102 protein-coding genes, 1 pseudogene and 1 riboswitch (1 of these 104 running past the window's edge) are annotated in these 113,657 nt (G+C 72.9%); of the genes and pseudogenes, 51 read left to right on the top strand and 52 right to left on the bottom strand.

Annotated elements, in window-relative coordinates; translation table 11 throughout:
• Positions 1-84 carry the final stretch of an LLM class flavin-dependent oxidoreductase gene (locus tag CCO04_RS04965; RefSeq protein WP_215813014.1) on the top strand. 1,029 nt of this gene lie to the left of the window's left edge, so 84 of the gene's 1,113 nt are visible here — the last part of the coding sequence; its start codon lies off the left edge, out of view; its stop codon occupies positions 82-84.
• Here CCO04_RS04965 and CCO04_RS04960 read toward each other — a convergent pair.
• Both CCO04_RS04960 and CCO04_RS04955 read right to left on the bottom strand, forming a co-directional pair.
• The gene (locus tag CCO04_RS04960; RefSeq protein WP_215813013.1) at positions 81-1,043 is read right to left on the bottom strand and encodes an AraC family transcriptional regulator; all 963 of its coding nucleotides are present in this window, start codon (positions 1,041-1,043) and stop codon (positions 81-83) included. The genes CCO04_RS04965 and CCO04_RS04960 overlap by 4 nt on opposite strands.
• A 94-nt stretch (positions 1,044-1,137) precedes the next feature.
• Complete coding sequence (locus CCO04_RS04955; RefSeq protein WP_215813012.1) at positions 1,138-1,569, bottom strand: RidA family protein; 432 nt, start codon at positions 1,567-1,569, stop codon at positions 1,138-1,140.
• Positions 1,570-1,673: 104 nt separating this feature from the next.
• Here CCO04_RS04955 and CCO04_RS04950 point away from each other — a divergent pair, with 104 nt between their 5' ends.
• The 13 genes from CCO04_RS04950 (at position 1,674) to CCO04_RS04890 (ending at position 16,700) form a co-directional block, all read left to right on the top strand.
• Entirely contained in the window at positions 1,674-2,546 is an 873-nt protein-coding gene (locus CCO04_RS04950; RefSeq protein ID WP_215813011.1) for a fumarylacetoacetate hydrolase family protein, read from the top strand.
• A complete protein-coding gene (locus CCO04_RS04945; protein ID WP_215813010.1) occupies positions 2,536-3,021 on the top strand; it encodes a cupin domain-containing protein in 486 nt (161 codons plus the stop codon). Before CCO04_RS04950 ends, CCO04_RS04945 begins: the two co-directional genes overlap by 11 nt.
• Positions 3,018-3,950, top strand: coding sequence for an acyl-CoA thioesterase II (locus tag CCO04_RS04940; protein WP_215813009.1), 933 nt, complete (start codon positions 3,018-3,020; stop codon positions 3,948-3,950). Before CCO04_RS04945 ends, CCO04_RS04940 begins: the two co-directional genes overlap by 4 nt.
• Positions 3,947-6,307 carry a bifunctional salicylyl-CoA 5-hydroxylase/oxidoreductase gene (locus tag CCO04_RS04935; RefSeq protein WP_215813008.1) on the top strand — a complete coding sequence of 787 codons (2,361 nt, stop codon included), beginning with the start codon at positions 3,947-3,949 and terminating at the stop codon, positions 6,305-6,307. Before CCO04_RS04940 ends, CCO04_RS04935 begins: the two co-directional genes overlap by 4 nt.
• The gene (locus CCO04_RS04930; protein ID WP_215813007.1) at positions 6,304-6,702 is read left to right on the top strand and encodes a thioesterase family protein; all 399 of its coding nucleotides are present in this window, start codon (positions 6,304-6,306) and stop codon (positions 6,700-6,702) included. Before CCO04_RS04935 ends, CCO04_RS04930 begins: the two co-directional genes overlap by 4 nt.
• Before the next feature lie 15 nt (positions 6,703-6,717).
• Positions 6,718-7,566, top strand: coding sequence for a PaaX family transcriptional regulator C-terminal domain-containing protein (locus CCO04_RS04925; RefSeq protein ID WP_215813006.1), 849 nt, complete (start codon positions 6,718-6,720; stop codon positions 7,564-7,566).
• 133 nt (positions 7,567-7,699) lie between these two features.
• The gene (locus CCO04_RS04920; protein WP_215813005.1) at positions 7,700-8,485 is read left to right on the top strand and encodes an SDR family oxidoreductase; all 786 of its coding nucleotides are present in this window, start codon (positions 7,700-7,702) and stop codon (positions 8,483-8,485) included.
• 11 nt (positions 8,486-8,496) lie between these two features.
• Positions 8,497-9,969, top strand: a complete 1,473-nt coding sequence (locus tag CCO04_RS04915) for an NAD(P)/FAD-dependent oxidoreductase (RefSeq protein ID WP_215813004.1) — start codon at positions 8,497-8,499, stop codon at positions 9,967-9,969.
• On the top strand, positions 9,966-11,570 hold the full coding sequence (locus tag CCO04_RS04910) for an NAD(P)/FAD-dependent oxidoreductase (RefSeq protein ID WP_215813003.1): 1,605 nt from the start codon (positions 9,966-9,968) through the stop codon (positions 11,568-11,570). The genes CCO04_RS04915 and CCO04_RS04910 overlap by 4 nt, the downstream gene beginning before the upstream one ends.
• Positions 11,567-12,358 (top strand): cyclase family protein, encoded by a 792-nt coding sequence (locus tag CCO04_RS04905; RefSeq protein ID WP_215813002.1) that lies wholly within the window; start codon positions 11,567-11,569, stop codon positions 12,356-12,358. The genes CCO04_RS04910 and CCO04_RS04905 overlap by 4 nt, the downstream gene beginning before the upstream one ends.
• A gap of 25 nt (positions 12,359-12,383) precedes the next feature.
• Complete coding sequence (locus CCO04_RS04900) at positions 12,384-12,785, top strand: cupin domain-containing protein (RefSeq protein WP_215813001.1); 402 nt, start codon at positions 12,384-12,386, stop codon at positions 12,783-12,785.
• Positions 12,786-12,837: 52 nt separating this feature from the next.
• On the top strand, positions 12,838-15,018 hold the full coding sequence (locus CCO04_RS04895; RefSeq protein ID WP_215813000.1) for an indolepyruvate ferredoxin oxidoreductase subunit alpha: 2,181 nt from the start codon (positions 12,838-12,840) through the stop codon (positions 15,016-15,018).
• The gene (locus tag CCO04_RS04890; RefSeq protein WP_215812999.1) at positions 15,018-16,700 is read left to right on the top strand and encodes an indolepyruvate oxidoreductase subunit beta family protein; all 1,683 of its coding nucleotides are present in this window, start codon (positions 15,018-15,020) and stop codon (positions 16,698-16,700) included. Before CCO04_RS04895 ends, CCO04_RS04890 begins: the two co-directional genes overlap by 1 nt.
• On the opposite strand, the gene CCO04_RS04885 is transcribed toward CCO04_RS04890, so the two are convergent.
• Entirely contained in the window at positions 16,666-17,601 is a 936-nt protein-coding gene (locus CCO04_RS04885; RefSeq protein ID WP_215812998.1) for a triacylglycerol lipase, read from the bottom strand. The genes CCO04_RS04890 and CCO04_RS04885 overlap by 35 nt on opposite strands.
• Positions 17,602-17,717: 116 nt before the next feature.
• Here CCO04_RS04885 and CCO04_RS29650 point away from each other — a divergent pair, with 116 nt between their 5' ends.
• Positions 17,718-18,920 (top strand): CdaR family transcriptional regulator, encoded by a 1,203-nt coding sequence (locus CCO04_RS29650; RefSeq protein ID WP_215812997.1) that lies wholly within the window; start codon positions 17,718-17,720, stop codon positions 18,918-18,920.
• A gap of 141 nt (positions 18,921-19,061) precedes the next feature.
• Complete coding sequence (locus CCO04_RS04875; RefSeq protein ID WP_215812996.1) at positions 19,062-20,456, top strand: cytosine permease; 1,395 nt, start codon at positions 19,062-19,064, stop codon at positions 20,454-20,456.
• 18 nt (positions 20,457-20,474) lie between these two features.
• Here the strand turns inward: CCO04_RS04875 and CCO04_RS04870 are convergent, their stop codons facing one another.
• Genes CCO04_RS04870 through CCO04_RS04850 form a run of 5 tightly spaced genes read right to left on the bottom strand, consistent with a single transcriptional unit; the run spans position 20,475 to position 25,067 of the window.
• Positions 20,475-21,395, bottom strand: coding sequence for a LysR family transcriptional regulator (locus tag CCO04_RS04870; protein ID WP_215812995.1), 921 nt, complete (start codon positions 21,393-21,395; stop codon positions 20,475-20,477).
• Positions 21,396-21,435: 40 nt separating this feature from the next.
• Complete coding sequence (locus CCO04_RS04865) at positions 21,436-22,836, bottom strand: aspartate ammonia-lyase (protein WP_215812994.1); 1,401 nt, start codon at positions 22,834-22,836, stop codon at positions 21,436-21,438.
• A complete protein-coding gene (locus CCO04_RS04860) occupies positions 22,833-23,963 on the bottom strand; it encodes a M20 family metallopeptidase (RefSeq protein ID WP_215812993.1) in 1,131 nt (376 codons plus the stop codon). The genes CCO04_RS04865 and CCO04_RS04860 overlap by 4 nt, the downstream gene beginning before the upstream one ends.
• A 4-nt stretch (positions 23,964-23,967) precedes the next feature.
• Positions 23,968-24,636, bottom strand: a complete 669-nt coding sequence (locus CCO04_RS04855) for a DUF1028 domain-containing protein (protein ID WP_215812992.1) — start codon at positions 24,634-24,636, stop codon at positions 23,968-23,970.
• Entirely contained in the window at positions 24,633-25,067 is a 435-nt protein-coding gene (locus tag CCO04_RS04850) for a RidA family protein (protein ID WP_038679670.1), read from the bottom strand. Before CCO04_RS04850 ends, CCO04_RS04855 begins: the two co-directional genes overlap by 4 nt.
• A 418-nt stretch (positions 25,068-25,485) precedes the next feature.
• Between CCO04_RS04850 and CCO04_RS04845 the strand changes: the two genes are divergently transcribed.
• On the top strand, positions 25,486-26,763 hold the full coding sequence (locus CCO04_RS04845) for an NAD(P)/FAD-dependent oxidoreductase (protein WP_215812991.1): 1,278 nt from the start codon (positions 25,486-25,488) through the stop codon (positions 26,761-26,763).
• 34 nt (positions 26,764-26,797) lie between these two features.
• On the top strand, positions 26,798-28,501 hold the full coding sequence (locus CCO04_RS04840; protein ID WP_215812990.1) for a carboxypeptidase-like regulatory domain-containing protein: 1,704 nt from the start codon (positions 26,798-26,800) through the stop codon (positions 28,499-28,501).
• Positions 28,502-28,616: 115 nt separating this feature from the next.
• Here CCO04_RS04840 and CCO04_RS04835 read toward each other — a convergent pair whose 3' ends face one another.
• Genes CCO04_RS04835 through CCO04_RS04825 form a run of 3 tightly spaced genes read right to left on the bottom strand, consistent with a single transcriptional unit; the run spans position 28,617 to position 33,738 of the window.
• Positions 28,617-30,689 (bottom strand): FAD-dependent oxidoreductase, encoded by a 2,073-nt coding sequence (locus tag CCO04_RS04835; protein WP_215812989.1) that lies wholly within the window; start codon positions 30,687-30,689, stop codon positions 28,617-28,619.
• A complete protein-coding gene (locus CCO04_RS04830) occupies positions 30,686-32,212 on the bottom strand; it encodes an APC family permease (RefSeq protein WP_215812988.1) in 1,527 nt (508 codons plus the stop codon). Before CCO04_RS04830 ends, CCO04_RS04835 begins: the two co-directional genes overlap by 4 nt.
• Before the next feature lie 41 nt (positions 32,213-32,253).
• Positions 32,254-33,738 (bottom strand): aldehyde dehydrogenase family protein, encoded by a 1,485-nt coding sequence (locus tag CCO04_RS04825; RefSeq protein WP_215812987.1) that lies wholly within the window; start codon positions 33,736-33,738, stop codon positions 32,254-32,256.
• Between the two features lie 99 nt (positions 33,739-33,837).
• Here CCO04_RS04825 and CCO04_RS04820 point away from each other — a divergent pair, with 99 nt between their 5' ends.
• Positions 33,838-34,473 carry a TetR/AcrR family transcriptional regulator gene (locus CCO04_RS04820; protein ID WP_215812986.1) on the top strand — a complete coding sequence of 212 codons (636 nt, stop codon included), beginning with the start codon at positions 33,838-33,840 and terminating at the stop codon, positions 34,471-34,473.
• Positions 34,474-34,480: 7 nt separating this feature from the next.
• Here CCO04_RS04820 and CCO04_RS04815 read toward each other — a convergent pair whose 3' ends face one another.
• Positions 34,481-34,969 (bottom strand): FBP domain-containing protein, encoded by a 489-nt coding sequence (locus tag CCO04_RS04815; protein WP_215812985.1) that lies wholly within the window; start codon positions 34,967-34,969, stop codon positions 34,481-34,483.
• 68 nt (positions 34,970-35,037) lie between these two features.
• On the opposite strand from CCO04_RS04815, the gene CCO04_RS04810 reads away from it, so the two are divergent.
• Entirely contained in the window at positions 35,038-35,604 is a 567-nt protein-coding gene (locus tag CCO04_RS04810; protein WP_215812984.1) for a TetR/AcrR family transcriptional regulator, read from the top strand.
• On the opposite strand, the gene CCO04_RS04805 is transcribed toward CCO04_RS04810, so the two are convergent.
• Entirely contained in the window at positions 35,601-36,065 is a 465-nt protein-coding gene (locus CCO04_RS04805) for an Lrp/AsnC family transcriptional regulator (protein ID WP_308281128.1), read from the bottom strand. The two genes, CCO04_RS04810 and CCO04_RS04805, sit on opposite strands and share 4 nt — an antisense overlap.
• Before the next feature lie 175 nt (positions 36,066-36,240).
• On the opposite strand from CCO04_RS04805, the gene CCO04_RS04800 reads away from it, so the two are divergent.
• From CCO04_RS04800 to CCO04_RS04785, 4 genes are read left to right on the top strand one after another with little or no spacing between them, the layout of a single operon-like run.
• Complete coding sequence (locus tag CCO04_RS04800) at positions 36,241-37,392, top strand: PotD/PotF family extracellular solute-binding protein (protein WP_215812982.1); 1,152 nt, start codon at positions 36,241-36,243, stop codon at positions 37,390-37,392.
• Positions 37,376-38,521, top strand: a complete 1,146-nt coding sequence (locus CCO04_RS04795; RefSeq protein ID WP_215812981.1) for an ABC transporter ATP-binding protein — start codon at positions 37,376-37,378, stop codon at positions 38,519-38,521. The genes CCO04_RS04800 and CCO04_RS04795 overlap by 17 nt, the downstream gene beginning before the upstream one ends.
• Positions 38,521-39,369 (top strand): ABC transporter permease, encoded by an 849-nt coding sequence (locus CCO04_RS04790; protein ID WP_215812980.1) that lies wholly within the window; start codon positions 38,521-38,523, stop codon positions 39,367-39,369. Before CCO04_RS04795 ends, CCO04_RS04790 begins: the two co-directional genes overlap by 1 nt.
• Positions 39,366-40,184 (top strand): ABC transporter permease, encoded by an 819-nt coding sequence (locus tag CCO04_RS04785; protein ID WP_257751487.1) that lies wholly within the window; start codon positions 39,366-39,368, stop codon positions 40,182-40,184. The genes CCO04_RS04790 and CCO04_RS04785 overlap by 4 nt, the downstream gene beginning before the upstream one ends.
• A gap of 97 nt (positions 40,185-40,281) precedes the next feature.
• Here the strand turns inward: CCO04_RS04785 and CCO04_RS04780 are convergent, their stop codons facing one another.
• Positions 40,282-41,676: an aspartate aminotransferase family protein gene (locus CCO04_RS04780; protein WP_215812979.1), complete on the bottom strand. Its 1,395-nt coding sequence runs from the start codon at positions 41,674-41,676 to the stop codon at positions 40,282-40,284.
• A gap of 122 nt (positions 41,677-41,798) precedes the next feature.
• Between CCO04_RS04780 and CCO04_RS04775 the strand changes: the two genes are divergently transcribed.
• Both CCO04_RS04775 and CCO04_RS04770 read left to right on the top strand, forming a co-directional pair.
• Positions 41,799-43,238, top strand: a complete 1,440-nt coding sequence (locus CCO04_RS04775; RefSeq protein ID WP_215812978.1) for an aminobutyraldehyde dehydrogenase — start codon at positions 41,799-41,801, stop codon at positions 43,236-43,238.
• Positions 43,239-43,242: 4 nt separating this feature from the next.
• Positions 43,243-44,454: a saccharopine dehydrogenase family protein gene (locus tag CCO04_RS04770; RefSeq protein WP_215812977.1), complete on the top strand. Its 1,212-nt coding sequence runs from the start codon at positions 43,243-43,245 to the stop codon at positions 44,452-44,454.
• Positions 44,455-44,506: 52 nt separating this feature from the next.
• Here the strand turns inward: CCO04_RS04770 and CCO04_RS04765 are convergent, their stop codons facing one another.
• Complete coding sequence (locus CCO04_RS04765; RefSeq protein WP_215812976.1) at positions 44,507-44,926, bottom strand: DUF6389 family protein; 420 nt, start codon at positions 44,924-44,926, stop codon at positions 44,507-44,509.
• Positions 44,927-44,982: 56 nt separating this feature from the next.
• Here CCO04_RS04765 and CCO04_RS04760 point away from each other — a divergent pair, with 56 nt between their 5' ends.
• From CCO04_RS04760 to CCO04_RS04750, 3 genes are read left to right on the top strand one after another with little or no spacing between them, the layout of a single operon-like run.
• Positions 44,983-45,321 carry a helix-turn-helix transcriptional regulator gene (locus CCO04_RS04760; protein ID WP_215812975.1) on the top strand — a complete coding sequence of 113 codons (339 nt, stop codon included), beginning with the start codon at positions 44,983-44,985 and terminating at the stop codon, positions 45,319-45,321.
• On the top strand, positions 45,314-45,919 hold the full coding sequence (locus tag CCO04_RS04755) for a nucleotidyl transferase AbiEii/AbiGii toxin family protein (protein WP_215812974.1): 606 nt from the start codon (positions 45,314-45,316) through the stop codon (positions 45,917-45,919). Before CCO04_RS04760 ends, CCO04_RS04755 begins: the two co-directional genes overlap by 8 nt.
• A 5-nt stretch (positions 45,920-45,924) precedes the next feature.
• Positions 45,925-46,134: a molybdopterin-binding protein gene (locus tag CCO04_RS04750; RefSeq protein ID WP_215812973.1), complete on the top strand. Its 210-nt coding sequence runs from the start codon at positions 45,925-45,927 to the stop codon at positions 46,132-46,134.
• 30 nt (positions 46,135-46,164) lie between these two features.
• On the opposite strand, the gene CCO04_RS04745 is transcribed toward CCO04_RS04750, so the two are convergent.
• From CCO04_RS04745 to CCO04_RS04700, 10 genes are all read right to left on the bottom strand, one after another.
• Positions 46,165-47,046: an alpha/beta fold hydrolase gene (locus CCO04_RS04745; protein ID WP_215812972.1), complete on the bottom strand. Its 882-nt coding sequence runs from the start codon at positions 47,044-47,046 to the stop codon at positions 46,165-46,167.
• On the bottom strand, positions 47,043-48,923 hold the full coding sequence (locus CCO04_RS04740) for an NAD(P)/FAD-dependent oxidoreductase (protein ID WP_215812971.1): 1,881 nt from the start codon (positions 48,921-48,923) through the stop codon (positions 47,043-47,045). The genes CCO04_RS04745 and CCO04_RS04740 overlap by 4 nt, the downstream gene beginning before the upstream one ends.
• A 38-nt stretch (positions 48,924-48,961) precedes the next feature.
• The gene (locus CCO04_RS04735; protein WP_215812970.1) at positions 48,962-50,251 is read right to left on the bottom strand and encodes an ABC transporter substrate-binding protein; all 1,290 of its coding nucleotides are present in this window, start codon (positions 50,249-50,251) and stop codon (positions 48,962-48,964) included.
• A 16-nt stretch (positions 50,252-50,267) separates the two neighbouring features.
• Positions 50,268-51,251: a branched-chain amino acid ABC transporter permease gene (locus tag CCO04_RS04730; RefSeq protein WP_215812969.1), complete on the bottom strand. Its 984-nt coding sequence runs from the start codon at positions 51,249-51,251 to the stop codon at positions 50,268-50,270.
• 5 nt (positions 51,252-51,256) lie between these two features.
• The gene (locus CCO04_RS04725; protein WP_215812968.1) at positions 51,257-52,138 is read right to left on the bottom strand and encodes a branched-chain amino acid ABC transporter permease; all 882 of its coding nucleotides are present in this window, start codon (positions 52,136-52,138) and stop codon (positions 51,257-51,259) included.
• 2 nt (positions 52,139-52,140) lie between these two features.
• Positions 52,141-52,869 carry an ABC transporter ATP-binding protein gene (locus CCO04_RS04720; RefSeq protein WP_215812967.1) on the bottom strand — a complete coding sequence of 243 codons (729 nt, stop codon included), beginning with the start codon at positions 52,867-52,869 and terminating at the stop codon, positions 52,141-52,143.
• The gene (locus CCO04_RS04715; protein ID WP_308281127.1) at positions 52,866-53,639 is read right to left on the bottom strand and encodes an ABC transporter ATP-binding protein; all 774 of its coding nucleotides are present in this window, start codon (positions 53,637-53,639) and stop codon (positions 52,866-52,868) included. The genes CCO04_RS04720 and CCO04_RS04715 overlap by 4 nt, the downstream gene beginning before the upstream one ends.
• Before the next feature lie 124 nt (positions 53,640-53,763).
• Positions 53,764-55,689 (bottom strand): GAF domain-containing protein, encoded by a 1,926-nt coding sequence (locus CCO04_RS04710; RefSeq protein ID WP_215812966.1) that lies wholly within the window; start codon positions 55,687-55,689, stop codon positions 53,764-53,766.
• Positions 55,690-55,807: 118 nt separating this feature from the next.
• Positions 55,808-57,160 (bottom strand): aspartate aminotransferase family protein, encoded by a 1,353-nt coding sequence (locus CCO04_RS04705; protein WP_215812965.1) that lies wholly within the window; start codon positions 57,158-57,160, stop codon positions 55,808-55,810.
• A 10-nt stretch (positions 57,161-57,170) separates the two neighbouring features.
• Positions 57,171-58,661, bottom strand: a complete 1,491-nt coding sequence (locus CCO04_RS04700) for a CoA-acylating methylmalonate-semialdehyde dehydrogenase (protein WP_215812964.1) — start codon at positions 58,659-58,661, stop codon at positions 57,171-57,173.
• Positions 58,662-58,808: 147 nt separating this feature from the next.
• Between CCO04_RS04700 and CCO04_RS04695 the strand changes: the two genes are divergently transcribed.
• Both CCO04_RS04695 and CCO04_RS04690 read left to right on the top strand, forming a co-directional pair.
• The gene (locus CCO04_RS04695) at positions 58,809-60,629 is read left to right on the top strand and encodes a fibronectin type III domain-containing protein (protein WP_215812963.1); all 1,821 of its coding nucleotides are present in this window, start codon (positions 58,809-58,811) and stop codon (positions 60,627-60,629) included.
• A gap of 71 nt (positions 60,630-60,700) precedes the next feature.
• Positions 60,701-60,967, top strand: coding sequence for a hypothetical protein (locus tag CCO04_RS04690; protein ID WP_215812962.1), 267 nt, complete (start codon positions 60,701-60,703; stop codon positions 60,965-60,967).
• Here the strand turns inward: CCO04_RS04690 and CCO04_RS04685 are convergent.
• The 5 genes from CCO04_RS04685 to CCO04_RS04665 form a co-directional block, all read right to left on the bottom strand.
• Positions 60,959-64,429 (bottom strand): ATP-binding protein, encoded by a 3,471-nt coding sequence (locus CCO04_RS04685; RefSeq protein WP_215812961.1) that lies wholly within the window; start codon positions 64,427-64,429, stop codon positions 60,959-60,961. The genes CCO04_RS04690 and CCO04_RS04685 overlap by 9 nt on opposite strands.
• Positions 64,426-65,157 carry a DUF4194 domain-containing protein gene (locus CCO04_RS04680; protein WP_215812960.1) on the bottom strand — a complete coding sequence of 244 codons (732 nt, stop codon included), beginning with the start codon at positions 65,155-65,157 and terminating at the stop codon, positions 64,426-64,428. Before CCO04_RS04680 ends, CCO04_RS04685 begins: the two co-directional genes overlap by 4 nt.
• On the bottom strand, positions 65,154-66,644 hold the full coding sequence (locus CCO04_RS04675) for a DUF3375 domain-containing protein (protein WP_215812959.1): 1,491 nt from the start codon (positions 66,642-66,644) through the stop codon (positions 65,154-65,156). Before CCO04_RS04675 ends, CCO04_RS04680 begins: the two co-directional genes overlap by 4 nt.
• Before the next feature lie 136 nt (positions 66,645-66,780).
• Positions 66,781-67,362 carry a hypothetical protein gene (locus CCO04_RS04670; RefSeq protein WP_215812958.1) on the bottom strand — a complete coding sequence of 194 codons (582 nt, stop codon included), beginning with the start codon at positions 67,360-67,362 and terminating at the stop codon, positions 66,781-66,783.
• Between the two features lie 104 nt (positions 67,363-67,466).
• A complete protein-coding gene (locus tag CCO04_RS04665; RefSeq protein ID WP_215812957.1) occupies positions 67,467-68,297 on the bottom strand; it encodes a MarR family transcriptional regulator in 831 nt (276 codons plus the stop codon).
• 46 nt (positions 68,298-68,343) lie between these two features.
• Between CCO04_RS04665 and CCO04_RS04660 the strand changes: the two genes are divergently transcribed.
• The 4 genes from CCO04_RS04660 to CCO04_RS04645 are packed head-to-tail and all read left to right on the top strand — an operon-like array spanning position 68,344 to position 70,816.
• A complete protein-coding gene (locus CCO04_RS04660) occupies positions 68,344-68,784 on the top strand; it encodes a VOC family protein (RefSeq protein WP_215812956.1) in 441 nt (146 codons plus the stop codon).
• A 40-nt stretch (positions 68,785-68,824) separates the two neighbouring features.
• Positions 68,825-69,307, top strand: coding sequence for a nuclear transport factor 2 family protein (locus tag CCO04_RS04655; protein ID WP_215812955.1), 483 nt, complete (start codon positions 68,825-68,827; stop codon positions 69,305-69,307).
• A gap of 36 nt (positions 69,308-69,343) precedes the next feature.
• Entirely contained in the window at positions 69,344-69,826 is a 483-nt protein-coding gene (locus CCO04_RS04650) for a hypothetical protein (protein WP_215812954.1), read from the top strand.
• Between the two features lie 18 nt (positions 69,827-69,844).
• Positions 69,845-70,816: a glutathione S-transferase C-terminal domain-containing protein gene (locus CCO04_RS04645; protein ID WP_215812953.1), complete on the top strand. Its 972-nt coding sequence runs from the start codon at positions 69,845-69,847 to the stop codon at positions 70,814-70,816.
• Between the two features lie 4 nt (positions 70,817-70,820).
• On the opposite strand, the gene CCO04_RS04640 is transcribed toward CCO04_RS04645, so the two are convergent.
• Positions 70,821-72,638 (bottom strand): acyl-CoA dehydrogenase, encoded by a 1,818-nt coding sequence (locus tag CCO04_RS04640; protein ID WP_308281126.1) that lies wholly within the window; start codon positions 72,636-72,638, stop codon positions 70,821-70,823.
• Positions 72,639-72,701: 63 nt separating this feature from the next.
• Between CCO04_RS04640 and CCO04_RS04635 the strand changes: the two genes are divergently transcribed.
• The gene (locus CCO04_RS04635) at positions 72,702-74,795 is read left to right on the top strand and encodes a PKD domain-containing protein (RefSeq protein WP_215812952.1); all 2,094 of its coding nucleotides are present in this window, start codon (positions 72,702-72,704) and stop codon (positions 74,793-74,795) included.
• On the opposite strand, the gene CCO04_RS04630 is transcribed toward CCO04_RS04635, so the two are convergent.
• Positions 74,792-75,217 carry a hypothetical protein gene (locus CCO04_RS04630; RefSeq protein ID WP_215812951.1) on the bottom strand — a complete coding sequence of 142 codons (426 nt, stop codon included), beginning with the start codon at positions 75,215-75,217 and terminating at the stop codon, positions 74,792-74,794. The genes CCO04_RS04635 and CCO04_RS04630 overlap by 4 nt on opposite strands.
• A 31-nt stretch (positions 75,218-75,248) precedes the next feature.
• Here CCO04_RS04630 and CCO04_RS04625 point away from each other — a divergent pair, with 31 nt between their 5' ends.
• Positions 75,249-76,160, top strand: a complete 912-nt coding sequence (locus tag CCO04_RS04625) for a metallophosphoesterase (RefSeq protein ID WP_215812950.1) — start codon at positions 75,249-75,251, stop codon at positions 76,158-76,160.
• A 9-nt stretch (positions 76,161-76,169) separates the two neighbouring features.
• On the opposite strand, the gene CCO04_RS04620 is transcribed toward CCO04_RS04625, so the two are convergent.
• Positions 76,170-76,967 carry a hypothetical protein gene (locus tag CCO04_RS04620; RefSeq protein ID WP_215812949.1) on the bottom strand — a complete coding sequence of 266 codons (798 nt, stop codon included), beginning with the start codon at positions 76,965-76,967 and terminating at the stop codon, positions 76,170-76,172.
• 287 nt (positions 76,968-77,254) lie between these two features.
• Here CCO04_RS04620 and CCO04_RS04615 point away from each other — a divergent pair, with 287 nt between their 5' ends.
• The gene (locus tag CCO04_RS04615) at positions 77,255-78,262 is read left to right on the top strand and encodes a 5'-3' exonuclease H3TH domain-containing protein (protein WP_215812948.1); all 1,008 of its coding nucleotides are present in this window, start codon (positions 77,255-77,257) and stop codon (positions 78,260-78,262) included.
• Here the strand turns inward: CCO04_RS04615 and CCO04_RS04610 are convergent.
• A complete protein-coding gene (locus CCO04_RS04610; RefSeq protein WP_215812947.1) occupies positions 78,228-78,662 on the bottom strand; it encodes an HPP family protein in 435 nt (144 codons plus the stop codon). The genes CCO04_RS04615 and CCO04_RS04610 overlap by 35 nt on opposite strands.
• Before the next feature lie 113 nt (positions 78,663-78,775).
• On the opposite strand from CCO04_RS04610, the gene CCO04_RS04605 reads away from it, so the two are divergent.
• The gene (locus tag CCO04_RS04605; RefSeq protein WP_215812946.1) at positions 78,776-80,296 is read left to right on the top strand and encodes an acyl-CoA carboxylase subunit beta; all 1,521 of its coding nucleotides are present in this window, start codon (positions 78,776-78,778) and stop codon (positions 80,294-80,296) included.
• Here CCO04_RS04605 and CCO04_RS04600 read toward each other — a convergent pair.
• Positions 80,259-81,782, bottom strand: a complete 1,524-nt coding sequence (locus CCO04_RS04600) for a GAF domain-containing protein (protein ID WP_308281125.1) — start codon at positions 81,780-81,782, stop codon at positions 80,259-80,261. The two genes, CCO04_RS04605 and CCO04_RS04600, sit on opposite strands and share 38 nt — an antisense overlap.
• 179 nt (positions 81,783-81,961) lie before the next feature.
• Here CCO04_RS04600 and CCO04_RS04595 point away from each other — a divergent pair, with 179 nt between their 5' ends.
• On the top strand, positions 81,962-82,369 hold the full coding sequence (locus tag CCO04_RS04595; protein WP_252372791.1) for a pyridoxamine 5'-phosphate oxidase family protein: 408 nt from the start codon (positions 81,962-81,964) through the stop codon (positions 82,367-82,369).
• Here CCO04_RS04595 and CCO04_RS04590 read toward each other — a convergent pair.
• Positions 82,341-82,994 carry a response regulator transcription factor gene (locus CCO04_RS04590; protein WP_215812944.1) on the bottom strand — a complete coding sequence of 218 codons (654 nt, stop codon included), beginning with the start codon at positions 82,992-82,994 and terminating at the stop codon, positions 82,341-82,343. The genes CCO04_RS04595 and CCO04_RS04590 overlap by 29 nt on opposite strands.
• A gap of 126 nt (positions 82,995-83,120) precedes the next feature.
• On the opposite strand from CCO04_RS04590, the gene CCO04_RS04585 reads away from it, so the two are divergent.
• The 6 genes from CCO04_RS04585 to CCO04_RS04560 all read left to right on the top strand — a co-directional run bounded on the left by CCO04_RS04585 (position 83,121) and on the right by CCO04_RS04560 (position 91,824).
• The gene (locus tag CCO04_RS04585; protein WP_215812943.1) at positions 83,121-84,107 is read left to right on the top strand and encodes a hypothetical protein; all 987 of its coding nucleotides are present in this window, start codon (positions 83,121-83,123) and stop codon (positions 84,105-84,107) included.
• Positions 84,108-84,233: 126 nt separating this feature from the next.
• Complete coding sequence (locus CCO04_RS04580; RefSeq protein WP_215812942.1) at positions 84,234-85,673, top strand: cytochrome ubiquinol oxidase subunit I; 1,440 nt, start codon at positions 84,234-84,236, stop codon at positions 85,671-85,673.
• Between the two features lie 19 nt (positions 85,674-85,692).
• A complete protein-coding gene (gene cydB / locus CCO04_RS04575; protein WP_215812941.1) occupies positions 85,693-86,721 on the top strand; it encodes a cytochrome d ubiquinol oxidase subunit II in 1,029 nt (342 codons plus the stop codon).
• On the top strand, positions 86,718-90,095 hold the full coding sequence (cydD, locus tag CCO04_RS04570) for a thiol reductant ABC exporter subunit CydD (RefSeq protein ID WP_215812940.1): 3,378 nt from the start codon (positions 86,718-86,720) through the stop codon (positions 90,093-90,095). The genes cydB and cydD overlap by 4 nt, the downstream gene beginning before the upstream one ends.
• Positions 90,092-90,967, top strand: a complete 876-nt coding sequence (locus CCO04_RS04565; RefSeq protein ID WP_215812939.1) for a universal stress protein — start codon at positions 90,092-90,094, stop codon at positions 90,965-90,967. Before cydD ends, CCO04_RS04565 begins: the two co-directional genes overlap by 4 nt.
• 11 nt (positions 90,968-90,978) lie before the next feature.
• A complete protein-coding gene (locus CCO04_RS04560) occupies positions 90,979-91,824 on the top strand; it encodes a universal stress protein (RefSeq protein WP_215812938.1) in 846 nt (281 codons plus the stop codon).
• Here CCO04_RS04560 and CCO04_RS04555 read toward each other — a convergent pair.
• The 8 genes from CCO04_RS04555 to CCO04_RS04520 form a co-directional block, all read right to left on the bottom strand.
• Positions 91,809-92,504 carry a hypothetical protein gene (locus CCO04_RS04555; RefSeq protein ID WP_215812937.1) on the bottom strand — a complete coding sequence of 232 codons (696 nt, stop codon included), beginning with the start codon at positions 92,502-92,504 and terminating at the stop codon, positions 91,809-91,811. The genes CCO04_RS04560 and CCO04_RS04555 overlap by 16 nt on opposite strands.
• A 17-nt stretch (positions 92,505-92,521) precedes the next feature.
• Positions 92,522-93,580, bottom strand: coding sequence for a permease (locus CCO04_RS04550; RefSeq protein WP_215812936.1), 1,059 nt, complete (start codon positions 93,578-93,580; stop codon positions 92,522-92,524).
• Positions 93,577-94,593, bottom strand: a complete 1,017-nt coding sequence (locus CCO04_RS04545) for a DPP IV N-terminal domain-containing protein (RefSeq protein ID WP_215812935.1) — start codon at positions 94,591-94,593, stop codon at positions 93,577-93,579. Before CCO04_RS04545 ends, CCO04_RS04550 begins: the two co-directional genes overlap by 4 nt.
• 101 nt (positions 94,594-94,694) lie before the next feature.
• Positions 94,695-96,962 carry an amidohydrolase gene (locus tag CCO04_RS04540; RefSeq protein WP_215812934.1) on the bottom strand — a complete coding sequence of 756 codons (2,268 nt, stop codon included), beginning with the start codon at positions 96,960-96,962 and terminating at the stop codon, positions 94,695-94,697.
• A 218-nt stretch (positions 96,963-97,180) separates the two neighbouring features.
• A complete protein-coding gene (locus CCO04_RS04535) occupies positions 97,181-98,539 on the bottom strand; it encodes a helix-turn-helix domain-containing protein (protein ID WP_215812933.1) in 1,359 nt (452 codons plus the stop codon).
• A gap of 2 nt (positions 98,540-98,541) precedes the next feature.
• Positions 98,542-99,144: a TetR/AcrR family transcriptional regulator gene (locus CCO04_RS04530; protein ID WP_215812932.1), complete on the bottom strand. Its 603-nt coding sequence runs from the start codon at positions 99,142-99,144 to the stop codon at positions 98,542-98,544.
• Positions 99,141-99,740, bottom strand: coding sequence for a TetR/AcrR family transcriptional regulator (locus CCO04_RS04525; RefSeq protein WP_215812931.1), 600 nt, complete (start codon positions 99,738-99,740; stop codon positions 99,141-99,143). Before CCO04_RS04525 ends, CCO04_RS04530 begins: the two co-directional genes overlap by 4 nt.
• A gap of 93 nt (positions 99,741-99,833) precedes the next feature.
• Positions 99,834-101,297 (bottom strand): cytosine permease, encoded by a 1,464-nt coding sequence (locus CCO04_RS04520; protein ID WP_215812930.1) that lies wholly within the window; start codon positions 101,295-101,297, stop codon positions 99,834-99,836.
• 255 nt (positions 101,298-101,552) lie between these two features.
• Between CCO04_RS04520 and CCO04_RS04515 the strand changes: the two genes are divergently transcribed.
• A complete protein-coding gene (locus CCO04_RS04515) occupies positions 101,553-102,071 on the top strand; it encodes an OsmC family protein (RefSeq protein WP_215812929.1) in 519 nt (172 codons plus the stop codon).
• Between the two features lie 3 nt (positions 102,072-102,074).
• On the opposite strand, the gene CCO04_RS04510 is transcribed toward CCO04_RS04515, so the two are convergent.
• The 8 genes from CCO04_RS04510 to CCO04_RS04475 form a co-directional block, all read right to left on the bottom strand.
• Positions 102,075-102,821, bottom strand: a complete 747-nt coding sequence (locus CCO04_RS04510) for an endo alpha-1,4 polygalactosaminidase (RefSeq protein ID WP_215812928.1) — start codon at positions 102,819-102,821, stop codon at positions 102,075-102,077.
• Positions 102,821-103,171: a UBP-type zinc finger domain-containing protein gene (locus tag CCO04_RS04505; RefSeq protein ID WP_215812927.1), complete on the bottom strand. Its 351-nt coding sequence runs from the start codon at positions 103,169-103,171 to the stop codon at positions 102,821-102,823. Before CCO04_RS04505 ends, CCO04_RS04510 begins: the two co-directional genes overlap by 1 nt.
• Before the next feature lie 10 nt (positions 103,172-103,181).
• Complete coding sequence (locus CCO04_RS04500) at positions 103,182-104,000, bottom strand: metallophosphoesterase (protein ID WP_215812926.1); 819 nt, start codon at positions 103,998-104,000, stop codon at positions 103,182-103,184.
• Entirely contained in the window at positions 103,997-105,835 is a 1,839-nt protein-coding gene (locus tag CCO04_RS04495) for a putative nucleotidyltransferase substrate binding domain-containing protein (RefSeq protein ID WP_215812925.1), read from the bottom strand. The genes CCO04_RS04500 and CCO04_RS04495 overlap by 4 nt, the downstream gene beginning before the upstream one ends.
• 3 nt (positions 105,836-105,838) lie before the next feature.
• Positions 105,839-106,693, bottom strand: coding sequence for a glutamate ABC transporter substrate-binding protein (locus CCO04_RS04490; protein ID WP_252372782.1), 855 nt, complete (start codon positions 106,691-106,693; stop codon positions 105,839-105,841).
• The gene (locus CCO04_RS04485) at positions 106,693-108,222 is read right to left on the bottom strand and encodes an amino acid permease (protein WP_215812924.1); all 1,530 of its coding nucleotides are present in this window, start codon (positions 108,220-108,222) and stop codon (positions 106,693-106,695) included. Before CCO04_RS04485 ends, CCO04_RS04490 begins: the two co-directional genes overlap by 1 nt.
• A 115-nt stretch (positions 108,223-108,337) precedes the next feature.
• Entirely contained in the window at positions 108,338-109,873 is a 1,536-nt protein-coding gene (locus CCO04_RS04480; RefSeq protein ID WP_257751528.1) for an SDR family NAD(P)-dependent oxidoreductase, read from the bottom strand.
• Positions 109,874-109,893: 20 nt separating this feature from the next.
• Positions 109,894-110,238: a hypothetical protein gene (locus tag CCO04_RS04475; protein WP_215812923.1), complete on the bottom strand. Its 345-nt coding sequence runs from the start codon at positions 110,236-110,238 to the stop codon at positions 109,894-109,896.
• A 237-nt stretch (positions 110,239-110,475) separates the two neighbouring features.
• Positions 110,476-110,572: riboswitch (glycine riboswitch) on the top strand.
• A gap of 156 nt (positions 110,573-110,728) precedes the next feature.
• Here CCO04_RS04475 and gcvT point away from each other — a divergent pair.
• From gcvT to CCO04_RS28310, 4 genes and pseudogenes are all read left to right on the top strand, one after another.
• Positions 110,729-111,874: a glycine cleavage system aminomethyltransferase GcvT gene (gcvT, locus tag CCO04_RS04470; RefSeq protein WP_215812922.1), complete on the top strand. Its 1,146-nt coding sequence runs from the start codon at positions 110,729-110,731 to the stop codon at positions 111,872-111,874.
• A 29-nt stretch (positions 111,875-111,903) separates the two neighbouring features.
• Positions 111,904-112,275: a glycine cleavage system protein GcvH gene (gcvH, locus tag CCO04_RS04465; protein ID WP_215812921.1), complete on the top strand. Its 372-nt coding sequence runs from the start codon at positions 111,904-111,906 to the stop codon at positions 112,273-112,275.
• An 11-nt stretch (positions 112,276-112,286) separates the two neighbouring features.
• Positions 112,287-113,552 (top strand): serine hydroxymethyltransferase, encoded by a 1,266-nt coding sequence (gene glyA, locus CCO04_RS04460; RefSeq protein ID WP_374196954.1) that lies wholly within the window; start codon positions 112,287-112,289, stop codon positions 113,550-113,552.
• Positions 113,549-113,657: pseudogene (locus CCO04_RS28310) on the top strand (lipoyl synthase); the annotation flags it as partial. The gene glyA and the pseudogene CCO04_RS28310, both read left to right, overlap by 4 nt.

The raw sequence follows: 113,657 nt of genomic DNA, 5'->3' as shown, positions 1-113,657 counted from the left end.
GAGCTGGACTACTTCGCCCAGGAGGTCATGCCGCGCCTGGTCGACAAGGGACTGCGTCCGGCGTCCGGGCACGGCGCGCCCTAGCTCGCGAGGGTCTGGGAGGGGAGCTCCTGGTACATCGCCCGGTAGGACTGCGAGAACCGCCCGAGGTGGAAGAAGCCCCACCGGGCGGCGATGTCGGTCACCGACGTGTGCGCCGGGTCGGCCTCGACCAGGTCGCGCCGGGCCCGCTCCATGCGGGTCCGGCGCAGCTGCTCGAGCGGGCTGGAGCCGAGCTCGCGCTGGAACGCCTCCTGGAGCGTGCGCGCCGATACGCCCGCCTCGCCGGCCAGCTCGGCCAGGCGCCAGGCCCGCTCGGGCTCGGCCTCGATGAGGCCCAGGACGGTGCGGACGACGCGCGAGCCGGCGACCGGCTCACGCGGGGCCTCGTTGCTGGAGTTGGGCTGGGCGGCGAGCAGGCCCGAGATGAGCGTCTGCTCGAAGTGGGTCGCGGCGAGGGGCGAGCGGAAGAGCGCTCCCCCGGCCTCGATGTCGTCGAGCGCGAGGTGGACCAGGCGCAGCCAGGCCCGCAATGACGGCGTCTCGAGGTCCATGAACGGGTCGAAGACGACCGGGCGCGGGTCGCCGGCACCGCCGGCCAGCTCTTCGACGGCCTGGCGGCGCAGGTAGACGAGGAGCTGCTCGCAGCCGTCGCTCCAGATCATGTCGACCGGCTCGGTGGGCGAGCCCAGCGAGGCGCGCGCCCGGTCGGAGGCCACGACCCGGTCGCCGACCTTGACCCGTGCCGAGCCCGAGATCGGCACCTGGACCAGGAAGAAGTCGTCGAAGCGGCCCGGCGTGATGCGCACCTCGTCGCCGTAGCGCAGGTAGTTGAGCGTCACGTCGGAGCCGATCGAGGCCGCGTTGTGGAGCATGTCGAGCCGCCCGGTACGACGGGTCAGCTCGAGGCGGTGGGCGCAGAACCGGCGCGCGACCTCCTCACGCGCCTGCTCCGGGTCGGCGGTCGCGATCTGGGGGTGGCGGGAGAGAAGGGTCGTGGGCATCGGAACACTCCTGTGAGTTGCTGCCCCCATTGGCGCACCTGGACCCGCGACATGTCAACGGATCCACGCTCGTCCCTGGGCGCGAATGCGCGGATCAGGACGTGGGGCGCACCAGCCGCTCGTCGGGGATGACCGCGACGCCCATGATCTCGATGAGCGCCTCGGGCTGCCACAGACCGGTCGTGCCGATGCCGGCCATCGCGGGGTAGACCGGGCCGGCCAGCTCGCGCCAGACCCGGCCGATCTCGCGGCCGTGGGCCTGGTAGTCGGGGATGTCGGTGAGGAAGATCGTGATGCTCACCAGGTCCTCCGGCACGCCACCGGCCTCGCGCACCGTGGCGATCACGTTGCCGAACGCCTGGCGGAACTGCTCGACGATGCCGCCCGGCACGATCCGCATCTCCTTGTCGAGCGCGGTCTGCCCGCCCAGGTAGAGCGTGTTGCCGCTCAGCGTGCCGTGCGAGAAGCCGCTCGGGACCGGCAGGGCGGCCGGGTTGACGGCCAGGGGCGTGAGATCGATGGACATGCCGGCCACGGTACCAATCTATTGACATCACGGCAACGAACGTGTGCAGAATGCAATATCGCATCTGCGACCACCCCCACGACGCCCCAGACGAAGGAGGACCGATGCGGCTCGCGACGGTCACCACCCCCGGCGGTACGACGGCCGCGCTGCTCGGTGAGCGCGGCTGGCGCGCCCTGCCGGCCCCGGACCTGTCCGCCCTGCTCGCCGCCACCGACGCGGCCGGCACCGGCTGGGACCCCGCGACCCTGGCCGAGCAGGCCGGCGCCGACCTGCCGGACGCCGTCCCGGTCCTGGCGCTGCCGCGCCCGGGCAAGGTCATCTGCTGCGGGCTCAACTACGGCGAGCACATCCAGGAGACCGGCCGCGAGCTGCCGACCCACCCCACGCTGTTCGCGAAGTTCGCCGACACCCTGACCGGCCCCGACGACGAGCTCGCGCTCGCCGAGGGCGTGCAGTGGGACTGGGAGGCCGAGCTCGCCGTCGTCGTCGGGCGCACCCTGCGCCGCGCCGGGCGCGACGAGGCCCGGGCGGCCATCGCCGGCTACACGGTCGCCAACGACCTGTCGGCGCGCGACTGGCAGTACCGCACCCTCCAGTGGCTCCAGGGCAAGGCCTGGGACGCGACCACCCCGGTCGGCCCCGTCGTCGTCACCCCCGACGAGCTCGACCCGTTCGCCGGCGTCGACGTGATCTGCCGGATCAACGGCGAGGAGGTCCAGCGCGACAGCACCCGGACGCTCGTCTTCGACTGCGCCGACCTGCTCGCCTACGTCTCCACCTTCGCCACCCTGCGCCCCGGCGACCTGGTCCTGACCGGCACGCCCGGCGGGGTCGGCGTCGCGCGCGACCCGAAGCGGTTCCTCGCCGACGGCGACGTCCTCGAGACCGAGGTCGCCGGCATCGGGACGCTGCGCAACACCGTCCGCCTCACCCCTCTCACCACCCTCTCCCAGGAGGACTCCCATGGAGCCTGACCTCAGCAAGTACGAGCTGATCGGGGACAACTCGGTCTACGCCAACGAGAGCGGCATCGTGGTGCCGGTCGTGACCCGGGCCGGCTTCGAGCCCGACCTGACCGGCCAGAGCGAGGGCGCCACGCGCGTGTCCGGCGTGAGCATCCAGCACACGCCCGCCACCCGGATCTGGTTCGGCAAGGTGCACAACCTGGCCGGCTACCGCTCGGTCCCCCACCACCACGGCGAGGCCGAGACCGGCGGCTACGTGCTCTCGGGCCGGGCCCGGATCTACTTCGGCGACAAGTTCGAGGACTACCTCGACATGTCCGAGGGCGACTGGGTGTTCGTGCCGCCGTTCATGCCCCACGTCGAGTGCAACCTCGACCGCAACAACCCGCTGACCTGGATGACGACCCGCACGCCCGAGAACATCGTGGTCAACCTCCCCCAGGTCACCGACCACGACCTGCGCGACTGGACGGACCGACCGTGAACCCGACCTCCCAGATCTTCACCGACGCCGTCACCCTGAAGGAGTGCCCGGCCGAGGTCTTCGACCGCGCGTTCACCGCGACCACCCAGCCCTGCCCGTGGCCCAAGGCCTACGGCGGCGACATGGTCGCCCAGGCGCTCGTCGCCGCGTCCCTGACCGTCGAGGGCGGCCCGGGCGGCAAGGCGATGCACTCGATGCACTCCTACTTCATGCGGCCCGTCGACATCGGGGCCGAGGTCCGCTACGAGGTCGAGGTGCTGCGCGACGGACGCGGCTACAGCACCCGCCAGGTGCGCGGCTTCCAGAACGGCAAGCCGGTCTACGTCTGCCTGGCGAGCTTCGCCGCGGGTGAGCCGAGCGGCTCGTTCCAGGCCGAGATGCCCGCCGGGATCCCCGGTCCCGACACGCTGCCCACCTCGGCGGCCTACCTCGCCGACCGCTCCGGCGGCACGATGACCGAGGTCTCCAAGGACTACTGGCAGCACGGCCGCAGCTTCGACATGCGCCACGTGCCGGGGCCGGTCTACCTGACCGTCGACGGCGACCGCACGCCGCACCAGGCCATCTGGGTGCGTCCGTACGACGCGCTGCGCGAGGTCGAGGGGCTCAGCGCCGAGCAGCGCGACGCCGCGGCGCTCGCCTACGTCTGCGACTACACGATCCTCGAGCCCGCGCTGCGGGTGCTCGGCCTGGCCTGGGCCGACGAGGGCCTGGTCACCGCCAGCCTCGACCACGCCATGTGGTTCCACCGCCCCGTGCGGATGGACGACTGGCTGCTCTACGCCCAGGAGGCCGTCTCGGTCGACGACGGGCGCGGCATGGCGGTGGGCCGCTTCTTCACCCCCGACGGCGTCCTCGTGGCGACCGTCGTCCAGGAAGGCATGATCCGCGCGGGCGCCCCGGCCGCGCAGGCAGGAGGACAGTCATGAGGATCGCGATCGTCGGCGGCGGCCCCGGAGGGCTCTACTTCGCCGCCCTGATGAAGCAGCTCGACCCGGCCCACGAGGTGACCGTGTGGGAGCGCAACGCCCCCGAGGACACCTTCGGGTTCGGCGTCGTCTTCTCCGACGAGACCCTCGGCAGCATCGAGGGCGCCGACCAGGTCGTGCACGACCGCATGGAGTCGCGCTTCGCGCGCTGGACCGACATCGACGTCGACGTCGACGGCCGCTCCTACACGATCGGCGGCCAGGGCTTCGCCGCGATGAGCCGCAAGGAGCTGCTCCAGATCCTCCAGGAGCGCGTCGCCGAGCTCGACGTGACCGTGCACTACCGGACCGAGGCGCCCGACGTCGACGAGCTCCGCGCGTCGTACGACCTGGTGCTGGCGGCCGACGGCCTCAACTCGGTGGTCCGCACCAAGCACGCCGACGTCTTCGGTCCCTCGCTCGACCGGCGCCACAACAAGTACATCTGGCTGGGCACCGACCTGGTCTTCGAGGCGTTCCAGTTCTTCGTCAAGCAGACGGAGTGGGGCACCATGCAGATCCACGGCTACCCCTACTCCGACGAGGGCTCGACGTTCATCGTCGAGATGCACGAGGACGTGTGGCGCCGGGCCGGCTTCGACGCGACCGAGCACGAGGTGCTCCCGCCGGGCGTCTCCGACGAGCACGCCGTGGCCAAGATCAAGGAGATCTTCGCCCGCGAGCTCCAGGGCCACGAGGTGCTGACCAACAACTCCAAGTGGCTGAGCTTCCACACGGTGCGCAACGAGCGCTGGCACCACGAGAACGTCGTGCTGCTGGGCGATGCCGCGCACACGGCGCACTTCTCCATCGGCTCGGGCACCAAGCTCGCGATGGAGGACGCGCTCGCGCTCGCCGCCTGCCTGCACGAGCACCCGACCGTCCCGGCGGCCCTGGAGGCCTACCAGACCGAGCGCAAGCCGGTCGTCGAGTCGACCCAGCGCGCGGCCCAGGCCTCGCTGGAGTGGTTCGAGAACATCGGCAGGTACGCCGACCAGGACCCCACGGCGTTCGTCTTCAACCTGCTCACCCGCTCGCGCCGGATCACCTTCGACAACCTCAAGGAGCGCGACCCCGGCTTCGCCGGCGTGGTCGAGGACGCCTTCGCCCGCACCTACGGCGACGGCTCCCCCGGCCCGGCGATGTTCCAGCCGACCCGGATCGGCCCGCTCGAGCTGGCCAACCGCGTCGTCCTGTCCCCCATGGACATGTACACCGCCGTCGACGGGATGCCCGGCGACTTCCACCTCGTGCACCTGGGCAGCAAGGCCATGGGCGGCGCCGGCCTGGTGATGACCGAGATGACCTGCGTCTCGCCCGAGGGCCGGATCACCCCCGGCTGCCCCGGGCTCTGGAACGACGAGCAGCGCGACGGGTGGGCCCGGATCACCTCGTTCGTGCACCAGCGCTCGGCCGGCAAGATCGGCGTCCAGATCGGCCACTCCGGCCGCAAGGGCTCGACCAAGCTGATGTGGGAGGGCATCGACGAGCCGCTCGACGACGGCAACTGGGAGGTCATCGCCCCCTCGCCGCTCCCCTACGGCCCGACCTGCCACGTCCCGCGCGAGGCGACCCGGGCCGACCTCGACCAGGTCGTCGCCGACTTCACCGCCACCGCGCGCCGCGCCGTCGAGGCGGGCTTCGACCTGATCGAGGTGCACGCCGCCCACGGCTACCTGCTCTCGTCGTTCCTCTCGCCGGTCTCGAACCAGCGCACCGACGAGTACGGCGGCTCGCTCGACAACCGGCTGCGCTTCCCGCTCGAGGTCTTCGACGCCGTGCGCGCCGTCGTACCGGAGTCGATCCCGGTCACCGTGCGCATCTCCGCGCACGACTGGCTGCCCGACGGCAACACCGACGACGACGCGGTCGACATCGCGCGCGCGTTCATCGAGCACGGCGCGGCCGCGATCGACGTCTCCTCGGGCCAGGTGAGCAAGGACGAGAAGCCGGCGTTCGGGCGGTCGTACCAGACCCCCTTCGCCGACCGGATCCGGCACGAGGTCGCCGCTCCCGCCGGGGTCGCGGTGATCGCGGTGGGCGCCATCTCGTCGTACGACGACGTGAACTCGATCCTCCTCGCCGGACGCGCCGACCTGTGCGCCCTGGGCCGGACCCACCTCTACGACCCGTCCTGGACCCTCCACGCCGCCGCCGAGCAGGACTACCGCGGCGACGGCGCGACCTGGCCCGTGCCCTGGCAGGCCGGGCGGCGCAAGCCCCCGACCTCGCGCACCGACAAGATCCCGCCCCGCCTCTCGCTCCTGCGCGACGGCGACGACGGCCTGGTCCACGTGCGCTGGACGCCGGGCCGGTGAACGGCACCCACCGGGGCCGGGTCGAGTGGATCGACACCGACTCCGCGGGGATCCACCACAACACGGCTATCGCCCGGTACGTCGAGTCGGCCGAGGCCGCGCTCATGCGCGGCCTCGGCCTCGACGGCTACTTCCCGGTCGCCCCGCGGGTCCGCTACGAGGTCGACTTCGAGGCCCCGCTGCGCTTCGGCGACGAGGTCACCGCGACCGTGCACGTCGAACGGCTCGGCACCTCGTCGCTCACCCTCGCGTTCGAGGTGTGGGGCGGCCCCGAGGGCACCCCGGCCGTGCGCGCCGCCCGGGGGCGCTACGTCACGGTGCACCTCGACCGCGCCAGCGGGACGGCGTCCCCCTGGCCCGAGGCCTGGCGCTCCCGGCTGGGCGGCTCCGCCTAGGGCACAATGCTCCCGATGAGCACCACGGAACCGGCGCAGCCCGAGGCCCGCGGGCGCGGCTCCCGGACCGTGGTCGTGAGCTTCCTCGGCGCCGTCGTACGACGCATGGGCAACTGGATGCCCATCGGCGGCACCATCGACCTGATGGCGCCGCTGGGCATCGACGGGCCCTCGGTGCGCACGGCCGTCTTCCGGCTCAAGAAGCGCGGCTGGCTGGAGTCCGAGACCCGCGGCGGGATCCGCGGGTACGCGCTGACCGGCGAGGCGCTGGCCGCGCTGGCGGCCGGTGACGAGGTCATCTGGCACGCCCGGCAGCCGGCGGCGCTCGAGGACGGCTGGTGCGTCGTGAACTTCTCGGTGCCCGAGTCCCAGCGCAGCCAGCGCCAGCAGCTGCGCGCCCACCTGGCCTCACTGGGCTTCGGCAACGTCGGCACGGCCATGTGGATCGCGCCCGCGCGGATGCAGGCCGCCGCCGAGCGGGCGATCGCCGAGCTCGACCTGACCCGGCACAGCGCCGTCTTCGTGGGCGACCACGTGGCCGGGCAGGACCTCGCCGCGCTGCTCTACGAGAGCTGGGACCTGACCGGCATCGACGAGCGCTACCGGGCCTTCATCGACGAGTTCGCGCCGGTGGCCGACGAGCTCGGGGGCAGCGGGGTCGTCGATCCCGAGCGGGCCTTCGCGTCGTACCTGACGGTGGTCGATCGGTGGCGCCGGCTGCCCTTCCGCGACCCCGGGCTGCCCCGTGAGCTGCTCGCGGAGGACTGGAGCGGGCCGGACGCCGCCGCGCTCTTCGAGCGCCTCGTGGCGACCCTCGAGGGCCGTGCGCTGGCCCATGCCGCGCGTCTGTGGCCGTCCTCCTGAGCCTGCGCTGACAAGACTCCGCGGTTCGCGGATACCCGCCGCGCTTTCCGGATAGTGGCCGCCTCCGCTGGTGCCTAGTGTCCCGGTCCACGCGATGTGACCTGCGTCGCAGCGAGGAGCGGAGGAATCAAGCATGACCGATCTGACTGGTCGCACCGCGATCGTCACCGGCGGCGCCACCCTGCTGGCGCACGGCGTCATCGGCGCCCTGGCCCGCGCCGGTGCCCGTGTCGTGGTGGCCGACATCGACGAGGCCGGCGGCACCGCGGCCGAGAAGCTCGGTGACGAGGTCGCGTTCGTGCGGACCGACATCACCGACGACGCCGCGGTCGCGGACCTCGTGGCCGCCACCGTCGAGCGCTTCGGCGGCATCGACATCGTCGTCAACCTCGCCGCGACCTACCTCGACGAGGGCTTCGCGACCAGCCGGGCCGACTGGCTCACCGCGCTGGACGTCAACCTGGTCAGCATCGTCGAGGTCGTCCGCGCGGCGTACCCGCACCTGCAGGCCAGCGAGCACGCGGCGGTCGTCAACTTCACCTCGATCTCCAGCAAGGTCGCCCAGACCGGGCGCTGGGTCTACCCCGCGTCCAAGGCCGCGATCGTCCAGCTCACCCGGTCGATGGCCACCGACTTCGCCGGCGACGGCATCCGGGTCAACTCGGTCAGCCCCGGCTGGACCTGGTCGAAGATCATGGACGACCTCTCCGGCGGCGACCGCGCCAAGACCGACCGCGTGGCCGCGCCGTTCCACCTGACCGGACGGGTCGGTAACGGCGCCGAGATCGGCGAGGTCGTCGCCTTCCTCGCCTCCGACGCCGCCTCGATCGTCACCGGCGCCGACTGGGCCGCCGACGGCGGCTACTCCGCGCTCGGGCCCGAGCAGGCCGTCCCCGCCATCCCGCAGCTCACCGAGTGAGGACCCCTCCCATGAAGATCGCCATCGTCGGCGCCGGTTTCGCCGGCCTCTCCACCGCCAAGGTGCTGCGTCAGCTCGGGCACGACGTCATCGTCTACGAGAAGACCCTGGACGTCGGCGGCGTGTGGAGCGCCAGCCGCCGCTACCCGGGCCTCAAGACCCAGAACAACAAGGGCACCTACGCCCTCTCCGACCAGCCGATGCCCAAGGGCTACCCCGAGTGGCCCTCGGGCGAGCAGGTGCAGTCCTACCTGACGACGTACGCCGAGCGGTTCGGCCTCACGCCGTACCTGCGGCTGGGCACCGAGGTCGAGCTCGCCCACCCCACCGACGGCGGCGGCTGGGACGTCACCACGGCGTCCGGCACCGAGCACTACGACCACCTGGTGCTCGCGAGCGGCATCTTCTCCCGCCCGTTCATCCCGCCGTTCGAGAACCTCGACCTGTTCGAGAAGCTCGGCGGCGAGGTGATGGCCGCCAGCGACTGGCACAGCCTCGACCAGGTGCGCGACAAGCACACCGTCGTCGTCGGCTACGGCAAGTCCGCCTGCGACATCACCGTCGAGATCTCCAAGGTGGCCGCCTCCACCACGGTCGTGGCGCGCGAGCTGCTCTGGAAGATGCCGCGCAAGGTCAAGGGCGTCCTCAACTACAAGTACCTGATGCTCACCCGGCTGGGCGAGGGTCTCTTCCGCTACCGCTCGGTCGCCGGGCCGGAGCGCCTGCTCCACGCCCGTGACTCGGCGATGGCCAACGGCATGCTCGGCAGCGTCGAGAAGGTCACCACCAAGCAGCTCAACCTCGACGACCTCGGCCTGGTGCCCGAGGGCACGTTCAAGGACATCGCGCGCTCGACCGTCTCGCTCGCCACCGAGGGCTTCTTCGAGGGCGTCGCCGAGGGCCGGATCGACGTCCAGCGCGACACGGTCATCGAGCGCTTCGTCGAGCAGGACGGCAAGCCGTTCGCCGAGCTCAGCAACGGCCGGATGATCCCGGTCGACGTCGTCGTCGCAGCGACCGGCTGGACCCAGGACCTGCCGTTCCTCCCCCAGGAGGTCATGGACAAGCTCACCGACGAGAACGGCGACTACCTGCTCTACCGGCAGATCCACCCGATCTACCTGCCCGACCTGAGCTTCGCGGGCTACAACTCGTCGTTCTTCTCGCCGCTCTCGGCCGAGGTCTCGGCGATCTGGATCGGCTCGATGCTCGGCGGCAACCACACGCTGCCCAGCACGACCCAGATGCACGTCGCCGTGCGCGACCGGCTCACCTGGATGCGCGAGCGCACGCAGGGCCAGCACGCCCGCGGCACCAACATCATCCCGTTCTCGGTGCACAACATCGACGAGGTCCTCTCGGACGTCGGCCTCAACGTCGGCCCGCTCACCCGCGCCCGGCAGTGGCTGCTCCCGATCAACCCGAGCAACTACCGCAAGATCACGCCGCGGCTGGCCCGCCGGCTCGGCGTGAAGGCCTCATGAGCCGCCACTACGACGCGATCGTCGTCGGCGCCGGGATCAACGGACTCGTCGCCGCGGCCGAGCTCGCCGGCGCCGGCTGGCGGGTGGCCGTCGTCGAGGAGCGGGACCGGCTCGGCGGCTTCATCGCCTCCGACGAGCTGACCGCGCCCGGCTTCGTGCACGACACCTTCAGCTCGTGGCACCCACTCTTCGTCGCGGGCGGCGGCTACGCCACCCTCGGCGAGGACCTGCACCGGCACGGGCTCGTCTACCGCAACGCCGAGGGACCGGTCACCGCGTCGGTCTCCGAGCGCGGCACGGTCGTCGCCGACCGCGACCCGGAGAAGACGGCCGTCGACTTCGAGCACGCCGCCGACGCCCGCGCGTACGCCGAGATGCTGGCCCAGCTCGACCAGTGGGCGCCGCACGTCTTCGGCGCCCTCGGCTCCGAGCTGCGCACCGGCGACCTCGCCCGCCTCGGGTACGGCGCCGTGCGCGGCCTGGGCCGCGAGGGCCTGACCGAGCTCGTGCGGGTCTCGGCGCAGTCCGGCCGCGGCCTGGCCCGCGAGCGCTTCGCCGGCTTCGAGGTCGACCAGCTCTGGTCGCCCTGGCTGCTGCACGCGGGCCTCGCGCCGGACCAGGCCACCGGCGGGCTGATGCTCCCGGTGATGGCGTTCACCATGCACGCGATCGGCCTGCCGGTCGTCGAGGGCGGCGCGGGCAACTTCGTCGCCGCCTTCGCCGGCCTGCTCGCCGAGCGCGGCGTCGACGTCCTGCTCGGCACCCCGGTCGACCGGATCGTGGTGCGCGACGGGCGGGCCGTCGCCGTCGAGGCCGGTGGCGAGCGGCTGGTCGCCGGTCGCGCGGTGCTCGCCTCCACCTCGACCGGGCGGCTCTACGAGCAGCTCCTCGCCCCCGACGCGGTCACCGACGCCGGCCGCCGGGCCGTCGCCCGGCACCGCCCCGGCCGGGCCGCCACCCAGGTCCACCTCGCGCTCGACCGTCCCGTGCGCTGGACCGACAGCCGCCTCGACGCCGTCCCGCTGATCCACGTCAGCAACGGCGCCGACAGCACCGCCGTCGCCTGCGCCCAGGCCGAGGCCGGGCTGCTGCCGTCCGCACCCACCGTCGTGGTCGGCCAGCAGTGCGTGCTCGACCCGACCCGCGCCCCCGAGGGCCGCGCGACGCTGTGGGTCCAGCTCCAGGAGGTGCCCTGGGCACCGACCGGTGACGCGGCCGGCGAGATCGACGTCCGCGACGGATGGACCGCCGCGGTGGCCGACGCCTACACCGACCGGGTGATCGCCCGGATCGCCGAGCACGCGCCGGACCTGGCCGACAGCATCCTGGCCCGCCACGTCATCTCCCCCACCGCCCTCAGCGCCGCCAACGCCAACGCGGTCCACGGCGACCCCTACGGCGGCGCCGCCGAGCTCGACCAGTCGCTGCTGTGGCGTCCCGGCACCGGGACCGGCCACCGCACCGGTGTCGCCGGGCTCTTCCACATCGGTGCGTTCACGCACCCCGGCCCCGGCCTCGGCGGCGGCTCCGGCCACCTCGTCGCCCAGCAGCTCCTCACCCCTCGCGGCCTGCGCCGCCTCCCCGAAAGGTTCCGCCGATGACCACCGCCCCCAGCACCACGACCGCCCTCGACGGCCTGCTCACCGCGCTCGCGACCGGCGCGGCGACCGTCGTCGACCTCACCGCGCCGCTCTCGTCCGAGACGCCGATCCTGCAGCTCCCCGAGCCGTTCGCCAACACGATCCCGCTCTCGCTCGAGACGGTCAGCGACTTCGACGCCGACGGCCCGTTCTGGGGCTGGCACAACATCCACACCGGCGAGCACACCGGCACCCACCTCGACGCGCCGACCCACTGGGCCACCGGACGCGACGGGCTCTCGGTGGACCAGATCCCGCCGGCCCGCCTGGTCGGCCCCGCGGTCATCATCGACTTCACCGCCGAGGCCGAGGCGAACCCCGACCTGCTGCTCGGCCCCGAGCACTTCGAGGCGTACGTCGCCGAGCACGGCCCGCTCCCCGAGGGCGCCTGGCTGCTCTTCCGCACCGGCTGGAGCAAGTTCAGCCGCGACGCCGAGGCGTTCGCCAACGCCGACGAGAACGGCCCGCACACGCCGGGCGTCTCGGCCGAGGGCGCGCAGTGGCTCGCCGCGTCGTCGATCAGCGGCTTCGGTGTCGAGACGGTCGGCATCGACGCCGGCCAGGCCGGCGGCCTGGAGCCGCCGTTCCCGGTGCACCACTTCCTGCTCGGCGCCGACAAGTACGGCCTGACCCAGCTGCAGAACCTCGACCGGCTGCCGCGCACCGGCGCCGTGATCGTCGTCGCGCCGCTCCCGATCGTCGGCGGCACGGGCTCCCCCGCCCGCGCCCTCGCCATCGTCCCCGCCTGATCCGCACCCGAGGAAGGACCGCCCCGTGCCTGCCATCACCCCCTATGCCGACGACCTCAACGCGCTGCCGCCGCTGGCCTCGCGCTACGTCCAGGTCGAGGAGCTGCCCTGGCAGCCCACCGGCTTCGACGGCATCTCGATGAAGACGCTGCTCCGCGAGCCCGAGACCGGCCTGCTCACCGCGCTGTTCAAGTGGGAGCCCGGCGCCGTGCTCCCCCTGCACGAGCACGTCGAGATCGAGCAGACGTACGTCCTCAGCGGCAGCATCGTCGACCTGGAGGGCGAGACGACCGCGGGCAACTTCTCGTGGCGGCCCAAGGGCAACCAGCACAGCGCGACCTCGCCCGACGGGGCGCTGCTCATCGCGGTCTTCCTCAAGCCCAACGTCTTCCTCGAAGGCCCCGAGGCGGGCACCACCTTGGAGTGACCGCGCGCCCGCGCGTCGCCCCCTCCCACCACCACGACAAGGAAGATCAACGATGGCCGAGCGGTCCTTCGCCCACGAGGTGCTCAAGCTGCGCGCCGGAGAGGGCACGTCCTTCTCCGGCGAGGGCATCCTCGCCGTCACCAAGGCCCTGCTGCAGTCCGGAGTGGCGTACGTCGGCGGCTACCAGGGCGCGCCGATCTCGCACCTGATGGACGTGCTCGGCGACGCGCACGAGATCCTCGAGGAGCTCGGGGTCTACTTCGAGAACAGCGCCTCCGAGGCCACCGCCGCCGCGATGCTCGCCGCGTCGGTGAGCTATCCGCTGCGCGGCGCGATCACGTTCAAGTCGACGGTGGGCACCAACGTCGCCTCGGACGCGCTCGCCAACCTCTCCAGCGGAGGCGTCACCGGCGGGGCGCTCGTCATCGTCGGCGAGGACTACGGCGAGGGCTCCAGCATCATGCAGGAGCGCTCGCACGCCTTCGCCATGAAGTCGCAGATGTGGCTGCTCGACCCGCGCCCCAACATCAGCGCCATCGTGGACGCCGTCGAGGCGGGCTTCGAGCTGTCCGAGGCCAGCAGCACCCCGGTGATGCTCCAGCTCCGGCTGCGCTCGTGCCACCTCTACGGCACGTTCACCGCCAAGGACAACAAGCGCCCGCCGATGACGGTGACCGAGGCGATCGAGAACCCCGCGCGCCAGCTCGACCGGATCGTGCTGCCGCCGGCGAGCTTCCTGCACGAGAAGGAGAAGATCGAGGACCGCTGGCCCGCCGCCGTCGAGTTCATCAAGAGCCGCGGCCTCAACGAGGTGCTCGGTGCGGGCACCTCCGACGTCGGCATCATCGTCCAGGGCGGCGTCTACAACACGCTCAACCGGGCGATGGAGCTGCTCGGCTGCTCCGACGCCTTCGGCAACACCCAGGTGCCGGTCTACGTCATGAACGTGACCTACCCGGTCGTCGACGACGAGATCCTCGACTTCTGCGCCGACAAGCGCGCGGTACTGCTCGTCGAGGAGGGCCAGCCCGACTACATCGAGCAGAACCTCAACGCCATCCTGCGCCGCGCGGGATCACCGGTCGCGCTGCACGGCAAGGACCTGCTCCCGGTCGCGGGCGAGTACACCGCGGCCGCCGTGACCCGCGGGCTCGACGCCTTCCTGCAGAGGTACGTCCCCGACGTCGTGCGGAGCAGCCCGGCGCTGCTCATGCCCGAGGAGGACCCGCGCAGCCCGTTCGCGCCGCGGGTCGACGCGGCCGTCGTACGCCCGCGGCCGCCGGGGCTGTGCACCGGCTGCCCGGAGCGCCCGATCTTCAGCGCGCTCAAGCTGGCCGAGAAGGAGACCGGCAAGCAGCACCACGTGAGCGCCGACATCGGCTGCCACCTGTTCGCCATCAACGAGCCGTTCAACCTCGGCGCCACCACGATGGGCTACGGCCTGGGCTCGGCCGGCGCCGCGGCGCTCAACTCCAAGGACGCCGACCGCCGCACCATCGCCGTCATGGGCGACGGAGGCTTCTGGCACAACGGCCTGACCAGCGGCGTCGGCAACGCGGTCTTCAACCAGAACGACCAGCTGCTGCTCGTCGTCGACAACGCCTACAGCGCCGCCACCGGCGGCCAGGACGTGCTCTCGTCCCAGGCCGACAGCGTGCTGCGCTCGACCAAGCACCCCATCGAGAAGGCCGTCCGCGGCGTCGGCGTCAACTGGGTCAGGACGGTCAGCAACACCTACAAGATCGGCGCCCTGCGCGACGTCTTCGTCAAGGCGCTGACCACCAAGGAGGCCGGCCCCAAGGTCGTCGTCGCGCAGAGCGAGTGCCAGCTCAACCGGCAGCGCCGGGTCAAGCCCCAGCGCGCCAAGGCGATCAAGGAGGGCAAGCGGGTCGTCAAGGAGCGCTTCGGCGTCGACGCCGACACCTGCACCGGCGACCACGCGTGCATCCGGGTCTCCGGCTGCCCGTCGCTGACGATCAAGGCCAACCCCGACCCGATGCGCACCGACCCGGTCGCCACCGTGCTCGACTCCTGCGTCGGGTGCGGGGTGTGCGGCGCCAACGCGCACGCGGCGTCGCTGTGCCCGTCGTTCTACCGGACCGACCTGGTCTACAACCCGACCTGGCGTGACCGCGTGCTGAGCAAGGCGCGCGGCGGCTGGATCGGCTTCCTCACCCGTGGCGTCGAGCGCCGCGCGGCACGCTACGAGATCACCCCGGAGGTGGCGGCCTGATGTCGACCACGACCAGCTGGACCGGCGGGCAGCGGCCCCTCACGATCGCGATCCTGGCCATGGGCGGCGAGGGCGGCGGCGTCCTCGCCGACTGGATCGTCGCGGTCGGTGAGAAGGCCGGCTACCACGCGCAGAACACCTCCGTCGCGGGCGTCGCGCAGCGCACCGGCGCGACGGTCTACTACGTCGAGCTCTACCCGCCGTCGGTCGGCGAGCGGCCTGCCGGCGTCCGCGCGGAGCCGGTGCTGAGCCTGTTCCCCACGCCCGGCGAGGTCGACGTCGTCATCGCCTCCGAGCTGATGGAGGCCGGACGCGCCGTCCAGCGCGGCTTCTCCACGCCCGACCGGACCACGCTCATCGCCTCGACCAACCGGGTCTACTCGATGGACGAGCGGCTCGCGCTCGGCGACGGCCGGGTCGACAGCAACGGCCTGCTGGAGGCGGCGCACGCCGGCTCGCGCAAGCTCATCGCGGCCGACTTCATGAAGCTCGCCGAGGACGCCCGCAGCGTGATCAGCGCGGCGCTCTTCGGCGCGCTGGCCGGCTCCGGCGAGCTGCCCTTCGAGCGCGAGCGCTTCGAGGACGCCATCCGCGCCTCGGGCAAGGGCGTCGACGCCTCGCTCGCCGCCTTCGCCTCCGGGTACGACGCCGCGGGCCGCCCCGCGCCCGTCCCCCTCCCCGCGCCCGCCGCCCCGGCCGGCCCGTCCGGCAGCGGCCCGGTCCCCGTCACCATCGGCCGGCGGCGCCCGGTCGACCCCGCCGAGGAGGCCGCCGCCGAGGAGGAGCGCCGCCGCGACGAGATCGCCCGCTCCCACCCCGGCCACCTCGTCGGGCCGCACCTGCAGCCGCAGGCCGCCCGGGTCGCGAGCGCCTTCCCGGTCGCCGCCCGCTCGATGCTGCTGCACGGCTGCGTGCGCACGGCCGTCTACCAGGACCCCTCGTACGCCGACCGCTACCTGGCCCGGGTCGCGCGGCTCGCCGCGGTCGACCCGGACGCCGAGGGCGAGGCCGCGCTGACCGCCGAGGCCGCCCGGCACGTCGGGCTCTGGATGACCTACCAGGACACGATCCACGTCGCCCAGCAGAAGATCCGGCGCCGCCGGATCGAGGGCGTGCGCGCCGAGGCCAAGGCCGCGCCGGGTCAGCTCGTCAACGTGCGCGAGTACCTGCACCCCCAGGTCGAGGAGATCACCGACACCCTGCCCACCCGTCTGGGTCGCTGGCTCGCCGGATCGTCGTTCTTCGCCAAGGTCGTCGGCAAGGTGACCCGCAACGGCATCGTGGTCAACACGACCGGGATCATCGGCTTCACCCTGCTCTGGATGATGGCCCGGTTCCGCCCGCTGCGGCCGCGCTCGCTGCGCTTCGGCCGCGAGCAGGTCGCCATCGACGCCTGGCTCGACCGGGCCGTCGCCGCGGCGGCCACCGACGCCGACCTGGCCCGCGAGATCGTCGAGTGCCAGCGCGTGCTCAAGGGCTACGGCGCCACGCACCACCACGGCCAGGAGAGCTTCGGGCTGCTCATGGACGCCGTCGACGGTCTCGCCGCGCGTTCCGGCGCCGCCGCCGAGCTGGCCCGGCTGCGCGCCGCCGCCCTCGCGGACGAGGACGGCGGCGCGCTGCGCGCGGCACTCGCCGCGCCGGCGCTCAGAACGGCGCCGGCAGTGCCGGCCGGCACCTGAACGGCGGCGGGGCCTGCGGGTCCAGCGCCCGCTGGATCAGCAGGTTCACGTTGGGGTCGACCGCCATCGCGAGGTGACCGGACAGGTCGAGCCCGCACCGGTCCTGCAGCACGATGTTGGTCACGCCCGGCTCGTCGATCCGGCCGCTCGTGTAGGGCGTCACGACGGTGTCGTAGCGGCTCATGATGTTGGTGTAGGCCACCCCGGGGACGGTGAAGCCGCCCCGGGCCAGGTCGTCGAGGAAGGCGTTCGGCCCCAGGAACTCCAGGCACGACGCGCACTGCGATCGCACGAACTCGGTGACGTCCGGCAGCAGCGGCAGCACCGCCTTGGCCAGGGTCCCGAGGCCGCTCAGCGAGGTGCCGCGGTAGTTGGAGCCGAAGCCCACGAAGTCCTTGACCTTGGCCGCACCGCCCTCGTACTTGAGGTAGTACGCCGCGACCGTCGTCCCCTCGGAGTGGCCGACCAGGTCGACCTCCGCGGCGCCGGTCGCCGTACGGACCCGGTCGACGAAGGCGTCGACCTGCCGGGCGCTCGTGCGCATCGAGCCGAGCCCGCCGACGAGGTCGCCGAACGCGCCCTGGCCGTAGGTCGTGGAGTAGACGCAGTAGCCGGCCGCCGCCAGCCGGGTGCCGTGGTAGAACCAGTTGCTCACTGCCTGGCCCCCCAGCCCGTGCAGGAGGACGACGGGCTCGGGGTGCGCGGCCGAGGGGCGACAGCCCCAGTCGTTCCAGCCGCTGCTCGGGGCCGCTGGTGCCGCCGCGGGAGCGGCCGGAGCCGCGGGCGCGGCGGGCGCGGTGGCCGCGACCACCGCCGTCGCCGTCGCCAGCACGGCGGCGCCGAGGCCGGCGACCCGGGCCCTCCACCCGGGCCGCGCGTGGGATGCTCGTGGGGTCTTCATCGTTCCCTCCCGTTGGGATGCGGTGACAAGGTCTTCCAGGAGTGTGGCGGCGCTCACAGCCCAGCACGACTGGCCCGGCTCTGGAATTCGGGAGCCGCCTTTGTGATCCTTCACAAGTGGACGACCTCACGCTCGACGGGCGACCCGTCGCGGACCTGCTGCGCACCCGGCGCCACCGCCTCGTCGACGAGGTGGTCGCCGAGATCGTCCGCCAGATCCCCGCGTACGCCGACCTGCCGCCGGACCTGCTGTCCGTCGACATCCGGGCCGTGGTCCGCGAGAACCTCGAGGCGTTCGAGGCCGGGCTGGTCGGCCGCGGCGCGGCCGAGAGCACGCTGGCGGCGGTCACCGCATCGGCGTACCGGCGGGCCGAGGAGGGCATCCCGCTGGGCCTGGTGCACCAGGCCTACCTGACCGGCGCGGCCACGGCCTGGGACACCGTCACCGCGGGCGCCGGCCCGGCCGACGGCGCGACGCTGCGCCGGATGGGGCGCGCGGTGCTCGACCACCTGGCCGACGTCCTGGTCCGGGTGGCCGGCGCCTACCTCGAGGAGCTGCGGATGAGCGGAGAGGAGAGCCAGTCGGTGCGGACCTCGCTGCTGACCGCGCTCCTGTCCGGCACCGACGTCCCCCAGGTCGCCGCCACCGTCGGCATCACCCTGCCCGAGAGCTATGTCGTCGTGGCGCTGCGCGTCGAGCCGCCCGGCCCCGGCGACCCGGCCGGGTCCGCGGCCGTCGCCGCGCGGCGCCGGCTGCGCGCCGTACGGGCCGCGCTCACCGACGACCGGGTCAACGTGCCGCTCTTCGAGCTCGACCCCCGCGGCGGGCTCCTCCTGCTGCCGCACACGCCCGGGGACGACCTGCCGCCGCCCGACATCGCGGCCCTGGTCGCACGGCTGAGCACGGCCACCGCGGCCGACGTCTGGGCCGGCCGCGCGGTGCGCCCGGTCGCCGAGGTGCCCGCGGCGCTGGACGAGGCGCGCGACGTCCTCGACCTCGTCGTCCGCACCGCGCGGCCGCCGGGCAGCTATGCCGTCGACGACGTCCTCCTCGACTACCAGCTCTCCCGTCCCGGACCGGTCACGGCGCTGCTGCGCGAGCGGCTCGCTCCCCTGGCCGAGCGGCCCGACCTCGTCGCCACGCTGCGCGCGCACCTGGCGACCGGCCAGAGCCGGCCGCGGACCGCGGCGGCCGTCAGCGTGCACCCCAACACCGTCGACTACCGGCTCCGGCGCATCCAGGACCTGGTCGGGCTCGACCCGTCCTCGGCCGACGACCTGGCCCTGCTCCGGGCCGGGCTGCTCCAGCTCGACGCGTGAGCGGGCACCTCGTGGTCCCCGTGCCTCCCACCCGTCGCACCCCATCGGCTCAACCGATGACTTGAGCCAAAAGGATTCGTTTGCCAGGTGACTCCAGGGGTCCGCACCATGGTGCTGCGCCTCACACTTGGAGTTGAAACCATGTCTGACCAGTCTGTCGTCGAGAAGCACACCATCGGCTACGTCCCACCCGAGGACCGCCATGGCAAGGTGCGTGACCTCTTCACGCTCTGGTTCGGGACGAACATCGCCCCGCTGCCCGTCGTGACCGGCGCCGCCGGTGTCACCGTGTTCGGGCTCGACCTGTTCTGGTGCCTCGTGGCCATCGTCGTCGGCCACCTCGTCGGCGGCATCTTCATGGCGCTGCACTCGGCCCAGGGGCCCCAGATGGGCATCCCCCAGATGATCCAGAGCCGCGGCCAGTTCGGCTCCTACGGCGCCCTGATCGTCGTCGTCATCGCCGCGGTGATGTACCTGGCGTTCTTCGCCTCCAACATCGTGCTCGCGGGCCAGTCGCTGCACGGAATCGCCGACCCGGTCCCGGTCTCGACCGGCATCATCCTCGGCGCGCTGGGCTCCGGGCTGATCTGCGTGATCGGCTACAAGTTCATCCACGCGCTCAACAAGATCGCCACCTGGGTCCTCGGCATCGGCATCGTGCTGGCCATCGGCGCGATCTTCGTGTCCGGCCTGCCCGGCGACTTCTGGAGCCGTGGCGGCTACACGACCGCCGGCTTCCTGGCGACGGTCTCGCTGGCCGCGCTGTGGCAGATCGCCTTCGCGCCCTACGTCTCGGACTACTCGCGCTACCTGCCGGCCGAGGTCGGCGTCCGGGCGACGTTCAACGCGACCTACCTGGGCTGCACGCTCGGCTCGATCCTGCCGTTCGCCTTCGGCGCGATCGTCGCCCTCGCGATGGTCCCTGGTACCGACGTGATGACCGGCGTGCGCGACACCACCGGCTCGCTCGGTACGCCGCTGCTCGTGCTGTTCCTGCTGTCGGTGATCAGCCACAACGCGCTCAACCTCTACGGCACGGTGCTCTCGATGATCACCTGCGTGCAGACCTTCGTCGCCCGCTGGATCCCGACCGCCCGCACCCGCGTGGTCCTGTCCGGCGTCGTGATGGCCGCGGCGGCGTACTTCGCGATCGGCGTCTCCGGCGACTTCATCTCGCACTTCGTCGACATCGTGCTCGCGCTGCTGGTCGTGCTCGTGCCGTGGACCGCGATCAACCTGATCGACTTCTACCTGATCCACCGCGGCAACTACGACCTCGACTCGATCTTCGCGGCCGACGGCGGCATCTACGGGCGGTTCAACCCGCAGGCGATCACGGCCTACGTGATCGGCATCCTCGTGCAGATCCCGTTCATGAACACCCCGCTCTACACCGGGCCGATCTCGGACAACCTCGGCGGCGCCGACCTGAGCTGGATCATCGGCCTGGTCGCCACCGGACCGGTCTACTACTTCCTGGCCCGCGGCCGGAAGCTCGCACCGAGCGAGCTGAGCGGTGCGGTGACCGCAGCCTGACGGGCCCCGCTCCGACGCCTACCGGCCTCCCGCGCGCCGGCGTACCTCACGCACCGAGGAACGCACGAACGCCTGCGCGCGGGAGGTCAGTCGTACGCCCTTCATCGAGGCCAGCACGATCTCGAGCGGCTCGACGGGGTCGGAGATCTCGAGGTTGACGACCTCCGCGCCGTCGTACGTCGTGCTGCTGGCCGGGCGCTGGTTGAGCACCGACCAGCCCTGGCCGTTGGCGACCATCGCGCGCACGGTCTCGAAGCCCCCCGAGCGGTGCCGGATCACCGGCCGTACGCCGGCCGTGGTCACCACCCGCTCCAGGTAGGGCCCGCTGTGGGGCAGGTCGAGCAGCACCATCGGCTCCTCGCCGAGCTCGGCCAGCGCGACCTTCTTGCGGCGCGCGAGCCGGTGCCCCTTGGCCACCAGCACGTAGGGCGCCGCGACGCCGATCCGGACGTGGTCGATGTCGTCGTCGAGGTCGTAGCCGTAGAGCAGCGCGAGCTCGCACCGCCCTGAGCGCAGGGCGTTCTTGAGGGCGGCGTGCTCGTCCTCGACGACCGAGATCCGGATGCCCGGGTGCTCGTCCTCGCACGCCGCGAGCAGCCGCGGCAGCTCGAACGGCCCGAGCGTGGTGAAGCAGCCGATGCTGAGGTCGCCGACGAGCGCCTGGCCCGCGGAGCGGGCGACCTCGGCGAGCTCGGTCGTGTGCACCAGGTAGCTGCGCAGCTCGCGGTAGAACTCCTCACCCGCGGCGGTGAGCGTCAGCCCGCGCGCGTGGTGGCGCAGGAGGAGCTGGACGCCGAGCTCCTTCTCCAGCTGCGCGACGGCGGTCGAGATCGCCGACTGCGAGACCATGAGCTGGCGCGACGCCGCCGTCATGCTGCCCTGCTCGGCCGCCGCGGCGAAGTAGCGCAGCTGCGTCAGGGTGAAGCCGACCTCCGCCATGGCGGACATCCTGCCGCACCGCGGCCGATCGTGCTCAGTCTCAGTGGTCGAGGTTGGCGAGCGTCTCGGGGCGCAGCAGCGCGTCGAGGACGTCGGCGTCCACGCCGCCCGTCGCCAGCGCGAGGTCGCGGACCACGCCCTCGCCGCCGAGCGCCGCCTTGGCGATCTCGGCCGACCGGGCGTAGCCCAGCAGCGGCGTGAGCGCCGTGGCCAGACCCGCGTTGCCGGCCGCGACCGCGGCGAGCTTGGTCGCGTCGACGGTGATGCCGTCGACGCAGAGCTCGCGCAGCGCGTCGAAGGCGGACGCCGTCCACGCGAAGCCCTGGAGCAGCCCGTGGCAGATCACCGGCTCGAACGCGTTGAGCTGGAGCTGACCGCCCTCGGCGGCCATCGTCACCGTGAGGTCGTTGCCGATCACCCAGAACGCGACCTGGTTGACCATCTCGGGGATCACCGGGTTGACCTTGCCGGGCATGATGCTCGACCCGGCCTGGCGGGCCGGGAGCTGGAGCTCGCCGAACCCCGCCTGCGGGCCGGACGACAGCAGCCGCAGGTCGTTGCAGATCTTCGAGGCCTTGACCACGACGCGCTTGAGCACGCCCGAGACCTGCACGAACGCGCCCGTGTCGCTGGTCGCCTCGACCAGGTCGCCGGCGCCGACGACGGGCCGGCCGGTGATCTCGGCGAGGTGCGCGACCGCGCGGCGGTGGTAGTCCGGGTGCGCGGTGATGCCGGTGCCGATCGCGGTGGCGCCGAGGTTGATCTCGCACAGCAGCCCGCGGGAGTCCTCGAGCCGGGCGAGCTCCTCGCGCAAGGTGGTCGCGAAGGCGCCCAGCTCCTGCCCCACCGTCATCGGTACGGCGTCCTGGAGCTGCGTGCGCCCGATCTTGGGGACCGTGCGGAACTCCTGCGCCTTCGCGGCGAACGCGTCGGCCAGGGCGCCGGTGGCGCCCGCGAGCCGGTCGATCGCCGGCAGCAGCGCCAGCCGGACCGCCGTCGGGTAGACGTCGTTGGTCGACTGGCAGCGGTTGACGTGGTCGAGCGGGTGGATCTCGTCGTACGCGCCGCGGGGCAGGCCGAGGATCTCCAGCGCCCGGTTGGCGATCACCTCGTTGGCGTTCATGTTGGTCGAGGTGCCGGCGCCGCCCTGGATGACGTCGACGACGAAGTGCTCGTCGAGGGCTCCGGCGCGGACCTCCTGGGCGGCGGCCGCGACGGCGTCGTACCGGCGGTCGTCGAGGAGGCCGAGCTCGTGGTTGGCGCGGGCCGCGGCGAGCTTGACCGCGCCGAGCGCGGCGACGAGCTCGCGGTGCGCGCCCACGGGCGTGCCGCTGATCGGGAAGTTGGCCAGCGCGCGGGCGGTGTGGACGCCCCAGTAGGCGCCGGCCGGGACGTCGTACGGGCCGAGGGAGTCGTGCTCGGTGCGGGTCGCGGCGCTCATCGGGCGGCGTTCCCCGCGACGTCCAGCGCGGTCCAGGCGAGCGCGGTCGCGGCGTCGAGGAGCGCCTTCTCGGCGTCCCCGCCCACGCAGTGCGCGGCGAACTCGGGCTGGTGGTTGAGCGCGGTGCCCGAGTTGATGCCGATGTAGGGGTGGATCGCGTCGACGACCTGCGAGACGTTGCCCATGTCGGTGGAGGCCCGGTTCATCCGGCGTGCGGGGGTGCCGGGGTCGAAGACCCGGCCGAGCTCGGTGGCGTTGCGCTTGTAGGCGTCGAGCGCCGGCTGGAAGGTGCGGAACTCCGCATAGGGCTTGCTCTCCGGCGTCACCTCGAGCGTCGCGCCGGTGGCCAGCGCGCCCGCCTCGAAGCAGCGCCAGACCTTGTCCTCGGACTCGGCGAGCTGGGCGAGCGACTCGGCCCGGACGTACCAACGCCCCTCGGTGCGGGCGGGGATCGCGTTGGGCGCCTCTCCCCCGTTGGTCATCACGCCGTGCACGCGCACCGTCGGCGGGAGCTGCTGGCGCATCAGGCCGATCGCCACCTGGGCGATGGTGAACGCGTCGGCAGCGTTGATCCCCTGCTCCGGGTACGCCGCCGCGTGGGCCGCCTTGCCGCGGTACTCCACGTGCGAGTGGGACACCGCGAACGGCTCCGCCTCGGCGACGTCGACCGGCGCCGGGTGGGCCATCATCGCCAGGTCCAGGCCCTGGAAGGCGCCGCGCTCCAGCAGCTCGATCTTGCCGCCGCCGCCCTCCTCGGCCGGGGTGCCGAAGACCTCGATCGTCAGGCCCGCGGCATCGGCCAGCGGGGCCAGCGCCCGGGCGGCACCGACGGTGATCGCGGAGATGAGGTTGTGGCCGCAGGCGTGGCCCAGGCCCGGCAGGGCGTCGTACTCGGCGCAGAGGCCGAGGCGGAACGGGCCGCTGCCGATGGTGGCGTGGAACGCCGTCTCCAGGCCGAGGTAGGCCGGCGTGACGTCGTACCCGGACTCGGCGAGGGCCTCCGCGACCCAACGTGAGGCGTTGTGCTCCTCCCACCCGGTCTCGGGGTGGGCGTGCAGCTGCTCGGAGAGCCGGATGAGGCGCTCGGCGTCGGAGCTGATCGTGGTGGCGGCGGCCTGCTTGGTCATGGGGTCACTCGTCTCCGGGGACGCCGTACGAGGGGGCGGTGGTGGGGTCGATCCCGCGCGTGACGTAGTCGTCGCGCTGCGGGAGCCAGACCTCCAGCAGCTCGCGGAGCTGCTCGATGGGCGTGTCGCTCCAGTCGACGCGCAGGTCGGTGACCCGCCAGTCGACGTCCCGGACGACGGACAGGCCCGCCGAGCGGACCGGTCCGGCCTCGCCGCCGGCGGCCAGCCCGGCCTCCAGCGCGGCGAGCAGCCGCTCCTCGAGCTCGCCGGTGGCGGCCGCGAAGCCCGCCGCGACGGCGTCGACGACGCCCGTACCGGCCAGCAGGTTGCCGGCCGCGACCACCTGGTCGGCGACGACGTGGTGGTGGACGCCGAGCGACCCGGTGCCCGAGTACGCGGCGCCCCGGCCGTCGAGGGAGAGCACGGTGAGCTGGCGGTGCTCGACGTGCTCGCGGCCCTCGGTGACGGCGGCGAGGGCCGCCCGCGCGTCGAGGCCGCTCTGCAGGGCGTCGAGGAGCGCCGTACCGAGGCGGGGGTCGGTGATGTTCTGCGACGACGCCCCACCCACACCGGGGCGCAGGTGGATGCACCGCGCGGCCACGGCCGGGCTCGACGAGGTCACCGCGATGCCGACGGCACCGGTGCCGTCGGTCGCCAGCACGGAGAAGGTCACTGCGCGTCCTCGGAGATCACGGCGATCGCGTCGACCTCGACGAGCCACTCGGGCCGGGCGAGCGCGGAGACGACGATGCCCGTCGAGATCGGGTGGACGCCCTTGGTCCAGCGCCCGATCGTCCGGTAGACGGTCTCGCGGTAGCGCGGGTCGATGATGTAGATCGTCAGCTTGACCAGGTGCTCCATCCGGGCCCCGGCCTCCTCGAGCAGCATCTTGATGTTCGCCATCGCCTGCTCGGTCTGCGCCTCGACATCCCCGATCCCCACCGACTCACTGGTGTCGAGGTCCTGCCCGATCTGCCCCCGCACGTAGACGGTGTTCCCCGCGACCACGGCCTGGCACAGGTCGTTGTCGAGGTTCTGCTCCGGATAGGTGACGCTGGTGTTGAACGGACGGATGCGGGTGTGCCCGCCGACGACGATGCTCATGCCCCCAGTCCACTCCACCCCACCCCATGTGTCCAACAGATCTTTCCCACAACCCCCATCTGTTTCCCCAATCCAACCCCCGCCGAAGTAGCAGGGTTCCGGCCCCGAGGGCGCAGGGCTTCCGGGCCGAAGTCGCAGGTCTTCGGCGTCGAGGTCGCGGACTACCCGGCGCGCCCGCACCCTGCACCCTCGGCGCCGACCTCTCACCACCTCGACGGGGGAAGCCTGCGCCCTCGGGCCCGGAACCCTGCGCCCTCGGCGGGGGGAAGGTGCGCTTTCGGTTGGATCAGGAGAATCGATGTAGTGGTCCCACAACATCTGTTGGACAGAGGGAGCGGGGAGGCCCAGGATCGAGGGAGAGCACATCACGAGGTGTGCCGAGCTTCCGGCAGCAGTGCCGTTCGAGAGGGAGGTTGGGATGTCGAGCGAAGAGATCGAGGTCCTCGTCGTCGGCGCCGGGCAGGCCGGGGTGGCGATGAGCGAGCACCTGAGCGACAACGGCGTGCCGCACCTCGTGCTGGAGCGTGACCGGATCGCGGAGCGCTGGCGGACCGGGCGGTGGGACTCGCTGGTCGCCAACGGCCCAGCCTGGCACGACCGGTTCCCGGGGATGGAGTTCCCGGACGTCGACCCCGACGGGTTCGCCGGCAAGGACCAGGTCGCCGCCTACTTCGAGGCGTACGCCGGCAAGATCGCCGCGCCCGTCCGCACCGGCGTCGAGGTCACCTCGGTGACCCGCCACGAGGGTCGCCCCGGGTTCCGGGTCGAGACGTCCGAGGGCACGATCGACGCCCGCTTCGTGGTCGCCGCGACGGGCCCGTTCCAGCGTCCCGTCTTCCCGCCGATCGTGCCCGAGGGTGCGGTCGCGACCCAGATCCACTCCAGCGACTACCGCAACCCGGACCAGCTGCCCGAGGGCGGCGTCCTCGTGGTCGGCGCCGGCTCGTCCGGCGTCCAGATCGCCGACGAGCTGCAGCGCTCGGGCCGCGAGGTCTACCTCTCGGTCGGGCCGCACGACCGGCCGCCGCGGAGCTACCGCGGCCGCGACTTCTGCTGGTGGCTCGGCGTCCTGGACCTGTGGGACCTGGAGACCCCGGCCGCCGGCGCCGAGCACGTCACGATCGCCGTCAGCGGCGCGCGCGGCGGGCACACGGTCGACTTCCGGGCGCTCGGCCGCCAGGGCGTGAACCTCGTGGGCATGACCGACACGTACGACGACGGCGTGCTCTCGTTCCGTACCGACCTCGCCGCCAACGTCGCCGCCGGCGACGCCAACCTGTTCGCGCTGCTCGACCAGGCCGACGCCTACATCGAGCGCAACGGCCTCGACCTGTCCGAGGAGCCCGAGGCCCGCGTCCTCGGCGCCGACCCCGCGTGCCTCACCGACCCGACCCTCACGCTCGACCTGGCCACCGCCGGCATCACCTCGATCGTGTGGGCCACCGGCTTCGCGGTCGACTACTCCTGGCTCCAGGTCGACGCCTTCGACGAGACCGGCAAGCCGGCCCACCGTCGGGGCATCTCGACCGAGCCGGGCGTCTACTTCGTCGGCCTGCCCTGGCTCTCCCGCCGCGGCTCGAGCTTCATCTGGGGCGTGTGGCACGACGCCAAGCACGTCGCGGGGCACATCGCGACCCGCCGCAGCTACCTGACGTACGACGCCGAGCAGCGCGCCAACATGCGGGTCGCACCCTGACGCGGAGCCGCGCCACCGCGGCGACGATGGGCGGATGCGAGCCAGAGCGCTGTCGTCCGCCCTCGTCGCCGCCCTGCTGCTCCTGGTCGCTCCCCTAGCAAGCGCCGCCGCGCCCACGGCGCCGGCAACCCAGGCGGCCGGAACCGGCACGATCAGCGGCACGGTCACCGTCCCCCACGGGTACGACGTCCGCGCGGTGCGGATCCTCGCCACCCCCGCGGGCACCCCCACCGGCGTCGTCGGCGCGCCGGGCACCTGGGTGCGCCCCGACGGGACGTTCGACCTGACCGGGCTCGCCCCCGGCCCGTACAACGTCGCTTTCGGGACCTACTGGTCCGACATGAACCCGTGCTCCTCCAGCCGGGACCGCTGGTGGACCGCGCCGGGCCAAGCGACCGGCATCTGCACGAACGACGTCCTCACCGGCGCGGGCGTGGTCACCGTGACCGACGCCGGCGTGACCGATCTCGGCACCACGCCCGTCCTGACCGCCTTCACTCCCTACCGCTTCGGCGGCCGCGTGGTCGCGGCACCCGGCCGCACCACCGCCGGCCTGCGGGCCGAGGTCTGGCACGAGGGCGACGGGATCTGGAACATCCCCGGCGGCTGGTACCGCCTCACCGGCGTCCCGGCCCAGGTCCTCGACGCGACCGGGACGTTCGGGTTCGACCTCGTCGACCCGCTGGGCAGCAACCGGCTCGCGATCCGGTTCGTCGACGCCGCCGGCCAGGGGTACGCCTTCTCGTTCGGCACCGGCGGGCTCACCGTCGCGACGCCCGGGGCGAGCGGCGCCGACTTCGGCACCGGATCGACCGGACTGCTGGCGGTCCCCTGGGCGCGCACGGCCGACATCGACACCGGAGCCCTGCAGCTCAAGCTGCCGGTCGGCTACACCAGCGGCGGCGTCACGCTGTCGGGCGCGCACGAGTGGGGCCGGACCCTGACCGCGCACTCCACCGTCGTCTGGTCCGATCCCGCGGTCGGCACCGACTTCCAGTGGTACCGCAACGGCGTCGCCATCGACGGCGCCGTCGGGCCGTCGTACGTGCTCGACGGCCTGGACGACGGCTGGGAGGCGGGGATCAGCGCCCGCGCCGTGCCCGCCGGCCCCTGGGCCTCGACCGGCCCTCCGGCCGACTCGGCCGTCGCGGTCATCGAGAACACGACCCCCTACAGCGCGGCTCCGCCGTCGGTCTCCGGCCGCGCCGAGTACGGCGCGCGGCTGACCGCGAGCCTCGGCACCTGGCGGCCGAGCGCGGGCGAGCTGACCTACCGCTACCAGTGGTTCCGCGGTACGACGGCGATCCCCGGCGCCACGACCGCGGCCTACACCCCCGGCCTGAGCGACCTCGGCCGGCGGCTCTCGGTCGCGGTGACCGCCGAGCACGACCCGTGGTTCGCCGGGCCGGCCACCGCCCGGTCGGCGCTCACCCCGGCGGTCGCCCCGGCCCCGATGCCCGCCTCGTGGGTCCGGCGCTGGCCGGCCCGCTCCGGATCCCCCCGGGTGGGGCGCACCGTCCGTGTGGGGCGGCCGGTGCTCTCCGCCGCGGGGCTGGCGCAGCGCCCCACCACCACCTTCCAGTGGTACGCCGGCCAGCGCGCCCTCCCCCGCGCCACCACCCCGCGGCTGCGGATCACCCGCGCCCTGCGCGGGAAGGTGGTCACGGTAGTGGTGACGGTTCGCAAGCCCGGCTACGAGCCGCGCAGCCGCACCGTCCGGCTCGGCCGCGCCCGCTGACCGGCCGGGCCGGGCGGGACCGGACCGGACCGACCGACCGCAACGCAGATGCGCCCGGTACGGCGGCAGTCCCCTGCCGCCGTACCGGGCGCGACCCAGCCGGCAGAGTTGCGCCTCACGCCAGCTGGGTGACCTCCCGCCGGAACGGCACCTCGTCGTTCGAGGGCAGCACGGCGTCGAACTCCTCGGCGGCACGGCGGCCGCTCCACACGGCGGCGGCGATGGTGCCGGGCGCCCAGGCGTCGCCGATCCCCCGCACCGACGCGATCTCCCCGGCCTCGCGTCGCGCGACCAGGTCGAGGTAGAGCTCCTCGCGCGGCAGCCGCGCGGTGACCATCACGACCGCGTCGCACTCCAGGTCGCGCTCGATGCTCGCGTAGGTGTCGCGGACCGTGACGCCACCGGCTCCGACGGACACGACCGCGTGGTCGGTGACCCGCGCGATGCCGTTCTCGATGAGCCGGCGCTGGATCCGGTTGACCTCGAAGGTGTTGTTGGTCCACGACGAGACCTGCGATGCCGGGGTGACGATCGAGACGTCGTAGCCCTTCTGCGCGAGCAGCTCGGCGACGACCCCGCCCAGGTAGTAGTGGTCGTCGTCGTAGACGACGACCTTCTTGCCGTCGGGCAGCCGCCCGGCGAACAGGTCGTCCGGTCCGAGCACCTGAATGCCCTCGGCGATCGGCAGCGCGGTGGTGTGGAAGCGCGCGACGCCGTCGGTGCGCCAGGTGGCGCCGGTCGCGGTGATCACGTGCTCGAAGCCGAACTCGACGATGTCGTCGGCGCTCATCGGGCTCTCGCGGTAGATCTCCACGTTGGGCAGCTCGGCGAGCACGGCCTCGCGGTACTCCTTGACCCGGCCCCACGCGGAGAGCCCCGGCAGTGCGGACTCCTGGGTCACCCGGCCGCCCAGGTCGCGACCGGCCTCGGCGAGCACGACGTCGTACCCGCGGACGCCGAGGGCGCGCGCGGCCTCCAGCCCGGAGGGACCGGCGCCGACGACGAGGACGCGGGCGTCGCTCTCCTTGGCCCGGATGCGCTCGGGGTGCCAGCCGCGGCGCCACTCCTCGCCCATGCTGGGGTTCTGGGTGCAGCGGATCGGCGACATGGTGAGGTCGCCGGAGACGCAGATGTTGCAGCCGATGCACTCGCGGATCAGGTTGAGCCGGCCGTCGCGGATCTTGTTGGGCAGGAACGGGTCGGCGATCGAGGGCCGGGCCGCACCGATCAGGTCGAGGATGCCCGCCTTGATCTGGCGCACCATCGCGTCGGGCGAGGTGAACCGGCCGACGCCGACGACCGGCTTGGTGGTGAGCTTCTTGAGTCCGGCGACGAACTCCTCCTGGCGGCCCTCGGGGGCGAAGCGGGAGGTGACCGAGTCGCCCTCCCAGCTGCCCATCGCGAAGTCCCAGAGGTCGGGCAGCTCGCCGAGCTCGCGCAGCACGCCCTCGATGTCCTCGCGGGTGATGCCGCCGTCGATCTCCTCCTCGACCGTGATCCGGCACGCGACCGCGGCCCGGCCGGCGCACTCCTCGAGGGTGTCCTCGAGCAGCTCCTTGAGCAGCCGCATGCGGTTCTCGAGCGAGCCGCCGTACTCGTCGGTGCGCTGGTTGTAGCGCTTCGAGAGGAAGTGGTGGACGCCGCTGTAGCCGTGCGCACCGTAGACGTAGACGATGTCGTAACCCGCCTCGATCGAGCGCCGTACGGCGTTGCGGTGCCAGCGCCGCAGGTCGTCGATGTCCTGCTTGGTCATCGCCCGCGCCTGGATCGGCGCGATGGTGTCGGGTGCGACCGGCAGGTGGCCGGGCCCGAGCGGGGTCTCGCGGCTGAGCTGGTTGGGCGCGTTCATGCCGTTGTGCGCGAGCTCGATCCCGGCCAGGCCGCCACCCTCGTGGATCGCGTCGGCGATCCGCTTGAGCGCGGGCAGGTCCTGGTCGTCCCAGATCCGCAGCTCGATGAACGGCGCGATGTCGGAGGTCGCGTGGATCTCGACCTGCTCGGTGCACACGACCGACCAGCCGCCCTCGGCCTTGATCTTGCGCATCGAGGCCTGCGCGCTCGGGTCGCGGTAGCCCATGCCGTTGCAGTGCGGCACCTGGTAGAAGCGGTTCTTCGTCGTGAACGGGCCGATCTGCACCGGCTCGAACAGGACGTCGTACGGCGCGGCCACGGTGGGCTGCTCGGTCATCGGGTCGCCTCCTGGGCGGGTTCGGTCGGGTCGTCGTGGGTGTCGAGCGAGCGGGCCTGGGCGCGCACGGGCCGGCCGAGCGCGTAGCCGACGGCGCAGAGCACTATCAGGCAGGCAAGGGTGCCGAGCGTGAACGTCTCGAAGGTGCCCTGGCTGACGCCCCAGATCTCGCGGAAGTCGTAGTCCTCGCCGAAGAGCCGCTCCAGCGTGCCCGGGAAGACCGCGACCCACGAGCCGAGCACGATCCAGGCGAACGCCACCCAGCCGAGCAGCGCGAAGCCGCGGTCGGAGACGGGCACCCGGAAGGGCCGCGGGCGGTCAGGGTAGCGGGTGCGCAGCCGGATGGCGGCCGGGATCACCAGCAGGTAGCTCAGCAGGAACGTCGAGATGGAGATGGTGAGCACCACGCCGAAGATCGAGGCGCCCGAGCCGGTCACCTGCATCGCGACGAGCATGAAGGTCGTCGAGACCACACCGGAGAGCAGGTTGACCCGGACCGGTGTACCGAGGCCGGGGTGGAAGCGGCCGAAGAAGCCGCCGAAGAAGGCGCCGTCGGCGGCCGTCATCGCCTGCATCCGGTCGGAAATGATCATCCACGCCGCACCCTGGCTCATCAGGATGTAGACGAAGGCGATCGCGGTGATCTTGAGCAGCACGTCGGCCGCGCCGCCGTAGACCGAGTAGACCGTGCCCACGGCGTCGAGCAGGCCGCCGATGCCGGTGATGTCGTCCTTGGGGACGACGAGCAGGATCGCGAAGATCGGCACCAGGTAGCAGACCGCGGCGGTCGCGCAGGAGCGGAAGATCGAGACTGGTACGTCGCGCGCCGGGTTCTCCATCTCGCCCGCGGCACTGTTGGACGACTCGAAGCCGAGGTAGGCGAACAGCAGGATCGGCACCGAGCCGAACAGGCCGAGCAGCGTGGGGCTGAAGTCGCCGGCGCTGAGCCCGACGACGCCGTTCTTGGCGGCGTAGATGATCGTGGTCAGCACGAAGAAGGCGAGCAGGCCCACCTTGAGCAGCGCACCGCTGGTCGGCAGCCACTTGCCCTTGGCCAGGCTGGCGATCGCGGCGAGCACGGTGATCCAGATGAAGACGATCTTGAACACGTAGTCGGCGAACGAGCCGTGCTCCAGCGGCGAGATGTAGACGCTCACCGTCTCGGCGGCGAGGAACGCCATCGAGCCACCGACCCAGACGGGCTGGGTGATCCAGGTGAGGATCGCCGCGACGGCCGCGGCCGGGCGGCCGAAGGCGTCGCGGACCCAGGTGTAGGCCCCGCCCTCCTCGCTGAAGGCGGCGCCGGTCTCGGCGAAGATCAGGCCGTAGGGCACGAGGAAGAACACCGCGAGCACGAGCGCCCAGGTGAACGCCTCGGCGCCGAACGTCGACACCTGGCCGAGGGTCTCGAGACCGACGACGGCGGCGATGAGCAGGAAGACGATGTCGAAGCGCCGCAGCGTCTTGTGCAGCAGCGCCTGCTGCTCCGCGGCGAGCGCGGTCGGTTGGTTGGTCTGCGTCATGGTGTGCGTGTCCCTTGGGGCGTGGTGGTGGCTCGGGGAGGTCAGTGGTTGATCCAGACGGTCTTGAGACCGACGTACTTGTCGAGGGCGTGGAGCGAGAGGTCGCGACCGAAGCCGGAGCCCTTGAACCCGCCGAACGGCGTCCAGGCGCTGAAGGCGTCGACGCCGTTGATGGTCACGGTCCCGGCGTGGATCCGATCGGCCAGGCGGTGCGCCCGGCTGAGGCTTCCGGTGGCCACCGAGGCGGCGAGTCCGTACGCCGTGTCGTTGGCGAGCGCGACGGCCTCGTCCTCGGTGCCGAAGGGGGTGATCGCGAGGACCGGCCCGAAGACCTCCTCGCGGGCGAGCGGGTCGGTCGGCGCGACGTCGTCGAAGACCGTGGGCTGGACGTAGGCGTCGCTGCCGCCACGGGTGATCCGCTCGCCGCCGGTGACCAGGCGGGCGCTGCTCGCGCGGGCGGCGTCGACGTACTCCATGATCCGGTCGGTCTGCTCGGGCGAGACGATCGCGCCCATGCCGGCGGCCGGGTCGAGCGGGTCGCCGGGCGCGTACGCCGCCGCCTCGGCCGCGACGAGCGCGACGAACTCCTCGTGCACCTCGCGCTGGACGAGGACCCGCGAGTGCGCCGAGCAGACGGCGCCCTGGTTGAACCAGATGCCGAAGGCGGTGGCCTTGGCGGTGGCGGCGAGGTCCTCGGCGTCGGCGAACACGACGTGGGGGCTCTTGCCGCCGCACTCGAGCCAGACCTGCTTGAGGTTGGAGCGGCCGGCGTACTGGAGGAAGTAGGCGCCGACCTCGGTCGAGCCGGTGAACGCGAGGACGTCGACGTCGGGGTGCAGGCCGAGTGCCTGGCCGGTGGTCTCCCCCAGGCCGGGCACGACGTTGAGCACGCCCTCGGGGATGCCGGCCTCGACGGCGAGCTCGGCGATCCGCAGCGCCGACGAGGGCGACTGCTCGGCCGGCTTGAGCACGACGCTGTTGCCGGCAGCCATCGCCGGCGCGACCTTCCAGGCGAGCATGTCGACCGGGTAGTTCCACGGCACGACGGCGCCGACGACGCCGAGCGGGACCCGGCGGATCAGCGCGGTGGTGCCGGGCGGGGTGGGCGCGACCTCGTCGTTGATCTTGTCGATCGCCTCGGCGTAGTAGCGGAAGAGGTCGACCGAGAACGGCAGGTCGAGCTCGTGGGCGTCGACCACGCGCTTGCCCATGTCGAGGGAGTCGAGGACGGCGAGCTCGGCCGCGTGGGTGGCGAGCAGGTCGGCGAAGCGCAGCATCCGCTCGCGGCGGAAGGCGGCACCGGCCCGGCTCCAGGTGCCGGCCGCGAACGTCGCCCGGGCACTGCGGACGGCAGCGTCGACGCCGGCGGCACCGGCGTCGGCGACCTCGCCCAGCAGGGCGCCGGTGGCGGGATTGCGGTTCTCGAAGCTGCCCTCGGCGGTGTCGACGAACGCGCCGCCGACGAAGGGGCGGGTCCGGAAGGAGACCTCGGCGGCCTGCCCGATCCAGTCCTGATGTGTGCGCACAAGTGATCCTTTCTTTGCGCTTCGGCGCAAATATGGCCCGGATCACATCGACCTGTCAATGCTCCCGCCGATTTCCGCCCCGGCCGCTACGGTGGGCCCATGGCACGACGCAAGGACCAGGCCGCGCGCCGCGAGCACCTCATCGCGGCGACCCTGACGATCATCGCCACCCACGGCCTCGGCGGCGTCACCATGAAGAACATCGCCGACGAGGCGGGCATCTCGCCACGCCTGGTCGCCTACTACTACCCCGACCTCGAGAGCCTCGTCGAGGCCGCGCACCAGGCCGCCACCGAGCGCTACTACTGGTCGCGCCAGCGCGTGGTCGAGGACGACCTCCCGCCCGTCGACAAGCTCGCCCGCCTCATGCACTCGGGGCTTCCGCGCGGCGAGGACCTCCTCCTCAGCCAGGTGCTCGACGAGATCTCGGTCAACGCCAGCCGCAGCCCGATGCACGCGACGCTGATGACGCTGCTCTTCGACCGCGAGGTCTCGCTCTACACCTCGGTGCTCGAGGCCGGCCGCGCCGTCGGCGTCTTCACGCTCACCGACCCGGCCGACCTGGTCGCGCGCAACTTCGTCGCGCTCGAGGACGCGCTCGGCCTGCACCTGCTCGCCCACAACTCCTCGCTCACCCTGGAGCGCGCCGAGCAGCAGCTCGCGAGCTATGCGTTCGCCACCACCGGGATCCGGGTCGCGCCGACCGCCCCAGTTGCCGCATCGAGCAAAGAATAGGGAAATCTCAGTCGCGCAGGACCCGGCCCACGAAGGCCCGCAGGTTGGTGTCGAGCCGGGCCACCCGCTGCTCGGTGCTCAGGGTCTCGAACATGCCCGGCGAGTCGGTGCTCAGCTTGCCGCGCACAGTCAGCGAGCAGGACAGGTTGGCGCAGACGTAGGTGCCCACCGAGTGGCCCTGCTTGCCGGCCTTGCCCGCCCGCGGCGCCACCCACAGGGCCACGCCGCCCGACTGGACGGTCATGCAGAGCGAGCACATGCTGCGCCGGGCCCCGACCCCCGCCTCGGGCGCGCGCAGGACGGCGCCGACCAGGCGGTCGTCGTACCGGGTGACGAGGTGGCCGCGGGTGCGCGACTGCGGGTCGCGCCAACCGAGGTAGTCCAGGTCGCCCCACGGCCGCTCGGCGAGGTCGCGCGGCACGTGGAGGCGCGCCGCCTCGCCCTTCGAGCAGTTCACGAAGGACGCGCGGATCTCGCGCTCGGTCAGCGGGTTCATGTCCACGACGGTACGTCTGCCTATATGCTTTAGGCAAAACCCGACTATCCTTAGGAAGAGGAGCCGCCGTGCCCCGCGCCGGACTCACCCCCGACCTCGTCACCGCCGCCGCGGCCGACCTCGCCGACCGGATCGGGTACGACGCGCTCACCCTCTCCGCGCTCGCCCGCGAGCTCGGCGTCAAGACCCCCAGCCTCTACGCCCACGTCGCCGGCCTCGACGCCCTGCGCGCCGACCTCACCCGCCTGGCCCTCGACGAGCTCGCCGACCGCGCCGCGACCGCCCTCGCCGGCCGCTCGGGCCGCGACGCCCTCCACGCCTTCGCCGACACCTACCGCACCTACGCCCACACCCACCCGGGCCGGTACGACGCCGCCCGCGCCCCGGTCACCGCGGACTCCCCCGCGCTCGCCGCCGGCCGGCGCAACGCCGAGCTCACCCGCAGCGTGCTGCGCGGCTACGCGCTCGCGCCGTCGTACGAGGTGCACGCGATCCGGCTGCTCGGCAGCGTCGTGCACGGCTTCGCCAGCCTCGAGCTGTCGGGATCCTTCGCGCACAGCGCGCCGCCGAGCGACGCGAGCTGGGTCGCGGTGCTGGACGCCCTGGACGCGACCCTGCAGGGCTGGCCGGCCTAGCGCACGCCCCACGAGTAGGTCTGCTTGCGCAGCTTGAGGTAGACCAGCGCCTCGGTCGACATCACGCCCGGGATGGTGCGGATCCGGCTCGAGATGATCTCGAGCAGGTGCGCGTCGCTCTCGCAGACGACCTCGGCGAGCACGTCGAAGGAGCCGGCGGTGATGACGACGTAGTCGACCTCCTTGACCTCCGCGAGCGCGTCCGCGATGGGCTCGAGCTCGCCGGTGGCGCGGATGCCGATCATCGCCTGGCGGGCGAAGCCGATCTCGGTGGGGTCGGTGACCGCGACGACCTGCATGACGCCGCTGTCGACCAGGCGCTGGACGCGCTGGCGTACGGCGGCCTCGGAGAGGCCCACGGCCTTGCCGATGGCGGCGTAGGAGCGGCGCCCGTCCTCCTGGAGCTCGGCGATGATCGCCTTGGAGACGTCGTCGAGCGGGGTGGACTTCGGCTTGGTCACGGGGCGATCCTCACAGCCCGGAGGGCGCCTGTGCAACATCCATGTACGGATTTCGTTGCAATCAGGTGCATTGCCTTCGGAATCCCTTGTCATGTGATCTGAGTCATGTCACGATGCGACGTCGGCTCCGGGGGGTTCGGAGCCTCTGGGAGGTGGCGAATCGTTGACTGGTCGAATGAGCCGGAGGACCGCGCTGAAGACGGGCGCGGGGGTGGCGTTCGGCGCCGCGAGCCTGGGCGTGCTCCCGCTGTTCGGTACGCCGGACCGCAAGCAGGATCCCGCCAAGTGCCGCACCCGTGACCTCTCCGCGTCCGAGAAGCGGCTGATCGTCTCGAACTGGCCCGGCTACATGGACGAGGACGAGGACGGCAGCCCGTCCACCCTGACCATGTTCCAGGAGCGGACCGGCATCAAGGTCGACTACACCGCCGACGTCAACGACAACCTGGAGTTCTTCGCCAAGGTGGTCAACCAGCTCGGCTCGTGCACCTCCTCCAAGCGTGACCTGTTCATGCTCACCGACTGGATGGCGGCGCGGATGATCCAGGTGGGCTGGATCCAGCCGCTCGACAAGGCCAAGGTCCCCAACCTGCACACCAACCTGATCGACTCGCTCGCGCACGTCGGGTGGGACGAGGACCGCAGCTACTCCGCGCCCTGGCAGAGCGGCCTGACCGGCATCGCCTACAACAAGTCCAAGGTCAAGGAGGTCCGCTCCTTCGACGAGCTGCTGACCCGCCCGGACCTCAAGGGCCGCATCTCGCTGCTCACCGAGATGCGCGACACGATGGGCCTGCTGCTGCTCGCCGAGGGCGCCGACCCGTCGAAGTTCACCGACAGCGAGTGGGACAACGCGATCGACCGGCTGCGCAAGGTACGCCGCGACGGCCAGATCCGCGCCTTCACCGGCAACGAGTACATCCAGGACCTCTCCGCCGGCAACATCCTCGCCTGCGAGGCGTGGTCGGGCGACGTGGCGGCGGCCGAGAACGAGGACCTGGTCTTCGTGGCCCCCGAGGAGGGCCAGATGATCTGGGCCGACAACATGCTGATCCCCAACCTGGCGACCCACCAGGGCAACGCCGAGGAGTGGATCAACTTCTACTACGAGCCGGAGATCGCGGCGAAGCTCGCGTCCTTCGTCTGGTACATCTGCCCCGTCAAGGGCGCCCAGGAGGCGATGGAGAAGATCGATCCGGACCTCGTCGACAACCCGCTGATCTTCCCGACCGAGGAGTCGCTGGCCACCACGCACGCGTTCATGGCCCTCGAGGAGTTCCAGATCCGCGCCTACGAAGGAGATTTCGCCGATGTCATTGGCGGCTGACAGCACGACCGGCAGCGCGCGGAGCCTCCGGCTCACCGCGCTCACCAAGGAGTTCGCGACCTTCACCGCGGTCCGGTCGCTCGACCTCGAGGTCCCGGCCGGCACCTTCTTCGCGCTGCTCGGCCCGTCGGGCTGCGGCAAGACGACGACGCTGCGGATGGTCGCCGGCCTGGACACCCCGACGTCCGGGACGATCCACCTCGGCGAGGACGAGATCACCTACCAGAAGCCCTACCGGCGCCCGGTCAACACGGTCTTCCAGAACTACGCGCTCTTCCCCCACCTCAACATCCACGACAACGTCGCCTTCGGCCTGCGCCGGCGCGGGGTCAAGGACGTCGACCGCCAGGTCGAGGAGATGCTGGCGCTGGTCGAGCTCGAGGCCCAGGCCCGCAAGAAGCCGCCGCAGATGTCGGGCGGCCAGCAGCAGCGGGTCGCGCTCGCCCGGGCGCTCATCAACCGGCCCGAGGTGCTGCTGCTCGACGAGCCGCTCGGCGCCCTCGACCTCAAGCTGCGCCGCGGCATGCAGATCGAGCTCAAGCGGATCCAGACCGAGGTCGGCCTCACCTTCGTGCACGTCACGCACGACCAGGAGGAGGCCATGACGATGGCCGACACCATCGCGGTCATGAACGGTGGTGTGATCGAGCAGATGGGCTCCCCCGCCGAGCTCTACGAGAACCCGCGCACGACCTTCGTCGCCAACTTCCTCGGCCAGACCAACCTGATGCCCGGCAGTGTCGCCAGCGCCGACGGCGACGTCGTCCGCGTCGACATGCACGGCACCCAGGTCTCCATCCCTGCGGAGCGGGCGCACACCCGCGAGGGCAACGGCTGGGTCGGCATCCGTCCCGAGAAGGTGCTCCTCGCCCCCGAGGGCGAGCCGATCGACGCACCCGGCAACCACATGACCGGCGGCGTGATCACCGACGTCAGCTTCGTCGGCGTCAGCACCCAGTACCTCGTCCGGATGCCGTGGGGCCAGGAGCTGATGGCCTTCGAGCAGAACACCGGCCGGCGCGCCGTCCTGGCCCACGGGACCAAGGTCGACGTCTCCTGGCGCCCGGAGTTCGCCTTCCTGCTCCCGTCGACCCAGGACGTCAACGCGGGCGCTGTGGAGGAGGCCTGATGACCGGCCGCAAGCTCACCGGCTACTGGCTGATCCTGCCGGCGGCGCTGTGGCTCGGCCTCTTCTTCGCCATCCCGTTCTACTCGCTGCTCGCCAACAGCCTCTACGACCCCGACGGCTCGGTCCTGACCGGGTACGACGTCAGCTACCGCTTCGCGAACTTCGCCGACGCGATCCGCGCCTCGGGCCCCGAGCTGTGGCGCTCGATCTGGTACGCCGGCCTGGCCACCGCGATCTGCCTGGTGCTGGGCTACCTGCTGGCCTACGCGATCGCGTTCAAGGCCGGCAAGTACCGCAACCTCATGCTGGTGCTGGTGATCGCGCCGTTCTTCACCAGCTTCCTGGTCCGCACGCTGTCGTGGAAGCTGATCCTCGCCGACGACGGCTTCATCGTCGACACGCTGCGCTTCGTCCACATCCTCGGCGAGGACGGCCGGCTGCTCGCGACCCCGGTGGCGGTGATCGCGGGCCTGGTCTACAACTTCCTGCCGTTCATGGTGCTGCCCCTCTACGCCAGCCTCGAGAAGATCGACGGCCGGCTGGTCGAGGCGGCCGGCGACCTCTACGCCTCGCCCCTGCGCGGGTTCTTCAAGGTGACCCTGCCGCTGTCGATGCCCGGCGTCGTCGCCGGCACGCTGCTCACCTTCATCCCGGCGGCCGGCGACTACATCAACGCCCAGCTGCTGGGCAGCCCGAACCAGCGCATGGTCGGCAACGTCATCCAGGACCTCTACACCGACACCGGCGACTACGCCGCGGCCGGCGCCCTGTCGGTCACCCTGATGGTGATCATCGTGGCCGCGGTCCTCGTCTACATCCGCAGGGCCGGAACGGAGGAGCTGCTGTGAACGCCATCCAGCGCGTCGGACGGTGGATCGGCGACCACCTCGTCCTCCTGGGCGGACTGCTCGTCGTCGCCTACATGTTCACGCCGATCGCGGTCGTGATGCTGATGAGCTTCAACGACAGCAGCCACTCGCGCAACGTCTACGCCTTCCGCGGCTTCACCCTCGACAACTGGACCAACGCCTGCGGCCCCGACGGCATGTGCGAGGCAGTTCTCCGCAGCGTCGGCATCGGCCTGGCCGCCACCGTCGCGGCGACGATCCTCGGCACGCTCGCGGCGTTCGCGCTGGTCCGGCACTCGTTCGCGGGCCGCTCGGCGATGAACACCCTGATCTTCCTGCCGATGGCCTCGCCCGAGATCGTGATGGGCTCCTCGCTGCTCGCCCTGTTCGTCTCGACCGGCAACGGCGGACGCCTCGGCGTGGTCACGATCTTCATCGCCCACGTGATGTTCTGCCTGTCGTTCGTCGTGGTGACCGTGAAGGCCCGGCTGGCCGGGCTCGACCGCAACCTGGAGCAGGCGGCGATGGACCTCTACGCCTCCGAGTCGGTGACCTTCTGGAAGGTCACCTTCCCCCTGGTCCTGCCCGGCATCGCGGCCGCCGCGCTGCTCAGCTTCTCGCTGTCGTTCGACGACTTCATCATCACCAACCTCAACGCCGGCCAGACCGTCACCTTCCCGATGTACGTCTGGGGCGTCGCGCAGCGCGGCGTACCGATGCAGGTCAACGTGATCGGCACGATCATGTTCCTGATCTCGCTGCTCATCGTGGTGGGCAACATGCTGGCTTCCCGCCGCAAGCCGGCCGCGGCCTGACCGCCCTCCCCCAGCACGCCGAAACGGCGGCCCGGATCTCGATGATCCGGGCCGCCGTTCGGTGGTGGCGGCGGGCGCCGCTGCAGGTCGCCCGGTGCTACAGCAGGTTCGCCGCCTCGGTGAGGACCGCACGGAGCTTCTGCTCGATCTCGTCGAAGTGCTCCTGGCCGCAGATCAGCGGCGGGGAGAGCTGGATGACCGGGTCGCCGCGGTCGTCGGCCCGGCAGTAGAGACCGGCGTCGTAGAGCGCCTTGGACAGGAAGCCGCGGAGCAGGCGCTCGGACTCGGCCTCGTCGAAGGTCTCCTTGGTCGCCTTGTCCTTGACCAGCTCGATGCCGTAGAAGAAGCCGTCGCCGCGCACGTCGCCGACGATGGGCAGGTCGAGGAGCTTCTCCAGGGTGCCGCGGAAGGCACCCTCGCGCTCGCGCACGCCCTCGTTGATCTTCTCGTCCTCGAAGATCTCGAAGTTCTTGAGCGCCACCGCGGTCGAGACCGGGTGCCCGCCGAAGGTGTAGCCGTGCAGGAACGTCTCGGTGCCGTGGGCGAAGGGCTCGTAGAGCCGGTCGCTGACGACCATCGCGCCCAGCGGGGCGTAGCCGGAGGTGATGCCCTTGGCCGAGGTGATGATGTCGGGCTGGTAGCCGTAGCGCGTGGCGCCGAACATCTCGCCGAGCCGGCCGTAGGCGCAGATGACCTCGTCGGAGACCAGCAGGACGTCGTACTGGTCGCAGATCTCGCGCACCCGCTGGAAGTAGCCCGGCGGCGGCGGGAAGCAGCCGCCCGCGTTCTGGACCGGCTCGAGGAAGACGGCAGCGACGGTGTCGGCGCCCTCGTTCTCGATGGCGATGGCGATCTGGTCGGCGGCCCAGCGGCCGAAAGCCTCGGGGTCGGAGCCGTCGAGGAAGCCGCTGGTGATCTCGGAGGCCCGGTAGGCGTTGGTGTTGGGCACCCGGAAGGTCGAGGGCACGAGCGGCTCGAACGGCGCCTTGAGGCCGGGCAGGCCGGTGATGGAGAGCGCGCCCTGGGTGGTGCCGTGGTAGGCGATGGCGCGGCTGATCACCTTGTGCTTGCCGGGCTTGCCGACGAGCTTGAAGTAGTTCTTGGCGAGCTTCCAGGCCGACTCGACGGCCTCGCCGCCACCGGTGGTGAAGAAGACCCGGTTGAGGTCGCCGGGCGCGTAGCCCGCGATCTTCTCGGCGAGCTCGATGGCGCTGGGGTGGGCGTAGGACCACAGCGGGAAGAACGCCAGCTCGGAGGCCTGCTTCGCGGCGGCCTCGGCGAGCTCGGTACGGCCGTGGCCCAGCTGGCTGACGAACAGCCCGCCGAGCGCGTCGAGGTACTTGCGGCCCTGGGCGTCCCACACGTAGGCACCGTCCCCGCGGACGATGATGGGCACCTCGGCCGTGTCGTACGACGACATGCGGGTGAAGTGCATCCACAGGTGGTCGCGAGCGGACTGCTGGAGGGCGCTGTGCGCGGATTCGGCTGACACCCCACCATCTTGACGGCCGAACGCCGAAACAGCAAGTGAATCCGTGGCATCTCAAAGAGACTGCAACGGATTTCGTTGCGAATAGCCTTCCGCGCAACGGTCTCGCTGACTACCCTCGCGGGATGACCACCCTGCGCAACTTCATCGACGGCTCGTCCGTCGACGCCGCCTCGGGCGCCACGTACGACATCGTCGACCCCGCCACCGGGCAGGCCTACGCCACCGCCCCGGCCAGCGGCCCCGAGGACGTCGACCGCGCCATGCGGGCCGCCGCCACCGCCTTCGAGACCTGGGGCGAGACCACCCCCAAGGAGCGCCAGGAGGCACTGCTGCGCATCGCCCAGGGTCTCGAGGACCGGGCCGAGCAGTTCGTCGAGGCCGAGTGCCGCAACACCGGCAAACCCGTCGGCCTGACCCGCGACGAGGAGCTGCCGCCCAGCGTGGACGAGCTGCGCTTCTTCGCCGGCGCCGCGCGGGTGCTGGAGGGCCGCAGCGCGGGTGAGTACCTCAAGGACCACACCTCGTGGATCCGGCGCGAGCCGATCGGCGTCGTGGGCCAGGTGACGCCGTGGAACTACCCCCTGATGATGGCGATCTGGAAGATCGCCCCCGCCCTGGCCGCCGGCAACACCATCGTCCTCAAGCCCAGCGACACCACGCCCGCCAGCACCGTTCTCCTCGCCGAGCTCGCCGCCGAGCACCTGCCGCCCGGCGTGCTCAACGTCGTGTGCGGCGACCGCACCACGGGCCGCGCCCTGGTCGAGCACCCCACGCCCCAGCTGGTCGCGATCACCGGCTCCGTCCGGGCCGGCAGCGAGGTCGCCGCGGCCGCGGCCCCCGGCCTCAAACGGGTCCACCTCGAGCTCGGCGGCAAGGCGCCGGTCGTCGTCTTCGAGGACGCCGACCTCGCCGCGGCGGCCGAGGCGATCGCGGGCGCCGGCTACTTCAACGCCGGCCAGGACTGCACCGCGGCGACCCGCGTGCTCGTCGCCGACGCCGCCCACGACGACTTCGTCGCCGCGCTGGCCGAGCAGGCCCGGGCCACCCGGACCGGCCTGCCCGACGACCCCGGCATCGCCTTCGGCGCCCTCAACAACCCCGACCAGCTCGCCCGGGTGGCCGGCATGGTCGAGCGGCTGCCCGACCACGCCACGATCGAGGCGGGCGGCGCGCGACCCGTCGTACCGGGGGGCGAGGGGGGCTACTTCTACGACGCCACCGTGGTCTCCGGCCTGCGCCAGACCGACGAGATGGTCCAGGACGAGGTCTTCGGCCCGGTCATCACCGTGCAGCGCTTCGCCGACGAGGCCGAGGCGCTGCGCAACGCGAACGACGTCCGCTACGGCCTGTCCTCCAGCGTCTGGACCAAGGACCACGGCCGGGCGCTGCGGATGTCCAAGCGCCTCGACTTCGGGGTGGTGTGGATCAACACCCACATCCCGTTCGTCTCCGAGATGCCGCACGGCGGCTTCAAGCACTCCGGCTACGGCAAGGACCTGTCGATGTACGGCCTGGAGGACTACACCCGCATCAAGCACGTCATGTCCTACTCCGGGGAGTGAGCAGATGAGGATCCTTCTGGTCGGCGCCGGCGGCGTGGGCGGCGCCTTCGCCGCGATCGCCGCACGCCGCGACTTCTTCGAGGCGATCGTCGTCGCCGACTACGACCTGACACGCGCCGAGAAGGCCGCCGCCGTCGACGCCCGCTACCGCGCCGCCCAGGTCGACGCGTCCTCGGCGGCGTCGGTGACCGCGCTGTGCCGCGAGCACCGGATCACGCACGTGATGAACGCCGTGGACCCGGTCTTCGACATGCCCGTCTTCGAGGGGGCCTTCGCCGCGGGCGCGGACTACCTCGACATGGCGATGTCGCTGTCGAAGCCGCACCCGGCGACGCCGTACGAGACGACGGGGGTCAAGCTCGGCGACGAGCAGTTCGCCGTCGCCGGCGAGTGGGAGGCCGCGGGCCGGCTCGCACTGGTCGGCATGGGCGTGGAGCCCGGGCTCTCCGACGTCTTCGCCCGCTATGCCGCGGACCACCTGTTCTCCGAGATCGACGAGCTCGGCACCCGCGACGGCGCCAACCTCGTGGTCACCGACGACGACGGCAACGAGATCTTCGCGCCGTCGTTCTCGATGTGGACCACGATCGAGGAGTGCCTCAACCCGCCGGTGATCTGGGAGAAGGAGCGCGGCTGGTTCACCACTCCCCCCTTCAGCGAGCCCGAGGTCTTCGACTTCCCCGAGGGCATCGGCCCGGTCGAGTGCGTCAACGTCGAGCACGAGGAGGTGCTCCTCATGCCGCGCTGGGTCGACTGCAAGCGGGCGACCTTCAAGTACGGGCTCGGCTCGGAGTTCATCACCATCCTCCAGGTGCTGCACACCCTCGGCCTCGACCGCACCGACAAGGTGCGGGTCAAGGGCGTCGAGGTCTCCCCGCGCGACGTGGTCGCCGCGGTGCTGCCGGACCCGGCGAGCGTCGGGCCGCGGATGACCGGCAAGACCTGCGCCGGGCTGTGGGTGACCGGCACCGGCAAGGACGGCGCGCCGCGCTCGACGTACCTGTACCACGTGGTGGACAACGCCTGGTCGATGGCGGAGTACGGCCACCAGTGCGTCGTGTGGCAGACCGCGGTCAACCCCGTCGTCGCGCTCGAGCTGCTCGCGACCGGTGTCTGGAAGGGCGCCGGCGTGCTCGGCCCCGAGGCCTTCGACGCGGTGCCTTTCCTCGACCTGCTCACCGCCTACGGATCGCCCTGGGGGCAACGGGAGCAGTGACGGCAGACCACGGACCGCCCGGCGCTGTGGGGGCGCCGGGCGCGTCCACGCCCTAGTCCCCCGCGTGAAGGACCTCCAGCGGCACCGCTGACCCCACGCCGACCCAGATCTCCTCGATCCAGGCGGTGACCACCTCGACGATCGCCTCCCCCGGGTCGAACGCCGTCCCGCCGCCGTACGGCTCCGGCACTTCGGGCTCGAGTCCGTCCTCGGTGTGCACGACGCCGAACAGGTGGCGTACGTCGTCGATCGGCTTGTTGAGCGCGAAGAAGTCGGGCCCCTCGAACCGCACCCAGACGTCGAACGTGCCCTCGCCGTCCTGGTCGGGGAAGACGTCGACGACGATCCCCTGCACCCCGGCGCCGTCCGGGCCGGCGGCCACCTCGGCCACCCGGCGCAGCCGGGCGGTGACATCGGCCGTGCGGGTGTCGAGGATCCGGCGGAGGGCGGGGAGGTAGGCGTCGCGGTCCACGGCGCCACCCTAGGCGGATCGCTCCAGGGCTGTACCTGATCAGGTACCTTGGACACATGAATGCGGCCCGCGTCGTGCGCCGGATCCTGGAGGAGTCCGGGATGGCGAAGTCGCGCCTCGCCGCCGAAGCGGGGGTCAGCCGATCCCAGCTCGACCGCTACCTCTCCGGTCGCACCCAGCCGGCGTTCGAGCAGGTCGCGCGCCTGGCCCGGGCCGCGGGGCTCGACCTCGACGTGCACCTGCGGCCCCAGCCGAAGCCGTTCCCCGAGGACCTGCTCCTCGTCCTGGAGTTCGGCGAGACCTTCGCCGCCAAGCCCGCCGGCCCCCTGGTGAACCTCGGTCCGGTGTGGCGCGAGGCCGCCCGGCGGCGCGGCACGCTCCCCGCCCATGCCTGAGGCCGCGCGCACGGGACGCTACGAGCCGCTGCTGATGCGCCGGCTCGTCGCCGTCCACGAGGCGCTGACCCGGGCCGGGTTCGCCTATGCCCTCGGCGGAGCACTCGCGCTGGCGGTGCACGCACGAGAGCCCCGCTTCACCAAGGACATCGACCTCAACATCCTTGCTGACCCGGCTCACCCGGAACCGCTGCTGGCGTGCCTCCCCGACGAGATCGTGGTGCCGGCGACCGCCGCCCCGGCGATCCGCCGCGACCAGCAGGTGCGCCTGATCTGGCCCGATCCCGAGACGCCGGTCGACCTGTTCTTCCCGGCGGACCCGGAGTTCCACCAGCAGGTGACCGACCGGGCGACGTCGTTCCGGTTCGGGTCCGCCGACATCCCGGTGATGACCGCGACCGACCTCATGGTCTTCAAGATGCTGTTCAACCGCACCAAGGACTGGGCCGACATCGAGAGCCTGCTCGAGGTCCACGCAGGTGACCCCGACGAGGCCGCGGAGTGGATCGAGCGCTTCCTCGGCCCCGACGCGCCTCAGCTCGATCGGCTCGAGCGGACGCGCGCGGAGGTCGCCGCTCGGCCGCCCCTGGCAGACTGACCGTCATGAGGCTCAGCGCACGCAACCAGATCCGCGGCACCGTCACCCACGTCGAGGTCGGCGCCGTCACCACCACCGTCAAGGTCCAGCTCGGCGGGGGCGACACGGTCACCTCGTCGATCACCCGGGAGGCGGCCGAGGAGCTCGGCATCGCGGTCGGCTCGGAGGTCACCATCGTGGTCAAGGCGAGCGACGTCCTGCTCGCCGTCGACTGAACCCACCACGACGAGCGGGGACCAGCACCCCTAGCTCGGCGCGGCGGCCTCCGCTGCGAGGACCTGGGCGCTGATCAGGTCCACCAACCGCCCCCACAGCCCCGGTACGGCGAGCGAGTGCCCCAGCTCGGCCATCTCGACCAGGTCCGCGCCGGGGATGCTCGCCGCGATCGCGCGCCCGCCGGAGATGTCGATCAGCCGGTCGGCGTGGCCGTGGATGACCAGGGTCGGGGCCTGCACGGTGGCGAGCTCGGCGGTGCGGTCGCCGTCGGCGACGAAGGCGGCGTAGTGGTAGGCCTTGGCGTCCGGGTGGTACGCCCGCTCGTACGACGCCGCGGTCAGCCGCCGCAGCAGGTCCTCGTCGACGAAGGGCCCGCCGCAGACGCGGGCGAACTCCAGGGCGTTGGCCGTGACGGCGTCCAGGGTGCCGTCGGTGGGGCGCATGATCGGGTCGATCGCCTCGGGGGTGCTGCCGCCGACGTCGGGGCTGCCGGTCGAGGTCATGATCGGGATCAGGCTGGCGACCCGGTCGGGCCGGTCGATGGCGAGGCGCTGGACCACCATGCCGCCGAAGGAGATGCCCGCGGCGTGGGCCCGCTCGATGCCGAGGACGTCCATCAGACCGACCATGTCGGCCGCCAGGTCCCGCAGCCCGTACGGCGCGGCCGCGTCCAGGCTCCCGTCCGGCAGGGGCCGGGGCGGTGGCGTGGGGGTCCGGGTCGCGAAGCCGGTGTCGCGCAGGTCGAAGCGGACCACGCGCAGGCCTTGGGCGGCGAGCTGCTCGCAGAGCTCGGTCGGCCACCCGAGCAGGTGGCCGCCGATGCCGGAGACCAGCACCAGCGCCGGTGCACCGGGGTCGCCGATCTCGTCGTAGCGGGTCTGGCGGCCGCCGAAGGCGGCGACGCAGGTCATCGCTGCTCCACGACGTCGCCGCGGCGCCGCAGGCTCAGGCCGCGCAGCGTCCCCTCGTCCTGCCAGTCGCGCAGCAGGTGGACGTAGCCCAGGCCGCGCTCGCCGTAGAGCACCTTGAAGACGCCGCGCGGGTGCAGCGGATCGCCCTCGTTGGTCAGCAGACCGGGCGTGCACTCGGTGAGGAAGCGCAGCTGGAGCTGGGCGGCGGGCGTGCTCTGGGACTCGGCCAGCAGGCGGGCCCACTCGTCCTCGGCCTCGGGGGTCGGCTCGACCGCGACGATGCCGTCGTCGAGGCAGCGACGGATGACGTGGGCGACGTACTGGGCCTGCTTGCCGTTGCCGTGCAGGAAGTTCGAGCCCAGGCCGTTGCCGATGGCGGCCATCTGGAAGTAGTTCGGCAGACCGTGGACCTGGATGCCGAACCAGGTCCGGTACTCCTCGGCCCACCGGTCCTCGAGCGACATGCCGTCGCGGCCCACGATCGGGTAGCCGGCGAGCTTGAAGAGCTCGGGCTGGCCGGCCTGGAAGCCCGCGGCGTAGATGATCAGGTCGACCGGGTACTCCGTGCCGTCGACCACCACGCCGGTCGCGGTGACCCGCTCGACGCCGCGGCCGCCGGTGTCGACGAGGGTGACGTTGGCGCGGTTGAAGGTGCGCAGGTAGTCGTCGTTCCAGGTGGGGCGCTTGCACCACAGGTCGTAGTAGGGCTTGAGCGCCTGCGCGGTGTCCGGGTCGTCGACCTCCTCGTCGCAGCGCGCTCGGACCCGCTCCATGTACATCATGTTGGCGAGCTTCAGGACCGTGTAGTCGCTGAGCTCGACCCCGGCCTGGCGCGCCCGCTCGCGCAGGTCGGCGGCGAAGTCGGCCCGGTCCCGGGCCTGGTCGGCGAAGCCGTCGTCGTAGATCTCCTCGGCCGGGGTGCCGTTGGCGCCGACGATGACGGCCATGTCGTTCATCCGGGCGTCCTGCCAGCCCGGCGGCAGGCTCGCCCACCACTCGGGGTCGGTGGCGGTGTTGTTGCGGGCCTCGACGCCGGAGGGCGTGCGCTGGATGACGTAGAGGTGCCCGGCGCTGCGCCCGAGCGCCGGGATCGCCTGGAGCGCGCTCGGCCCGGTGCCGACGATGGCGACCCGCTTGTCGGCCAGGTTCACCAGGTCGCCGTCGATGTCGCCGCCGGTGTAGCCGTAGTCCCAGCGCTGGCACAGGAACGAGTGCCCCGCGAAGTCGGCGAGCCCCGGCACGCGCGGCAGCTTGGGGCTGACGGTGTCGCCGCCGGCCACGAGCACGAACCGCGCGGTGATCCGGTCGCCGTGATCGGTCGTGACCAGCCAGGTCGCGCTCGGCTCGTCCCAGAACATCCCGGTCACCAGGGTGCTCATGAGCAGGCTCTCACCGAGCGCGAAGTGCTCGGTGATCCGGCGGGCGTAGCGCTGGATCTCGACCGCGTCGACATAGCGCTTGCTGGGCATGTAGCCGGTCTCCTCGAGCAGCGGCAGGTAGCAGTACGACTCGGAGTCGCACGCCGCGCCCGGGTAGCGGTTCCAGTACCAGTTGCCCCCGACGTCGCCGGCGCGGTCGATGATCCGCAGGTCCCGTACGCCGGCCTCCCGCAGCCGGGCTGCGGCCTGGAGCCCGCCGAAGCCGGCCCCGACGATGACGACGTCGACCGTCTCGGTCCGGGCGGCCCGCTCGGGGCGCGCGGTGTAAGGGTCGTCGAGGTAGCCGCTCAGGTCGCCCTCGGGCCGGAGGTACTGCGCGCCGCGGTCGCGGCGCAGGCGCTTGCCGCGCTCGTCGTCGTAGCGCTCCTGGAGCGCGACCGGGTCGAAGTCGAGACCCAGCTGCTCCTGCAGCCCGGCGTACGGGCTGGTCTGCGTCACCTGCATGTCCACGGTGGGTTCTGCTCCTGTCGCTGGGATCACTGGTCGGTGAGGTCGCGGTAGCCGAGGGAGATCTCGGGGCGCATGACCTTGATGAACTCGGCCTTCTGGGTCTTCCCGTTCCACCGGTTCAGCGCCGTCGCGGTCACCGGGTAGGGCTTGTCGGGGAAGTCGATCGCGATCTCGTCACCGACCCGGTAGATCGTGTCGAGGTCCTCGGGCGTGCGGAACCGGTGCATCGCGTCGATGAGCTCCTGGTGGGTCAGCTCGGGCAGGTCGCCCAGGGTGGTCGCGGTGAGCTGGAGGGTCACCCAGCCCGTGCGCAGGGACTCGATGCCGACCTGCTTGACCGCGGCCTCGTCCTTGGCGGCCCACTTGAGGTAGAGCCTCATCGCCGGCGTCTTCTCCTCGATGCCGATCATGTTCTCGTTGTGGTAGAGCCCGTCCTGGACCTCGACGGGGAGCGGCTTGACGAAGAGCGCACCGAAGTTGGCGACATAGCGGATCCGCGGCTTCCACCCGGTGTCGCCGATCCGCTGCAGGGCGAGGGTCTGCACGGCGCCGCCGGAGCCGAGGTAGAGGAAGACATCGGCCTTGCTGGCGGCCAGCGTGGTCGCCTCGGAGCTCAGGTCGGCGGCGGTCGTCTCGAACAGGACGCGCTCGACGACCTCGACGTCGCTGCCCTTGATGCCCTCGGTGAAGCCGGCCTCGAGCACGGCGCCCGAGTCGTCGTTCTGCTCCAGGATGGCGACGGTCGCGCCGGGCAGCTCCTCCTTGACGACGCGGGCGATGTTGGCGCCCTCGGCGTAGGAGTTGGCGAGGATGCCGCCGGTCTGCCAGGGGTACTTCGGGTTGCCGATCTCGGGGGCACCGGTCATCGGCCAGATGCTGGGCAGGCAGGCCTTGGCCAGCGGCGCACGGATGGCGAGGTTGCTGGCCGTGCCCCAGACGGTGACGAGCGCGAAGACCTTGTCCTCGTTGATCAGCTTGTTGACGTTGGCCAGCGCCCGCGAGGGCACCCCGCCGTCGTCGTGGATCACCAGCTCGATCGTGCGGCTCTTGCCGTCGGAGCCCTCGATACCGCCGGTGCTGTTGACGTAGGCGGCGTACGCCTTCATGCCGGCCGCCGTCGCGATGCCGCCGCCGGCGGCCTGGCCGGACAGGGGCATGCTGCTGCCCAGCGTGATCGTGGAGTCGGTGATCCCCTGGTCGGGGCGGGTCAGGCAGTCCCCGCTCGCGCCGCCGCCGCCGAGCGTGGCGCCACCGCAGGCGGAGAGCGTGAGCGCGGAGGTGAGCACCAGGCTCGCCGCGACGCGCACGGAGGTCATTGGTCGCATGTGCTTCCTATCGTTGGGCGGGGTCGGTGGTCGGGCTCGGTGGGACCGAGGAGAGGCTGCGCCGCACGGGGCCTCGGCCGAGCAGGCCCGCGACGCCCTGGGGCATGAAGTAGAGGACGAGGATCACGACGACCCCGAGCAGGGCGGGCGTGAGCAGGGAGTCCACGCCGGCCGAGGAGATCCAGTCCTCGGCGTAGGTCAGGAAGGCCGCGCCGAGCACCGGTCCCCACAGCCGTCCCTTGCCGCCGATCACCAGGGCCAGGAGCAGGTTGATCGAGAGCAGCGTGGTGAAGTCGGCCGGGCTCACGTAGCCGTTCATCACGACGAACATCCAGCCGGCGACGCCGGAGATCGCCGCGCTCACGCCGTAGGCCACGACCTTGACGCGGGCGACCGGTACGCCGACCGTGGCCGCCGCGACCTCCTTGTCCTGCACCCCGATCAGCGAGCGCCCCAGGCGCGAGACGCTCATGTTGGCGAAGCACCACAGCGCCAGGGCGAGGATGATCAGCAGCACCCAGTAGCCCGACGCGAGCGCCGAGCCCGAGAGGAGCACCGGCATCGGCTGCTCGACCGTGAGGCCGGCACTCCCGGCGGTGAGGCCGCTGTACTTGATGACGATCTGCGGGAAGACGATCGAGAGCCCGAGGGTGACCATCGCCAGGTACATGCCCTTGATCCGCAGCGCCGGCAGGCCGCAGACGAGGCCGACCGCACCGGCCACGACGGCCGCCAGGACGAGCGCCGTCGCGTAGTGGTGCCCGGCGTTGACGGTCAGGACGGCGGTGTAGGCACCGATGCCGAGGAAGGCGCCGTGGCCGACCGAGATCTGGCCGGTCATCCCGGTCAGGACGTTGAGGCCGATCAGGGCGACCGCGAGGACGAAGACCTTCTGGAGCTGCCCCAGGCCGACCGGTCCGGTGACGAAGGGGGCCGCGGCCAGCGCGACGAGGACGAGCACTCCGGCGACGGAGCCCTTGCGTGCGGTCATGGCGATCAGACCCTCTCGACGCGGGCGGTGCCGAAGATCCCCTGCGGGCGGACCAGGAGGATCACGACGATGAGCGTGAGCGCCGTGGCGACCTTGAGCTCGTTGCCGATGAACGGGACGTAGCCGCCGGCCAGGTTCTGGACCAGGCCCACGAAGAGGCCGCCGACCACCGCACCGACGACGCTGTCGAGACCACCCAGCGCGGCCGCCGCGAAGGCGTAGATCAAGACGTTGCCCATCATCGCGGTGCTCAGGAAGAGCGACGGCGCGACGAGGGTGGCGGTGAGGGCGCCCACCGCGCCGGCGATGGCCCAGCCCACGACCTGGGTACGGCGTACGTCGACGCCGAGGAGCTCGGCGCTGGCGGGACTGCTCGCCACGGCCCGCATCGCCAGGCCCGCGCTGGTCCGGTGCAGCCACACGCTGAGGGCGGCGGTCATGAGCAGGACGCTGACGAGGACGGCGGTGCGCTGGTAGGAGATCTGCACGCCGCCCACCGCCCAGGAGCCCTGCGGGAAGGGCGAGGCCAGCCGGTGGGGGTTGGTGGTGAACAGGTACGCCGCGCCCGCGTTGATGACGAGGAACAGGCCGAGGGTCACCATCACCTCGCGCAGGTGGTCGCCACCGGCGAACGGCCGCATGACGCAGCGCGAGATCACCGCGCCGAGGAGCCCGCCGAAGACGACCCCGCCGGCCATGGCCACCACGATCGGCAGCCCGGCCTGGGCGAGGGCCCAGACCACGAAGGCGCTGAGCATCGCCATCTCGCCCTGGGCGAAGTTCACGACCCGGGTCGCGCGGAAGACCACGATGAGCGCCAGCGCCGCGCCCGCGTAGATCGAGCCGTCGGCGATCGCGTCGACGACGCGTTGCCAGAAGAGATCCATCGTCACACTCCGAGATAGGCACGGCGGACGACGTCGTCGTCCGCGAGGGTGGCCGCGTCGCCCTCGGCGACGAAGGCACCGGACTGAAGGACGTAGCCGCGGTCGGCGATCCGCAGCGCCTGGCCGACGTTCTGCTCGATCAGCAGCAGCGCGGTCCCGGTCGACGTCGTGACCCGCCGCAGGTCCTCGATGACCTGGGCGGTGAGGCGGGGCGAGAGCCCCAGCGAGGGCTCGTCGAGCATCAGCAGCGCGGGTCCGGTCATCAGGGTCCGGGCGATCGCGAGCATCTGCTGCTCTCCCCCGCTGAGGTGGCCCGCCGGCTGGCGGCGGCGCTCGCGCAGGATCGGGAACGCCTCGAACCAGGTCTCCATCGCCGCCGCCACCGCGTCGGTACGACGGCCGAGGCCGCCGATGCGCAGGTTCTCCTCGACGCTCAGGTCCACGAAGGTCCCGCGCCCCTGCGGGCAGTGCCCGAGCCCGAGCGCCGCGCGCCGGCTGGTCGCCAGCGCCTCGATCCGGCGGCCCTGGAAGGTGAGCGCCCCCGTGCTCCGCACGGTGCCGCTCAGCGCGCCCAGCAGGGTCGTCTTGCCGGCGCCGTTGGCGCCCAGGACCGCGACCACCTCTCCGGCGCCCACCGCGAGGTCGAGCCCGTGGAGCACCTGCGACGCGCCGTAGCCCGCGACCAGGCCGGCCACCTGCAGGAGGGGGCCGGTTGCCGCCGGCGTGCTCACGGCGTACCTCCGAGGTAGGCGGCGACCACCGCGGCGTCCTGGAGGACCTCCTCGGGCCGGCCCAGGGCGATCACCCGGCCCGCGTCGAGGACGGCGACCCGGTCGGCGATGCGGGCGACCAGGCCCATGTGGTGCTCGACGAGGAGCACCGTCGTACCGGACTCGCGGCAGATCGCGCGGAGCAGGTCGCCGAGCTCGAACACCTCGACCTGGGTCAGCCCGCCCGCCGGCTCGTCGACCAGCAGCAGGCTGGGCTCGGGCATGAGCGCCCGGGCCAGCTCGACCCGCTTGAGGGTGCCGAACGGCAGGGCCGCGGCCCGCTCCCGGGCGACGTCGAGGAGGCCGAAGCGCTCCAGCAGCTGCCAGGCGCGGGCGAGCAGCCGCCGCTCTGCGGCGACGGTGCGCGGCAGGCGCAGGGTGCTGCCCAGCGTCCAGCCGCGAGGACGGGCGCAGAGGTGCCCGCCCAGCGCCACGTTGTCGAGGACGGAGAGGTCGTCGACGACGGCGAGGTTCTGGAAGGTGCGGCCCACGCCCAGCCGCGCGATCGCGTGGGGCCTGCGGGCGGTGATGTCCCGGCCGCGGTGCACGATCCGGCCCGAGGTCGGGCGGTAGAGACCGCCGACGCAGTTGAACAGGCTGCTCTTGCCGGCGCCGTTGGGCCCGACCAGGGCGCGGAGCTCGCCGGTCGCGACGCTCATGGTCACCTCGTCGAGGGCCTGGATGCCGCCGAACCGCAGCGAGACGGCCTCGATCGTCAGCTCGTCGCTCACGGGCGGGGACCGTCGGGGTGGTGCTGGCGGCGGGCTGTCGTCCTCGGCATGGCGACGACACTAGGGTGACGGTCACCACACGCATATGGGGATCGGCCCACACTTCGGGGCCATCTGTGTGTGGTTACACCTGGGTGCCGAGCTGGTGGAGCAGGACGGCGACCTGGAGGTCCAGGCGGCGCCCCGGTGCGCGCCACGCGGGGCCGAGCACCCGGCCGATCCGGTCGAGCCGTTGGGCGACGGTGTTGGGGTGGACGTGCATCCGGTCGGCCGTCTCGCGCACCGAGCCCTCGGCGGCGAACCAGGCCGTCAGCGTCGCGAGGAGGTCGGTGCCGCGACGCTCGTCGTAGGCGAGCAGCGGGCCGAGGGTGCTGCGGGTGAAGCCGTCGAGCTCGGCGCGTCCGTTGTGGCCCAGGAGCAGGCGCGCGAGGCCGAGCCCGGCCGCGTCGCACACCTCGCCGCTGCGGCCGAGCGCGAGCAGGGCGCGCAGCGTCTCGGAGGCGTCGCGCCAGGCGTCCCAGACCCCGGCCGCGCCACCGGGACACGGGGCCACCCCGACGGTGGCGCCCGGGAACCGGCGCGCCACCTGTTCCCCCAGCTCGGCCGGCGGCAGGGACGCGAGCACGACGAGGGCGTCCTGGTGCACGGCACCGAGCCCCTCGAGGTCGGCCGCCAGTGCTGCCACCCCGCGCACGGCCTGGCTCTGCGAGAGCTGCGGGTCGGCCGGACGGGCGACCGCGACGGCCAGCCCGGTGTCGAGGTCGACGCCCTGGAGCCGGGCGACCTCGCGCAGCCGGGCCGGGTCGAGGTTCCCGCGGGCCAGCATGTCGGTGAGCAGCTCGCCGCGGACCTTGCGCTCGGCCTCCAGGTCGACCTGGCGGAAGAGCAGCACCAGGGCCGTGGCCAGCGCGCCCCGCTCGAGGGTGCGCTGCTCGCCGGGGCTCAGCGGCCGGTCGTGGGCGAGCACGAGCGTGCCGAGGTGCTGCTCGGCCGCGACGGCGCGCACCGCCCACGTCCGCTGGCCCACCAGGACGCAGCGGCCGATGCCGGGCGCGGCGGCGACCCGCGCGCGTACCTCGGGCGTCATCACCGACGGGCTGCCCGCGAGCAGCTGCTCGTCCTCGTCGTAGATGCCGAGCACCCCGCCCAGCGCCGGGGACAGCACCGCGGCGACGTCGGCGACGTCGCGGCTGTCGGCGAGCACCGCGATCAGCTCGTCCTGGGCCCGCGCGGCGCGCTCGACCGCCTCGTTCTGGGCGCGGAGCCGGGCATTGGCCGCGTCGACCGCGTCGAGCGCGGAGCGGACCTCGTCGAAGAGCCGGGCGTTCTCCAGGGCGATCGCGGCGTGGGCGGCGAAGGCGCTGAGCAGCGCGACCTCGCTCGCCGGGAACCGGCGTACCCGGCGGTGGGTCGCCAGCAGCGCGCCGATGACCTTGCCCCCGACCTTGAGGGGGACGCCGAGGATCGCGCGCACCTGCTCGCCGTCGACCGCGTCGTCGATGTAGCGGCGGTGGAAGAAGCGGGCGTCGGTGCGGTAGTCCTCGGTGAAGTAGGGCTCGCCCTCCTGGGCGACGAGCCCCAGGAGGCCGGTGCCCAGGGGCAGGCGCAGCTTCTTGAAGTCGGGGGTCAGTGAGCCGTCGGTGACCTTGACGTAGGACACGCCCCGCGCCTCGTCCATGAGCGACAGGTAGCTCATGTCCGCGCCGAGCAGCGTCCGGGCCCGGCTGACGATGACGGTGAGGATCTTGTCGAGGTCGCGGATCTCGTTGAGGTCGCGGGCGGTCTCGTTGAGCGCCGACAGCTCGGCCTGCCGGCGCCGGTGGTCGGCCATCTCGTCGTGGATCCGCAGCGCCAGGGCGTGCTGGCGGCGCAGCGAGTCCACGTCCCCACCCGTGCCGGCGCCGGCGGCCGCCTCGAGCGGTGCGGCGAGGTCGCCGCGGGCGCCGCCGGCGAGCAGCACCTCCAGGAGGCGCTCGGTCGGAGCCTTGTCCGCCCGGTCCGCCTCGGTCTCATCGGGCACGAGCACCGACCACTGGGTCACGCGATCCACACATCCGTCCTGGGCTCCGCAGGTCTGCTACCGACGGTGAGCTCGTTCAGGGGGTGTGGTGCGACAGTAGCCGCGGCGGGCAAGCGGGCCGGACTCCCGCGCCGTCAGGTGGGACCGATCAGCTCCCCGTGCAGTAGCGGTCGGCCACGTCGAGCGCCCGGTCCAGGATCGCGATCCCGGCCCGCGCGTCGTCGTCGCTGATCGTGCACGGCGGGACGACGTGGGTGCGGTTGAAGTGGACGAACGGCCACAGGCCCTCGGCCTTGCACGCCGCGGCGAGCTCGGCCATCGGGGCGGCCGCCGGACCGGAGGCGTTGAACGGCACGAGCGGCTCGCGCGTCGTACGGTCGCGGACGAGCTCGAGCGCCCAGAAGGCGCCGAGGCCGCGCACCTCCCCCACGCTCGGGTGCCGCTCGGCCAGGGCCCGCAGCTCGGGTCCGAGCACCTCGTCGCCGAGGCGCCGGGCGTTCTCGACGACCTTCTCCTCGCGCATCACGTTGATGCTGGCCACCGCCGACGCGCAGGCCAGCGGGTGACCGGAGTAGGTGAGGCCGCCGGGGAACGGGCGGTCGGCGAAGGTCGCCGCGATCTCCGCGGAGATGACCACGCCGCCGAGCGGCACGTAGCCGGAGTTGACGCCCTTGGCGAAGGTGATCAGGTCGGGCGTGACACCCCAGCGGTCGACGGCGAACCACTCGCCGCAGCGGGCGAACCCGGCCATCACCTCGTCGGCGACCAGCACGATGCCGTACTCGTCGCACAGGGCGCGGACGCCGGCGAGGTAGCCCTCGGGCGGGACCAGGATGCCGTTGGTGCCGACGACGGTCTCGAGGATGATCGCCGCGATCGTCTGGGGCCCCTCGACCGCGACCAGGTCGCGCAGGTGGCTCAGCGCGCGTTCGCACTCCTCGGCCTCGGTGGTGGCGTGGAACGCCGAGCGGTAGAGGTAGGGACCCCAGTAGCGCACGACACCGGACATGCCCGGCTCGGAGGCCCAGCGGCGCGGGTCGCCGGTCAGCGCGATCGCGCCGGCGGTGGCGCCGTGGTAGCTGCGGTAGGCAGCCAGCACCTTGTGCCGTCCGGTGTGCAGGCGCGCCATCCGGATGGCGTTCTCGTTGGCCTCGGCGCCGCCGTTGGCGAAGAACACCTTGTCGAGGTCGCCCGGGGCGACCTCGGCGATGAGCCGGGCGGCCTCGGCGCGCACGTCGTTGGCGAAGCCCGGCGCGAGCGTGCTCAGCCGGCCCGCCTGCTCCTGGATCGCGGCGACGATCGCCGGGTGCTGGTGGCCGATGTTGACGTTGACCAGCTGCGAGGAGAAGTCGAGGTAGCGCGTGCCGTCGGCGTCCCAGAAGTACGAGCCCTCGGCGCCGGCGATCGGCAGCGGGCTGATCTGGGCCTGGGCCGACCAGGAGTGGAAGACGTGGTCCTTGTCGAGGCGCCGGATGGTGGCGGCGTCGTAGTCGAGCTCCATGGTCGCCTCCTCAGCGGGTCCGCGGGAAGCCGAGGTCGACGCTCGACGTGGCCGGGTCGGGCCAGCGCGAGGTGATGACCTTGCCGCGGGTGTAGAAGCTGATGCCCTCGGGGCCGTACATGTGGGTGTCGCCGAAGAGCGAGTCCTTCCAGCCGCCGAACGAGTAGTAGGCGACCGGGACCGGGATCGGCACGTTGATGCCGACCATGCCGACCTGGACGTCGTACTGGAAGCGGCGCGCGGCGCCGCCGTCGCGGGTGAAGATCGCGGTGCCGTTGGCGTAGCGGTTGGCGTTGATGAGCGCCAGGCCCTCGTCGTAGGTGTCCACGCGGACCACGCCGAGCACGGGGCCGAAGATCTCGTCGGTGTAGACGGTCATCTCGGGCGTGACGTTGTCGAGCAGCGTGGTGCCGAGGAAGAAGCCCTCGGCCGGGACGTCGGCCGTGCGGCCGTCGACCACGACGGTGGCCCCCTCCGCCTCGCCCGCGTCGACGTAGCCCGCGACCTTGTCGCGGTGCTCGCGGGTGATGAGCGGGCCCATGTCGGTGCCCTCGGCGGCACCGTCGCCGACGACGAGCTTGGGCAGCCGCAGCGCGATCGCGTCGACCAGCGGGTCCGCGATGTCGCCGACCGCGACCGCGACGGACAGCGCCATGCAGCGCTCGCCCGCGGCGCCGTAGGCGGCCGAGACGATGGCGTCGGCGGCGACGTCGAGGTCGGCGTCGGGCAGCACGAGCGCGTGGTTCTTGGCGCCGCCGAGGGCCTGGACGCGCTTGCCGTGGGCGGTGCCGGTCTCGTAGATGTACTTGGCGATGGGCGTCGAGCCGACGAAGCTCACCGCCGCGACGTCGGGGTGGGTCAGCAGCGCGTCGACCGCCTCCTTGTCGCCCTGGACGACGGTGAAGACGCCGTCGGGCAGCCCCGCCTCCTGCCACAGCCGGGCGATCCAGAGCGCGGCGCTCGGGTCCTTCTCGCTGGGCTTGAGCACGAAGGCGTTGCCGCAGGCGATCGCGTTGGCGCACATCCACAGCGGCACCATGGCCGGGAAGTTGAAGGGCGTGATGCCGGCGACGACGCCGAGCGGCTGGCGGATGTCGTAGACGTCGACACCCGACGCGGCCTGCTCGGAGTAGCCGCCCTTGAGCAGCTGGGGCACGCCGGTCGCGAACTCGACGTTCTCGAGGCCGCGCGCGATCTCGCCGAGGGCGTCGGCGTGGACCTTGCCGTGCTCGGCGGTGATGATCCGGGCCAGCTCGTCGGAGCGCTCGTGGAGCAGCTCGCGGAAGGCGAACAGGACCGCCGCGCGCTGCGAGAGCGACGACCCGCGCCAGGCCGCGGCGGCGGCACCCGCGCGGGCGACCGCCGCGGAGACCTCGCTCGTGGAGGCCAGGTCGACCTCGGCGGTGACGGCGCCGGTGGCCGGGTTGTGCACGGGCGCCGTACGGCCCGAGGTGCCGGTGACGACCTGGCCGTCGATCCAGTGGGAGACGCGTTCGCTCATGGGTCCGACGATATGTGTCAGCAGTGACCCCCGCAAAGGGTCTATTGACCTGTGACAAACGGAGGCCCGGGCGTGGGTAAAGGCTTCCCCGAACCCCCCGCGGACCGGGCGTCCGGGTCCTAGCGTCGGCCCCCAGGGGGTACGACCATGGGGATGCTCGCCCGGCGGCTCACGGCCGCGCTCACGACCGCGCTGCTGCTGGTGGCGGCCGGCTCCGTCGTCTCGACCGGTGCGGCCGGTGCGGTGGTCGCGGCGGGCCGCCCGTCGCCACCCCGGGCCGTGGGCGCGGCGCCCGCGGACGGCGCGGTCCGGGTGACCTGGACGGCGCCCGCGCGCAAGGGCGGCAGCCGGATCGACCGGTACGCCGTGCAGCGGCGCACCGCACCCTCCGGCGCCTGGTCCCCGGTGCGCAAGGTGTCCGGGGCGACCCGCGCCTGGACCGTGGCCGGGCTCCGCAACGGCACGCGCTACGGCATCCGGGTGCGGGCGCACAGCGCGTCCGGGTGGGGTCGGTGGAGCGCCGAGGCGACCGCCGTGCCGCGCGGGACGCCCGGCCCGGTGCTGACCCCGGAGGCCGACGGCTACCGCGCGGCGCTCGGCGTCTACTGGCAGGCGCCGCCCGTGACCAACGGCGGGCCGATCGACCACTACCGCGTCGAGATCGGCACCGACGGCGCGACCTGGGCCACCGCCGTGGACCACGCGGCCGCCGCCACCGCGGCCGCCCCCGTGCTCGTCACGGGGCTGACCCCCGGCACCCGCTACTGGGTCCGGGTCCGCGCGCACAACGCGGCCGGCTACGGCCCGGGCAGCGGCGCCGGTCCCTACCGCGTGCTCACCGCGCCGAATCCCGTCACCGACCTGGTCGCCTCCCCCGGCGACGCCACCGCGACCCTGACCTGGACCGAGCCCGCCGTCGCCAACGGCATCCCCGCGGCGACCGGCTACAAGGTCGAGGCGAGCACCGACGACGGCGGCACCTGGACCGAGCTCGCGCTGACCACCGCGCCCACCTACACGGCCACCGGCCTGGCCAACGGCACGTCCTACCGGTTCCGGGTCAGCGCCCGGGCGAGCAACGCCCGCCTCGGGTACGGCGCTCCGACGCTCGCCTCCCCCACCCTCCCGGTCGGCGCACCGGGCGCCCCGCGCGACCCCGGGCTCGGCTGGGACCCGGAGGCCGCGACCTACCGGCTCACCTGGACCGCACCCGCGGGCGACGGCGGTGACCCGGTCGCGCACTACCTCGTCCAGCAGGGCGCGCTCCCCGAGCAGCAGGTCACCGCACCCGCGACGGACCTCGACGTGGGCGCGGCCGCGCTCGACGACGGCTTCCGGGTGCGGGCGTGCAACGGGCACGGGTGCGGGCCGTGGACCGCGGTGGTCGGGCCGGTGCCCGCGCCGGTGGGCGACCTGACGGCGGACGCGGCGCGGGCGGGGGCGTCGTACACGGTGACGGTGGGGTGGACCGCTCCGGGCAATGCGGCGGTGACGTCGTACCAGGTGCTGCGGAGCAGCGACGGGACGACCTTCACCGAGGTCGGGACCACCGCCGCGACGACCTTCAGCGACCCGACGGCGGCGGCCGCGACGTCGTACACCTACCGGGTGGTGGGGCGCTACGCCGGCGGCAGCGGACGCCCGGCGTCGGTCGACGTCGCGACCGGACCGCTCTACGACCTCGCGCTGACACCGGCGTCGGTGCTGGTCGACGAGGGTGGGACGGCGCTGCTGGCAGTCTCGCTCGACCGTCCCGCGGCAGCCGACACGGTGGTCGTGGTGACCTCCTCGGACCCGGACGCCGCGGCGCCAGCGAGCCCGACCGTCACCATCCCGGCCGGGCAGACCTCGGCCACCATCACCGTCCTCGCCCTCCCGGACGCCGACAGCGACGACGAGGTGGTGACGTTCACGGTGGACCTCGGCGGCCAGACCCGGACCGCGACGGTGACCGTGCTCGACGGCTGATCCCGGCGTTCGACGGGTGCTGTTGCGGCCACGGCCACCTGGCCGTCGCCCGCGGCACCTAGCCTCGGGCCATGCCCGAGCGCTGGGTCTCCTACGAGCCGACCGACGAGACCGAGCCCCCGCCGCCGCCGGCTCCCTCGCGGCTGCCTGCCCTGCTCGCGGTCGCCGCCGTGGCCGTCGTCGTCGCCGGGATCGTCGGACTGGTCGCCGCGGCGTCGTCCGGCAAGGACGACGACGAGCCCGCCCGCCGGGTCACCACGGTCACGAGCACGTCGTGGTCGACCTCGTGGTCGACCTCGTGGACCACCTCGACGACGACCACGACCACCTCACGCTGAGGCGTCGGCTCCCTCGGCGACCACGTCGCTGATCGGGGTGATCCAGGACTGGTGCGAGCGCGCGTTCTTGGTGATCGCGAGCAGGTCGTCCATGTGCGGCTCCAGGCCGGTCACCTTGTCGAGCGGGACACCGATGATGAGCTGGAAGCCCAGGCCCTTCCAGGCCTGCACGGCGCGCCCGGCGAACTCCGAGTCCGCCTTGACGAAGCCCTCGTCGAGGAAGACCGGCGCGAACCGCGGCCGCGAGCGCATCTCGTCGCCGAGCCGGAAGCGCAGCGCGGAGCCCACGATGAAGGCGACGAGCTCCTGGCTCTCGCCACCGGACTTCTCCCCCAGCGTGCGGTACGTCGCGCGTAGCTCGCCGGTGAGGTGGTCGTAGCGCTCGGCGCTGATCTCCACGTGCCGGCGTACGTCGAGCAGCCGGTCGCGGTCGGTGGTCAGCGTCGGGCCCTCGCCGGACTGGGACGGCTTGCGCAGCTGCTGCATGAACCGGCTCAGCTCGGTGAAGCGCTTCTCGAGCCCGGCCTCGTCGAGCTCGGCGGTGGCGCCCGAGGACAGCGCGCGCAGGTCCTTCATGAAGACCTGCACGTGCGCCGGCGCGAGCCGGCGCAGCCGGATGCGGAGCCGGTCGGCCTCGGCGCCGAACTCCAGGCGCCGCAGGATGGCGTTGATCGGCTCGAGCCGGTCCTCGATCTCCTCGACCGAGGACGACATGGCGCCGACCAGCGGCACCAGGTCCTGCCCGCTCCACTCGGTGAGCCGGCGGCGCCACTCGGCGCGGCGGTCGGCCAGGCCGGTGCCGCGGATCTCGTCGAGGATCCGCGCGTAGTCGGCGTAGGAGTCCGCGGTGGCGCCGAGGTTCGGCGAGTCCCACTGGAACTTGTAGTGCTTGAAGATGAGCGCCAGGTCGTCGTCGCAGCGCCGGATCTCGGCGTCCGCGTCGGCCACGGCCGTGCGCAGCCGCTCGCCCAGACGGTGGGAGTTGTCGGCGAACCGGTCGAGGTCCTCGGGGTCCGCGGGAGCCGCGGCAGCGGCGAAGTCCGCGGCCAGGGCGGCCTCCTGCTCCTCGGAGAGCCGGACCGAGCCGCCGGCCTCCATCGCCTCGAGGCGGTCCTTGACCAGGTCCTCGGAGTCGACGAGCTCGCTGTGCGCGCCGTTGAGCTCGCGCTGGCGCTGCTCCAGGGCGAACCGCTCCTGGCGGGTGTCGTCGAGGCGGTGCACCAGCTCGTCGATCTGCTGCTGCAGCACCTGGAGCTGGTCGTCGGAGGTGAGGATGTCGGTCCGCCGCTGCTCCAGCTCGGAGATACGGCGGTCGCTGCCCGCCACGTCGACGTCGTCGAAGCGGACCATGGCGATCGCGTCGTACGCCTTGCGCTGCTGCTCCAGCAGCCGGCCGCGCCGGTCGAGGTCGGCGAGCTGGGCGTCGACCTGCTCCATCCGGCGCTCCAGCTCGTCGAGCTGGCCGTCGATCTCGGCGATCGCGTCCTCGTTGGAGAAGCCGATGATGTTGCGCTGGTCGTTGCGCCCGTGGGCGCCGCGGCGCCCGTTGCGGGTCTGGCCGGCGGCGGTCACCCGGAAGCCGGGGCCGTCGAGCTCGGCGGCGCTCTCGACGCAGTAGGCGTTGCGGGAGGGGGCCTCGACGTGCTGCTGGACCCAGCCCGAGAAGGGCGACTCCTTGAACAGCAGCTTGCCCGCGACCCGCTCGGGGTCGGCCGGGCCGGTATCGGGCAGGTCGAGCTCGACACCCTGGAAGGTCAGCCGGGCCGGCAGCCGCAGGTCGTCGATGGCTGCGGAGAACTCGTCGAGCCGGTCGAGCGGGACGAGCATCATCCGGGCGGTGCCGCCCAGGACGGTCTCGATCGCGGTGCGCCAGCGCGCCTCCTCGGGCGCGAGGTCGATCAGCTCGGCGACGAACGGCAGCTCGTCGACGCGCAGGCCGCTGGCCTGGGCGACGGCGCCCCGCAGGTCGTGCAGGTACGACGGCACCCGGCCCGCGCGGTTCTCGAGCGAGGTGCGCTCGCGCTGGAGCACGGACTGCTCGTTCTTGAGCGGGACCAGGCCGTCACGGACCCGGTCGCGCTCGGCGCGCAGCGTCGCCTGCTCGGCCTCGCCGGCCGAGAGCCGCTTGCGGGCCAGGAGCTGCAGCTCGGCGAAGGCGGACGCCGAGTCCATCGCGGACTCCAGGTCGGGCGCGTCGGCGTCGGTGAGCCCGACGAGCGGGTAGACCCGCTCCTCGAGCTCGGAGAGCCGGTTGGCGCGCTCCTCGCGGATCACCCGCTCGTGCTCGGCCTGCGCGGCGAGCGCCTGGAGGTCGCCGCCACCGGCGGCGCGGTGGGCCTCCTTGGCCGCCTCCAGGTCACCGGCCAGCGTGGTCTCGGCCGAGCGCGTCGCGGTCAGGCCCTCGACGGTGCCCTGCCGGGCGTCGCGGTTGCCGGTGACAGCGGACTCGATGAGGCGCAGGTGGGTCTTGAGCAGCCACAGCCGCAGCGGGGTGTCGCCGGACAGCGTGACGCCGTAGGAGTCGAGCTCGGACAGCCGCGCGGTCGCGGCGACCTTGCGCTCCTGCAGGTCGGTGATCGGCTCGAGCAGCTCGAGCTTCTGCTCCTCGGTGCGCATCGCGGCGTACGACGCGTCGAGGTCGTCGAAGTGCTCGATCGCCCGGTCCGCGGCGGCATAGGTCGAGGGCCGCTCCAGGACCATGTCCTTGTAGAGCTCGTCGACGCTGCGGACCTGGTTGCCGGCCTGGATGCGCGCGAGCAGGCGCAGCGCCTTGGAGCCGTCGCCGTTGGCGCCGATGCCCAGCCGGGCGTGCAGGACGGCGGTGAACTCGGCGTACGTGCGGTGCACGCGGATGCCCGGGTAGAGCTTCTTGAGCGTGTTGGCGTGGAAGCGCTCGGGGACGGCGACCTCGAGCGTCTCGAGCGAGAGCGGTCCCTCGTGGGTGGCGAGCTGCATCTGCACCTCGCCGGAGCGCGACGCGCGGCGCGGCACGTAGTAGGTGCGCAGGGCCGTGAACCGGCCGCCCTGGTCGTTGACGAACGTCATCGCGACCGCGCCCCAGGTGTCGGTGCCCTTGCCGCGCAGGAGCTTCTCCTCGGGGCGGCCGGTCTTGGGGTTGTCGATGACGTCGACCGCGCCGCGCAGGTAGGACAGCAGGTTGCGCTGGCCGGCGCTGCGCGCGCGGCCCGCGACGGCGTCGTTGGAGGCGCCGTTGAACTTGGTGTCCGAGGGCATCATCAGCGCCGTGTAGGCGTCGAGGATGGTGCTCTTGCCGACGCCGGAGGCACCGGAGATCATCGTCGCGTCACCGCGCAGCGGGACGGTCGTGAGGCCGCTGAAGCCGCCCCAGTTGACGAGCTGGAGCAGGGACGCGCGCCACTGGACCGTGTCATCGGCCGGGGTCGCGACGACCTCGCGCTCGAACAGGCCGCCCTCGACGTCCTCGATCTCGTCGATGCTCACTCGCCGTCCTCCTCGAACAGGTCGGCCGGCTCGGCCGCCTCGGCCTCGTCGGCCGGCTCGGTGCCGTTGGCCCTCTGCAGCGCGTCGAGCAGCTCGTGGAGCAGCTCCAGCGGCAGCAGCGGCTCGACGGCCTCGCTGATCTCGTAGCGGTCCTCGGCGGCCGAACCGATGAGCAGGCCCGCCTTGACGATGCTCACGACCGCGTTGCGGGCGCGCTTCTCGTCGCCCGCCTCGTCGGTGGCGTGGGTGGGCCGGAAGCTCGCGACGTAGTCGACGATGTCCTCGCGGTCGATGTAGACCCGCGCGTCCCCGCCGGCCAGCCCCGCGCGCAGCCGGTCGCGCAGGTGCACCAGCACCAGCGTCTCCTCACGCGACCACGCCGTGTCGTGGAGCAGCGTCGGGAACCGGCCGCCGGTCTCCGAGAACGCCTGGCGCTTCCAGGCGACCTCGCGCGCCGGGTCGACCTGGAGGTCGAGGAAGAGGTCGTTGAGCCGCGAGCGGATGACCCGCTCGTGCTCGACCAGCACCTGCCAGTCGCGCGGGTGGGTGCGCGCGCTGATGAACCGCTGCTTGAGGAGCGTGACCAGGGCGTGGCGCTGGGCGTACTCCAGACCGCCCTCGTCGCCCTCGAACAGCGACACCGAGCGCTCGTCGGCGACCTCGTCGAGGTCGTCGAAGTCGTTGGCGACCACGTCGAGCTCGTCGGGCTGGTCCAGGTCGACGCTCATCGGCGGGACTCCTCTCGGGAGAGATCGGGGTCGGGCAGCGGCGTGCGCGGCACGGCGAAGGTGCGGCGCGTGCCGTCGGGACGGACGGCGGCGAACGCCTCGACGCCGTCCTCGGTCTCCCACTCCTGGTCGGCCGCGAGGTGCAGCAGGCCGAAGATCTCGACCGGCCGGCGCAGCGACGGCTCCAGGGTGTCGAACAGCTCGCCCAGCGAGCCGGCCGGCAGCAGGTCGCGCAGCGCGTCGTCCAGGCGCTGGCGCAGCGAGCCCAGCTGGGGACCGCCCTGCGCCATCAGCTCGGTCAGCGACAGTGACGGGGCGTCGGCCGGGTCGGCCGCGGTGATCGGGTCGGGCAGGACGTCATCCGCGGGGTCGTAGAAGCGCTCGCGCAGGTGGTCGACGCTCGCCCGGTCGGGCAGCAGGGAGACGTCGTGGGCGGCGCGGGGGCCCGTCGTACCCATCCAGGTCATGAGGGCCGACTCGACCTGGCGCAGCGTCTGCTCCAGCTCGCGGTCGCGGGCGGCGTCGTGGGAGACGATGTACTCCTTGAGCGTCGCCGTCACCCGGCTGCGCTGGGCCAGCACCCGGTCGAGACCGTCGCGGACCAGCTTGACGGTCCCCCGTAGCTCGGCCCGGTCGGCGTCGCCGAGGATCCCGTCGGAGAGCGGGTGCTCCAGCAGCGCCCCGAGGTCCTCGCGCAGCTGGGTGACCAGGCCGTCGTCGCGCAGCAGCGCGAACGCCCCCTCGAACGCCCGCCCCTCGTGGGTGGCCGTCATCAGCGCGTCGGCCCGCGCCAGGTAGTCGTCGATCACGTCGCCCGCCGGCCGGTCCTCGGCCCGGAACGCGGCCAGGATCTCGCCCCGGATCGTCGCGAACCGCTCCTCCACCCGTGCGAAGTCGCTCGGCAGCGCCGAGATCAGCGACAGCAGCTCGGTGAACCCCTCGGACATGTAGTCCTCGGTCGCACTGACCAGCTCGGCCCCGTCGACCAGGCGGTCGCGCTCGGCCTTGAGCCGCGCGATCTCGTCGTTGAGGAGGGTGACCCGGGCGCCCCGATCGGGGTTCGCCTCGGAGTTGAACCGGCGCACCGTGCTCAGGATCGTGGTGATCCGGTGCTCGCTCAGCGTCGCCCGGTCCCGCGCGAGGTTCTTGACCAGCTCGAGCGCCTGCTGCGCGTACGACGTCAGCGAGTAGACCTCGTTGCCCTGCTCGTCGAGCGAGCGCACCAGCCACTGCCCCCGCATCCACCGCTGGCAGATGTCACGCCCGGTACCGCTGGGCAGGTCAGTCTCCCCCGCCTTGCGGATCTCGGCGAGGTGCTCCTCGACCTGCGTGTGCAGCCGCGCGGTCGGGATCGGCTTGTTGTTGCGGCCGAACGACTCCCGGAAGATCGTGATCACGACCGGCGCCTGACGCTGGTGGAGCAGGGTCAACGTGGGCTGCGCGAAGGCACCCTTGACCCTCGCCAGCTCCCCGGCGATCTCGCTCATCTGCCCCCCGGTCGTCCTGCTGCTTGCGGTCGTGCTCGTCGCCGTCGCGCCCGCGCGCGGGGTGCGCTGGGCTCGGACGGACGGTCAAGCATGTCAGAGGGGGCGAGCGAGGCTGAATCGAGCCGGACCCGGCCGGTCAGTGCCCGGCCGGCACCTCGATCGACACGGGCTCGTTCCAGCGGGTCGCGTTCATCTCGGCCACGGCTCCCAGCACGTCGAACCGCACCCGCCGCATGAGGTCGTCGCGCTGGAGGAACAGCTCGTAGTCGACGGTCGGCGGTCCGCCCGCGGGCAGGTCGTCGCCGCGGGCCGCGCCGGCTTCAGCCATGTCGACCTTCAGCCGGTAGTGGCACGTCGGCCGGCCGTCGATCTCCTCCTCGCCGACCACCTCGACCTTCTCGAGACCGGCGCGCCACGCGGCGAACGTGGTGGTCAGGTCGGCGCTGGCGAACTGGCTGCGAAGCTGGACGGCGAGGGGGTCGTCGCCGGAGACCTCCCGGTAGCCCGCGTCCGCGTCCGGCTCCGCGATGAAGTACCGGTCGTCGACGACGATCATCGAGAACTCCTCACCCGGGGTCCGCGACGTCATCTCCATCGAGGCACCGTCCGGCTCGTACGCGAGCACGGCGTCGAAGTCCATCGTCCGGCCATGGCCGGACATGCCGACCTGGACCCGGGCGGTGGCCGACGCCGGAACCGCCGCCTCCATCGCGGGCATCAGGGTCTTCTCGTCGTAGCCGCAGGCACTCGCAGACCCTCGGGGCTCGTCGCGGCCTTCGCCGCTCTCGCCGTACCCAGGGCCAGTCGTCGCACGGGCACACGCTAGCCCGCGCTCGCGGTGAGCCGGGCCGCGATCGGCTCCAGCGCCGCGACCAGCTCCTCGAGCTCCCCCGCCGCCAGCCCCTCGTACGGCGCCTCGGCCAGCGCGTCCGTCAGCGCCTCGATCCGGTCCTTGGTGGCGCGCCCGGCCGGAGTGAAGCGGCCCCCGGCGTCGAGCAGCCCGCGCTCGCGCAGGTCGGCCAGCACCGCGGCCAGCTCGCCCGCGGGCAGGTGGTGGATCCGGCCGAACGACTCCGCCGGGTGGATGCCCAGGTCGAGGGCGCTGAGGACGTGCGCGGCGATCCCGCCGATCCGCTCGGCGACCAGCGCGGCGATGTGGCCGTCGCCGCGGTGCTCGCGCAGCATGTTGGCCGCGTGCCAGAGCCGGGCCAGCGGCTCGTCGGGGACGGGGAGGGCGCGCAGGCCGGCGTACATGACCCGGCCGTCGGTCGGGGCGCTGACCGCGGCCTGCGTGAGCACGTCGGCGGCCCGCGCGAGGCCCGGCGTCTCGACAAGGTCGCCGAGGATGCGCCGCAGGGCGGCCACGCAACCGCGCTGGCGCGCGGCGTGGGCGGCCTCGGGCGTGGTCGTCTCCCACACCTTCGGGAGGTGCCGGGCCACCTCGCCCGCGCCGAAGTTGTAGAACGCCGCGTGCACCACCTCCGCCGGCGCCCGCCCCAGCGGCGCGGAGCGGCCCGCGAAGTAGCCGTCCCAGTAGTTGCGGAAGCCGAGCTCCGCCATCGCCTCGTTGGGCTCGTCGGCGGTGAAGTTGACCATCGGGATCGGCTCGACGAGGTCGTACATGCGGCGGGCGACGGGGACGGCGTGGGACATCGGGGACTCCTGGCGCTCGGTGCCTCGGTGGCGGAGAGTTGGTTCCATGACACATGTAAGACGCTTCGACCACGTCGGAATCACCGTTGCCGACCTCGACGCGGCCACCGCCTTCTTCGTCGGGCTGGGCCTCGAGGTCGAGGGCACCGGCTCCGTGCAGGGCGAGTTCATCGACACCGTCTGCGGCATTCCCGGGGCGCACTGCGAGATCGTCATGCTCCGCCCGCCCGGCGACGGCTCCCGGCTCGAGCTCGCCCGCTTCGTCACGCCCGACCACGTGCCCGGGTCGCCGTACGCGATGGCCAACGAGGTGGGCCTGCGCAACGTCTCGTTCGAGGTCGAGGACCTCCAGGCGGCCCTCGACGCGGTGGCCGCCGACGGGTACGGGCTGGTCGCCGGCGTCGGCGAGTACGAGGGCAGCGTGCGGATGGCCTACGTGCGCGGGCCCGAGGGGATCGTGGTGTCGCTGTTCGAGCAGGTGGGATGAGCCCCTCGCCAAGATCTAGAACACGTTCTACTCTCTCGGCATGGACCTCGTCGCGATCGAAGAGATCAAGCGCCTCAAGCACCGCTACTTCCGCACCCTCGACCTGAAGGTCTGGGACGAGTTCGCCGACTGCCTGGCCGAGGATGTCTCGGCCCGCTACGGCACCCAGGCGATGGACAAGCCGCTGCACTACGACAACCGGGCGGATGTCGTCGACTTCATGCAGAACAACCTCGGCCCGGGGATCATCACGATCCACATCGCGAACCACCCCGAGATCGACGTCGACGGCGACACCGCGACCGGCTCGTGGGCCTTCGAGGACACGGTGATCGTGCCGGACTTCAAGGTGCAGATCCGGGGCGGCGGGTACTACGTCGACACCTACCGGCGCGACGCCGACGGTGCCTGGCGGATCGCGTCGACGCAGTACGAGCGGATCTACGAGGCGATGACCTCGCTCGACGACACCCCGAGCTTCAAGCTCATCGCCAACCGGTGGGACCCCTCGCTGCAGCACTGAGCGGGTTGGGTCGGACCGCCGACCTAGGGTGAAGCCATGAACCTGACGCACGCACCCCTGCGGGCTGCCACGGGCGCCTTCATCCTCAACTCCGGCCTGACCAAGCTGGGCGCGGACGCCACCACGGCGCAGCAGCTCCACGGCTTCGCCAGCACGGCGTACCCCCAGTTCACGAACATGGACGCCACCCAGTTCACCAAGATGCTCGCCGTCGGCGAGATCGCGCTGGGTAGCGCCCTGCTGACGCCCAAGGTGCCCTCGGCGCTGGCGGGTGCTGCGCTCACGGCGTTCGGCGCCGGGATGCTGGGGCTCTACGCGCGCGTCCCGGGGCTGCGCAAGGAAGGGAGCATCCGGCCGACCGAGGCGGGCGTACCGATCGCGAAGGACGTCTGGCTGGTGGGCGCGGGGGCGACGCTGGGCCTGCAGGGCTTCTTCAACGGCGCCCGGCGGGCCGGCAAGCGGGCGGCGACCAAGGTCGGCGCGGCGGCCGAGAGCGCGCACGACGCGCTCCCGTTCTGAGCGGGCGGGGCGACGACGATGGCGGACGCCGCGAAGAGCAAGGCCTTCGACCGGGACATGAACTACATCCCGGACCGGATCACCCGGGAGCCCGGCCTCTCCCAGGACAAGTACGACGACCAGCAGCTCGCCGTCCCCACCTGGCCCGCCGAGCCGGGCCGCTACCGGCTCGTCGCGGCCGCCGCGTGCCCCTGGGCCAACCGGGCGATCATCGTGCGCCGGCTCCTCGGCCTCGAGGACGTGATCTCGCTGGGCCTGACCGGGCCCACCCACGACCCGCGCAGCTGGACCTTCGACCTCGACCCCGGCGGGATCGACCCGGTGCTGGGCTACGAGCGCCTCCAGGAGGCCTACTTCGCCCGGTTCCCCGACTACCCGCGCGGGATCACCGTCCCGGCGATCGTCGACGTGCCGACCAGGGCCGTGGTCACCAACGACTTCCCGTGGATCACCCACGACCTCTTCTTCGAGTGGCGCGACCACCACCGTCCCGACGCCCCGGACCTGTGGCCCGACGACGTGCGCGACGAGATGGAGGAGGTCATGCAGCGGGTCTTCACCGAGGTCAACAACGGCGTCTACCGCTGCGGGTTCGCCGGCTCCCAGGAGGACTACGACGCGGCCTACGACCGGCTGTGGACGGCGATGGACTGGCTCGAGGAACGGCTCACCGACCGGCGCTTCCTGATGGGCGACACCCTCACCGAGGCCGACGTGCGGCTGTTCACGACGCTCGTGCGCTTCGACGCCGTCTACCACGGCCACTTCAAGTGCAACCGCAACAAGCTGACCGAGATGCCGGCGCTGTGGGGCTACGCGCGCGACCTGTTCCAGACGCCCGAGCTCGGCGGGACGATCGACTTCGACCAGATCAAGCGGCACTACTACGTCGTGCACACCGGCATCAACCCGACCCGGATCGTGCCGCGGGGTCCCGACGAGTCCGGCTGGCTGGCGCCGCACGGCCGGGGTGAGGGGCGCCGTTGGTGAGCGATCAGAGCACCGCGGGGTCCACCTCGTTGAACAGCTGGTCCCCGCCGGCGAGCAGGTCGAGCATCGGCGCGACCTTCGGGAGCTCGTGGGTGAGGAAGTAGCGTCCGGCCGCGCGCTTCCCGTCGTAGAACTCCCCGGTCGAGCCGTGCGCGGCGACGAGCTGGTCGAGCCAGGTCCAGGCGAGCACGACGTGCCCGGCCGCCTCGAGACCGGTGGTCGCGTTGACGAGCGCGGTCCGCGGGTCGCCCGACGCCCAGGCGGCGGCCACGGCGGCGACGAGCCCGTCGACGGCCTCCCCCACCCGCCCCGCGTACGACGTCAGGTCGGCGTCGCCGGTCGCCACCGCGCGGTCGATGCTCGCCCGGATGGTGCCGGCGAGGAGCTGGAGGCCGGCGCCGCCGTCCAGCACGAGCTTGCGCCCGAGCAGGTCGAGGGCCTGGATGCCGTGGGTGCCCTCGTGGATGGGGTTGAGCCGGTTGTCGCGGTAGAGCTGCTCGACGCCGTACTCGCGGGTGTAGCCGTAGCCGCCGTGGACCTGGATGGCCAGGTCGTTGGCGGCCAGGCACCACTGCGAGGGCCAGCTCTTGACGATGGGGGTCAGCACGTCGAGCAGCGCGCCCGCACGGGCCCGCTCCTCGGGTGAGGGGTGGGTGAGCTCGTCGTCGAGCAGCAGGGCGGCGCGCAGGACCAGGGCGAGCCCGCCCTCGACGTAGGACTTGGCGGCGAGGAGCATCCGGCGCACGTCGGCGTGCTCGGCGATGGCGACCGGCGGCGCGGCCGGGTCCTTGGCGCCGAGGGGGCGACCCTGGACGCGCTCGCGGGCGTAGGCGAGGGCGCGACGGTAGCCGGTGTACCCGAGGGCGACCGCGCCCGCACCGACGCCGACCCGGGCCTCGTTCATCATGTGGAACATGACCGCGAGGCCGCGGCCCTCCGCGCCGACGAGCTCGCCGACGGCGCCGGAGGTACCCCCGGGCAGGTGCGTGCCCTCGCCGAAGTTGAGGACCGTGTTGACCGTGCCGCGGAAGCCCATCTTGTGGTTGATCCCGGCCAGGGTGACGTCATTGCGCTCGCCGCGCTCGCCGGCGGCGTCCACGACGTACTTGGGGGTGGCGAACAGCGAGAGCCCCTTGACACCGGCCGGTGCGCCCTCGACCCGGGCCAGCACCAGGTGGACGATGTTGTCGCCGAGCTCGTGGTCGCCCCCGGAGATCCACATCTTGTTGCCGAACAGCCGGAACGATCCGTCGGGCTGGCGGACCGCGCGGGTCGCGACGTCGGCGAGGGACGACCCGGCCTGGGGCTCGGAGAGGCACATCGTGCCGAACCAGCGGCCCTCGAGCATGGGCGGGACGAACCGGGCGACCTGCTCGGGGGTGGCGTGCGCGAGCAGCAGGTTGGCGTTGGCCATGGTGAGCATCGGGTAGCCCGAGGTCGACACGTTCGCGGCCTGGAACCAGGCGAAGCAGGCCTGCTGGACCACCCGCGGGAGCTGGACTCCCCCGGCCTCGGCGTCCATCGAGGCGCCGATCAGCCCGGCGTCGGCGAACGCCTTCAGCGCGGTCGCGACCTCGGGGATGATCGTGACGCTCTCGCCGTCGAACTGCGGCTCGTGCTCGTCGCTGAGCGCGTTGTGCGGCGCGAAGTGCTCCGCGGCGACCTCGGCGGACAGGTCGAGCACGGCGTCGAAGGTCTCGCGGCTGTGGTCGGCGTACCGCTCGCGCTGGGTGAGGGCGCCGACGTCGAGCCACTCGTGGAGCAGGAAGGCGAGGTCGCGACGGGACAGCAGCAGGTCGGGGTCAGCGGCGGCGGGGCTCACCCGTCCAGTCTGTACCCGATCCTGGTGACGTCCGGGACCGCCCGGCCGCCCTAACGTCGAGAGATGGTCCGCGCCCGGCCCCTGACCTGCGTCCTCGACGGGATCCTCGTCGGGCTGCTGGGGAGCCTGCTGGTCTGCCTGCCGTGGCTCGGCAGCCCGAGCCTCACCCCGGCCGCCGGGCGCACCGCGCCGGCCGCCGCGATGGCGGCGGGAGTGCCAGGCACGCCGTCCTCCTGGGGCGGCAACGTGTTCGGCGAGCTGGGCGACGGGACGACGATGCCGCACCGCACGGCCGCGGCGCTGGCCGGGCTGGACGACGTGGTCGACGTCCACACCGGGCGCGAGCACGCGGTCGCGCTGCGGGCGGACGGCACGGTCCTGACCTGGGGCAGCAACCAGATGGGCCAGCTGGGGACCGGTCCGGGCGGCAACCGGCCGAGCCCGGCCGCGGTCGCCGGGCTGAGCGAGGTGACGATGGTCTCGACCGGGCACTACCACTCGCTGGCGCTGCGCGCCGACGGCTCGGTGTGGACGTGGGGCTACAACTTCGCCGGGCAGCTCGGCGACGGCACGACGACGACCCGCGACCGCCCGGTCCGGGTCAGCGGGACGCGGACCTACGGCTTCGTCGCGGCCGGGCGCGACATGAGCTATGCGGTCGCGACGGACGGCACCGTGTGGGCGTGGGGGCTCAACGGCGACGGCCAGCTCGGCGACGGTACGACGACCAACCGCACCACACCCGTCCGCGTCGGCACGCTCAGCGAGGTCACCCAGGTCGCCGGCGGGCGCGACCACGGGCTCGCGCTGCGCTCCGACGGCACCGTGTGGGCCTGGGGCTGGAACGCCTACGGCCAGGTGGGTGACGGCACGCTGACCGACCGGACCGCGCCGGTGCAGGTCACCACGGGGGCGAGCATGGTCGCGGCGGGCGCGCACCACTCCTACGCACTGCGCACGAGCGGGCAGGTGCAGGCGTGGGGCCGCAACTACCGCAACGAGCTGGGTGACGGCACCACGGCGCAGCGGACCCGACCGGTCACCGTCCTCGGCGTCTCCGGCGCCGTGGCGATCGGCTCCGGGCGCGACCACGGGCTGGCGGCGCTGGCCGACGGCACGGTCCGCGCGTGGGGCCAGAACTCGTCCGGCCAGCTCGGCGACGGCACGACGACGAGCCGCTCCTCGGCGGTCACCGTCGTGGGCGTCAGTGAGGCGACCCGGGTGAGCGGGGGCGCAGAGTTCTCGGTCGCCCTGTCCACCCCGTCCGGGCCGCCGCCCAACCAGCCTCCGGTGGCGCGCGCGGCGGCGGACTGCACGCTGCTGGCCTGCACGTTCTCGGCGGCCGGCTCGGGTGATCCGGACGGCGTGGTCACCGGCTACGCCTGGGACTTCGGCGACGGTACGACGGGCGCGGGCCCGAGCCCGGCGCACGACTACGCGGCGGCGGGCTCCTATCCCGTCACGCTCACGGTGACCGACGACGACGGCGCGACCGGGACCGCGACGACGACCGCGCTCGCGACCGAGCCCGGCACCGGTACGACGACCGAGCTGCGCGCGGTGACCGGGGTCAGCCGGAACGCGGCGAGCGCGGCGCTCGCCGTGCCGGGGGCGGTGCAGGCGGGTGACGTCCTCGTGCTGCTGGTCGCGACCAACCGGCTCGCCACGCTGACCACCCCGGCGGGCTGGACCCTGCTCGGCACCGTGACCGACGGCTCCGACCTGCGCTCGTGGGCGCTGACCAGGACGGCGGTCGCGGGCACCCCGGGCTCGACGGTGACGCTCACGCTCGACGCGACGAGCAAGGTCGACGCCACCCTCGCGGCGTACGACGGCGGCGGCGTGACGGCGACCGCCTCGCGCGTGGAGACCGGCACCGGCGCGGCCCACCTGACGCCCGCCGCGAACGTGAGCACCGCGGGCTCCCGGGTGGTCCAGCACTGGGTCACCAAGGTCAACAGCGCGCTCACCTGGACCGCACCGGGCGACCTGGTCGTGCGCCGTACCGGCACGGGCAGCGGGAGCGGCCAGCTCGGCGTGCTGACCGCGGACGGCGGACCGGCTCCGGCCGGCACCTGGGCCGCGCACACCGCGACGGCGAGCGTGGCGTCCGGCAAGGCGGTCGCCTGGACGGTCGTGGTCGCGCCCGATCCCTAGCCCGAGACCGGCAGTCCCGGCATCCCGGCCAGCGGCGCGCTCGCGACGGTCACCACGCCCACCATCCGCGCCCCGGCGCCGAGCAGGGTCGCGCCGTGGTCGGTACGCAGCGCCGAGCGCCCGAACTGCACCTCGAGGACACCGATCCGCAGCCGGCCGCCCTCGCGCACCAGCGCCACTTCCCCGCGGCGCGGGCGGCGGCCGGAGGAGACCAGGAGCTCGGTCCCCGCGGGCCAGCCGTGGGAGGCGAGGGCGTCGTTGCGGAGCCGGATGCGGACGTCCTCGTCGTCCCCCGCCACCGCGCGGGCCGCCGCCGGGGGTGCCTTGCGGGCAGCGGGGCGCGGCGCGGCCGGCTCCGGTGGGGGCAGGTCGAGCGGCAGGCACTCCTGACCCTCGGCGGCCGCCCGTCGTCCCGAACGCATGTTCGAAGAGTAGCGCCCGTACGCTGTCGCCGTGGAGCCCCTCGGCCAGTACCCGGACCCGACCCACGTCGTCGCGCACCTCAGCGACCCCCACCTGCTCGCCGATCGGCTGCTCTACGACGCGGTCGACACCGCCGCCCACCTGGAGCGCGCGCTGGCCCGGCTCCGGCGGCTGCCGACGCCCCCGCAGGCGCTGGTGTTCACCGGCGACCTCGCCGACCGGGCCGAGCCGGGCGCCTACGCCCGGCTGCGCGCGATCGTCGAGCCGGTCGCGGCCGACCTCGGCGCCGAGGTGGTGTGGGTGATGGGCAACCACGACGAGCGCCGCGCGTTCGGGCAGGCCCTGCTCGGCACCGACGACGACGCCCCACGCGACCGGGTGCACGACGTCGCCGGGCTGCGCATCGTCGCGCTCGACACCAGCGTCCCCGGCTGGCACCACGGCGAGCTCGGCGACGACCAGCTCGCCTGGCTCGCCGACGTCCTCGCCACCCCGGCGCCCCACGGGACGCTGCTCGCGATGCACCACCCGCCGATCCCGGTGCCGATGCTGCGCCTGGCCGAGCTGATCGAGCTGCACGAGCAGGACCGGCTCGCCGCCGTCGTCGAGGGCACCGACGTCCGGGGCATCCTGGGCGGGCACTTCCACTTCACGTCGTACTCCACGTTCGCGGGCGTGCCGGTCTCGGTCGCGTCGGCGTCCTGCTACACCTCCGAGCTCGCGCCCGAGGGGCGGATGGTGGCCGGGGTCGACGGGCACCAGGCGTTCACCATGCTCCACCTGTACGAGGACCGCGTGGTCCACTCGGTCGTCCCGGCCACCGACGCCGTCGAGGTGAGCGGACGCGGCGAGGAGCTGCTCGAGGCGTTCCTGGCGCTGAGCCCGGCCGAGCGGTTCGACCTCGTCGCCCGCAAGGACTCCCCGCTCAACAACGGATCCTGAGCCGCAGCCTCACCTGAGACGGGCGTCGATCTCAAGATCAGAGAGTGGCGAAAACGAAGAGTCGATGTAGGCCTCGTACTCGGCGGCCAGGTCACGATCGTGGTCCCGCGCATACTTGTTCGCCTGCTGCGCGTTGGTCACCTTCTTGTCCTTGTTCTGCTTCTCGATCGACTTCTTTGTGGGCTTGTTCGCTCGGCCGTCGCTCGTCCAGGTAGTTTGCTCCTCCTGGATGGTCTGAGTGGCATACCGGTGATAGAACGCCGTTGGGTCCATCACCAAGCGCCAGAAGATCCAGTCCTTGGGCACCAGCAGGAGGTGCTTGATCTCGCCGCCCGCGGAAGTGAACGTCGGCAGGTTCAGGGGCACATCGACCATCGTCGCGGTTCGGGAGTCCCAGGTTGGATACAGCTCCGACGACGCCGAGGCAGCGAGCGACGGATATCGGTCCATCATTTCGCCGGTGAAATCAGCAAGCACGTTGAACGTCACCCGCGTAGCGAGATCTGAGATCAGGTCACGATCGACCTTCTTGACGAAGAGCGGGACCCTCTCGAGCCGCGACAGAACTGCCGTTCGAATGGACGTCGTCGACCCTGTGCTCGTCTGTAGGGTCCGATTGAGAACAATCTGATCCCAAAGCTCTGCCCCGAGCCCCTCGCCGAAGCCCTTGCCCTGCGGCGGGCCGTCGCTGTAACCAAGGCAGGTCTCGTTCGGCTCATGCATCTGCTGGAGCAGGTTGCGCCCCTTCTGACGCTGGGCCTGGTTCTGCGATCGCGCGCAGGTCAGCACTTCCTCGAAGAAATCCACGAGTTGCTGGTGAGCCCGAACTGCATGAGCACTCGAGCTGTTGCGGATGGCACTGGGATCCAGGAAGAGCCGGTTGTCCCTGTCTACATCCACGTCGACGAACGGGACTGGCGCCGTGATTCCGAAGACCTTAGTTACACGTCGCGACATCAAACCTCCAGTGAGCCTCGCACAACGCCTTGAGACTAACAACAGGCAACAGGTCCATGTCACAGAATTCCAAACCTCATGTCTCTTGGCGTCGAAAGGGTTCCGGCGATCACTGCCGTCTAGAATGCTCGGACGTCATGCATGCACGCCCGTCCGACCGCCCGCGCCGGCTCCTGCTGGCCGTCGACGCGCCGTCCCTGCTGCACCGCAACCACCACGCACGCCGCCACACCCGGCTGCGCGACCGGACCGGCCGGCCCGCGTGGGCGCTGCACGGGATGCTGCGCCAGATCATCGAGTCGATCGATGCGTTCGCCCCGGACGCGGTGATCTTCGGGCTCGACGACCGCACCGCCTCGATCCGCCGCGACCACTACCCCGACTACAAGGCCGGGCGCGCCGAGAAGGACCCCGAGCTGGTCGACCAGCTCGACCGCGCGGGCGCGCTGCTCGACGCCCTGGGCCTGGCGACGCTGACCCCGCCGGGGCTGGAGGCCGACGACGTCAACGCCTCCGCGGCGACCTGGGCCGAGAACCACGACTGGAACTGCGTGATCATCACGTCCGACCGGGACTCGTTCGCCCACATCAGCGACCACACCCAGGTGCTGCGGCTGATCGACGGCGGCATCCACGGCTCGCCGCTGCTGAGCCCGTCCCGGATCCAGATGATGTACGGCGTCCCGGCCGACCGCTACCTGGAGTTCGCGGCCGTGCGGGGCGACGCGAGCGACAACCTGCCCGGCGTACCGGGCATCGGCGAGAAGACCGCCGCCACCCTGCTCTCCCACATCGGCTCGATGCGCGAGGTCTGGGCCGACGTCGAGCACGACGAGGGCCGCTCGGTGGTCGCCGCCCTCGACGCATGGGCCGAGGAGACGGGCGGACGCCGCATCGGCGCGACCACCCTCAAGCGGCTGAGCGCGCCGGGCGCGCGCGAGGTCTACGAGTTCAACCTGCGGATGATGGCCGGGCGCACCGACCTCGACCTGGGCCTGACCCCGGACGTGCCGGGCTCCCCGGGCCTGCTCCCCCTCGACATCGAGCGGGTCGCGCGGGTGGTCGGTCACCTCAACATGGAGGCGACGACCCAGCTCGCGCTGCGGGTGCTCACCGGCGATCCGGCGTCGGTGCCGCGCGGCTGACCGGCGGGCCGTCGCGCCCGTGGACCATCGCCCGGACGACGTCGCTGCGGCTGACCACGCCGACCACCTGGTCGGCGGCGTCCACCACCGGCAGGCTCTTCACCAGCCGGTCGACGAGCACCCGGCGCAGCGTGGCGACGTCGGTCTCGGGGTGCACCAGGACGACGACCGAGCTCATCGCATCGCCCACGGTCCCCGCCAGGTCACCGGCCCCGGAGCCGGACCCGGGGCCGAGCAGGTCCGCCTCGCTGAGCACCCCGACCACCCGGCCGCGCTCGTCGACCACCGGCAGCGCGGTGACCCCGTGCGCGGCGAGCAGGTCCGCCGCCGCGCGCAGCGGATCGCCGGGGCGGACGGTGATCGGGCTGGCGGTCATCAGGTCCCGTACGTGCGTGGCCATGGCTCCAGGCTCGCCCCGGCGAGGTGCGGGCGCGAGGGTCCGCGCGCCCGGCCGGGCGGGACCTAAGGCCCTCGGCGACCGGCACCCGCCCGAGCCTGCGCCATGATGGCCCGGTGAGCGACGACGCCCCCGACGGCCCCGTTCCTGCCCAGGGACTCACCGAGGTGCTGGCCCGGCGCTTCCTGACCACCGACGCCGCGCGCGCCGACAAGGTCGCGCGGTGGCACGCCCGCGGCCGCCGTACGGCGCGCGAGAACCTGGCCGACCTCGTCGACCCGGGCAGCTTCGTGGAGTACGGGCGGTTCGTGACCGCCGCTCAGGAGGGCCGGCGGGCGCTGGCCGACCTCGTGGTGGAGGCGCCGGCCGACGGGATCATCGGTGGCACCGCGACGATCGACGGGCGTCCGTGCGCGGTGCTGTCGTACGACTACCTCGTGATGGCCGGCACCCAGGGGATGCGCGGGCACCGCAAGTCCGACCGCCTCATCGAGCTCGTCCGGCGGATGCGGCTGCCCACGGTGTTCTTCACCGAGGGCGGCGGCGGGCGGCCCGGCGACACCGACCTGCCGATGGTCTCGGCGCTCGACGTGGGCTCGTTCGCGCTGTGGGGCGCCCTGGAGGGCGTCGTACCGCGGATCGCCGTGGTCTCGGGCCGCTGCTTCGCCGGCAACGCGGTGCTGGCCGGCTGCGCCGACCTGCGGGTGGCGACGCCCGACGCCAACCTCGGGATGGCCGGGCCGGCGATGATCGCGGGCGGCGGGCTCGGGCAGTTCGCGCCCGAGGAGATCGGGCCGGTGGCGGACCAGTCGGCCAACGGTGTGCTCGACGTGCTGGTCGAGGACGAGGAGGAGGCCGTGGCGGTGGTCCGCCGGCTCCTCGGCTACCTCACCGGGACCCGCGAGCCGGCCACCGCCGACCCGCAGGACGCGCTGCGCACGATGCTCCCCGAGAACGACCGCGAGGCGTACGACGTCCGCCCGGTCGTGACCGCACTCGCCGACCACGACAGCGTGGTCTGGCTGCGCGAGGGCTGGGCGCCCGAGCTGGTGACCGCGTTCGCGCGGGTCGAGGGGATCCCCGTCGGTGTGGTCGCCAACCAGTCGACCCACCTCGCGGGCGCGCTCACCGCCGACGCGTCGGCCAAGGCGGCGGACTTCCTCGAGCTGTGCGAGCGCTGGCGGGTTCCGGTGGTGTCGCTGGTCGACACCCCGGGCTTCATGGTCGGCCCCGAGGCCGAGCGCACGGGCCTGGTCCGGCACGCCTCGCGGATGGTGAGCGCGGGCGCCCGGCTGAGCGTCCCGCTCGTCGGGGTGGTGCTGCGCCGTGGCTACGGACTCGGCGCCCAGGCGATGCTGGGCGGCAGCACCCACCGGCCGCTGCTGACCGTGGCCTGGCCCGACGCCCACCTGGGCCCGATGGGGCTCGAGGGTGCGGTCCGGCTGGCGATGGCGCACGAGCTGGCCGCGCTGCCGGAGGACGAGCGCGAGACCGTCGTGGCCGAGCAGACCGCCGTGTTCCGCAAGAACGCCAGCGCCCTCAACGCCGCGCGGGTCTTCGAGATCGACGACGTGATCGACCCGGCCGAGACCCGCGGGGTCATCGCGGCGACGCTGCGCGCGGCACCGACCAGCTGAGGCTCGTGCCGCGGCCCGGCGCGGACTCGATGACCAGGCTGCCGCCACGCTGCTCGGCCCGGGCCCGGATGTTGGCCAGGCCGCTCTCGGCGCCGGCGCCGGTCATGCCGCGCCCGTCGTCGCGCACGGTGAGCACGATCCGCTCCCCCGCCTCGACGACGACCTCGACCGCGCTCGCGCCGGCGTGCCGGCTCGCGTTGGAGAGCCCCTCGGCCAGCACGGCGAGCAGGTCGGGCGCGATGTCGTCGGAGATCAGCGTCCGCACCGGCCCCTCGAACCGCAGCGCGGGCCGGAACTTCAGCGTCGCCGCCGCGCGGTCCACCAACCGGGTCACCTCGGCCTGGACGTCGCCCGCGGTGTCGACCGAGCTGAGCCCGAAGATCGCCCGGCGGATGTCCTTGATCGTGGCGTCGAGGTCGTCGACGGCCTGGTCGATCCGGGCCGCCGCGTCGGGCCGGTCCACCATCCGGGTCGTGCCCTGGAGACCGAGACCGACCGCGAACAGCCGCTGGATGACGAGGTCGTGGAGGTCCCGGCCGATCCGGTCGCGGTCCTCGAGGACGGCGAGCCGGCGCTGGTCCTCGCGCGCCGCGGCGAGCTGGAGGGTGAGCGCGGCCTGCTCGGCGTACGCCGCGACGAGCTGGGGATCGAGCGCGTGGAAGCGGTCCTCGTGCTCCGGGGTCCAGGCCAGCGAGAGCGTGCCGGTGACACCGGGCGAGGGCGCGAACGCGACCGTGAGCACCGGTCCGTCGTGGTCCGGCGCCTCCTCGTCGTCGGTACGGACCCACGCGGCGTCGGCATGGGCGACCTCGCGGGCGCGCTCGGCGACGGCGGCGCCCGGGTCGGTCCCGGGCTCGGCCAGCAGGGTCGCGATCTCGGCGCTCGCCCGGGCCCAGGACTCGCGGACCATCGTCTGCTCGTAGAGCCGGGCGTTCTCGATCGCCACACCCGCAGCGGCGGCCAGCGCGACGACGATCTCCTCGTCCTCGGCGGTGAAGTCCCCGCCGCCGGCCTTCTCGGTCAGGTAGAGGTTGCCGAAGACCCGGTCCCGGATGCGCACCGGCACCCCGAGGAACGAGCTCATCGGCGGGTGGTGCTCCGGGAACCCGTACGACGCCGGGTGCTCCGCGATGTCGTGCAGGCGCAGCGGCTCGGGCCGGTCGATGATCAGCCCCAGCAGGCCGTGCCCCGTCGGCAGCTCGCCGATCTCGGCGGCCAGGTCGTCGGCGATGCCGTGGTGGACGAACGTCCGCAGCCGCCGCTGCTGGCCCGCGCTGAGCACGCCGAGCGCGGCGTACCGGGCATCGACGAGGCGCGAGGCGATCGCGACGATCCGCGACAGGACGCCGTCGAGGCTCAGGTCGGCGGAGATGGTCACCACCGCGTCGAGCAGCAGCTGCAGCCGGGCCTGCTGGTCGAGGGCACCGTGCATCCGGTCCAGCACTGCGCGGACCAGGTCCTCGAACTCCACCTCGTCGAGGTTCACGGCCGTCACGCTAGCAACCCCCGCACCTCGCACCAGCAACCCCCGCACTTCGCGCCAGCAACCCCCGCACCTCGCGGCGGGACCAAGGACCCGCGCGGTGGGGACCCCGGTACCTGGCGCCCGGCCCGGCGCGGCGCGAGGGTGGAGAGGTCCCCGTGGAGGAGGTGGTTCCGGTGCCGATGTCGCCGTCGCAGCCGGGCAGGCTGGTGGAGCTCAGCGAGCAGGAGTGCTGGGACCACCTCGGGTCGCGGCCGGTGGGCCGCATCGCGTGGGCGGGGCCGCACGGCGTGAGCGTCGTCCCGGTCAACTTCGCCGTCAAGGACGGTGCCGTCGTGCTCCGCACGTCGCCCTACGCACAGCTGGCGCGCGAGTGCGTCGACCACGAGGTCGGCTTCGAGGTGGACGTGGTCGACCTCGTCACGCACAGCGGCTGGAGCGTGCTCGTCCAGGGACGCTGCACGCGCGAGCGGCAGGCGTCGCAGGCGCCGACGCCGTGGGTGACCGGTCCGCGCACGCTGGGCCTGCGCATCGAGCCGCGCACGATCAGCGGACGGCGGCTCACGCCTCCGGACGCGGAGCGTTCTTGACGGCGTAGATCGCGGCCTGGGTGCGGCTCGACATGCCGAGCTTGGCCAGCAGCGAGGAGACGTAGTTCTTCACGGTCTTCTCGGCGAGGTGGATCTCGCGGGCGATCTGGCGGTTGGTCAGGCCCTGCCCGATGAGGTCGAGGATCCGCAGCTCCTGCTCGGTCAGGGAGGCGAGCTCCTTGTTGACCGGCGGGCCCGAGCGGATCCGGTCGAGCACCTGGGCGGTGACGGACGGGTCGAGCGTCGACTGCCCGGCGGCCACCCGGCGCACGATGTCGAGCAGGTCGTGACCACGCACCTGCTTGAGGACGTAGCCCGCGGCGCCCGCCATGATCGCGGAGAAGAGCGCGTCGTCATCGTCGTACGACGTGAGGATCAGCGCCTTGATCGACGGGTCCTGCGAGCGGACGTCGCGGCACACGTCGATGCCCGAGCCGTCGGGCAGGCGCCCGTCGAGGATCGCGACGTCGGGTCGCAGGGCCGGGATCCGGCGCGTCGCCTCCTGCGCGGAGTCGGACTCGCCGACGACCACGATGTCGCCCTCGCTCTCGAGGAGGTCGCGGATGCCGCGGCGGATCATCTCGTGGTCGTCGAGCAGGTAGACCCGGATCGCTTCGTCACTCACCTGACCCACGGTAGCCGCGCGAGGCCCGCGCGGGTGGGGACCGGGCACCCGTCAGCTCGGGACCTTCGGCCCTCCCGCGGGGCGCGCCCGGCCGCGACAGTGGACGAGGAGAGGAAGGACCGCGCCATGAGCAGCCCCGCAGTGCCGCGCACCGAGATCGCCCCGGCGAGCATCGTCGAGCGGCTCGTGTCGTTCGCCTGCCTGGCGCCGAGCGTGCACAACACCCAGCCCTGGCGCTGGCGGTACGCCGACGGGGTGCTCACGCTGCGCGCCGACCTCCGCCGCCGGCTGCCCGCCGAGGACCCGCGCGGGCGCGACCTCACCCTGAGCTGCGGGGCCGCGCTCCACCACCTCCAGTTCGCCGCCCGGGCGCTGGGGTGGGAGACCGACGTCGTGCGGCTGCCGCCGGGAGCCGACGAGAGCGTGCTCGCGCAGGTCCGGGTGCTGCGTGCCGGGCGGTCCCCCGTCGTCCCGCAGGACCTGGCGCTGCTGCGCACCCGCTGCACCGACCGGCGCCGGTTCACCGCCTGGCCGGTGCCCGCGTACCGGCTCGACGACCTGTGCCGGCTGGCCGCGCCCTGGGGCGTGGCCGCCGCCGCGATCGCCGACGACGGCGCCCGGTTCCGCCTCGAGCTGCTCGCCAACCAGGCCCTCAGCGAGCTCGGGCTCGACCCCGGCCGGCAGGCCGAGCAGGACCGCTGGATCGGCCGCTCCGGCGCCGACGGCATCCCCGCGGCGCTGCTGCCCGACGACCCCGACCCGCTCCTGGCCCGCTCCCGGTTCCGGCCCGGGCTGCTGGAGGACACCCGGATGGTGCTGCACGGCGGCGACCGGGTGATCGCCCTCGGCGGCCCGTACGACGACGTGGCCGGCTGGCTGCGCACCGGCGAGGCGATGAGCGCGCTGTGGCTGGAGGCCACGCGCGAGGGGCTCTCCGTCGTACCGATGAGCCAGCCGATCGAGGTCGAGAGCACCCGGCGCGAGATCGGGCGCTCCGTGCTGCGAGGCGCCTTCGAGCCGCACCTGCTGCTGCGGGTGGGCTGGCAGGCGATCGGGCGCAGCGAGCTGCCGCGCACCCCGCGACGGCCGCTCGCCGACGTCCTCGACTCCTGACCCCGGGCCTGGGCCTGGGCCTGGGGGCCGAAGGTCCCACAGGACGGGGGATTCCGGCCGTGGGCGCACCACCTCCGCGCTTCCTAGCGTGAACGCGTCAGCACCCGCCCTCTGCCAGGAGCACCCGTGGACCCGACCGACATCGCCCGGTGGCAGTTCGCCATCACGACCGTCTACCACTTCCTGTTCGTCCCGATCACGATCGGGCTCTCGGCGATCATCGCCGGCTACGAGATCACCTGGCTGCGCACGCGCGACGAGCGCTGGCTGCGGCTGACCAAGTTCTTCGGCAAGCTGTTCCTGATCAACTTCGCGATCGGTGTGGTGACCGGCATCGTGCAGGAGTTCCAGTTCGGCATGAACTGGAGCGACTACTCCCGCTTCGTCGGCGACGTCTTCGGCGCACCGCTGGCGGTGGAGGGCCTGCTCGCCTTCTTCCTGGAGTCGACCTTCCTGGGCCTGTGGATCTTCGGGTGGGACCGGCTCAGCCCCCGGCTGCACGCGGCCTGCATGGTGCTGGTGCACGTCGGGACGCTGTTCTCGGCGTACTTCATCCTCGCGGCGAACTCGTGGATGCAGCACCCCGTCGGCTACGCCTTCAACCCCGAGACCGGGCGCGCGGAGATGAACGACTTCGCCGCCGTGCTCCTCAACAAGGTCCAGCTCGTGACCTTCCCGCACGTGGTGCTGTCGGCATACATGACCGGGGCGGCGTTCGTCGTCGGCGTCGCGCTGTGGCACCTGCGGCGGGCCCGCACCGACGAGGACCGCCGGCTCTACCGGCCCGCCGTGCGCACCGGCGCGTGGATCGTGCTCGTGGCCGCGCTGGGCGTGGTCGTCAGCGGCGACATCCAGGGCAAGATCATGACCGAGGTCCAGCCGATGAAGATGGCCGCCGCCGAGGGCCTCTACGAGACCGAGGCGCCCGCCGACTTCTCCGTCTTCCAGCTCGGGACGCTCGACGGCGAGCACGAGACCTTCTCGATCAAGGTGCCCGGGCTGCTCTCCTTCCTCGCCACCGGTACGACGGACGGCAAGGTCGAGGGCATCAACGAGCTGCGCGAGAAGTACCGCGAGACCTACGGCGCCGACCCCGGCGCGGCGTACTACTCCCCCGGCGACTACACGCCCGTGATCCCGCTGACCTACTGGTCGTTCCGGCTGATGATGGGCCTGGGCATGGCCGGCGCGGCGATCGCCGCCTGGATCCTCTGGGCCACCCGGCGCGGCCGCGCGCCCGCCGGCCGTACCGTGCTCGCCGCCGCGATCGCGCTGCCGTTCCTGCCGCTGCTCGCCAACTCCTTCGGCTGGATCTTCACCGAGCTGGGCCGCCAGCCGTGGGCCGTCTTCGGCCTGATGACCACCGAGCACTCCGTCTCCCCCGGGCTGAGCACCGGCGAGGCGTGGACCTCGCTCATCGCGCTCACCGCCGTCTACGGCGTGCTCGCCGTCGTCGAGGTGCGGCTGATGCTCACCTGGATCCGCAAGGGCGCCGAGGAGCTGCCCGCCCCGGCGGACGACACGGACCGACCTGGCGAGGACCGTCCGCTCGCCTTCGCCTACTGAGACCGGGAGACATCGCGTCATGGAGCTCACCACCGTCTGGTTCGTCCTCATCGCCGTCCTCTGGATCGGCTACTTCACCCTCGAAGGCTTCGACTTCGGCGTCGGCATGCTGCTGCCGGTGCTGGCCCGCGACGACACCGAGCGCCGCGTCATGATCAACACCATCGGTCCCGTGTGGGACGGCAACGAGGTGTGGCTGCTCGTGGCCGGCGGCGCGACGTTCGCGGCGTTCCCCGAGTGGTACGCGACCTTGTTCAGCGGGTTCTACCTGCCCCTGCTGCTCATCCTGCTGGCGCTCATCGTGCGCGGCCTCGCGTTCGAGTACCGCGCCAAGCGGCCCGACGCGCGCTGGAAGAGCCGGTGGGACCTGGCGATCATCATCGGCTCGTTCGTGCCGTCGCTGCTGTGGGGCGTGGCGTTCGCGAACATCCTGCGGGGGGTGCCGATCGACGCCGACCTGGAGTACGTCGGCGGGTTCTTCAACCTGCTCAACCCCTACGCCCTGCTGGGCGGCCTGACCACGCTGGCGCTCTTCGTCACCCACGGCGCGCTCTTCGTCGCGCTCAAGACCGACGGCGAGATCCGGCACCGGGCCCGCCGCCTGGCGATCCCGATGGTCGGGGTCAGCGCGCTGCTCGCGGTGGCGTTCCTGGCCTGGACCCAGCAGCAGACGGGCACGGTCGCCTCGGCGGTCGCGTTCGTGGTGGCGGCCCTCGCCCTGGTCGGCGCGGGGCTGGCGGCCCGGGCGGGCCGCGAGGGCTGGGCGTTCCTCGGCACGTTCGTCACGATCGGGCTGGCGGTGGCGGGGCTCTTCCTCGCGCTCTTCCCCGACGTCATGCCGACCACGCTCGCCGGTGGCACCAGCCTGACGACCACCAACGCGGCCGCGACGGCGTACACGCTGAAGATCATGACGGTCACCGCGGTCGTCTTCACGCCGCTGGTGCTGGCCTACCAGGGCTGGACCTACTGGGTCTTCCGGCAGCGGATCGCCACCCACCACATCCCGCCGGCCCCGGTCGAGACCGCCGCGGCGCCGACCCGATGAAGCCCTCGGACCCGCGCCTGCGCGCGCTGCTCGCCCCCGCCCGCACCGGCCTCGCCGGTGTCGTGGCGGCGGGCGTGCTCGGCGGTCTCGTGGTGATCGCCCAGGCCTGGGCCGTCGCCGGGCTGGTCGTGGCGGTGCTGCGCGACGAGCCCCTGGGCGGCTGGATGCTGGCGGTCGCCGGCGTCCTGGCGCTGCGGGCGCTCACCGGCGCGGCGGCCGACCTCTGCGCGGCCCGCGCGGCCGCCGTGGTCAGCACGACGCTGCGCCATCGGCTGGTCCGCACCGCCGTCGACCGGCCGGACGCGACGGCCGGGTCCGGCGAGGTCGCCGTCCTCGCCACCCGTGGCGTCGCGGCGGCCGAGCCGTACGTCACCCGCTACGTCCCCACCCTCGTGGTCGCGGCGGTGCTGCCGCCGCTGACGGTCGTCGTGATCGCGACGCAGGACCTGCTCAGCGCGGTCATCGTGCTGTGCACCCTGCCGCTGGTGCCGGTCTTCGGCGCCCTGGTCGGCCTCGCCACCCGCGACCGTGCCGAGGAGCAGTGGCGCGCGATGGCCTCGCTGTCGGGGCACTTCCTCGACGTCGTACGGGGGCTGCCGACGCTCGTCGCGCACCGCCGCGCCCGGGCCCAGTCCGGCCGGATCGCCGAGGTCACCGACCGCTACCGGCGGGCCTCGCTCCGCACCCTGCGGATCGCGTTCGCCTCGTCCGCCGTCCTCGAGCTCGTCGCGACGCTCTCGGTCGCCCTGGTCGCGGTCACGGTCGGCGTCCGGCTGGCGTCCGGGTCGATCGAGCTGCCGACGGCGCTCGTCGTGCTGCTGCTCGCGCCGGAGGCCTACTGGCCGCTGCGCCGGGTCGGCGCGGAGTTCCACGCCGCCGCCGAGGGGGCCGCCACGTTCACCGAGGCGCACGACCTCCTCGCCGCCGGTACGACGGCCCCGGTCCTCGACGCCCCCGCACCCCGGCACGCCCCGCTCGTCCTCGACGGCGTCGGCGTCACCTACCCGGGCCGGGCCGTGCCCGCCGTCCACGACGTCTCCGCCCTGGTCCCCGCCCGCGGGATCACCGCACTGGTCGGCCCCTCGGGCTGCGGCAAGTCCACGCTGCTCGCGGCGGTCGCGGGCCTGCGCCCCGTCTCGACCGGCACGATCACCGCCGGCGGGCACCCGGTGGGCGGGCCGTCCTGGCAGGCCCAGGTCGCCTGGCTCCCCCAGCAGCCGCGGTTCGTGGCCGGCAGCGTCGCCGACAACCTCCGGCTCTCGCGCCCGGACGCGGACGACGCGCTGCTCTGGTCGGTGCTGCGCGAGGTCGCGCTCGAGGAGCGGGTCCGCGCGCTCCCCCACGGGCTCGCCACCCCGCTGGGTGAGGACGGCGCCACCCTCTCGGCCGGCGAGCGCGCCCGGCTGGCCCTGGCCCGGGTGGTCCTGGCGGACCGGCCGTGGGTGCTGCTGGACGAGCCGACTGCCCACCTCGACGACCTCACCGAGCAGGTCATCGCCGACACGATCGTCGCGCTGGGCGAGCGCAGCGGCGTCCTGGTCGTCGCGCACCGGCCCCGGCTGGTCGGGCTGGCCGACCACCGGATCGTGCTGCCGGCGCCCGCTCCCGCGCCTGCCCCGGCACCGGCCCCCGCGGCCGTCGTCCCGTCGGCGCTCCCGGAGCCCGTCGCCGCCCAGGCCGACCTCGACGGCTCCGGCGAGCGCCGGATGCTCGCCGGTGCCGCCGTGCTCGGCGCGCTCGCGTCGGCCTCCGGTGTCGCGCTCACCGCGACCGCCGGCTGGCTGATCGTCCAGGCCTCGACCCGGCCCGCGGTGCTCACGCTGCTGGTCGCGGTCGTCGGGGTGCGGGCGTTCGGCCTGGCCCGCCCGGTGCTCCGCTACGCCGAGCGGCTGCGCTCCCACGACGCCGCCCTGCGGATGCTCGCCCGCCGCCGCGTCGAGGTGTACGACGCCCTCGTCCCCCTGGTCCCCGCCCGGCTCGGTCACCTCGGCCGGCGCCGCGGCGACGTGCTCGCCAGCGTCGTCGACGACGTCGACAGCGTGGTCGACCGGCAGCTGCGGGTCCGGATGCCGCTGGTCCAGCTCGCCCTCGTCGGCCTGCTCGCCACGGCCGTCGCGACGCTGCTGCACCCGCCCGCCGGACCTGTCGTCGCCGGCGCCGCGCTGACCGGCGCGCTCGCCTTCGTCGTGGCCCGCCACGGCGCCCGCAGCGCCGAGCGCCGGCTGGTCGGGCTGCGCGCCGAGCTGTCGGCGTCCGTCGTCGAGGCGGTGCAGGTCGCCGACGAGCTGCGCATGTGGCAGCGCGGCCTGCCGACCGCCGACCGGGTCGCCGCGACGAGCGCCCGGATGGGTGTCGCCGCGACCACCGCCGCCCGCTGGCTGGCCGGCGCCCGGGCGCTCGTGCTCCTCGGCAGCGGGGCCGCCGTCGTCGGCGCCGCCGCGGTGAGCGCCGGTGCCGTCGCGAGCGGGACGCTGTCCGGCCCGGTGATGGCGCTGCTGGTCCTGCTCCCGCTCGCGCTCGCCGACGTGGCGCTCCCCTGCGCCGACGCCGGCCTGCTCGCCGCCCGGACCGCCGCGGCCGACGACCGCCTGCGCACGCTGGAGCGCATCGCGCCCGCGGTGGCCGACGTCCCCGGCCGAGCCGACGCGGACGGTCACGACCTCGCGCTCGACGCGATGACCGCCCGCTGGGAGACCCGCGCCCCGCTGACCCGGCCGGTGTCGCTGGACCTGCGCCCGGGCGACCGCGTCGCCGTGGTCGGTCCGTCGGGCTCCGGCAAGAGCACGCTGGCCGCGGTGCTGCTTCGCTTCCTCGACCCCGCGGGCGGTCGCGCCGCGCTCGGGGGCGCGCCGCTGGAGCACCTCGCCCCCGACGACGTACGGCGCCAGGTCGGTCTCGTCGACGACCACCCCCACGTCTTCGCCACCACGGTGGCCGAGAACGTCCGCCTGGCCCGGCCCGGCGCGAGCGACGCCGACGTCGAGGCGGCGCTGCGCCAGGCCCACCTCGGCCCCTGGCTCGACGCGCTGCCCGACGGGCTCGGCACCTGGGTCGGCACCGGCCACGGCGACGTCTCCGGTGGCGAGCGCGCGCGGATCGGCATCGCCCGCTCGCTGCTGGCCGACCAGCCGGTGCTCGTCCTCGACGAGCCGACCGCACACCTGGACCACGCGACGGCCGTCGCGCTGGCGGACGAGGTGCTCGGCGGCACGCGCGGCCGCTCGGTCCTGTGGATCACGCACACCGCCGCCGGGCTCGACCTGGTCGACCGGGTGGTGGCGCTCGACGTACCGCTGGGGGCCGAAGGTCCCGGCACCCCGAGGGCCTCGGGCCGTGGTCCGCGACCCCCGTCCGGGAGGAGGGTGGAGCCATGACCACCATCGACCCGTCCAGCATCATCGTCGCCGCGGACGGCTCCGCGGACTCCGACCGCGCGGTGCAGTGGGCCGCCGAGCAGGCGTTCCTGGAGCGCCGGCCGCTGGTCGTGCTGACCGCCGTGGGCATCGCCGGCGTACCGGCGGTGTCCTGGGCCGGGATGGGCGCGGCCTACGCCTACCAGCCCGACGACCTGCTCACCCACGGCCGCGCGATCGCCGACGACGCCCGGGCCCGCGCCGAGCACCGGCACCCGGGCCTGGCGGTGAGCACGGTCGTCCAGGTCGGCGACCCCCGCCAGGTGCTCGTCGACCTGTCCCGCGGCGTGCACCTCATCGTGATGGGCTCGCGCGGGCGCGGGCTGTTCCGCAGCAAGCTGCTCGGCTCGGTGAGCGCGTCGGTCAGCCGCGACGCCGCCTGCCCGGTCGTCGTGTGCCGGCCTGGCGCCGAGGACCGCGCGCCCGGCGAGGGGGCCGGCCTGCTCGTCGGCGCCGACGGGACGCCGGAGTCGCTGCCCGTGCTGGAGCACGCCTTCCGGCTCGCCTCGCTGCGCGACCTGCCGCTCACCGTCATGCACTGCGTGTGGGAGCAGCCCGGGCCGACCGAGGAGCACCGGCTGCTGCTGGGCGAGAGCATCGCCGGCATCCGCTCGGCCTATCCCGAGGTGCCCGTCGAGCTCCGCCTCGCCAGTGGCCTGGCCGAGGAGGCCCTCGCCGCCGAGAGCGTGCGCTGGGACCTCATCGTCGTCGGCCGGCACCCGGTCGACACCTTCCTGCGCCTGCTCACCGGCGCCGTCGCGACGACGCTCGTCGAGCGGGCGCAGACCACCGTGGCCGTCGTCCCCCAGGCCGACCCGGCCCCCGAGAGCTGAGGGAGCACCCCATGAACCCGTCGATCCAGCCCGGCAGCATCGTCGTCGCCGCCGACGGCTCGAAGCACGCCGACCGGGCCCTGCTGTGGGCCGCCGCCCAGGCGCAGGCCGAGCACCGGCCGGTGGTCGTGGTCAGCGCCGACGAGGGCGACGTCCACGCCATCAACGCCGAGGCCGTACGCCGGGTGGCCGAGGCCGCCCCCGACGCCGAGGTCGTCGGCCTGACCGCGCCCGGCGACCCGCGCGGCGTCCTCGTCGAGCTGTCCACGGACGCCTCGATGATCGTCCTCGGCTCCCGGGGCCGCGGCACCGTGCGCAGCATGCTGCTCGGCTCGGTGAGCGCCGCGGTCAGCCGGCTCGCGCTGTGCCCCGTCGTCGTGTGCCGCCCGCCGGCCGAGGACGGCCCGGGCGCCGGCGTCCTGATCGGCGTCGACGGCACGCCCGAGTCCGGACCGGTGCTCGAGCTGGGCTTCGCCCACGCGGCGCTGCACGGGTGCCCGGTCACCGTCGTGCACTGCGTGTGGGACGTGATGGCCGCGGTGGCGGGCCTCCGCAACGTCCGGGTCGAGGACCTCGACCTCGGCGAGGGCGACGAGGCGCACCGGCTGCTCGCCGCGTCGGTGGCCGGCTTCCGGGAGAAGTACCCCGACGTCCCGGTGACCCTCCGGGTCACCCACGGCCTCGTCGACGAGGTCCTCGGCGGCCGCTCCGCCGCCTGGGACCTGGTCGTCGTCGGCCGGCACCCGCTCGACTCGGTCGGCCGGCTGGCCGTCGGCTCGATCGCGACCGCCGTGGTCGAGCGGGCCCGGACCACCGTCGCGGTGGTGCCGGTGCCGCGCGATCAGCCGCCCGGGTAGAGGTAGGGCGGGTTCGGCCGCTCGGTCGGCGCGACCTCCGCGTCGACGAGCGAGGGCAGGCCCTCGTCGTCCACGGCGAGCGTGCCGGTGACCCGGACCCAGGCGTTCTCCGCGAGGTCCGCGGCCGGCGTACCGGCCGCGGGCCGGACGTCGACCTGGGCGACCGTCGCGTCCACCACGCAGCAGGCCACCACGAACCGGGTCAGCCGGAAGCCTCCCTCGCCGGGCTCGGTCACGATCCCGACGAGGTCCACGGCCTCGCCGGCGCGCTCGGCGAGCGCCGCGCGGGTCTCGGCCGAGCCGGCCGCGGCGACGAGCTGCTGGAACGTCAGGGTCTCGCCCGCCCGGGGCGGCGCGACCGAGGCGAACGTCGCCGTCGAGTACGCCGAGCGGCGCTCCGCCGCGAACGACGACAGCGGGTCGATCGGGACCGCGACCACCAGCAGCACGGGCAGGATCCCGGCGACGCTGAGGCTCGCGGTCCGCCAGGAGGACGGCGGTCGCGGGCGGTGCCGGGCGGCGTACCCGTGGGCGAGGGCGGCGGCGCCGAACAGCAGCGCCGCGACCGGGACGATCCACGCGACCCGCGCGGCGAGGAACTCCGACCAGCGGCCGGAGACCTCCAGGTAGGCGAACAGGCCGGCCCAGGCGGCGAGCACGACGGTGAGCGGGGTAGGCATCCTCGACATGCTCGCGCTCACCACACCAGCAGCGCGGCTTGGAGCCACAGGCACAGGACCAGCGTCGTCACGGTGATCGTGACGACCAGGCGGCGGGCGTGGGCGGGGCCGAACGCGCCGACGTACATGGCGGTGAGCTTGGTGTCGAGCATCGGGCCGAACGCCAGGAAGGCCAGCTGGGCCGCCGGGCTGAACTGCACGAACGACGCGATGAAGAGGGCGTCGGACTCCGAGCACAGCGAGAGCACGTAGGCGAACACCATCATCGCCGGGATCGCGAGCAGCGTGGCGGTGGCGACGGTGTCGATGCTGCGCTGCGGGATGAACGTCTGGAGCGCGGCGGCGACGGCGGCGCCGATGAGCATGTACTTCATCATCGCCAGGAACTCGGCGCCGGTGTGCTCGGCCAGGCGGCGCGGGCGGCTCGGGTGGTCGTGCGTGCCGTGGTCGTGGTCACCGTGGTCGTGGCCGGAGGCGCCCGCCTGCGGCGCCGACGACGGCGCGAGCGGCCGGCGCTCCAGGGCCCGGGCCATCACCAGGCCGGTGACCACGGCGATGGTCAGCCCGAGCACCACCCGGCCGCCGACCATGAGCCCCTCGCTGGTCCGGCCGCGGAAGGCGAACCAGGTCGACAGGATCACCACCGGGTTGACGATCGGCGCGGCCAGCATGAAGGTGATCGCCGCCGACGGGGTCAGCCCGCGCAGCAGCAGCCGCCGGGCCACCGGTACCGAGCCGCACTCGCAGACCGGCAGCAGCAGTCCGCCGCAGCTGGCGACCGCGACCTGCGCGGCGCGCGGGGCCCGGGCCAGCCGGCCGAACGCCTCGACCGAGACGTAGACCTCGATCGCCGCCGAGACCGCGGCGCCGAGCAGCACGAACGGCACCGCCTCGACGAGCAGGCCGACGTACACGAGCAGGAAGTTGTTGAGCCAGCCGATCGCCGGCACGTCCACGCTCCGCAGCACGACGACGAGCGCGAGCGCCGCGCCGAGCAGCGGCCAGGTCGGGTCGACCCGCCGGGTCGCCGTCGGCTCGGCCGGCCGGTCCAGGACGGGGACGCGGACGTCGGTCATCGCGCACCCTCCGGGCGCCAGGTCGGCGAGATCTCGCAGGTACCGGGCGTCGCGGTGACGTTGCGCGCCGGGCCGGAGCCCGCCGCGACGTCCTGGACCCACACGTCGCAGTCACGGGTGAACGCGATCCGGTCCCCGTCGGGCGACCAGGTCGGCTCGTCGTCGGCCCGACCGTCGGTGACCCGCACCGGCGCCCGCCCCGGGACGACGGTCCAGATGCCGAGGCGGCCGGCCCCGGTGCCGGTGCCGGGCTTCCAGGCGAAGGCGATCCGGGTGCCGTCCGGCGACCAGCTCGGGTTGGCCGCGACGCCGTGGTCGACGACCCGGACGCTCCGCTCCCCCGTCCGTACGACGAGCGGCTGCCCGCAGCGCGCGCCCTCGCACGCGCCGGGCGCGACCACGTAGGCGAGCCGGGTCCCGTCCGGCGACCACGCCGGGTGGTAGGTCGCGCCGCGCTCGTAGACCGCGGTGCGCTGGTTGCCGCCCGCGGTCGAGACCCGGTCGATCGAGGTCGTCGAGCTGATGCCCGCGGCGCCGGAGGTCGCCTGCAGGGAGGCCTCGTAGTAGAGCTCGCCGGCCGAGCGGAAGGCGAGGTTCGAGGGCACCTGGGTGCCGGTGGTGACGGTCCGGACCTCGCCGTCGCCGGCGACCACGCGCACGGCGAGCTGGGTGCCGGTCACCGCGGCGTGCTCGCCGACGTAGGCGAGCTCGGTGCCGTCGGGCGACCAAGCCGGGTACATCCCGCGTCCGGTGGTGACCTCGACCCGGCCGGTGCCGTCGGGCGCGACCGCGGCGATCCGGAAGCCCGCGCCGTCGTTGGCGGCGAAGGCCAGGGCGGGCAGGTCCGCGGCGGCCACCTCGGCGCGCTCGGCCGGAGCGGAGGCCGACCTGGGTGAGGCGGCGGGGTCGGCAGGTCCGGCGTCATCGCCACGGGCCACGATCACCGCCGCCGGTACGGCGAGCAGCGCGACGAGCCCGCCGGCGAGGGCGGTCCGGTTCCAGTTGATCGGCATGCGAGGGGTCCCGTCTCGGGAGAGGAGAGGAGCGTCGTGGACGCGGGCCGCCACAGGGCGGTCCCGCGTCCACGACGCCGGGGTGGTGGAGGCCGGGCGGCTCAGCCCAGCGGGGTGGTGGGGCTGGTGTAGACGACCTTGCCGTCGAGCATCGTCAGCAGCACCTTGGTGTCGGAGATCTTCTCGGTGGGCACCACGAAGAGGTCCTGGTCGAGCACGATGAGGTCGGCGAGCTTGCCGGTCTCGATCGACCCGGTCCGGTCGTCCTGGTGCATCTGGAAGGCGACGCCGAGGGTCGACGCCTTGAGCGACTCGACGAGCGAGATGCCCTGCTCCGGGTTGAGCGCACCGGGGTAGATCGCCTTGGCCGCGCTGACCTCACCGGTCCGGTCGATCGCCGTCTCGATCTGGGTCCACGGCATCAGGTCGGTGACGGGCCAGTCCGAGCCGGCGGCGATGACGGCGCCCTCGTCGAGCAGCTCGCGGGCCGGGTAGAGGCGCGAGAGCAGCCGGTTCGGCAGGTAGCCCTGGATGCCGTTGGTCGACCACGCGTCGCGCTGGGCCCACTGCAGCGACATGCTCGCCACCACGTCGAGCTCCTTGAACCGGGCGATGTCCTCCTCGTTGACGAACTGCAGGTGCGTGATCGTGTGGCGCCGGTCCCAGGCGGGGTTCTGGGCCTTGATCCGCGCGTAGTTGTCGAGGGTGACCCGGGTCGAGCGGTTGCCGAGCGAGTGGACGTGGATGTTCCAGTGCGCCTTGTCGAGCGCGCTGAAGCCGACCTTGCCGTCCTCGCACGACGGCTCCTCGCCGCGCTTGTCGCCGGAGACCCAGTGCGGGTTCTGCGGCGTCCCGACGTTGACCCGGTAGGGCTGCTCCATCGCGGCGGTCTGGCCCGGGTACTCCGGGACGCCGTCGCAGAAGATCTTCACCGAGTCCACGCGCAGCTCACCGGGGCTGGCCGCGGCGGCGTACCCGTCGAACTCGTCGCGCAGGTCGTCGAGCCCGTCGATGATCGTGTCCGCCTCGGCCTGGTCGACACCACGGACGTTGGACGCCGACAGCGCCTGGTTGAGGTGCACGGTCAGCTTGCCCTCGTCGGCGAGCCGCTGCGCGTTGAGCAGGTCGGTCCGGCTGCCGCCGGGCCGCAGCACCTGGGTGATGCCGTAGCTGTTGGCGCGGGCGATGTTGGTCGCCAGCTGGTTGTAGTTGGCGTCGGGGGCGCTGGGCAGGCGCGGACCCCAGCTGGCGCTGAAGTCGGCGAACTGGCCGTTGGGGTAGCCGTCCTCACCGCGGCCGATGAAGCCGTCGGTCGGGTCGGGCGTGCTGGCGTCGAGACCGGCGTTCACGATCGCCTTGGTGTTCGTGTACGACTTGTGGCCGTCCATGTGGCTGACCGCGATCGGCCGCGTGGTGCCGGTGCCGAACGGGTCCTCGGCGGGGCTCTTGCTCAGCCGGTCGAGGATCGTGCGGTCCAGACGGGTGCCCTCGGGCAGCATGCCCTCGCCCATGAAGTTGTTGACGCTGAGCACGTAGTTGCTGTTGAGGTGGTCGGCCTGGTCGGCGCGCAGCAGGCAGTCCTTGATCTTGCCGAGGACCGTCTCGACGGTGCCGCCCTCGTAGCCGAGGTCGCACTGCTGGGTGCGGGCACCGTGCAGGTGGCCGTCACCGAGGCCGGGCATGAGGATCCGCCCGCCGAGGTCGATCACCCGGGTCTGGTCGTCGATCCGGCGCCGGGCCTGGAGGCTGCTGCCGACGTAGGCGATCTCGCCGTCGGTGACGGCGAGCGCGCGGGCGAAGGCGACGCCCTTGCCGCGGTACTGCAGGACCTTGCCGTTGAGGAAGACCGTGTCGGCGGCCGGGGTGATCGGCGGCAGGTCGCTGACCGGTCCGAGCTGGAGCGTCGTGCTCGCCTTGCGCGGCTTGGTGTTGGTGCCGCGCACGACGAAGGTGACCGGGCTGAACCCCTCGGCGGACTCGGGCAGGGTGAGCCGGACCGCGATCGTGCGGGCCTTCTTGGCTCCCAGCCTGCCCACGCGCAGGGCGGCGGGCTGGGCCACGACTCCCTGGGCGGTGCGCACCTCGAGGCGCACGCCGCGGGCCGCCGTACGGCCGGTGTTGCGGACCTTGACCCGCACCGTGGCCGACCCACCGGGCACGACCCGGACGTTCTTGGCACCGGGCACCGCGACCTTGAGGCCGGCCCGGGTCCCGCGCGGCCGAGCAGCCGGGGGGTGCTGCTCGGGGTGCGCGGCGACGGCCGCCTGCGGGGCACCGGGCGACGCAGCCGCCGGGGCCGGTCGGGCCGACGCGGTCAGCGTCGGCGTCGCGAGGAGCGCGAGCGCACTGAGCGCCGCTCCTGCGGACAAGGCTCGGAACCGGTACCTCGACCGGCCGTGAGCTTCGTGGACTCCCACCATCTTCCTCCGCTCTTCGAAACCGCCGGCTCGGCGGTTGCATGACCTTAGTCACACAAAACTGAACCGGTCAATAGGAATCTCTGAAGCGTCGCCAGTTTTGGGGACAGGCCGGCGCACCCCGCGGACGCGAGGCGTCGACGGGGTCCTCCGGCGGCGCCGGACGGCGCTCAGCGGTGCAGGCGCAGCGCCAGGAAGAGGTCCACCCGGTCGGCGGTCGAGGCCAGGCTGCGACCGGTCAGCTCCTCGACCCGCTTGAGCCGGTGGCGCAGCGTGTTGATGTGGACGTGGAGCTCGTCGGCGGTCTCCTGCCAGCGTCCGCCGTGGTCGAGGAAGGCGGTCAGGGTGCCGATCAGGTCGGTCCCGCGCTCGCCGTCCGCGGCGATGAGCCGGCCCAGGACGGCCTCGCCGGTGGCCCGCAGCAGGGCGGGGTCCTGGAGGTCGAGCAGCAGCGTCGGGCTCGCGAGCTGGTCGTGGGAGAGCCAGCCCGGCTGCCCGCGCGACTCCAGCGCCTCGACCGCCTTGCGGGCCTGCAGGATGCTCACCCGCAGCTCGTCGGCCGGGCCGTGCTGGCCCAGGCCCACATAGCCCTCCGTCGGTACGACGGTCGGCGGGCGTGCCGCCACCACGACGATCTCGCCGGGCCGCTCCACGACCAGGCTGCCCGGCTCGACCAGCGCCTCGACGTCGCGCAGCCCCAGCCCGCGGACCACGAGGGCCGCGACCTCGGCGCGCTGCGGGATGCCGAGCAGCTCGAGCCGGTGGGTGATCGCGGCCTGGTCGCCGCCGCCGGACTCGATCCAGTCGAGCACCTCGAGCGCGTAGCGCTGCTCGGTCGCCCGGATCGCGCGCTCCCGCTCGAGCTCGAGCGCCAGGAACGGCATCGCGGTCGAGACCGCCGCCTGGAGCCCGACGTCGAGCTGGGCCATCGCCTCGGGCAGCAGCAGCGAGGCGTCGGCGAGGCCGGCCCCGATGAGCGGCACCTCGTAGGACGGGTCGGGCTCGGAGCCGTGCACGACACCCTGGGAGCGCAGCGCCACCGGGCGCCCCAGCAGCCGGCCGAGCACGCGCAGCACCGATCCGGCGCCCCGCTCGGCGCGCAGCGCCGAGACCATGGCGGCGTGGTGGTCGAGCTGGCGGCGCAGCGGCGCCTCCCACTCGGTGCGCTTGCTCGCCACGAAGGCCTCGACGATCGCGACGAACGGCGTCGAGACGGGCGCGACGAAGCAGGTCAGGCCGCGCTCGGCGGCCGCCGCGACGACGTCCTCGGGCCAGGGCTCGTCGGGGCTGACCAGGCCGTAGCCCAGCGCGGCCGCGCCGGCCCCCGCGATCTCCTCGACGAAGTGGGCGGCCGTCGTCCCGCTGGAGCGCCACACGCCCGCGGTGAGCACGACCTCGCCGCCGCGCAGGAAGCGGCCGGGGTCGCTGACCTCGATGATGTGCACCCACCGCACCGGCAGGCCCAGGTTGCCCTCGACCTCGACGGCCAGGTCCAGGTCCGGGTCGCGGACCAGCTCCTCGACGAGCACGCTCAGCCGCCCTCGGGGCCCTGGCCGGCCAGGGCCACGAGCATCCGGTCGAGCGCGGAGCGGGCCTGCTCGCCGCTGGTCACCCCGGCCAGCCAGCGCTGGCTGAGCCCCTCGACCGCGCAGGTCAGCGCCTGGGCGACGAGGCCGGGCTCGAGGTCGCCGCGCAGCGAGCGGTCGACGATGCCGCGCAGGACGCCCACGGTGATCTGCTGGTCCCAGCCCGAGGTGACCCGCTCGAGCGTCGACTGCAGCTCGGGGAACTGGGTCGAGAGACTGGCCACCTCGTTCCACAGGATGTTGAGGTTGCGCACCGACGGGTCGTCGTCGAACTCCGCGCGCAGCGCCTGGTGCACGGCGTCGAAGCCCCGCCCGCCCGCGTCACCCTGGAGCAGGTTGATCGACGGCGCCTGCTCGTTGGCGTACTCCAGCGCCGCGGCCACGAGCGCCTCGCGGTTGGGGAAGTAGTAGTAGAGCAGCTGCGGGGTCACCTCGGCCGCCTCGGCGACGTCCTTGATGGCGAACGCGGTGATGCCCTGCTGCCCGACCACCTGGGCGGTCGCGGCCAGGATGCGCGCGCGGCTCGACGCCTCGGCGGGCGCGCTCACGCGGCACCGCCCGCGACCAGCGCCGGCACCATCGTCGAGACCAGCCGTACGGCGTCCGCCGGCGCCAGCGTGCCGGACAGCACGCGCTGGCGGACCCCGTCGGCCAGCGCGGTCAGCGTCTCGGCGGTCGCGAGGTCGGCCTCCGCAGCGGTCTCGCTCCCCCGCACCCGGGCGACGAGGCGCGCCACAACGGCTTCCCACAGCTCGGTCGAATGGCCCAGGGAGGCGCGCAGCTCGGGGTCGAAGACGGCGGCCTGGAGCCCCGCCGTGCGGACCCGGCCCCGCTCGTCGCCGCCGTCGGCGGGCAGCCCGATGTGGCGCTGGAGCTCCTCGACCAGGTGGGCCAGCGGGTCCCGCTCGCCCGGCGATCGCGGCTGCGAGGGGTAGCGCTCCAGGGCCTCGGCCAGTCCGGCCCGGACCAGCACCTGCCGGTTGGAGAAGTGGTAGTAGATGAGCCCCGTCGAGACGCCGGCGGCCTGGGCCACCGCGTCGATCCGCACACCGGCCGCGCCCTCCCGGGCGATCGCGGCGACCGTGGCGTCGAGGATCTGGGCTCGCGTCAGCTCGCGCTTCGACGCGGTCCGGGCGGTGGTCATGACGGCCATCGTAGGAGAACACCGGCCGTCCGCACCTCCCCTCGGCCCGAGAACCGCCTCCGCGCGCTCCGCGCAACTGAAGTCGTGCCCAGGTCAGCCCGTGGACTCGTTCAGTGCCCCGACGGGCACCGACACCTCCCCGACCGGGCTCGCGGAGCGCTGTCCGCGGGTCAGCAGGACGTAGGAGATCCCGCCGGTCAGGCCGGCCAGCAGCGGGCTCATGTCGATCCCCCCGGTGACCTCGATGAGCGGGCCGTGCCAGATGGTGGTGTCGACCGAGAGCAGCCCGACGACCGTGCCGAGCGCCCACGAGACGACCGCGGGGATCGAGAACCCGTGGGTGAACCAGTAGGCACCGCCGCGCGAGCGCCGGTTGAGGACCTGGAGCGCGTCGGCGTCGTACACGCCGCCGGAGCGGCGGAAGCCGATGAGGGTGATGACCGCCCACGGCGTACCGGCCGCGGTCATGAGCAGCACGAACGCGGTCACCGCGTCGGCGGCGTCCCAGAGGAAGTAGCCGGCGAAGACCAGACCGGTCGAGACGATCGAGGCGACGGTCGTCGCCTGGACCCGGCTCACCTTGGGCACGATGGCGTCGAGGTCGAGGCCCATCGAGTAGAGCAGCACGCCCGCGTTGCCGAAGGTGCCGAACAGGCCGTTGATCAGCAGCAGGACCAGGAACCACGACGGCGCCGCAGCGACCAGGCCGCCGACGTAGTCGTCGGCGTCGCGCGCCGCGAACGAGGTGAAGGTGCCGAACAGCTGGGCGATGAGGACACCGGCGATCATGCCGCCGGTCGAGGCGACCAGGACCCGCTTCTGGCTGTAGCGACGCGGCGAGACGTAGCGCGTGTAGTCGCCGAGCAGGGTGATGAACGCGATCGGGCCGGAGATGCCGACCGCGACGAAGACGAGCAGCCAGGTGGTCCAGAAGTCGCCCAGCAGGTAGCCGTCGTCCAGCACCGGGGCGGTGCTGAACTTCGGCGCGAAGGCGACCACGCCCGCGAGCATGAGCGCGGTCATGATGACCGCGAGGAAGGCGCTCATCTTGGCGAGCAGCTTGTAGCCGTAGATCGCGACGAGCACCGAGCCGATGGCGAGCACGACGTACCCGAGGGCGTAGGCGCCGTCGCCGCCCGGCGTGCCGAAGAGGCGCTCGAGCGGGCCGACCACGGCCGCGCCGCCCGTCCACACCGTCAGCGCGGCGTAGCCCAGCGAGAGGAGCAGGCCGATCCCCGAGCCGAGCAGCCGGCCGCGGACGCCGAACTGCGCGCCGCTGCTCGTCGAGAGGTTGGTCGCGGTCCGGAAGGAGACCAGCGCGAGGGGTGCCACGAGGAGGCAGCCGGCGAGCGTGCCGGCGACCTGGGCGGTCACGCTCTCCCAGAAGCTCAGCCCGAAGGTGGCCGGGAGCCAGCCGAAGATGACCACACCGAGGCACAGGTTCGAGCCGATGAGGATGTTGACGACATCGCGCGGCCGGCCGGTCCGGTCCTGGTCCGGGATGGTGTCGACGCCGTGCTGCTCGATGCCGATCGAGGAGTCGCTGTGCTCCGCCATGAGTGCTCCTTGCTCCGGTGAGTTCGCCTCATCGTGAGGCAGGTCACGTCGGCGTCGGGATAGAGCGAACCTCCAACGTCAGGCCCACTCGTGGTGGGAACCCACAAGGCTCCAGGCGTGGGCGGGCGTCGTACGGGACTGGTGACGCGCTCAGTGGACCACCCCGGCGGGCCACCTGACAGGCCCCGCCAGGCACGGCAGCACGACCTCCCGCGGACCCCTCGTCGAATATGAGTAGATCACTACAGTTAAGTCATGACTTCCCTCAGCACCGACCTCAACGGCGTCGACCTCGCGGCCGTCGGCAGCCTCGTCCAGGCCGTCCAGGCCGACCCCGCCGCCGCCCGGACGACGTGGGCCGCGCACGTGACCTGGAACGGCGCGTTCACCTCCGAGGCGAACGTCCGCTCGTTCGCGCCGATCCCCTCCGACGAGCCGCCCGCGCTCGGCGGCGGCGACACCGCACCCAACCCGGTCGAGCAGCTCCTCGGCGCGCTGGGCAACTGCCTCGCCGTCGGGTACGCCGCCAACGCCACCGTGGCCGGCATCGAGCTGCGCGACCTGCGGGTGGACCTGCGCGGTGACCTCGACCTCCACGTCTTCCTCGGGCTCGCCGAGGGCCACGCGGGCTTCGACGGCATCCGCGCCACCGTCACCATCGACTCCCCCGCGAGCCGCGCCGAGCTCGAGGCGCTGCACACCAAGGTGCTCGCCAGCTCGCCGGTCGGGCACACGCTGCGCAGCGCGGTCCCGGTCGAGGTCAGCCTGGGCTGAGCCTCAGCACCAGGCGTGGACGCCGCCCGGCGTCAGGTCGCGGTCGCGCATGACCACGCCCAACCGGTCGCCGTAGGCCGCGCAGGTGCGGCGGAAGTCGCGCCGGCGGTACTCCACGACCAGCACCCGGTCGCCGTACGACGCGACGTAGTCACCGCACTCGTCGTAGCGCCCGCACTGCTCGGCGATCGCGAAGTCGAAGCCCAGCCGCCGGCCGTCGAGCTCGGCCCAGTTCTTCTGGGCCACCGCGAGCCCGGCGGCATGGGCGCGGGCGGTGAGCAGGCGGGAGTACTTCTTGGCGTGGCGCGCCCGGACCAGGCCGTGGCTGCGGGAGAACGAGTCGAGGTTGTCGAGCTCGACGCCGTCGTAGCCGGCGCGGGCGCAGCCGTCGATCCAGCGCCCGACGATCGCGGCCAGGCGCTGGCGCTTGGCCGGGGTGCGCAGGTCGAGGAGCCACTCGCCCCAGGCCTCGTCGACGACCGGGCGCCCGCCCTGGCGCAGCACCAGCCCCGGGCGCTTGCGCCAGAACCGCCGCTCGTCGGGCTGGGTCTGGAAGCCGTTGACGTAGCAGATGTTGTAGACGCCCGGCGCCGGCGCGGCGCGCCGGTCGCGGACCACCACGCCCACGTTGGGCGCGGGCGTCGCGACGCCGCCGAGCTGGTAGTCGGGGTCGACGCCGCCGGGTGGGGGCGTGACCGTGGGTCCGGACCCGAGCGCGATCACCAGGCCGAGGACCAGTGCGGGGAGCATCAGTGGATCTGCGTCCGCCAGTCGGCCGGCACCCGGCCCTGCGGCCCGGGCGCGGGCTGGTCGTCGGGGTGGCTCGTCGGCGCGGCGAGCGCCGGGCCGTCGTAGTAGTCGTTGCTGGCGTAGTCCCAGAACCAGTCCTCACCCGGCTCGTAGGACTGGATGAGCGGGTGCCCGCTCGCGCGGAAGTGCGCCGACGCGTGCTGGCGCGGCGAGGAGTCGCAGCAGCCGACGTGCCCGCAGGCCGCGCACCGGCGCAGGTGGACCCACCACCCGTCGGCGGCGGTGCACTCGGCGCAGCCGGGGCCGCTGGGCGGGATGTCGGTGGCGATCGCGGGGGTCTCGTCGGCCATGCGCCCGAATCTACGCCGTCCCCGGTGCCGGCCACGAGCGCCACGGCGTGCGCGGCGTGGCTCCGTGGTCGGGATCGACGCCGACGACCCGGCCGCCGGCGGGGAGGTCGACCGTGACGTGCTTGGCCTCCGCGTCGACGTGCCCGTGCTCGGCGAGCGCGGGACCGAGCCGCCAGGCCCCGCGCTCCCAGTCGTAGGACGACGAGTGGCCGTGCACCTGGTCGACCGGCGCGGGCTCCTCGGCCTCGGCCCACGAGACGAGCAGCTCGCTCGCGGCGGCGGCCCACAGCGGCCCGGCCAGCGGGTCCGGGTCGCGGCCCTGGAGCAGGCAGCCGGCCCGGAACAGCGCGGGGTCGTCGGCCTGGGCGAGCGCACCCAGCGCGTCGGCGATCTCGCCGGCCGAGCCGGGGGCGCCGAGCACCTCGCGCCAGAACCCCCGGGTCAGCCCGGCATGGGTGACCAGGACGCCCGTGGGCAGCACGGTCGCGGGCACCATGAGCCCCTCGCGCCACCAGGCCCCGATCCGGTCGGCCGCGGTCGGGTCGAGCGGCGTGGGCCACTGGAACGCAGCCGGGCGGACGTACTGCGCCTCGTGGTTGCCGATGAGCTGGACCCAGCGCCCCGGCTGGCGGCGCAGGTAGCCGTCGACCTGGCGGACCACCTCCTCGGAGTCGGGGCCGCGGTGCACGAGGTCGCCCACCTGGACGACGACGAGGTCGTCCGGGATCGGTCCGCGCCCCTCGTCGGGCACCCCGAGCCGGGCGAGCTCGGCGCGCAGCGCCCCGGCATGGCCGCCGACGTCGCCGATCACCGCGTGGCGGGTGCTCATCGCGACCACGACTCGGGGTCGTCGTACAGGGAGAGGTTGTCGAGGCGGCGCTGCACCGCGGCGATCTCGCGCACCGCGCGGGTGATGATGCTGCGGTCGATCGCGGAGACCGCGGTGAGGTCGACCCGGTCGCCGGGCGCGACGCCCTGCTCGACCTGGCGCAGCTGGTGGCGCAGCCGGATCCGCTGGAGCACCTCGAAGACCTCGACCAGCGCGAGCGCCTGGGGCGCCGGGAGCACCGTCGACCCGGCCGCGGCGCGGAGCCGCTCGGTGGTCGGCAGCGCGGACGAGCCGACGCTGAGGGCCGCCCAGCGCGCGAGGTTGACGATGGGCAGCAGCGCGTGGTCCTTGAGGTCGAAGCCGGTCCGGCGCCCCGACAGCACGTCGCGCAGCGAGCGCAGCCGGGCCCGCCGCGCGAGCGACTCCTGGAGCAGCAGCCGCATCGTGCCCGGGTGCCCGCGCAGCCCGGCGACGACCCCGGTGACCGCGGGCAGCCCGGGATCGCCGTAGATCGGGCGGCCGTCGACGAGCAGCGAGGTCATCATCGCGCCGTTGTTGCGGGCCGGCGCGGCGAGCCACTGGCGTCCGGCGGCCCGCCAGGCGGCGTTGGTCCGGGCGAAGAGCGGCCGGGCCGCGGTGGCGCCGTGCCGGTCGCTGGTCAGGCCCGCGGCGGCCAGGCCGTCGACCACCTCGGCGAACACGTGCCGGTAGCGGACGATGTCGTCGGCGCTCACCCGGTCGTCGAAGGCCGCCGCGGAGTCGATGTCCGAGCTCGGCACCGCCTCGCCGCGACCGTTGCTGCCGAGCGCGAGCCAGGTGAAGGCGTCCGGGTCGAGCGCGGGGTGCCGAGCGAAGACGAGCTCGACCATGCGTCGTACGGTCGTGTCGAGCAGGGCGGTGTGCACCGTGATCACCTTGGTCGAGGCCAGTCCCCCGTCGAGCAGCGAGGCGAGGACGCCGGGGATGCCGCGAGCCCGCTCCTGGAGCTCCTCCACCGACGCCGCGCGGCGCAGCTGCTCGTGCAGCGAGACGCCGGCGGTGGTCGACGACACCACGAAGTCGCGCGGCTCGACCGCGCCGCGCAGCGTCCCGTCGCGGTCGACGACGAGCACGTAGTCGGCGCGCCGGTCGAGCAGCAGGATCAGCGCCGCCGCGGCCGACTCGCCGCTCACCACCTGGTCGGGCGTCTCCCCCGTGACGAGGTCGCCGACGGCGGTCTCGGCGGTGACGTCACCGGCCAGCACCCGCTCGCGCAGCATCCGGTCGGTGACGATCCCCCAGCCGCCGTCGAGCTCGACGGCGGCGTAACCGTGGTCGGCCGCGGTCATCCGCCGCGCCACGTCGACCACCCGCTCGCCGGGGGCCGCGACGACCGGACGGCTCACGACCAGCTCGTCCACGACGACGTACGCCGGGGAGTCGGTCGCGGGCGGCCCCGCCAGCACCTCCGGTACGACGACCGGCCGGTCCCCCGCGAGCAGCTCCGAGACCCGGGCGGCTGGCAGCCGCAGCAGCGTCACCGGCCCCAAGGCGACCGCCAGCGGCCCGATCGCGCGGCCGGTCAGCGTGGCGTCGAGCCCGAACACGTCCCCCGGCCCGAGCACCAGGTCCGGCACGTCCGTGGCGCTCTCCGGCTCGACCCACAGCCCGACCTTGCCGGCCCGGATCACGTGGACGTGGCGCGGCATCGCGGTGAAGGCGTCGAGCAGCACCTCACCGTCCTCGTGCTCGACCACCCGCCCGCTGCGGGCGAGGTCGGTCAGCTCGTCCTCGCCGAGCCGGTCGAAGGGCGGCGTCGCGGCCAGCGTCGCGACCGCCTCCGGGACCACGGCCACGGCTCAGGCCGTGCCCGGCGTCGGCGGGTCCGGGAGGTCGTACCCGGAGCCGCCCACGGACTCGTCGAGCGCGGCCCGCCACGACCCGTCGTCGATGTACTGCTTCAGCGCGGCGTCGACCTTCGCGACCAGCGCGGTGTCGCCCTTGCGCACGCCGATGCCGTAGCGCTCGTCGGTGAACCCGTCGCCGACGACCTTGAGCTTGCCGCGGTAGCGGTCCTCGCTCGCGTAGCCCGCGAGGATCAGGTCGTCGGTCGTGACCGCGTCGACCTTGCCGTCGAGCAGCGCCTCGACGCAGGCCGAGTAGCGCGGGTACTCCTTGAGCGTGATGTCGCCCTTGTAGTGCTCGCGGACGTACTCCGAGGACGTGGTGCCCGTCACCGAGCAGAGCACCCGGTCGTGAAGCGTCTTGGGGCCGGTGATCTCGGTGTCGTTGCGCCGGATCAGCAGGTCCTGGTGGGCGACGAAGTAGGGACCGGCGAAGTCGACCTGCTGCTTGCGCTCGTCGGTGATCGAGTAGGTCGCGACAACGAGGTCGGCCTGGCCGCTGGTGAGCAGCTCCTCGCGGTCGGCGGGATCGGCACGGACCCAGGTGATGTCGTCGTCGTCGACGCCGAGCGCCTCGGCGACGTAGGTGGCGGTGTCGACGTCGAAGCCGCTGTAGTCGTCGCCGTCCTTGAACCCGACGCCCGGCTCGTCGTACGAGATGCCGATGGTGAGCTTGCCGCCCGCCTCGGCGCCCTCGACGAGGTCGGGCTTCTTGATCTCGCCGCTGTCGCCGCACGCGGCGAGGCCGGTGCCGAGCAGGGCGGCGAGCACGACACCACAGGTACCGCGGCGCAGGGTCGGGGCGGGCATCACACGTCCTCCCGTCCGGTGGCGGGCAAGGGTTCCTCGTCGACGTACCGGGGGCCGTCGTCGGTCCAGACCGACTGCATCCGGCCGCCGGTGTTGGCGATCACCTGGGGCCGCACGACCAGCCAGCCGATGCCCAGCACGAGCGCGATCACCGGGATGCCGATGACCACGACGAGGAAGTTCGTCTTCTCCCAGAAGTACGGCGAGGCCTGCCACCCGGAGATGGCCATGCCCACGATCACCAGTCCCAGGAAGACCAGCCCGGCGATCGACGTCCACGGCGACAGGGGTGCCTGGAACGGGCTGGGTGGGATGACGCCGCGGTCGGAGAGCCGCCGCAGCCGGATCTGGCACAGGAAGATCGAGGCCCAGGTGAACACCACCCCGATCGCCGCCGCCTCGAGCGCGATCTCGAAGGCGTGCTCGGCGACCGCGTTGAGCAGCGCGCCGAAGACGTAGACCACCGAGGTCATCACGATGCCGGCCCACGGGACGCCCGAGGAGCTCATGCTCAGCGTGAACGACGGCGCCTGCTTGGACATGCCGAGGCTGCGCAGCACCCGCCCGGTCGAGTAGAGCCCGGAGTTGAGGCTCGACATCGCCGCGATGATGAGGATCATCTGGATCGCCGCGCCCATCCAGTTGAGCCCGAGCCGGTCGAAGACCGTGACGAACGGGCTGATCCCGGGCACGAACTCGCTGGTCGGCAGCATCGAGACCAGCAGCAGGATCGAGCCGCAGTAGAACACCGCGATCCGCATGATCACCGCGTTGACGGCCTTGGGCACCTCGCGCTCGGCGTCCTCCATCTCGCCCGCGGCGACACCGACCATCTCGATCGCGGCGTACGCGAAGATCACGCCCGACATCACCAGGATGGGTCCGTACCACTCGAAGCCGCCGGAGGTCGGCCAGAAGCCGCCCGGGTTGCTCCACAGGTTCTGGAAGCCCGCCTCGTGACCACCGATGTCGAAGCGGCCGATCACGACGACCAGGCCGACCACGAGGAAGACCACGATCGCGGCGACCTTGAGGATCGCGGCCCAGAACTCGAACTCGCCGAACGCCCGCGCCGAGAGCAGGTTGATCACCAGCACCACGGCCAGCGCGACGAGCACGGTGATCCACTTCGGCAGGTCCGGGAACCAGTACTGCATGTAGAGACCCACCGCGGAGAGCTCCGCGATGCCGGTGAGCGCCCAGTTGAGCCAGTACATCCAGCCGGTGACGTACGCCGCGCCCTCGCCGTAGAACTCGCGCATGTAGGACACGAACGCACCCGACGTCGCCCGGTGCAGCACCAGCTCACCGAGCGCCCGCATCAGGAAGTAGGCGATCATCCCGACGAACGCATAGCTGAACAGCAACGCCGGTCCGGTGCTGTGCAGCCTGCTGGCCGAGCCGAGGAACAGGCCGGTGCCGATGGCCCCGCCGATCGCGATCATCTGGACGTGCCTGCGGCCGAGCGTCTGCTTGTAGCCGACCTGCTCGGCGTCGAGCGCCGACGGGGCGCCTTCCACTGCTGTCATGCGCACACTCCCTAGGGACGGCACCGGCCCCGAGTGGCCGGCGCACAAGTCGCGTCCGCGCATCGTCCACCCACGACGCGCCGCATGACAAGGAGTCACCCGGCGCGTCGGACGATCACCAGGGTGAGGGCTCGTAGTCCTTGACGAAGCAGCCGTAGAGGTCCTCGCCCGCCTCGCCGCGCACGATCGGGTCGTAGACCCGCGCCGCGCCGTCGACCAGGTCGAGCGGCGCGTGCCACCCCTCGGCCGCGATCCGCAGCTTCTCGTGGTGCGGCCGCTCGTCGGTGATCCAGCCCGTGTCGACGGCCGTCATCAGGATCTTGTCGGTCTCGAACATCTCGCCCGACGACGTCCGGGTCATCATGTTGAGCGCGGCCTTGGCCATGTTGGTGTGCGGGTGCCCCGCCCCCTTGTAGCGCCTCGAGAACTGCCCCTCCATCGCCGAGACGTTGACGATGTAGGCCCGCCGCGCGCCGTTCTGGACCGCGGCCCGCAGCGCCGGGCGCAGCCGGGAGTTGATGAGGAACGGCGCGATCGAGTTGCAGAACTGCACCTCCAGCAGCTCCAGCGGGTCGACCTCGTCGAGCACCTGGGTCCAGGAGTTGTTGTCCTGGATGTCGGGGATCAGCCCGCCCGCGTCGATCGCCGTCCCGGCCAGGTGCTGCTCCAGCGAGGCGTTGCCCGCCTTGAGCGCCAGCGCGGTCAGCGACGCCGCGTTGTGCGCCGCCACCGCCGCCTCCGCCGACTCACCGTCGTGGTGGGCCACCGCGGTCGTCGACAGCGCGCCCGCGATCGCCGCGGGGTGGGCCTCGGAGATCCGGTCGAAGGTGACCATCTCGGGCAGTGCCTTGACGCCCAGCGACTCGGCGGTCGGGAGTGCCGCGTTCTCGCCGTCGATGAGGTGGGAGTAGGCGCCGGGGAGGCGTCGTACGGTCTGGCAGGCGTTGTTGACGATGATGTCGAGCGGCCCGTCGGCCGCGACGTCGTCGGTCAGCGAGATCACCTGGGTGGGATCGCGCAGGTCGATCCCCACCACCTTGAGCCGGTGCAGCCAGTCGGCGGAGTCCTCCATCGCGGCGAAGCGCCGTACGGCGTCCTTGGGGAAGCGCGTCGTGATCGTCGTGTGCGCCCCGTCGCGCAGCAGCCGCAGCGCGATGTACATCCCGATCTTGGCCCGCCCGCCCGTCAGCAGCGCCCGCTTGCCCGTCAGGTCCGTGCGCTGGTCGCGCTTGGCATGGCTCATCGCCGCGCACCGCGGGCACAACCAGTGGTAGAACGCGTCGACGAGCGTGAAGTCCTCCTTGCAGATGTAGCACCCGCGCGCCGTGATCAGCTCCCCCGCGAACGCCCCCTGCGCCGTCGACACCAACGGGATCCCCGCCGTCTCGTCATCGATCCGCATCGCCGACCCGGTCGCCGTCTTCTCGATGATCTCCTGGTCGTGCTTCTGCCGCTCCATCCGGATCTCGGCCCGCCGCGCCCGCTTGATCATCTTGTACATGTACGACGCCGCCCGCTTCACGGTGCGGATGTCATCGTGGTCCGGCGGCAGCTGCGGCAGCTGCCCCAGGACCTTGAGGGCGATCGCGAGCTCGTCGGGGTCGATCCCGCTCAGCTGCTCGGAGGGGTCGACGAAGTACGGGCTGGGCACTGCCGAATCGTACGTGCGGTTCAGCCCAGGCCATGGATCAGGCCCGCGACCAGCGGATGCACCGGCACCTCACCCGCCACCTGCGCCCGCAGCCCGGCCTCGCTCGCCGCGACCACCGTGGTCTCCTCGAACTCGGGCTCGACGCCGTGGACGACGGCGCCGTCCGTCGTACGGGTGGCTAGGTAGGCGTACGCCCCCTCCACCGACATCAGCACCACCCGGTGCCCCCGCCAGAACTCCCGGATCGCGGCCTCCTCGGCGGCGCTCCCGGCGGCCTCGAGGCTCATCTGCTCGAAGGCATCCGGCCCGAAGGCGGCATCGGCAGGCTCCTCATCAGCCCCCACGAACCAGACCACAGGATCCACGGGGCCGACGATAGGCGCCGAGGTGGCGGCCGGCTAAGCGCGGCCGCCACCGCAACCAAGCTCACCAGCCAGCCAACCCAGCAACCTCGGCGCAGCAACCCCGCGACCTCGACCCAGAAACCAAGCAACCTCGGCGCCGGAACCCCGCGCCCTCGGCGGCCGCCAGCCCCACCCCGCGTTGACCCGGCCCCCGCAGCCTCCTAGGCTCAGCGACGCACAACTGAACATCGCGCTGTTCGAACCCCAGCGGGAGAGTCTCCGTCCCACGAGGACGGGGCGCCGAAGGAGCAAATCTCCCCAAGAATCTCTCAGGCACCCTGACCGCTGGGACGAGGCGAACTCTGGAAAGTCGGACCGGATCCACCGGTCCGCACCCACGGTGCAAGCCGTCCGACCGGACGGTGAAGCTCTCAGGTAGCGATGACAGAGCGGGGAGGCAACCCAGCCACGAGCGCGGCGCGAGCCGGCTCTCCACGAGGAAGCCTCCCAAATGACCACGACCCCCGCAGGGACCCCGCAGGACGCTCCGCCGAGCACGCCGCGGCTCACCCCGCTGCACGAGGTGCACCGCGCGCTCGGTGCGTCGTTCACCGACTTCGCGGGCTGGCAGATGCCGGTCCGGTACGGCTCGGAGACCGCCGAGCACCGCGCCGTCCGTACGACGGCCGGACTCTTCGACCTGACCCACATGGGCGAGATCGAGCTGAGCGGGCCCGGGGCCGGCGCCGCGCTCGACCGGGCGCTGGTGGGCCGGCCGTCGGCGATCGGTGTCGGCCGGGCGCGCTACTCCATGATCTGTGCCGAGGACGGCGGGATCATCGACGACCTGGTCGTCTACCGGCTCGCCGACGAGCACTTCCTGGTCGTCGCCAACGCGAGCAATGTCGCCGTGGTGGCGCCCGAGCTCGCCGCCCGCGCCCAGGGGTACGACGTCGAGGTCCGCGACACCTCGGCCGACTGGGCGCTGCTGGCGGTCCAGGGTCCTGCGTCGGCGGAGATCCTGGCCGGGCTGACCGAGCTGCACGTCCCCGACCTCAAGTACTACGCGATCGACGCCGGCACGGTCGCCGGGATCGACGTGCTGCTGGCCCGAACCGGCTACACCGGCGAGGACGGCTTCGAGGTCTACTGCAAGCCGGACGACGCCGCGGCGATCTGGGCGGCGCTCAGCGAGGCCGGCCAGGCGCACGGCCTGGTCCCGGCGGGCCTGGCGTGCCGCGACACGCTGCGGCTCGAGGCGGGCATGCCGCTCTACGGTCACGAGCTCGACCGGGAGACGACGCCCTTCGAGGCGAACCTCGGGCGGGTCGTCGTCCTCGACAAGCCCGAGGGCTTCGTCGGCGACGCCGCGCTGGCACGGCGCAAGGAGGAGGGTCCGCAGCGCGTGCTCGTCGGCCTGGTCTCGTCCGGCCGGCGCTCGCCGCGGGCCGGCTACCCGGTGCACGACCCGGCGACCGGTGCCGAGGTCGGCATCGTCACGAGCGGCTCGCCCTCCCCCACGCTGGAGAAGCCGATCGCGATGGCCTACGTGCCGCCGGCGCTGGCCGAGCCGGGTACCCGCCTGGCCGTGTCCCTGCGCGGCACCCTCGAGGACGCCGAGGTCGTCGCGCTCCCGTTCTACACCCGCACCCGCTGAGCCCAGCCCACGACTTCCAGGAGATCACCATGACCAACCCCACGAACCTCCAGTACACCGCCGAGCACGAGTGGGTCGCCCTCGACGGCGACCTCGCCAAGGTCGGCGTGACCGCCTACGCCGCCGACGCACTCGGCGACGTCGTGTACGTCGACCTCCCCCAGGTCGGCGCCTCCGTCACCGCCGGCGAGTCCTGCGGCGAGCTCGAGTCCACCAAGTCCGTCAGCGACCTCTACGCCCCGGTCACCGGCGAGGTCGTCGAGGTCAACGACGCCGTCGACGCCGACCCGAGCCTGGTCAACAGCGACCCGTTCGGCGCCGGCTGGCTGTTCGTCGTCAAGGTCACCGCGCCCGGCGAGCTGATCGACGCCGCGGCCTACGAAGCCCTCCTGGACGCCTGATGGGCCCGGCCGTGCTCGACCAGTCCCTCGCCGCCTTCGACCCCGACGTCCACGCGGCGATCACCGCCGAGCTCGCCCGCCAGCAGGGCACGCTCGAGCTCATCGCGTCCGAGAACTTCGCCCCCGTCGCGGTGATGGAGGCGCAGGGCTCGGTCCTGACCAACAAGTACGCCGAGGGCTACCCCGGCCGCCGCTACTACGGCGGCTGCGAGCACGTCGACGTCATCGAGCAGCTCGCGATCGACCGGGTCAAGGACCTCTTCGGAGCCGAGGCCGCTAACGTGCAGCCGCACTCCGGCGCCCAGGCCAACGCGGCCGCGATGTTCGCGCTGCTCGATCCCGGCGACACGATCCTCGGGCTCGACCTGGCGCACGGTGGGCACCTGACCCACGGCATGCGGCTCAACTTCTCCGGCAAGCTCTACGACGTCGTCGCCTACCACGTCGACCCGGCCGACTTCCGGGTCGACATGGCCGAGGTCGAGCGGCTCGCCGTGCTCCACGAGCCCAAGCTGATCGTGGCCGGCTGGTCGGCGTACCCGCGCCAGCTCGACTTCGCCGAGTTCCGCCGGATCGCCGACCTCGTGGGCGCCTACCTGATGGTCGACATGGCCCACTTCGCGGGACTCGTCGCGACCGGCCTGCACCCGAGCCCGGTCCCCTACGCCGACATCGTCACCACGACGACGCACAAGACCCTCGGCGGACCGCGTGGCGGCGTCATCCTCAGCAAGGCCGCGCTGGCCAAGAAGATCAACAGCGCGGTCTTCCCCGGTCAGCAGGGCGGACCGCTGGAGCACGTCGTCGCGGCCAAGGCCGTGGCCTTCAAGATGGCCGCGTCGCCGGAGTTCAAGGAGCGCCAGGAGCGCACGCTCGAGGGCGCCCGGATCATCGCCGAGCGGCTCACCCGGCCCGACGTGGTCGAGGCGGGCGTCTCGGTGCTGACCGGCGGCACCGAGGTCCACCTCGTGCTCGTCGACCTGCGCGACTCCGAGCTCGACGGCCAGCAGGCCGAGGACCGGCTCCACGGCATCGGGCTGACGGTCAACCGCAACGCGGTCCCGTTCGACCCGCGCCCGCCGATGGTCACCTCCGGCCTGCGGATCGGTACGCCGGCCCTCGCCACCCGCGGCTTCGGCGCGGAGGCCTTCGCCGAGGTCGCCGACGTGATCGCCGAGGCGCTCAAGCCGTCGTACGACGAGGGCACCGCGGCCAAGCTCCGCGACCGGGTGGCGGCGCTGGCCGCCGCGCACCCGCTCTACCCGGGGCTGTCGTGACCGCGGTCGTGCCGGAGGGGCGCAAGCTCCTCCGGCTGGAGGCCCGCAACGCCGAGACCCCCATCGAGCGCAAGCCGTCCTGGATCAAGACCAAGGCGAAGATGG

Source organism: Pimelobacter sp. 30-1 (genome assembly GCF_018831735.1).
Taxonomy (GTDB): domain Bacteria; phylum Actinomycetota; class Actinomycetes; order Propionibacteriales; family Nocardioidaceae; genus Nocardioides.
This window is presented reverse-complemented; position numbering and strand designations above follow the sequence as displayed.

Coding starts and splice junctions, on each gene's coding strand:
- CCO04_RS04960 (WP_215813013.1), bottom strand. CDS start 1,043: ATGCCCACGACCCTTCTCTCCCGCCACCCCCAGATCGCGACCGCCGAC.
- CCO04_RS04955 (WP_215813012.1), bottom strand. CDS start 1,569: ATGTCCATCGATCTCACGCCCCTGGCCGTCAACCCGGCCGCCCTGCCG.
- CCO04_RS04950 (WP_215813011.1), top strand. CDS start 1,674: ATGCGGCTCGCGACGGTCACCACCCCCGGCGGTACGACGGCCGCGCTG.
- CCO04_RS04945 (WP_215813010.1), top strand. CDS start 2,536: ATGGAGCCTGACCTCAGCAAGTACGAGCTGATCGGGGACAACTCGGTC.
- CCO04_RS04935 (WP_215813008.1), top strand. CDS start 3,947: ATGAGGATCGCGATCGTCGGCGGCGGCCCCGGAGGGCTCTACTTCGCC.
- CCO04_RS04925 (WP_215813006.1), top strand. CDS start 6,718: ATGAGCACCACGGAACCGGCGCAGCCCGAGGCCCGCGGGCGCGGCTCC.
- CCO04_RS04920 (WP_215813005.1), top strand. CDS start 7,700: ATGACCGATCTGACTGGTCGCACCGCGATCGTCACCGGCGGCGCCACC.
- CCO04_RS04915 (WP_215813004.1), top strand. CDS start 8,497: ATGAAGATCGCCATCGTCGGCGCCGGTTTCGCCGGCCTCTCCACCGCC.
- CCO04_RS04910 (WP_215813003.1), top strand. CDS start 9,966: ATGAGCCGCCACTACGACGCGATCGTCGTCGGCGCCGGGATCAACGGA.
- CCO04_RS04905 (WP_215813002.1), top strand. CDS start 11,567: ATGACCACCGCCCCCAGCACCACGACCGCCCTCGACGGCCTGCTCACC.
- CCO04_RS04895 (WP_215813000.1), top strand. CDS start 12,838: ATGGCCGAGCGGTCCTTCGCCCACGAGGTGCTCAAGCTGCGCGCCGGA.
- CCO04_RS04890 (WP_215812999.1), top strand. CDS start 15,018: ATGTCGACCACGACCAGCTGGACCGGCGGGCAGCGGCCCCTCACGATC.
- CCO04_RS04885 (WP_215812998.1), bottom strand. CDS start 17,601: ATGAAGACCCCACGAGCATCCCACGCGCGGCCCGGGTGGAGGGCCCGG.
- CCO04_RS04875 (WP_215812996.1), top strand. CDS start 19,062: ATGTCTGACCAGTCTGTCGTCGAGAAGCACACCATCGGCTACGTCCCA.
- CCO04_RS04870 (WP_215812995.1), bottom strand. CDS start 21,395: ATGGCGGAGGTCGGCTTCACCCTGACGCAGCTGCGCTACTTCGCCGCG.
- CCO04_RS04865 (WP_215812994.1), bottom strand. CDS start 22,836: ATGAGCGCCGCGACCCGCACCGAGCACGACTCCCTCGGCCCGTACGAC.
- CCO04_RS04860 (WP_215812993.1), bottom strand. CDS start 23,963: ATGACCAAGCAGGCCGCCGCCACCACGATCAGCTCCGACGCCGAGCGC.
- CCO04_RS04850 (WP_038679670.1), bottom strand. CDS start 25,067: ATGAGCATCGTCGTCGGCGGGCACACCCGCATCCGTCCGTTCAACACC.
- CCO04_RS04845 (WP_215812991.1), top strand. CDS start 25,486: ATGTCGAGCGAAGAGATCGAGGTCCTCGTCGTCGGCGCCGGGCAGGCC.
- CCO04_RS04840 (WP_215812990.1), top strand. CDS start 26,798: ATGCGAGCCAGAGCGCTGTCGTCCGCCCTCGTCGCCGCCCTGCTGCTC.
- CCO04_RS04835 (WP_215812989.1), bottom strand. CDS start 30,689: ATGACCGAGCAGCCCACCGTGGCCGCGCCGTACGACGTCCTGTTCGAG.
- CCO04_RS04830 (WP_215812988.1), bottom strand. CDS start 32,212: ATGACGCAGACCAACCAACCGACCGCGCTCGCCGCGGAGCAGCAGGCG.
- CCO04_RS04820 (WP_215812986.1), top strand. CDS start 33,838: ATGGCACGACGCAAGGACCAGGCCGCGCGCCGCGAGCACCTCATCGCG.
- CCO04_RS04815 (WP_215812985.1), bottom strand. CDS start 34,969: ATGAACCCGCTGACCGAGCGCGAGATCCGCGCGTCCTTCGTGAACTGC.
- CCO04_RS04800 (WP_215812982.1), top strand. CDS start 36,241: ATGAGCCGGAGGACCGCGCTGAAGACGGGCGCGGGGGTGGCGTTCGGC.
- CCO04_RS04795 (WP_215812981.1), top strand. CDS start 37,376: ATGTCATTGGCGGCTGACAGCACGACCGGCAGCGCGCGGAGCCTCCGG.
- CCO04_RS04790 (WP_215812980.1), top strand. CDS start 38,521: ATGACCGGCCGCAAGCTCACCGGCTACTGGCTGATCCTGCCGGCGGCG.
- CCO04_RS04775 (WP_215812978.1), top strand. CDS start 41,799: ATGACCACCCTGCGCAACTTCATCGACGGCTCGTCCGTCGACGCCGCC.
- CCO04_RS04770 (WP_215812977.1), top strand. CDS start 43,243: ATGAGGATCCTTCTGGTCGGCGCCGGCGGCGTGGGCGGCGCCTTCGCC.
- CCO04_RS04760 (WP_215812975.1), top strand. CDS start 44,983: ATGAATGCGGCCCGCGTCGTGCGCCGGATCCTGGAGGAGTCCGGGATG.
- CCO04_RS04755 (WP_215812974.1), top strand. CDS start 45,314: ATGCCTGAGGCCGCGCGCACGGGACGCTACGAGCCGCTGCTGATGCGC.
- CCO04_RS04750 (WP_215812973.1), top strand. CDS start 45,925: ATGAGGCTCAGCGCACGCAACCAGATCCGCGGCACCGTCACCCACGTC.
- CCO04_RS04745 (WP_215812972.1), bottom strand. CDS start 47,046: ATGACCTGCGTCGCCGCCTTCGGCGGCCGCCAGACCCGCTACGACGAG.
- CCO04_RS04735 (WP_215812970.1), bottom strand. CDS start 50,251: ATGACCTCCGTGCGCGTCGCGGCGAGCCTGGTGCTCACCTCCGCGCTC.
- CCO04_RS04730 (WP_215812969.1), bottom strand. CDS start 51,251: ATGACCGCACGCAAGGGCTCCGTCGCCGGAGTGCTCGTCCTCGTCGCG.
- CCO04_RS04725 (WP_215812968.1), bottom strand. CDS start 52,138: ATGGATCTCTTCTGGCAACGCGTCGTCGACGCGATCGCCGACGGCTCG.
- CCO04_RS04705 (WP_215812965.1), bottom strand. CDS start 57,160: ATGGAGCTCGACTACGACGCCGCCACCATCCGGCGCCTCGACAAGGAC.
- CCO04_RS04700 (WP_215812964.1), bottom strand. CDS start 58,661: ATGAGCGAACGCGTCTCCCACTGGATCGACGGCCAGGTCGTCACCGGC.
- CCO04_RS04695 (WP_215812963.1), top strand. CDS start 58,809: ATGGGGATGCTCGCCCGGCGGCTCACGGCCGCGCTCACGACCGCGCTG.
- CCO04_RS04690 (WP_215812962.1), top strand. CDS start 60,701: ATGCCCGAGCGCTGGGTCTCCTACGAGCCGACCGACGAGACCGAGCCC.
- CCO04_RS04680 (WP_215812960.1), bottom strand. CDS start 65,157: ATGAGCGTCGACCTGGACCAGCCCGACGAGCTCGACGTGGTCGCCAAC.
- CCO04_RS04675 (WP_215812959.1), bottom strand. CDS start 66,644: ATGAGCGAGATCGCCGGGGAGCTGGCGAGGGTCAAGGGTGCCTTCGCG.
- CCO04_RS04670 (WP_215812958.1), bottom strand. CDS start 67,362: ATGCCCGCGATGGAGGCGGCGGTTCCGGCGTCGGCCACCGCCCGGGTC.
- CCO04_RS04665 (WP_215812957.1), bottom strand. CDS start 68,297: ATGTCCCACGCCGTCCCCGTCGCCCGCCGCATGTACGACCTCGTCGAG.
- CCO04_RS04660 (WP_215812956.1), top strand. CDS start 68,344: ATGACACATGTAAGACGCTTCGACCACGTCGGAATCACCGTTGCCGAC.
- CCO04_RS04655 (WP_215812955.1), top strand. CDS start 68,825: ATGGACCTCGTCGCGATCGAAGAGATCAAGCGCCTCAAGCACCGCTAC.
- CCO04_RS04650 (WP_215812954.1), top strand. CDS start 69,344: ATGAACCTGACGCACGCACCCCTGCGGGCTGCCACGGGCGCCTTCATC.
- CCO04_RS04645 (WP_215812953.1), top strand. CDS start 69,845: ATGGCGGACGCCGCGAAGAGCAAGGCCTTCGACCGGGACATGAACTAC.
- CCO04_RS04635 (WP_215812952.1), top strand. CDS start 72,702: ATGGTCCGCGCCCGGCCCCTGACCTGCGTCCTCGACGGGATCCTCGTC.
- CCO04_RS04630 (WP_215812951.1), bottom strand. CDS start 75,217: ATGCGTTCGGGACGACGGGCGGCCGCCGAGGGTCAGGAGTGCCTGCCG.
- CCO04_RS04615 (WP_215812948.1), top strand. CDS start 77,255: ATGCATGCACGCCCGTCCGACCGCCCGCGCCGGCTCCTGCTGGCCGTC.
- CCO04_RS04610 (WP_215812947.1), bottom strand. CDS start 78,662: ATGGCCACGCACGTACGGGACCTGATGACCGCCAGCCCGATCACCGTC.
- CCO04_RS04595 (WP_252372791.1), top strand. CDS start 81,962: ATGTCGCCGTCGCAGCCGGGCAGGCTGGTGGAGCTCAGCGAGCAGGAG.
- CCO04_RS04585 (WP_215812943.1), top strand. CDS start 83,121: ATGAGCAGCCCCGCAGTGCCGCGCACCGAGATCGCCCCGGCGAGCATC.
- cydB (WP_215812941.1), top strand. CDS start 85,693: ATGGAGCTCACCACCGTCTGGTTCGTCCTCATCGCCGTCCTCTGGATC.
- cydD (WP_215812940.1), top strand. CDS start 86,718: ATGAAGCCCTCGGACCCGCGCCTGCGCGCGCTGCTCGCCCCCGCCCGC.
- CCO04_RS04565 (WP_215812939.1), top strand. CDS start 90,092: ATGACCACCATCGACCCGTCCAGCATCATCGTCGCCGCGGACGGCTCC.
- CCO04_RS04560 (WP_215812938.1), top strand. CDS start 90,979: ATGAACCCGTCGATCCAGCCCGGCAGCATCGTCGTCGCCGCCGACGGC.
- CCO04_RS04555 (WP_215812937.1), bottom strand. CDS start 92,504: ATGCCTACCCCGCTCACCGTCGTGCTCGCCGCCTGGGCCGGCCTGTTC.
- CCO04_RS04550 (WP_215812936.1), bottom strand. CDS start 93,580: ATGACCGACGTCCGCGTCCCCGTCCTGGACCGGCCGGCCGAGCCGACG.
- CCO04_RS04545 (WP_215812935.1), bottom strand. CDS start 94,593: ATGCCGATCAACTGGAACCGGACCGCCCTCGCCGGCGGGCTCGTCGCG.
- CCO04_RS04525 (WP_215812931.1), bottom strand. CDS start 99,740: ATGACCACCGCCCGGACCGCGTCGAAGCGCGAGCTGACGCGAGCCCAG.
- CCO04_RS04520 (WP_215812930.1), bottom strand. CDS start 101,297: ATGGCGGAGCACAGCGACTCCTCGATCGGCATCGAGCAGCACGGCGTC.
- CCO04_RS04515 (WP_215812929.1), top strand. CDS start 101,553: ATGACTTCCCTCAGCACCGACCTCAACGGCGTCGACCTCGCGGCCGTC.
- CCO04_RS04510 (WP_215812928.1), bottom strand. CDS start 102,821: ATGCTCCCCGCACTGGTCCTCGGCCTGGTGATCGCGCTCGGGTCCGGA.
- CCO04_RS04505 (WP_215812927.1), bottom strand. CDS start 103,171: ATGGCCGACGAGACCCCCGCGATCGCCACCGACATCCCGCCCAGCGGC.
- CCO04_RS04500 (WP_215812926.1), bottom strand. CDS start 104,000: ATGAGCACCCGCCACGCGGTGATCGGCGACGTCGGCGGCCATGCCGGG.
- CCO04_RS04490 (WP_252372782.1), bottom strand. CDS start 106,693: ATGCCCGCCCCGACCCTGCGCCGCGGTACCTGTGGTGTCGTGCTCGCC.
- CCO04_RS04485 (WP_215812924.1), bottom strand. CDS start 108,222: ATGACAGCAGTGGAAGGCGCCCCGTCGGCGCTCGACGCCGAGCAGGTC.
- gcvT (WP_215812922.1), top strand. CDS start 110,729: ATGACCACGACCCCCGCAGGGACCCCGCAGGACGCTCCGCCGAGCACG.
- gcvH (WP_215812921.1), top strand. CDS start 111,904: ATGACCAACCCCACGAACCTCCAGTACACCGCCGAGCACGAGTGGGTC.